This is a genomic window from Sphingomonas sp. PR090111-T3T-6A (assembly GCF_000383095.1).
In the GTDB taxonomy this organism is placed as follows: domain Bacteria; phylum Pseudomonadota; class Alphaproteobacteria; order Sphingomonadales; family Sphingomonadaceae; genus Solisphingomonas.
In genome coordinates this window covers 1-110812 of record NZ_AORL01000009.1, presented here as the reverse complement: position 1 = coordinate 110812, position 110812 = coordinate 1, and the positions used below count along the sequence as shown (strand labels likewise).

Genomic DNA, 110812 nt, shown 5'->3' with positions numbered 1-110812 from the left:
CGGCCACTATGGGCATTTCATCACCAATTCCCTCGCGCGGGTCTGGGCGGTCAGCCGGTTCGATCGGGCGACGACGAAGTTCGTGCTGCTGAACCATGGTCCGCTGTCCATGCCGCTGGCCATATCGTGGCTGCGCGAGATTCTCGGCGCCTTCGGCCTGGACGAGACCAACCTGCTCAATTTCGCGCGGCCGACGCGATTTCGGGAGATCGTCGTCCCGGCGCCGGCTTTCGAGGAGGGCGGCTTCGTGCATGCCGTGTTCGGCGCCGCTTGCGGCCGGGCTGGGCAGATGCTGACGCGCGGTCGGCGAAACGATGGACCGCCCGTGTTCCTCACGAAGCAGTGCCTCGCCTCGGGAGTCTCGAAGGTGACGAACGAAGCGGAGATGTGCGAGCATCTGTCGGCTGCCGGCGTCCAGATCGTCGCGCCCGAAACCCTGAGCGTGTCCGAGCAGATCCGCCTCTTCGCGGATCGTGATGCGGTGCTGGGCATGGCAGGATCGGCGATGCACACGGCCGTGTTTGCGCCGGGCCGTCAGAAAATCGAGCTGCACACCGGGCGGGCGCGTCTTTCCAACCAGGCGTTGATTGATGCCGCCAACGGCGGCCGGACGACGGCGCTTTGGCCGGCGCAGGGGATAGAGGCCGCTCAACCGGAGGCGGGCTTTGGCGCAGCATATCGCCTGAGCGATCCTGTGGCGGTCGCCCGCGAACTTCTTCGGCACATCATCTAGCTTCGTCTTCGATTCCTATGGGCGCCGTTCGAAGTGCCTTACGTTGCGGGAGGGGCGCCGGATTCCGGTATCCGGCGTCGCTGGGCGGCGCATTCGTCCGCCAGAAAATCGAGCAGGGCGCGAACCGAGGGAAGCAGGCCGCGACGGGACGGGAAGACCGCGTGCACGATTTCGTTCGAGGGTCTCCATTCCGGCAGCACGGTTTCCAGCCGCCCATCTTGCAGGTCGTTCCAGACGATCAGCGTGGGCAGGCGCACGACGCCTGCGCCGGTAAGAGCCGCCTCGCGCAGGACGGCCATATCGTCGGTGACGAGGCGCGGCGCATGACGAACCTCGGCGACGGTCCCGTCGGCATGGAAGAGGCGCCAGCGATGCTCGCCTCCGGCCGGCCCGAAATCCAGGCTGGGGAGGGCCGAAAGGTCGCCGGGAAGCAGGACGGGGCGGGTTCGCAGCAGCTCGGGGCTCGCGACGAGACGGATCGTGCGTTCGTCGAAGCGGCGCATGACGAGGTCGCTCTCGGCGAGCGGCGGCGGCCGGACCCGGATCGCGAGATCGAAGCCTTCGCCGATCACGTCGACGCGGCGGTTGGTGCTTTCGATATGGAGTTCGACCTGCGGGTGGAGCGCCATGAATCGGCCGATCAGTTCACCGAACTGGAAGGCGAGGAGGCCGGTGGGGCAACTGAGCCGGATCACGCCGCATGGCTCCGCACGGGACTGGTCGATGACCGCCTGCGCCGCCTCGGCTTCGACCAGCATGGCGACGCAGTGGCGATAATATTCGCGGCCGATCTCCGTGACCGTGAAGCGCCGGGTCGAACGCTGGATCAGCCGGGCGCCCAGCCGCTCCTCAAGCAGGCCGATGCGCCGGCTGAGCTTCGATTTCTGTATGCCCAGCGCGCGCGCCGCCGCCGCGAAGCCGCCATGATCGACCGCTTGCACGAAATAATAGAGGTCATTGAGATCGCGCATCGTCCTGTTGATAGGACGCTAAGTCCATTTTAACAATCTTTCGGCCGGATTGGCGCAGGATTATTGTGCATCTCAACGAACGCCTTCCATCGGAAGGCGCAGGAGATGCACCATGAAAACGGCTCTCGGTATCTACAGCAACCCCAACCAGCATTGGGTCGGCGACGGCTTTCCGGTCCGCTCCCTTTTTTCCTACAACGGCCTTGGCGGCCGGGTGAGCCCCTTCCTCCTGCTCGATTATGCGGGCCCCCATCACTTCGCGCCGACCACGGCGCGGCGGGGCGTCGGCCAGCATCCGCATCGCGGGTTCGAGACGGTCACCATCGTTTATGACGGCGAGGTCGAGCATAAGGATTCGGCCGGAAACGGCGGCGTCATCGGTCCGGGCGACGTCCAGTGGATGACCGCCGGCGGGGGGATATTGCACGAGGAATATCATTCGCCGGCCTTCGCCAAGACCGGTGGGCCGTTCCGCATGGTCCAGCTCTGGGTCAATCTGCCCGCGAAGGACAAGATGACCCCCGGTGGCTATCAGGGCATCACCGCGGCCGACATCCCGACCGTCGAGCTGCCCGGCGGGGCGGGGCTCGGCCGGGTGATCGCAGGGGAACTGCTCGGCGCAAAGGGGCCGGCACGGACCTTCACCCCGATCAATGTCTGGGACGTGCGGCTCAACCGCGATGCCGATCTGACGCTCGATCTGCCTGAGGGGCATGGCGCGATGCTGGTGGTGCTCGGCGGCCATGTGACGGTGAACGGCCATGAGGGCGTCGGCGAGGCGGAGATGCTGTTGCTGAGCCGCGAGGGCGATGCCGTGCGGGTCCAGGCCGACGGCGACGCGCTGATCCTCGTCCTGACCGGCGAGCCGATCGACGAGCCGATCGCCGGCTACGGCCCCTTCGTGATGAACAGCGAGGCGGAAATTCGCCAGGCGATCGACGATTTCAACAGCGGCAGGTTCGCGACAGCAGCGGCCTGACCGCCGATCCGGCTCCCCTTTCCCCCCTCCCGAGGGGAGCCGGGTCTTCCCTTTGACGAATGGACGGCGGCCTCGCGTGCCCCGTCGTCTCGGCGCTTGTCCGCCGAACCCCGCGCACGCCCGCAGCAGGAGCAAACCATGACGAGTGAAGCGATCCGCGACCCGAAGGCCGATCATCTGCTCACCCCGCAGAACGCCGCCTTCATCATCATCGACTATCAGCCGGTGCAGGTGAACTCGATCGCCTCGATGGACCGGCAGTTGCTGCTCAACAATATCGCCGGATGCGCAAAGGCGGCGGTCGCCTACGATCTGCCGGTCATCCATTCGACGGTGAACGTCGCAACCGGGCTCAACAAGCCGCCGGTGCCGCAGGTCCGCAAGGTGCTGGGCGATTATCCGACCTATGACCGCACCAGCATCAACAGCTGGGAAGATGTCGAGTTCAGGAAGGCGGTCGAGGCAACCGGGCGCAGGAAGCTCATCATGACCGCGCTGTGGACCGAAGCCTGCCTGACCTTCCCCGCGCTCGACGCGCTTGCGGAGGGCTATGAGGTCTACGTCCCGATCGACGCCGTCGGCGGCACGTCGGTGGCGGCGCACGAGGCGGCGCTCCGCCGCATCGAGCAGGCGGGCGGCAAGATGATCTCGGTGGTGCAGCTCTTCTGCGAGTTGCAGCGTGACTGGAAGCGCAGCGCGACGGTTCCCGCCTTCATGAACCTCTTTATCGAAACCGGCGGCACGGCCGGAATCCAGTTCTCGTACGACAAGGCCGACTGACGGCCGGTGCCCCGCCGGTTCGCCGGCGGGCATTCCGTGCCAGAGAAAGCGTTGGGGTAGCAGTCTCGCGGGGCCTTCAGGCCAAACCCGCGAGACTTCTCATCTTTTTGCCGGAGCAGAAAGTGGTCGGGGAGAGAGGATTCGAACCTCCGGCCCCTGCCTCCCGAAGACAGTGCTCTACCAGGCTGAGCTACTCCCCGACGGAGCACCGGTCGTTTTTTGAAGCTCGGGAGCCGACCGGCGTTGCTGAGCGAGGCGTCCTATAGGGGCGGCTTTCGGATGGGGCAAGCACCTCTTTTCATCAATTTTGCACATTGTGGCTGGCCTCGATCATTTCGGCCAGCCGGACGAACTTCTCCCGCGGTGCTCCGCCCCGCGCGCGCGCGTTTTCCGCGGCCTCGATGCGTCGCCAGTCCGCGAAACTCACCGCTTCCACGTCACGCGCGGTCAACAACGCGGTAAGCCCGTCCCCTCCGGTCTTGCCTGCGGGAGCCGGCAGGTCGGCGGCGATTTCCTCGGCGATCTGGAAACCGTCCGGGCGATTCGTGCCGATCGTGCCCGTCGGCCCGCGCCGCGCCCAGCCCGCGCAGTAGAGCCCCGAGCCTGCACCGCCGATGCGGCCATTCTCGTTGGTGAAGCGCCCCAGCCGGTCGTCATAGTCGAGCCCGGCGATGGTGATGCTGCGATAGCCGATGCAACTCACCACCATCGAGCAGGGGATATCCTCCGTCTCGCCGGTGCCGGCGGCGTGGCCCTCGGCGTCCAGCCGGGTGTGCTCGATCCGGATCGCCTCGACCCGGTCTTTGCCGAGAATCGCCACGGGGGCCGTGAAAAATCGGAAGTCGATGACAACGGGTTTGTCGCCGGTGCCCTCCGCCGCGAATCCGCGCAGCAGCGTCACCGATTTGCGCTGCCCCGGCTCCAGCGCGGCATCGTCGGCGAGGGGGGGCAAGTCCGTGAGGGCGACATGGGGCGCCGCACGGGATAGATGAGCCAGCTCGCCCAGCTCCTTGGGCGTCATCGCGATCTGGTGAGGGCCGCGCCGGCCGAGAATCTCCACGCGGCGCGTGCGCGCGCTCGCCAGCGGGCCGAGCGCGTGGCGGGCGATGTCCGAGCCCTCGAACTCTTCTGGCGCCTTGGCGAGGATGCGCGCCACGTCCAGCGCGACATTGCCGTTGCCGATCACCGCGACCGTCTCGCCGTCGAGCGGGGGCGCGAGGTCGGCATGATCCGGATGGCCGTTATACCAGCCGACGAAGGCTGCCGATCCGATCACGCCCGGCAGATCCGCACCGGGGATGGAGAGGGGGCGGTCGGCGGGCGCGCCCGTGGCGATCACCACCGCGTCGTAGAGGCCGCGCAACTCCTCGACCGAGACGTCCCGCCCGACCATGACATTGCCGAAGAAGCGCACGGGCTGCGCGGCGGCCACGCCTTCATAGCGGTGCGTTACCGCCTTGATCGACTGATGGTCGGGCGCGACGCCCGATCGGATCAGCCCATAGGGCACGGGAAGGCGGTCGATCAGGTCGATCCGGACATCGTTTCCGAAAGTTCTGAGGCAGGCTTCGGCCGTATAGAAGCCGGCCGGCCCCGATCCGATCACCGCGACATGGCGCATGCTGATCCTCCCCTTTTGGGATCGACATGCTAACCGCTTGGAAGATCGGCGCAAGCGCGGGGCGCGGCAGTGCGCGCCCCGCGTCCGACAAGGCCCTTAGCGGGCGACCGGAGCCGCCGCCGCGGCATTGGCGGGCAGGCCGCCCATCTGCGTCACCAGCTTGGTGTAGGCATCGAGATAGGCGAGCACGATCACCTGGCCGATGGCGGTGTCCTGATAACCACCGCCGCCGGCCGCTGCGAAGCCGCCCCACCAGCCGCCGCCGGCGCCCGCGCCGAAGCTCAGGTCGGACTTGCGGTAATAGCCCTCGGTCATCGCCTGCTCCTCGGTGGTGCGGGCGTTGACGAGGCTGAGCGTGACGTTCGCTTCCTTCTTGTTGATGCTGATGCCGCCCAGCACGCCGCCGAAGCCATGGCCGATCAGGCCGCCCAGCGCGCCGCCGACCGCGTTGCCGCCCGAATGATTGTTGCCGCTGACGATATCAGGCTGGAGGAAATAGTCCGCCGCCTTCACCTGGCCCTTGCCGAGGTTCGAGCCGCCCTGAAGCTCGCCATTGTCGGCCATGGCGCGTTCCATGTTGCGGTTCTGCATGGCGCGGCCGCGGTTCACCATGGTGAAGCAGCCGGATTGCGCGATGAACACCTTCAGGATCGCCTCGGGGCTGCCGAGATTATATTCGCGCCACCACTGGGTATCGGGCTCGACGATCGCGACGGTGCCAAGGTTGCGCGTGCAGTGCGGGATGTCCTGCGTGCCTCGGGTCTGCGCCTGACGACCCGAGGAAGGGGCGGCGGCGGTCACCGGCGTGGCGACGAGCGCCGTCATGGCCGAAAGGGCGGCGAGGATACGAAAGGTCATGATGAAAAATCTCCCCTGTCGACCGCCGTGACCGCGTTGCGTGGGATATGCAAAGCTACGGACGCGGGCGGCTCCGCCGCCGAGGATAGCGCAGCGCGGGACCGGCATAAAGCCTTGGCTTGGGGTCTTGCGCGTCTGGTGCTATCGGGCTGCGCAAACCTTCCCGAGGACTTTTCTTCACCGTGGCCACTCCGCTCGACCGTATCCGCAACTTTTCGATCATCGCCCACATCGACCATGGCAAGTCGACGCTGGCGGATCGGTTGATCCAGCGCACCGGCGGCCTCTCCGATCGCGAGATGACGGCGCAGGTGCTCGACAACATGGACATCGAGAAGGAGCGCGGCATCACCATCAAGGCGCAGACCGTGCGCCTCGATTACAAGGGCTATGTCCTCAACCTGATGGACACGCCGGGCCATGTCGACTTCGCCTATGAAGTGAGCCGCTCGCTGGCCGCCTGCGAGGGTGCGCTGCTGGTGGTGGACGCGGCGCAGGGCGTCGAGGCGCAGACGCTCGCCAACGTCTACCAGTCGATCGAGCATGACCATGAGATCGTGCCCGTCATCAACAAGATCGACCTGCCCGCCGCCGAGCCCGAGAAGGTGAAGGCCGAGATCGAGGACATCATCGGCCTCCCCGCAGACGATGCGGTGCTGGCGTCGGCCAAGTCCGGCATCGGCATCGACGAGATCCTCGACGCCATCGTCGAGCGCATCCCGGCGCCCAAGGGTGACCCCGACGCGCCGCTCAAGGCGATGCTGGTCGATAGCTGGTACGATCCCTATCTCGGCGTGGTCATCCTCGTGCGCGTGATCGACGGCTCGCTCAAGAAGGGCCAGCAGATCAAGTTCATGAACGCCGGCACCACGCACCTCGTGGATCGCGTCGGCTGCTTCCGCCCGAAGATCGAACAGCTTTCGGACCTCGGGCCGGGCGAGATCGGCTTCATCACCGCGCAGATCAAGGAAATCACCGAGACCCGCGTCGGCGACACCATCACGGATGCCAAGAAGCCCACCGCCGAGCCGCTCGCCGGCTTCAAGGAAGTGCAGCCGGTGGTGTTCTGCGGCCTCTTCCCGGTCGACGCCAACGACTTCGAGAAGCTGCGCGAGAGCATCGCCAAGCTGCGCCTCAACGACGCGTCGTTCAGCTTCGAGATGGAGACGTCGGCGGCGCTCGGCTTCGGCTTCCGCTGCGGCTTCCTGGGCCTGCTCCACCTGGAGATCATCCAGGAGCGGCTGATGCGCGAATATGATCTGGATCTCATCACCACCGCGCCGTCGGTGGTCTACAAGATCCACCTCAGCCATTCGAAGACCGAGGAGGCGCAGACCATCGAGCTGCACAACCCGGCCGACATGCCCGATCCCAACCGCATCGAGATGATCGAGGAGCCGTGGATCGAGGCGACCATCTATGTGCCCGACGAATATCTCGGCTCGATCCTGAAGCTGTGTCAGGATCGGCGCGGCATCCAGAAGGATCTCACTTATGTGGGCGGCCGCGCCCAGCTCAAATACGAGCTGCCGCTCAACGAGGTGGTGTTCGACTTCTATGATCGGCTGAAGTCGATCTCGCGCGGCTATGCCTCGTTCGATTACCACCAGATCGGCTATCGCGAGGGCGACCTCGTGAAGATGGGCATCCTCGTCAACAACGAGCCGGTCGACGCGCTGTCGATGATCGTCCACCGCGGCACCGCCGAGGTGCGCGGCCGCGGCATGTGCGAGCGGCTGAAGGATCTGATCCCGCGGCATCTGTTCAAGATCCCGATCCAGGCGGCGATCGGCGGCAAGGTGATCGCCCGCGAGACGATCGCGGCGATGCGCAAGGACGTGACCGCCAAGTGCTACGGCGGCGACATCACGCGTAAGCGGAAACTTCTGGAGAAGCAGAAGGAAGGCAAGAAGCGGATGCGCGAGTACGGCTCGGTGCAGATCCCACAGGAGGCCTTCATCGCGGCGCTCAGGATGGGGGATGACGCATGAGGCCCGAGACTAAGGAGGGGATTGCAACGCAATCCCCGAGTTAGGCGAGGATCAGCCGAATGCCGGCCGGCGGGTCGCAGACCCGACCGACGACGCGGGCTTTGCCCGCGGCGGCTAGCGTGGGGGGTGATTATCGTCCGCCGCGGACTTCCGTCTCGTCCGTCACTCCGGCTTCTCGCCCGTCACCCCGGACTTGATCCGGGGTCCCGCTATGGGCGCCGCAATATTCGATTTTCCCCTGACCGCCTCGCGCTTCGTTCGTGGCGCGAAGGAGAAGAAGAAGCTGGACCCCGGATCAAGTCCGGGGTGACGACGGGAGGCGTGGCGGCTTTAGCCTCACCCCGCGACCGCAACCCACCCCGCCACATCCTCCGCCAGCATCGGCCGCCCGAACAGCCACCCTTGCGCGTGCGTGCAGCCCATCTGGGCGAGCAGCGTCGCCTGCTCCTCGGTCTCCACGCCTTCGGCCACGACGATCACGCCGATCTGGCGCGCATAGGTGACCAGCATCCGGATCATCGAGGCGGTGCGCGGCGTGGCGATGTCGCGGACGAAGCGGTGGTCGATCTTCAGGCTGTCGAACGAGAGCGACTGGAGATGGGTAAGGCTCGAATGCCCCGTGCCGAAATCGTCGAGCGCCACCGTCACGCCCAGCGCGCGGATCTCGTCGACGACATGGCGCAGCCGGCCGAGGTCCGCGATGCGTGCCGTCTCGGTGATCTCGATGCGGATGCGGTGAGGGGCCAGCTCGGCGGCGGCCAGCGCGGCGACGATGCGGCGCGGCGCGCTGCTCTCCATCAGCTCCACCACCGACATGTTGATCGACACCTGGATCGTCGGCGGCCAGCGTCCGGCGTCGAGGCAGGCCCGCCTCAGCGCGAAGTCGCCCAGCTCGTGGATCAGGCCGGAGCGCTCGGCCACGGGGATGAACTCGCCCGGCGACACCTCGCCGCGGATCGGGTGGCGCCAGCGCAGCAGCGCCTCATAGCCGACCGGCAGCCGCGTCTTGAGCGACACGATCGGCTGATAGCGCATGGTGAACTGGTGTCGCTCGAGTCCCTGCCGGATTTCGGCGACGAGGCTCTCCTCCTCGCTCGCGGGGCCGGTATCGGCGTCGGCATCGTGGAAGCGGATGCGGTCGCCGCCGTCGGCGCGGGCGCGCAGCGCGGCGCTGGTGGCGCGTTCGAGCAGGCGCAGCGATGTCGATCCGTCGATCCCGGCGCGCGCGACGCCGATGCTGCCGGTGATCGGCACCCGCCCGCCGGATTCGCTGGTGAACAGGAAGCGCATCGCGGCCAGATGGCGATCCACCGCGGCGGCCAGCGACACGCTGTCGCCGAGCGCGGTGAGAACGATGGCAAACCGGCTCTGGCCGACGCGCGCCATCAGGTCCATCGCGCGGACCGAGACGGACACCTGCATCGCCGCCTGGATCAGCAGCTCGGAGGCCGCCGCCCAGCCGCGCTCCTCGAAGATGGCGTCGAACTGGTCAACCTCCACCACCAGCAGCGCGACGCCCATGCGCGTGCGGGCGGAGGCCTCGATCGCCTGCGCGGTGCGATCATGCAGCATCTCGGGCGTGGCGAGACCGGTCAGCGGATCGCGGCGGCGGCTCTCTTCCAGCAGATGGGAGAGGGTGTGGATCTCGGTCCGGTCCTGAAGGACGAGGCCCACCACCGTCATGCCGCCGACCTGCGCGTGGATCAGCGACTGGCGCCAGCTCCGGAAGCGGCCGCCGGCATCGACCAGCTCGACCGGGGGCAGCACGTCGCCGCGGCGCGCCTCCGTCGCGGTCGTGCACAGCTCGACCAGCAGGGGATGGCCCGCGATGCCGTGATAGCCCGGCGGCATGTCCGGCTCGGGTGCGAGGCCGAGCATCGTCTCGGCGGCCTCGTTGCAATAGGCGCGGCCCGGCTTTTCCGAGACGATCACGATGCCGTCGGAAAGCCCGGCGAGGATCGAGCGCGCGTCGCGCTTCAGCCCGGCTAGCACGCGGGCGTTGTAGAAGAACAGCACCGCCGCCGCGAAGGCGAAGGCGATCGCCACCGCCAGCGTCACCGGCATGGCGTGCGCAAAGATCATTCCGTGTATCCCAGAACCGACATCGCAATCCGCCAGCGAACGGCAATCCTATCATGCCGGAAGCGTTTGCGTTCGCGCTTTCAAGGTTAAGGATTGCTTAATTCGCCCGGCCGCAAAGGCATTTTCGCGCGATATTCCGTAGCGGCGGCGAGGGATGACGCAGGCGGCTTCTACCGCCTGCCGTTTCCGGCTAGAGGTGTCGCCCTATGGCGCGATCCAGCCGCACTCCCAAGCCCTTCTTCGACGACAAGAATCGTGCCTTCTGGTTGCTCCAGTCGGCGGGATGGCTGGGCTATTTCCTGCTCCGGTCGCTCGGCGGCGTGGCCAACAACATGGGCTTGCTGTTCATCGTGCCGACCGCGCTGGCGACGGCGACCGGCTATTCGCTGACGCTGCTGATGGGGGCGGCGTTCCGCAAGCTCATCACCGCGCGGCCGTTCTGGACGTGGAGCATCTCGATCGCGCTGCTGCTGATCTCGTCGGCGGCCTTCTCGACGATCGAGGTGTGGGCGAACGCCACCTTCTATCATCCCGGCACCCCGCCTGAGGGCGCGCAGTTCCTCGGCGCGATCCTGCTGGATTTCGCGGTGCTGGGGGCGTGGAGCGCGCTCTATTACGCGATCAACTTCTACCTGAAGCTGGAGCTGCAGGCCGATCAGCTCCAGCGGCTGGAGGGGCAGGCCTCTGCGGCGCAGCTCGCGATGTTGCGCTACCAGCTCAACCCGCACTTCCTGTTCAACACGCTCAATTCGATCTCGACGCTGGTGCTTCTGAGGCAGACCGACCGGGCGAATTTGATGCTCTCGCGCCTGTCGGGCTTTTTGCGCTATACTCTCGTCAACGAACCCACCGCGCAGGTGACTCTGGCGCAGGAGGTCGAGACGCTGAAGCTCTATCTTGAGATCGAGAAGATGCGGTTCGAGGACCGGCTGCGGCCGCGCTTCGATATCGAGCCGGCGGCGGCCGGCACCCGTCTGCCTTCGCTTCTGCTCCAGCCGCTGGTCGAGAACGCGATCAAATATGCCGTCACGCCGCAGGAGGAAGGGGCGGAAATCGCCGTTTCGGCTCGGCTGATCGGGGATCGCGTGCAGATCAGCGTGACCGATACCGGCCCAGGGTTGAACGAGACGCAACCACGGACCACCTATTCCACGGGTGTGGGCCTCGCGAATATCCGCGACCGGCTGACGCAGGCCTATGGCTCGCGACAGCGCTTCGAGGCTCAGCCGGGTGCGGCTGGTGGCTTTGCGGTGACGATCGAGGTTCCATATGAAACGGAGCCCAAGGAGACGGCATGACGATACGGACGATCCTGGTGGACGACGAGCCGCTGGCGATCCAGGGGCTGCAACTGAGATTGCAGCGACATGAAGATGTCGAGATCATCGACACCTGCCTCAACGGGCGCGAAGCCATCCGCTCGATCAAGACCCACAAGCCGGACCTCGTCTTTCTCGACATCCAGATGCCCGGTTTCGACGGCTTCTCGGTCATTCAGGGCCTGATGGAGGTCGAGCCGCCGCTGTTCGTCTTCGTGACGGCCTATTCCGATCACGCGATCCGCGCCTTCGAGGCGCAGGCGACCGATTATCTGATGAAGCCGGTGGAAGAGGAGCGGCTCGCCGATACGCTCGACCGCGTCCGCCAGCGCCTTTCCGAGCGGAAGGGCGTCGAGGAGGCGGGCCGCCTGAAGGAGGCGCTGGCCGAGCACGCCCCCGAGGCCGCCGAGGCGATCGTGGACGGCGTTGGCGAGGATGCGCCTGCGTCCAACCGCTACGAGAAGCTCATCAACATCAAGGATCGCGGGCAGATCTTCCGCGTCGACGTGGATTCGATCGAGCGCATCGACGCGGCAGGCGACTATATGTGCATCTACACCGGCGACAACACGCTGATCCTGCGCGAGACGATGAAGTTCCTGGAGAAGCGGCTCGATCCGCGCCGTTTCCAGCGCGTCCACCGCTCGACCATCGTGAACCTCGACCTGGTGCGCCAGGTCAAGCCGCACACCAATGGCGAATGCTTCCTCGTGCTGGAGAGCGGCGCGCAGGTGAAGGTGTCGCGCAGCTACAAGGACGTGGTGGCCCGCTTCGTCCACTGAGACGGGTGCGCCATCGGGCTGGAGAAGGCCGTTCCGGCATAAGCCGGGGCGGCCTTTTTCCTTAAGCGGCGGCGGGCATGAAGCGCATCGCCACGCCGTTCATGCAATAGCGCAGCCCCGTCGGCGGCGGCCCGTCCTCGAACACATGGCCGAGATGCCCGCCGCAGCGCGCGCAATGGACCTCGGTGCGCTCCTCGCCGATGGATCGGTCCACCCGCTCGCCGATGGCATGGGGGAGATGGTCATAGAAGCTCGGCCAGCCGGTGTGGCTGTCGAACTTGGTCGACGAGGCATAGAGCGGCAGCGCACAGCCCGCACAGGCGAAGACCCCCTTGCGATGCTCGTTGTTGAGCGGGCTGGTGAAGGGGTATTCGGTCGATCCCTGGCGCAGCACCGCATAGGCCTGCGGCGACAGGCGCTTTCGCCATTCGGTATCGGGAAGCTGGAAGGGAGCGGGCGTCGCGGCCACGGCATCGGCCTCGCCGCCCGAGCCCAGGCGCCATGCCAGTACGCCGACGGCTGCCGTGGTGGCGAGGCCGAGAAAGGCGCGCCGATCGAGGCGGGAGGAAGGCATCTCCGTCATGGCCTCTTATACGAATGGCGCGGGTCGCGGGTTACAGCCCCCCGCCGATTTGACCGCCCGCTGCCATGAGCCTACGCCATCGATCGCAATTCGTTGCGTCCGCGTTTCCAAATCTCTTTCGAGGAGGAGGAAATGACCATGAAGAGGATGCTGCTGCTCGGCCTGTTCGCGCCGTTCGTGGTTGCCGCGCCGGCGCTGGCCGAAAGCCCGTTCGACGGAACCTGGAAGATCGATCTCGGCGCCAGCAAGCTGCCCGAGAAGCCCGACATATTCCTGCTCAAGGACGGCGAATATGAATGCCAGAGTTGCGCACCCGTTTTCAAGGTGAAGGCCGATGGTGCTTTCCACCCGGTCGCCGGCCATCCTTATTATGACGCGGTGTCGATCAAGGTGGTCGATCCGCACACGGTGGTGGAGACGGACCGCAAGGGGACCAAGACCGTCGTCTCGTCCACGAACAGCGTTTCCGCCAACGGGCAGACGCTCGATTTCAGCTTCAAGGACATGACTGCCGCCAACGGCTCGGTGGTAACCGGCAAGGGCACGCAAACCCGCGTCGCCAAAGGGCCGGCGGGATCGCACGCCATTTCCGGCTCATGGCGGACGACGAGCCTCTCCAACTTCTCGGAGAACGGCCTCGTGCTGACCTTCAAGGAACAGGGCGACATGTTCTCGATGTCGACGCCGACCGGCCAGTCCTACACCGCGAAGTTCGGCGGCCCGGCGGTGCCGGTCAAGGGCGACACCGGCGGCACGCACGCCGCCGTGAAGAAGACCGGCCCGCGCGCCTTCGAGGAGACCGACACGCGAGGCGGCAAGGTGGTCATGGTCATCACCGGTACCGTTTCGTCGGATGGCAGGACGATGACCGCGACGGTCGACGACCGCGAGCGTGGCAGCCACGCGACCTACAAGCTGGCGAAGCAATAAGGCCGGACGCGGGGGCGGGGAGGATGGCCTCCGCCCCTTCGTGGCACCATTCGGCTGTCCGGTGGTTGAAGTTGGACTGGCAATGGCTGGGAGGGGGACATGATCCGCATTCTGATCGGCAGCCTTGTGGGTGGGCTGGCGCAATTCTTCGTGGGCTTCATCTTCTGGGGGCTGCCGTTCCTGTCGCGCATCCCCTTCACCATCGCGCCCGACCCGCAGAACGCCGCCGTGCAGACCGCGCTCGCGCAGAACCTCACGGCGACGGGCACCGGCACCTATTACGTCCCCTGGCCGGACAGCGCGGCGGGCACGGTGCTGCATGGGCGCGGGCCGGTGGCGCTGATCTTCTTCAACACGCACGGCTTCGCGCCGATGGACCCAAGCTCGCTGGTGGTCGGCCTGATCCTGTCGGTCGCGACGATGCTGCTGCTCGGCCTCGCGCTCCACGCGATAGCGGCGCGGGTGCTCGATTTCCCGAGCCGGGCGCGGATCGTGGTGCTGACCGGGATCGCGACGGTGCTCTATTTCACGATCGCGGCGCCGGTCTATAATTTCTACATGCCGTGGGGCTACTGGATCTACCTCGCGCTCTCGCAACTCGTCGGCTGGGTCGTGGGCGGGCTGATCCTCGCGCGCTGGTTCGTGCCGCGCGGCTGAGCCCTATTCGAGCAGGCCGAGGAAACGGGCGGCGGCGCGGAAGTCGCGCCGCTTGTCCTCACGCGCGGCGGTGGCGAGCACGTCCTCGCCCCATTGCTCGGCCTGCCAGAGATCGTCCAGCTCGGCGGCCTCCCATCCGTCATGCTCGGTCATCGCGCCCTCGGCGATCGCCAGCGCCAGCACGAGCGAGCCGGACAATGTGACGAGCGGCGACAGGCCGGCGAGGTGGAAGGCATCGCGGGCCGAAACCGCCGCCGCCAGCCGCTTCACCGTCTCCTCGGGCTGGGTGACATGGACGATGCCGGCGGTGACGCGGAACTCCACGCCATAGCGCGCCCGCGCCCAGTCGAGCGGGCCGTCCCACATCGCGCCCTGCCGCGTGGTCAGCTCGGTCGGATGCGAGGCGCGGTAGCAGAGCAGGTCACCCTCGGCATAGCGCGCGAGGCCGGCGGCGAAGGCGGCGGTGTCGGGTGCGATGCGGTCGATCGCGGCGTTGGCGAGGCCGGTCAGCGGCATGGTGTGCGGATCGATCTCGCCCTCGACCTGCCGCCACTCCCCGGCGATGGCGTTGGCGAGCGCGTCGGTCGGCAGCACCAGCTCGGCGCGGGCCGGCGTGCGGAGCGCGCGGCCGTCGAGCCGGATGGCGCGGTTCTCGACCGTGACGTCCTTCCAGAAACGCTTGGCCTGCGGGATCATTTCGGGCTCCGCCAGCGGCGCGCGAGCAGCTTCGGCACCGCGATCGTCTCGACCAGACCGACCACGAACAGCACGCCGCCAAAGCCGTATCGGCCGCCGAGCGCGCCGCCCAGCATCATCCACAGCCCGAGCAGCATCAGCACCACGCCGCCGAGCTTGAGCCCGGTCATCACCGCGAAGCGATCGCGGGCGCGCTTGTCTTCGATGGCTTTGGGGTCGGGCGTCATGCGGTCTCCCTCGAGCAGAGCAGGGGCAGTTCGGACGGGTGGAGGGCGACGACATCGGCGCCCTCGGCCAGCAGTTCGGCCGGCTCATGATAGCCCCATGCGACGCCGATCGCACGCACGCCGGCATTGTGCGCCATCAGGATGTCGTAGCTGGTGTCGCCGATCATCACGGTGGAGAGCCGATCGGCGCCGGCTTCCGCCATCGCCTGCTCGATCATCGAGGGGTGGGGTTTGGAGGGGTGGCGATCGGCGGTCTGGAGCGTGACGAAGCGGTCGAACAGGCCGTGATGTTCCAGCACCAGCCGGAGGCCCCGGTCCGACTTGCCGGTGGCGACGCCGAGCAGCCAGCCGTCCGCCTCCAGCCGGTCGAGGGTTTCGGCGATACCCTCGTAGAGCGCCTCCTCGACCTTGCCCTGCTCGCGGAGCAGGCGGAAGCAGCGCTTATAGCCCTCCGCCAGCGCATGGTGATGCGCATCGTCGGCGTCGGGCAGGAGCGCGCGCATCGCCTCGGGCAGCGACAGGCCGACGATGCGGCGCACCGCCGCGCGATCCGGCGCAGCGCGGCCGGCCTCGGCGAAGCAGGCGGTCATCGCGGCGTGGATGTTCGCCTGGCTGTCGACCAGCGTGCCGTCGCAGTCGAAGATGGCGAGGCGGTTGGTCATCGCGTCACCAGCCCGGCCTCGCGCGTGCGGCCGGCGGCGGCGAGCGCCTGCGCCAGCGCGGCGCGGTCATCGGGGCCCTTGTTCTGGCCCATCTTGCGGGTGCCGCGCCATGCGGTGGGCGTCAGTTCGAAGCCTCGGATCGCCTTCAGCATCGCGTCGAAGCGGCCGGGCGCCATCTTGTCGATCGTCCACACCGGCTTGGGCGCCAGCATCCGTTCGAAACGGTCGCTCAGCGCCTCGACCTGCGCGGCGAGGCCGGCGTCGTCGAGCGCCGCCACCGGCCCTTCGATCTCGACGGCGAGATAGTTCCAGGTCGGCACCTGATCCTCCGACGCATACCAGTCGGGGCTCACATAGAAGTCCGCGTCGGTGACGCTCGCCACGACATGCGCGCCGTCGAGATGGCGGGTGATGCGGTTGCCGCGCGCGAGGTGGAAGCGCAGCCGGCCTTCCGCCGTGACGATCAGCGGCGCATGGGCGACGATCGGCCCTTCCGGCCCGCTCACGCACAGCGTCGCGAAGCCGCGCGCGGCGACGAACGCCTGCATCGCCGCCTCATCCTCCCAGCGGAAGGCCGCGTTGGGATGCATCAGCCGCGCCCGCGGCCGCGGCGCTCGCCCTTGCGCTCCTTGCGGCGATCCTTGGCGGCATGGGCGGCGGCGCGGCGCTTGCCCTCGGGCGTCTCGGAGAATTTCGCCTCGTCGATCGGCAGCGCGTCGCCCAGCGCCGGATCGAAGCCGAGATGATGCAGGCTGTCCGCGAAGTGGGTCGGCAGCTCGGCGCGGATGTCGATCTGGCCGCCGTCGGGATGGTCGATTTTGATGCGCCGCGCGTGGAGGTGCATCTTGCGGCTCACACCGCCCGTCAGGAAGGATTCCTGCCCGCCATATTTGCCGTCGCCCACAATCGGATGGCCGATCGCCGCCATGTGGACGCGGAGCTGGTGGGTGCGGCCGGTCAGCGGGTGCAGCTCGACGAAGCAGGCGCGGTTGCCGGCGCGCTCGATCACGCGATAGCGCGTGCGCGACGGCGAGCCCTCCTTCTCGTCGACATACATCTTCTCGCCGCCGGTGCCCGGCTGCTTGGCGATGGGTAGCTCGATCAGCCCTTCCTCGATCGAGGGGACGCCCGCGATGATCGCCCAATAGACCTTCCGCGCCGTGCGGCTGGAGAAGCTCTTGGCGAAGAAGCCCGCTGCCCGCGCGTTGCGGGCGATCAGCAGCGCGCCCGACGTATCCTTGTCGAGCCGGTGGACGAGCTTGGGCCGCCCCTCGCTCTCGAACTGGAGCGCGTCGAGCAGGCCGTCGACATGGCGCTCGGTCTTGGTGCCGCCCTGCGTGGCGAGGCCGGGCGGCTTGTTGATGACGATCGCGGCGTCGTCCTTGTGGATCACGAGGCTCTGCGCGAAGTCGATCTCGTCGGCGGCGAGCGGCTTGCGCTCGCGCTTCGGCTTCGCCTTGTCGGGCGCCGGGGCCTCAAGCGGGGGCACGCGGATGATCTGCCCGGCCTCCACGCGGTCGCCCGGCGCGGCGCGCTTGCCGTCGACGCGGAGCTGCCCCGTGCGCGCCCAGCGCGACACGATGTTGAAGCTGGCGTCCGGCATATGGCGCTTGAACCAGCGATCGAGGCGGATGCCGTCGTCGTCGGCCCCTACCTTGAACTGGCGGACGTCTTCGCCCTTGGAGTCGGTCTTGGTCATGCGGGCATTATCCTAGCGAGGCCGAGGCCCACGAACAGCATCAGGATCGCGCCCACGGCGGAGCTTGTGACATAGAGCGCGGCCGCGCCCCAGTCCCCGCGCTGGATCATGTTGGCGGCTTCGAGGCTGAAGGTGGAGAAGGTGGTGTAGCCGCCCAGCACGCCGACGCCGATCAGCAGGCGCCAGCTCTCGCCCGACGGCGATGCGGAACGCGCCAGCAGACCGGCGAGCAGGCCCATGAGGAGCCCGCCGGAGAGATTGACGATCCAGGTTCCCCATGGGAATCCGGGGCCGAGCAGGGCAAGCGAGAAGCGCCCGACCTGATAGCGCAGGCCTGCGCCGAGCGCCCCGCCGACCATGACGAAGAAAAGCGGCATGGAATGCGCCTTAGAGCAGCGGACGCACAGGGGCTAGGGGCTGTGTCCGCCGGGCGGGGCGTCAGGCGCCCTCGGTCCACACATAGTCGACCGGTGTCGCCCCGCGCGCGGGCGTGCCGATCGTGATGACGAAGATCACGTCCTTGCGCGTGCCGGCCAGCACCCAGTCGCCATTCTTGTCCTCGCGCTCGGTCTCGTAACCGCCGGCCTGAGCCTTCGTGCGATACCAGTCGAGCACGGCGGCGCGGTCGCCGGCGACGGCGAAGCTCGCCACGCGGGCCTTGCAGGCGCCGTCATGGCCGGCGGCCTCCTGCAATGTCGCCTGCGGGTGCATGGGGAGGTCGGCGGGCAGCTTCGACGCCCAGTCGTTGGCGTAGACGAGGCCCGACAGGCAGTTGCTGGCGCCCTCCGTCACCACCGGCATCCCGCGATGCGGATCGACCTTGATCGCGCTCGCGAGTTGGCGGTTGCCGGCGCTGTCGACCAGCGCGGCGTCCATCTGGTCGAGATTCTTCGCGGGCGTCGAGGCTTTGTGGCAGCCGGGCAGGAGCAGCAGCGCGGCGAGCGCGGGCAGCAGGGAGGCGGATCGAGCGAGGCGCATGAGCGGGCGTCCTGTCTGTGTCACGCCGATGTAGCGCATCGGGGCGGCGCCCGCGGCGGCGATGTCGGCGCGCCTGTCCCGAAATGGCCCGCCCTCAGTGGCCCGTCACGAAGAGGCGGCCGTTGCTGCCCTTGCCATCGTCGCCGATCTGGATGGCGAGGTGGGTGGGGCGATCCTTGTCGTCCGCGCGCGTCGCCTCGAACTGGTTGGCGCCGGTGGCGGGGTCGATCGTCCAGCCTTCCTTCCGCGCCTCGTCGCGATACCAGGCGAGCACGCGGCCGCTGTCGGCAGGCGCGGTGAAGCCCATCTCGACATTGCCCTCCCCGCCGGCATCGCCGCGCACGTTCACGCCGTGGATGCTGGTGCCGGGAAAGATGCGGAGATTGTCGATGTGCGTCGTGTCGGAGCCGAAGGCCATGTTCGGCAGGTTCACCTTGGCCGAGAAGCCCGGCACGTCGACCGAGACGCTGTGCGAGCCATTGGTGTCTGCGGCGACCGATTCCGAGCTGTTGCCGAAGCTGATGCTGGCGGTGGTGTTGCCGCCCTCGTCGTGCGCGCGGATGTCGCAACCGGCGAGGAGAAGGCCGGCGGCGGCCAGCGTGACGGCGATATGCAGGCTGGGAAAGGGACGGGCGGTCATCGGCATCGTCTCCCGGTCGGGCTGTCTTGCGGACATGCTACACCGGGGCGGCCGGGAAGGGAAATCCGCCGCCTGACCCTACGGCGCGCGATGTTTCAGACAAAATGCGCGTTTATTTCACCGACGAAACCCTGCCGTAAGGCGGGCAGGTGACACCGCTTTCAAGCCGACGGCGCTTTCAACTTTCCCCCCGGGAGCGCCGTCGGTCAATGTAGAAGGGCGCGCCGTCTTCGACGACGCGCCCTTTTTCCTGGGCGAAACGCCGACCCCCGAGCCGGCGCCCCTCAGCCTTGCTTATTCCGCCGCGACGCCCGCGCGGGTGAACATGTCGCCTTCGCTCGACGTGGCGTCCTCATTGGCGGCGAGCGCCGACTTGGCGGCCTTGCGGCGATCGAAGTTGTCCCACACCTCGCCCCAGTTGCCGCGCGTCGCAGCCTTGGAATATTCGGTGGCGCGGGTCTCGAAGAAATTGGCGTGCTCGACGCCATTGAGCAGCGGCGCCAGCCAGGGCAGCGGATGCTCCTCGATCATGTAGATCGGCTTGAGGCCGAGCTGGCCGAGGCGCCAGTCCGCCACGAAGCGGATGTAGCGCTTGATGTCCTTGGGCGTCATGCCGTTGACCGGGCCCATCTCGAACACGAGGTCGATGAAGGCGTCCTCGATGCGCACCGTCTTCTGGCACATGTCGAGGATGTCGTCCTTCACCGCCGGGGTGAGGCACTGGCGCTCCTGGCAGAAGGCGTGGAACAGGCGGATGATGCCTTCGCAGTGCAGGCTCTCGTCGCGCACCGACCAGCTCACGATCTGCCCCATGCCCTTCATCTTGTTGAAGCGCGGGAAGTTCATCAGCATCGCGAACGACGCGAAGAGCTGGAGCCCCTCGGTGAAGCCGCCGAACATGGCGAGCGTGCGCGCGATATCCTCGTCCGTATCGACGCCGAAGGTGGCGAGATAGTCGTGCTTGTCCTTCATCTCCTTGTACTGGAGGAAGGCGCTGTACTCGCTCTCGGGCATCCCGATCGTGTCGAGCAGGTGCGAGTAGGCCGCGATGTGCACCGTCTCCATGTTGGAGAAGGCGGTCAGCATCATCTTGACCTCGGTGGGCTTGAACACCCGGCCGTATTTCTCGTGGTAGCAGTCCTGCACCTCGACGTCGGCCTGCGTGAAGAAGCGGAAGATCTGGGTGAGCAGGTTGCGCTCATGATCGGTGAGCTTCTGCGCCCAGTCCCGGCAATCCTCGCCGAGCGGCACCTCTTCGGGCAGCCAGTGGAGCTGCTGCTGGCGCTTCCAGAACTCGAACGCCCACGGATATTCGAAGGGCTTGTAGGTCTTGGAGGCTTGGAGAAGAGGCATGTTCAGGCTCCGTGCGAATGCAGGGCGACCGCAAAAGAGGTCAGGATCAGGATGGGCGAAAGAAAGGCGATGCCGCACGCCAGATAGAGCAGGCGGGCGACCGGGCCGAGACGGGTGAAGACGGCACGTGCGAGCAGCAGCGCGCCCGCGACATAGAGGGCGAAGGCGCTGACATGCACCGGCATCAGCGCCTGCACGCGGGCGGGCAGTGCGGAGGCGGTGAGGCTGAGCGTGGCGGCCAGCCCGCTGCCCAGCAGTACCCAGAACTCCTGCGGCTTGCGGCGCAGCCGATAGGCTGAGAATAACAGCACCGGGCCGACGATCAGCGCCATCCAGCGGAGCAGGAGCATACTCATGCGCACCTCCATGCAGCCGAAACGGATTTCGCGCGTTCCCGGCCCTGTCCCCCAAGCGAAGGAGCGAGGCGATGGTCGACAAGTCCCAGATCAAGGAACATGCCGAGGTGATCGGCGCGGATGGCGTGCATCTCGGTACTGTCGATCATCTCGACGGTGACCGGATCAAGCTCACCCGGAAGGACAGCCCGCAGGGGCCGGGCGGCGAGGGCGCCAAGCATCATTTCATCCCGCTCGGCCTCGTGGCCGAGATCGAAGGCGACAAGGTGCGCCTCTCCGCCAATGCCGACGTCGTCGCCGACATGTTCGAAGAAACGGATTGAGCCCTCGGCCTTCATCCCGCGGAATATAGGCGCAAACGCGTCCTTTCGCGACTGCGCGCCCTCTCCCGCCACGGGAGAGGGCCGATGCGGCGCCCTCTGCGTCATTTGGCGCCCGCCATCGCCACCGCCTGATCGAGCCGATCGGCATAGGCGTTGAGCACCGCCGCCGTCTTGCCGACATAGGCGGTGGCGTCATCGAAGCGCCGCTCCTCGATCGCCTCGCGCACGCCCGGCAGGGTCTTGGCGCCATAGCCGGTGAAGCGGCCCGGCGCGTAGATCAGGTTCCGATACCACGGCCGGAAGGGCAGGCCCGTCGGATCGAGCAGCAACTGGTCGATCTGGCGGAGCGATGCCTCGATCCGCGCGCGGGTGGCGGCGGGGAGACGATCCTCGCCCGCCAACATCGCGTCGGCGGCGGCGGCCGAACGGGTGAGGCGCGCCGAGGCGGCGTCGAGCGCGGCCATGTCGATCGCCGGTGTCGGCGTCTTGGCCTCGGGGGCCGCGGTTGGCGCCTCCGGGTTGGAGGCGAGGCGGAAGGCGTTGGCGGCGCGCGCGTCGGCCTGCGCCTGATCCTCCTTGCGCTGGTCGGCGGCGAGCTTCTTCACCTCGGTGACATAACGCGCGACGGTGCTCGCGAAGTCGCCATAGCGGGCGGGCACGCGGGGCGCGTCGGCGGCCCGCATCACCAGCCGTCCGGCCAGCTTCGACAGCGCCGCGCCATATTTCAGGCCCGGATCGTCGAACCGGGTGAAGTGGGTGAAGCTGTCGTAGATCGAGTGATAGGAGCCGCTGGTCGCGTCCTCGCCGCCGAAGCCCACGTCCAGCGCCGGAATGCCGAGATGCTGGAGGAAGGAGGAATAGTCCGAGCCCGAGCCCAGCGGTCCGATCGGCAGATCGCCGCCGGCCTTGGCCGCCGCGACCACATAATCCTTCTCGCTCCCTGCCTTCTCCGCCTCATGCGCAAGGACTTCCGCCCGCGCGCGCTCGGCCAGCGTGGCGCCCGTCTCGGGATCGGTGACGTCGCCGGTGGTCTGGTTGGCGAAATGCTGGAGGTCGTGGCTGCCCTCGATATGGACGAAGCCGCGGCCGTTATTGTCGGTGTTGATATAGAGCACGGCCTTGCGCTTCAGCTCGTCGGCGTGCGTCTCCGCCCATTCGGTCGAGCCGAGCAGGCCGGGCTCCTCGCCGTCCCAGCTCGCGTAGACGATGGTGCGATCGGGCCGCCAGCCCTTCTTCACGAGCTGGCCCATCGCCTTCGCCTCGCTGAGCATGGCGACATGGCCTGACAGCGGATCGGACGCGCCGAACACCCAGCCGTCGCGATGGTTGGCGCGGATCACCCACTCGTCGGGGCGCGTCTTGCCCTTGAGCGTGGCGATCACGTCGTAGAGCGTCTTGAGCGACCAGTCCGACTTGACCGCGAGATGCGCCGTCACCGTGCCGGTGCCGCCATAATGATAGGCGAGCGGCAGCGCGCCGCGCGTGGGCCCGGTCGCGATCGGCCCTTCCAGCCCGGCGAGCAGCTTCGTTGCGTCGGCATAGGAGATGGGCAGCGTCGGGATCTTGAGGATCGTCTGCGCCTGCTCGCGGGTCAGCCGCTTGGCGTCGGCGGTGGCGCCGATGCCGGGGGTCAGCGGATCGCCCGGATAGATGGTCATGTCCTGCACCGATCCGCGCTGCACGCCATGATCGGGCCGGCCGCCGCCGCGCGGATAGGTGTCCCACTTGGCATAGCCGTCGTCGGCGGGATCGGAATAGATGAGGCAGCCGGCCGCGCCATGGTCCTGCGCCAGCTTGGGCTTCAATCCGCGCCAGCCCGCGCCATAGCGGGCGAGCACGATCTTGCCTTTCACGTCGATGCCGCGCCGCGCCAGCTCCTCGTAATCGGCGGGCATGCCGTAATTCACATAGACGACCGGCGCGGTGACATCGCCGTCGCCCTGATAGGCGACATAAGGCGGCAGCGCGGTCTGCGTCTCGGCCGAGGTCGGGTCGCCGGGGACGGGCGGCTCCTGCCCGCCGAGCGTCACTTTCGTCGGCGCGATCATCTCCAGCGTGGTGGAGATGGGCGTGGGGTAGAGAACCTGGAAGGTTTCGATATGCGCGTCCCAGCCCCACGACTTGAACTGGGCGAGAACCTTCTCGGCATTTGCCTTGTCGTGCGGCGAGCCGACATGGTTGGGAGCGGACGACATGTCCTTGAGCCAGGCGATCTGTTCGTCGCTGCTGATCGCGGCGTCGAAGGCGGCCTCGCGCGTGCGCGCATCGCCCGTCACGGGCGCGGCGGCGGATGCGAAGGTGCTGCAAGCCAGCGATGCGATGCCCACGCCGGCGAGAAGTCGTCCTGTGAAGGTCATGCCCCTATGTTCTCCCTGCTTGCCCCCCGGCAATCTGCTTCCCATGACCCGGACGCGGGCACCGTGAGGTAATGGCGCACGGCCATCACCCCCGGCGCCGCCTGCGCCCGGTCCGAAACATCATCTCATTCCCCGCCGCCGCCTCGGCGGGGCGCTGGACCAGCCCGCGCGCCTTACTGGCAGGCGAGGCATTCGTCGTAATCGGTCGCTTCCACGTCGATCTTGCGCAGATCGGGCGTGTTGTCGGCCTCGACGCCGCCCGCGAAGCCGGCGCGCTGCACCGACTTGGAGCGCAGATAATAAAGCGACTTCACGCCCAGCTCCCAGGCGCGGAAGTGGAGCATCAGCAGATCCCACTTCTCGACATCGGCCGGGATGAACAGATTGAGCGACTGCGCCTGATCGATATAGGGCGTGCGGTCGGCGGCCAGCTCGATCAGCCAGCGCTGGTCGATCTCGAAGCTGGTCTTGTAGCAGTCCTTCTCCTCCTGGCTGAGGAAGTCGAGATGCTGGACCGAACCGCCGCGCTCCAGGATCGAGTTCCACACCGCGTCGGAGTTCTTGGACTTCTCCTTGAGGAGCTTCTCCAGATAGGGGTTCTTGACCGCGAAGCTGCCCGACAGCGTCTTGTGCGTGTAGATGTTCGCCGGGATCGGCTCGATGCAGGCCGAGGTGCCGCCGCAGATGATCGAGATCGACGCGGTCGGCGCGATCGCCATCTTGCACGAGAAGCGCTCCATCACGCCCTGATCGGCGGCGTCCGGGCACGGCCCGCGCTCATGGGCGAGGAGCATCGAGGCCTCGTCCGCCTTGGCGCGGATGTGGCGGAACATCTTCATGTTCCAGCTCTTCGCCATCGCGCTCTCGAAGCCGAGGCCGCGCGCCTGGAGGAAGGAGTGGAAGCCCATCACACCCAGACCCACCGAGCGCTCGCGGCTGGCGGAGTACTTCGCCCGCTCCATGCCGGGCTCGGCGCGCTCGATATAGTCGGTCAGCACGTTATCGAGGAAGCGCATCACGTCCTCGATGAACTGCTTGTCGCCGTTCCACTGGTCCCACGTCTCGAGGTTGAGCGAGGACAGGCAGCAGACCGCGGTGCGATCGACGCCATGCTGGTCCATGCCGGTCGGCAGCGTGATTTCCGAGCAGAGGTTCGAGGTCGAGACCTTGAGGCCCACGTCGCGCTGGAACTTCGGCATGGCGCGGTTCACCGTGTCCGAGAACACGATATAGGGCTCGCCGGTCGCGAGGCGGACCTCGACCAGCTTCTGGAACAGCGCGCGGGCATCGACCTCGCCGCGCTTCGAGCCGTCCTTCGGCGACTTGAGATCGAAGCTCTTGCCGTCGCGCACCGCTTCCATGAACTCGTCGGTGAGCAGCACGCCATGGTGCAGGTTGAGCGCCTTGCGGTTGAAGTCGCCCGACGGCTTGCGGATCTCGAGGAACTCCTCGATCTCCGGGTGCGACACGTCGAGATAGCAGGCTGCCGAGCCACGGCGCAGCGAGCCCTGCGAGATCGCGAGCGTCAGGCTGTCCATCACGCGGACGAAGGGGATGATGCCCGAGGTTTTGCCGTTGAGCCCGACCGGTTCGCCGATGCCGCGGACATTGCCCCAATAGGTTCCGATGCCGCCGCCGCGCGAGGCGAGCCAGACATTCTCGTTCCAGGTGTCGACGATGCCGTTCAGGCTGTCCGGCACCGAGTTGAGATAGCAGGAGATGGGAAGCCCGCGCCCGGTGCCGCCGTTCGACAGCACGGGCGTGGCCGGCATGAACCACAACTTCGAGATGTAATCATACAGGCGCTGGGCGTGCGCCTGATCGTCGGCGTAAGCGGACGCAACGCGAACGAAGAGGTCCTGATAGGTTTCACCGGGCAGGAGATAGCGATCGTTCAGTGTCTCCTTGCCGAAATCGGTGAGGAGCGCGTCGCGGCTGTCGTCCTTGACGATCTCGTAGGGGATCGGGCGGGCACCCTGACCGTCCTTGGCGGCCGCGGCGGCACGCTGGATGTCCAGAAGAGGGGCGTCGCTCATGACGGTCTCGCTGCTGCCCGAAAGATCCATGATGTCCATCCCGCGTTCAAATTCCGTACAACTCGGGATTACGCTCCCGACCATAGCACCGAAGGCGACGCAGACGAGTCCGTTCTCCGTTCGTCCCACTGTGGAAATGGGACGCCCGTTCCGCGATTCAAGGCTGAATCCCGGTGTTTCAACTCGATCTGGTGTCGGCCCCCAGTGCCTGACACAACGGATAGTGCCCCTGCCCGAGTCGCGGCACAAGAGCATTTATTTTGGTTTGAACCGCGATTGCCTGCTTGACGCCCGATTTCCGGCGCGTCGCTGCGGTGCGAAAATTGTGGATCAAATTGTGGCCGATTTCGACGGCGGTGAATCGTTTGGCATCAGCGCCGAAACGATTCATCCGCGATGAGAAGTGTCATCATCGGCCGGATACAGCAGCCGCCCTCAATTTTCCGGATAATCGGCGGCGAGGCTCGTTTCGCGCCATTCCCGGATGAGGGCGAGCCGTTCGGCCAGCCGCTCCGTCACCGCCTCATAACCCCAGGCGCCGAGCACCAGATGGCGGGGCGCACCGGGCTTCAGGGCGATGTCGATCATCGCCTGCGCGGCGCGAACCGGATCGCCCGCCTGCCGCCCGCTGATCGCCCTGGTGCTCTGGAGACGCGCGCCGGCGGTGGCGTCATAGGCGGGGATGCGGCTCGGCGTCTGTTCGAGCGAGCGGCCCGCCCAGTCGGTGCGGAACGGCCCCGGCTCGACGCAGGTCACCTGCACGCCGAGCAGCCCCACTTCGACGGCGAGCGCATCGGAGAAGCCCTCCACCGCATGCTTGGAGGCGGCGTAATAGCCCGAGCCCGGAAAGCCGACGAGCCCGGCGACCGAGGTGATGTTGATGACATGGCCATGCCCGCGCGTCCGCATCCCCGGCAGCACGGCACGGGTGAGCGCGAACAGGCCGAAGACATTGGCGTCGAACTGGGCGCGGATGCGGGCGTCCTCGCCTTCCTCGATGGTCGATTGATAGCCGTAGCCCGCATTGTTCACGAGCACGTCGATGCGGCCGAAACGGGCTTCGGCGGCCTCGACGGCGGCGGCGATCTGGCGCTCGTCGGTGACGTCGAGGTCGAGCGCCAGCGCGCGGTCCGGGGCGAGGGTGGCGAGATCGGCCACGCGATCCTTGCCCCGCGCGGTGATGACGGCGCGCTGGCCCTGTTCGAGCAGCAGGCGCGCCAGCTCGCGGCCGAAGCCGGTCGAGCAGCCGGAGATGAACCAGACGGGGGTGGCGTCAGCGGTCATGGGAGCACTCGCCTTGGAGGAGGGGCCTCCATCTAGCGCGGCGGGGGCGCTTCGGCCAAGAGGGGCTCAGGCGGGCTTCAGCTCGCCCGCGATGGTCGGCAGCAGCTCCGAGACGGTCGGGTGGATATGGACGGTGTGGGCGAGCGAGGTCGCCGTCTGCCCGGTCTGCATCATGTCGAGGATGACGTGGATCGCCTCGTCGCCGCCCGGCCCGAGCACCGTGCCGCCGAGGATCACGTCGCTGTCCGCGTCGACGACGATCTTCATGAAACCCTGCGCCTCGCCTTTCTCCACCGCGCGGCCGACGCGCGTCATCGGCCGCTTGCCGACGCGGATGCGGTGGCCCTGCGCCTTGGCTTCTGCCTCGCCCAGCCCGACGCGGCCGAGCGGCGGATCGGTGAACAGGCCGAAGCAGGGCAGGCGGTCGATCACGCGCCGGTCGGCGCCGTCGAGCAGGTTGGCGGCGACGATCTCGTAATCATTATAGCTCGTGTGGGTGAAGGCGCCGCGCCCGTTGCAGTCGCCCATCGCCCAGATGCCGGGGACGTTGGTCTCCAGCCGGTCGTTGACGGTGACATAGCCGCGCGCGTCGCTCGCGAGGCCGGCGGCGTCGAGGCCGAGATCGTCGGTGTTGGGCCGCCGCCCGACCGCGAGGAGGACATGGCTGCCGATCACCTCGGGCGGCCCTTCCTCACAGGTCACGCCGGCGGCGATGCCGTCCGGTCGCCGCGCGAAGCGGATGCACTCGGCATTGAGGCGGAAGGCGATGCCTTCCTTCTCCAATATCTCCTGGAGCGCGGCCGACACGTCCTCATCCTCGCGGCTAACGATGCGCGGGCCTTTCTCGATCACCGTCACCTGCGCCCCGAAGCGGCGATAGGTCTGCGCGAACTCCAGCCCGATATAGCTGCCCCCGATCACGATCAGATGGCGCGGCACCTCGGTGAGCTGGAGGATCGAGGTGTTGGTGAGCGTCTCGATGTCATGGACGCCGGGGAAATCCGGCACGACGGCGCGGCCGCCGACATTGAGGAAGATGCGCGGCGCGCTGATCTCCTCCTCGCCCACCTGCATCCGGTCGGGCGCGAGGAAGCGGGCCTGGCCGCGGATCAGCGTGCAGTTGGCCATGCCGCCGACCCACTTCTCGACATTGCCCCGCGCGGTGGAGGCGACACCCTGCACGCGCGCCGTCACCTTCGGCATGTCGATGTCGATCGGCCCGCGCACCATCACGCCATAATCCGCCGCGCGGCCGGCAAGGTGCGCGGCATAAGCGGAGGCGACCAGCGCCTTGGTCGGCATGCAGCCGGTGTTGACGCAGGTGCCGCCGAGAAGGTGCCGCTCGATCAGCGCGACCTTCATGCCGGCGGCGCTCAGGCGTCCGCAGAGGGGCGGTCCCGCCTGCCCCGCGCCGACGACGATGGCGTCGAACGTGCGGGTCACAGCGCGTGCACGGCGGCGATCGCGAGGAGCAGCGTCACCACATCCTCGATCAGCGCAGCGGGCATGTCCTTGCCGAACATACGGGCGAGCGCGCCGCGCGCCGCGGCGCCGCCCAGCGTGCCAAGCACCGCCCCGATCGCGCCGAGCAGCAGCGTGACGATCCATTGCCCCGACGGGATGCCCACCGCCGCGCCGCACAGCGCGCCCATCAGCACGCGCACCGCGAATTGCGGGGGCACCTTGCGGCTCGGCGTGGCGGGCAGCTTGTCGTTGACGATCTCGCCCAGCGCGGCGAGCGCCAGCACCCACGGCGTCCAGCGATAGCCGAAGAAGGCGAGCCAGCTTCCGTGGAGATCGAGAAGCCCGAGTCGCGCCTTCACCGCGATGGCCAACGGGGCGATCATCGCCCGGAGACCCGCGATGAACCCGATCAGAAGCGCCAATATGACGATCATCGCACTCTCCCCCTCATCGGTTGTCCACCGGCCGGAAAGTCCTGTCCCGCCAAGTTTGTAGCGGATCGGAACGGCGCTGTCACATCATCCGGCCAGACGTACCCTCGCGAAGATGCGTCTTGACGAATATTTGATCCTGCAATATCTGCATATGCAGACAATGCATCGGAAGGCGTTATGGCCGTTCTCACGATTCAAAGCTGCGCCACGCGCTCCTCGCCCGGACGATTGGTGCGCCGCATCGACAAGCTCATGGCGAATCTGGTCGAGTCGCGGTTCGAGGACACGGGCGTCAGCTTCGTGCAGTGGATCGCGTTGAAGGTCGTGCGCGACGGCGTGGCGCGTAACGCCGGCGACCTGGCTCGCGAGCTATCGATCACCACCGGCGCCACGACGCGGATGATCGACGTGCTCGAGGCGCGCGGCTTCCTCGTCCGGGATCGCGGCTCGGCGGACCGGCGCGTCGTGCAGCTCGCCGTCACGGACGAGGGTCACGCGCTTGTCGAACAATTGCAGCATCGGGTCGTCGAGGCGTGGAACGAGGTGCTGGTGGATTTCGAACAGGACGAGGTGGACGTCGTGGTGGCCGGCCTGATCAAGCTGCTGGCTGCGGCGGAGCGCGTTTGCGGCTGCCCGGACAGGCACAAGGAGTTGGCGGAATGAAGCGGGTGATCGCATTCCCGGCGGTGGCGGCCCTGCTGCTCGCAGGATGCGCGGCGGTGCCTCATGAAGGGCCGCAGGTGGCGCAGGTGCAGGAAAGCCAGCTTGGACTGGAGAGCGGCACCGCGAAGATCGGGGCCGACTGGTGGGCCGCGTTCGGTGATCCCCAGCTCGACAAGCTGATCCAGATGGGTCTGGCCGGTAATCCGAGCCTCGCCGCCGCCGAGGCCCGCGTCCGCGCGGCCAATGCGCAGGTGCAGGTCGAGCACTCCGCGCTGCTCCCGCACGTCAACGGCTCGGCGCAGGTGATGCGCGCGCGCATCGGCGACAAGCTCGCCCCGCCGCCGATCGGCGGCAACACCGCCAACATCGCCATCGCGGGCGCCAATCTCGATTGGGATCTGGACCTGTTCGGCCGCCAGCGTTCGGCGGTGCGGCAGGCGTCCGCCTCGGCCGACGCCGCCCGGCTCGACAGCGCGGCGGCGCGGCTCTCCCTCTCGGTCGCGATCGCGCAGGCTTATGTGGGCCTCACGCAGGCCAATCGCCTGATCGAGGTGGCCAATGGCTTCGTCGACACCCGGCAGAAGGCGCTCGGCTATGCTCAGGCGCGCGTGAAGAACCAGCTCAGCAGCCAGTTCCAGCTCAAGCAGGCCGAGACGCTCCTCGCAGAGGCTGAGCAGGTGCGCACGCAGGCCACCCGCCAGCGCGACACGCTGGTCCATGCACTGGCCGCATTGGTCGGCCGGGGCGCCGATTTCTATCCGCAGATCGACAAGCCCACCCTCGCGCTCGACAAGGCGCCGGTGGTGCCCGAGCTGCTGCCCGCGGACCTGCTCGGCCGCCGGCCGGACCTGCTCGCCGGGCAGGCGCGGATCGAGGCGGCGGTGCAGGGTCGCAAGGTGGCGCGCGCCGCCTTCATGCCGGACATCAACATCACCGCGCTCGCCGGGCTGGCCTCGGTCGGCCTCTCCAACTTCTTCACCGGCGGCGCGGGCTCGTTCAGCGGCGGCGCCGCGCTCAGCCTGCCGATCTTCGAGGGCGGCCGCCTGCGCGCGCAATATCGCGGCGCGACCGCCGATCTCGACGGCGCGGTGGCGGACTATGACAACGCTGTGCTCGGCGCGGTGCGCGAGTCCGCCGACGCGATCACCAACGTCCGCTCGGCGGACGAGGATCTGGCCGAGCAGGGCCGCGTCGTGCAGGGCCTGCGCGATACGGTGCGGCTCGATCAGGTGCGCGTGCAGACCGGCCTCGGCTCGCAGCTCGACGCCATCGATTCCGGCTTCCGCCTGCTGGAGGCCGAGCAGGCCCTTGTCGGCGTACAGGCCGACGCGCTGACCCGCCGCATCCAGCTCATCGCCGCGTTGGGCGGCGGTTTCGATCCCCTCGCGCCGCGCCAGGCGGCCGTCGCCGCGGACACCCACTCATGACCGACACCCCCCAGACCCTCGACCGGGAGACTCCCATGGACGCCCCAGCGCCTGTCGCCACCGCCGCCGTGCAGGCGCCGCCCAAGTCGCGGGCGCGCCGCACCGGCTTCCTCATCCTCGGCATCGTGATCGTGCTGGCCGCGATCGCTTATGGCGTCAGCATCCTGCTCGCGCCGTCGAGCGAGGAGACGGATGACGCCTATGTCGGCGGCAACATCGTCTCGATCACGGCGCGCGAAGGCGGCACGGTGATCGCGCTCCATGCCGACAACACCCAGCAAGTGACGCGCGGCCAGCCGCTGATCGATCTCGATCCGGCGACCGAGGATGTCGCGCTGGCCTCCGCCGAGGCGGATCTCGGCCGCGCCGTCCGCGCCTTCCGCTCGCAGGGCTCGTCGGTGGACGAGGCCTCGGCGGAGATCGCGCAGGCGCAGGCCGATCTCGGCCGAGCCGAGAACGACTATCGCCGCCGCAAGGCCGCCGTCGCCGACGGCGCCGTCTCGGGCGAGGAGGTGAGCCACGCCGCCGATGCCGTCACCACGGCGCGCGCCGCGCTCAACCTCGCCGAGGCGAAGCGTTCGCAGGCGGCCAGCTCGATCCAGGGCACGGACGTCTCCAACAACCCGGCCGTGCTCGCCGCGATCGCCGCCGTGCGCCGCGCCGCGATCAGTCGCGCCTATATGAACATCAGCGCGCCGCTTTCCGGCGTGGTCGCCCAGCGCACCGTCCAGCTCGGCCAGCGCGTCGCGCCGGGCACGCCGCTGATGGCGGTGGTGCCGCTCGACAGCCTGTGGGTGGACGCGAACTTCCGCGAGACCCAGCTCGAGCATCTGCGCGTCGGCCAGCCGGCGACGATCAAGGCGGACGTCTACGGCAAGGGCGTGACCTTCCATGGCAAGGTGCTGGGCCTCGGCGCCGGCTCGGGCAACGCCTTCTCGCTGCTGCCCCCGCAGAACGCCTCGGGCAACTGGATCAAGATCGTCCAGCGCGTGCCCGTCCGCATCGCGCTCGACCCGAAGGAGCTGGCCAAGACCCCGCTGCGCATCGGCCTGTCGATGACCGTGAAGGTGGCGACCAGCGATCGCTCGGGTCCGATGGTGGCCGGCAGCACCCCGCCCGCCGGCGGCACGCAGGACGTGGTGGATGGCGGCCCCGCCGTGGAAGCCCGCATCCGCCAGATCATCGCCCAGAACATGGGTTCGGCCCGGTGAGCGGCCCGGCCGCGCCGGGTGGGCAGCCCGCGCCGCTCACCGGCGTGGCGCTGGGCATCGCCTCGATCGCGCTCGCGCTCGGCACCTTCATGCAGGTGCTGGACGGCACGATCGCCAACGTCTCTCTGCCCACCATCTCGGGCAATCTCGGCGTCAGCACGGATAGCGGCACCTGGGTCATCACCTCGTTCGCGGTGGCGAACGGCGTGACCGTGCCGCTGACCGGCTGGCTGATGGGCCGCTTCGGCGTGGTCAGGACCTTCACCGTCTCGGTGCTGGCCTTCACCGTCGCGTCGCTGCTCTGCGGCATCGCGTGGAGCCTGCCGTCGCTCATCTTCTTCCGCATCCTCCAGGGCGGCGTGTCGGGGCCGATGATCCCCGGCAGCCAGGCGCTGCTCATCTCGATCTTCCCGCCGCACAAGCGCGGGACGGCGCTCGCCATCTGGTCGATGACGACGCTGACCGCGCCGGTGCTCGGCCCCGTGCTCGGCGGCTACATCTCCGACAATTATTTCTGGGGCTGGATCTTCCTGATCAACGTGCCCTTCGGCATCATCACGGCCGGCCTCACCTGGCGCTTCCTGCACAACCGCGAGACGCCGACGCGCAAGCTGCCGATCGATACCGTGGGCCTGATGCTGCTCGCCTTCTGGGTGTTCAGCCTCCAGACCATGCTCGATCTCGGCAAGGACCGCGACTGGTTCAACAATCCGCTGATCGTGGTGCTGACCATCTGCGCGATCGTCGGCTGCATCGCCTGGGTGATCTGGGAGGTGACGGACAAGCATCCGGTGGTGAACCTGTCCTTCTTCCGTCGCCGCAACTTCCTGCTCGGCACGGTGGCGCTGTGCCTCGGCTATGCGCTGTTCTTCGCGAACAACCTGCTGCTGCCGCTCTGGCTCCAGCAATATCTGGGCTACAACGCCACCTGGGCGGGCCTCGTCGCCGCGCCCTCGGGCGCGATGGCGGTGCTGGCGACGCCGTTCGTCAGCAAGCTCAAGCTCGATACACGCTGGCTCGCGACCGCCGCCTTCCTGTGCATGGCCGGCTCCTTCTGGATGCGGTCGAACTACACGCCGGACTCGAGCTTCTTCGTGCTGGCGGCACCGCTGGCGTTGCAGGGGCTGGGCCTGAGCATCTTCTTCGTGCCGCTGCTGACCATCTCGCTGGACGGCCTGGCGCCCGAGGAGGTGCCGTCGGCGAGCGGCCTGTCGAACTTCGTGCGCATCACCGCGGGCAGCTTCGCCGCCTCGATCATCACCACCTATTGGGATCGCCGCGAGGCGCTCCATCAGGTGCGGCTGACCGAGGTGGGGACCGACCTGTCGCCCATCTACCGGGATGCCACCGCGCAGCTTCAGGCTTATGGCTTCAGCCCGCTCCAGGCGGCCGGCGCGGTCTACCGGCAGGTGATCAATCAGGCGTATCTTCTGTCGTCGCTGGAGCTGTTCTGGATCAGCTCCGCGATGATGGTGGCGGTGATCCCGCTGGTGTGGCTCTGCCACAAGCCGGCGCCCAGCGAGCATGTGGTGGCCGCCGACTGAGATCGCCCTTGGGTGATGCCCGTCCGCCCGGCGTATCGGGGCGGACGGGCTGTTACCCGCCGAAGCGTTCCGCCGCCTCGCCGATCGCCGCATAGATACGGTCGAGATCGGCCTCGTCGATGCAGTAGGGCGGCATCACATAGACATTGTTGCCCATCGGCCGGACCAGCAGGTCGCGCTCGCGGAAATGGGTCAGCAGCGCCGGACCGATCGAGGCGAGATAGCCCTCGCCGCCGCCGATCTCGCACGCGGCGATCGTGCCGAGCCGCCGTGCGTCGCGCACCTTGGGGAGGGCCTTGATCCGCGCCTCCTGCCGGGCCGCCAGCGTGGCGATGCGCTCCATCACCGGCTCGTCGCGCCACACCTCCAGGTTGGCGAGCGCGGCGGCGCAGGCGATCGGGTTCGCCGTGTAGCTCGACGAGTGGAAGAACATCTTCGCCTTGTCGGTGGAATAATGCGCCTCGAAGATTTCCGGCGTCGCCATCGTCACCGCGAGCGGAATCGCGCCGCCGGTCAGCCCCTTCGACAGGCAGAGGATGTCCGGCACGATCCCGGCCTGCTCGCAGGCGAGCAGCGTGCCGGTGCGGCCCCAGCCGGTCATCACCTCGTCGGCGATGAAGAGGACGTCCTGCTTCGCGCAGATCGCCCGCATCTCCGCCAGCACTCGCGCGGAGTAGAAGAGCATCCCGCCCGCGCCCAGCACCAGCGGTTCGAGGATCAGCGCGGCGGGCTTGTCCGGCGCGGCGCAGGCCGCCTCCAGCGCATCGAGCGTCGCCTGACCGTCGCCGACAGGGAAGGGCAGCGTGCCGACGTCGAACAGCAGCGGCGTGTAGGCCTGATTATAGACGCCCCGCGCGCCGACCGACATGCCGCCGATCGTGTCGCCATGATAGCCATGCTCCAGCGTCAGGATGCGGTGGCGCGGCTCGCCCCGGTTGAGCCAGAAGCCCAGCGCCATCTTGAGCGCCACCTCCACCGAGGTGGAGCCCGAATCCGAATAGAAGACATGCGCCAGTGGCGCGGGCATGATCCCGACGAGGCCCTGCGCGAGGCGTTCGGCGGGCTCGTGCGTCCAGCCGGCGAAGATGATCTGGTCGAGCTTCTCGGCCTGCGCGCGGATCGCGGCCATGATGCGCGGGTGGCAATGGCCGTGCGTCGTCACCCACCAGGACGAGATGGCGTCGATGATCCTCCGCCCGTCGGCCGTGTAGAGCGCCGCCCCCTCGGATCGCTCGACCAGCGGGATCGGCTCGTTCAGGCCATGCTGCGTGAAGGGATGCCAGACAGGTGAGGTCACGCGCGGAAATCCTCGATGCGAAAATGCTGGTGGAAGGCGCCGCGCAGCGTGTCGGCGGTCAGCGGATCGAGGATCGGCAGGCGGCCGAGCCGCTTCACCTGCCCGATCTGGCAGATGGTCGCTTCATTATCCTCATTCTCGTCGCCGACGAAGGCGATGCCGAGAATGGGCACGCCGCGCGCGCGCAGCGCCTCGATCGAGAGCAGGCTGTGGTTGATCGTGCCGAGCCCGGTCCACGCCACCAGCACCGCCTGCATCCCCCAGCGCGCGAACAGGTCCGCGAACAGCAATTGCCGCGTCACCGGCACCAGCACGCCGCCGGCGCCCTCGACCACCAGCGGGCCCTTCACCTCGGGCGGGGTGAGCTGATCGGGATCGAGGACGATGCCGTCCAGCTCGGCCGAGCGGTGCGGCGAGAGCGGATGGGTGAGGCGATAGGCCTCGGGCAGCACGCGCTCGACGCCGAGCGCCTGGACACTGTCGGCGTCGGCCCCGTCCTCCAGCCCCGACTGGATCGGCTTCCAGTAGGTCGCGCCGAGCGCGCTCGCGAGCGCAGCGGAGAAGACGGTCTTGCCGATGCCGGTGTCCGTCCCGGTGACGATAAGGCGGGTCATGCCCGCGCTTGTTCTCCCGAAGCGCGAAGGACGCAAGTGGCGACGACATAGCTGGCGGTCGCGCCTGAGGCCTCGAAGCGGTGCATCACCGCGTGAAGCTGGGCGGGGGTGAGCGGCTTGTGGCCGGGGCGCGGCGTGCCCGCGCCGATCGCCTTCACGGCATGGAGGAAATCCCGCGCATCGCGATGGCGGACCGGCAGCGCCTCGATCGTGACGGAGAAGCCCATGGCGGAGAGCGCCTCCGCACCCGGATAATCGGGCGTGCCGCAGGGGAGCCCGTCATGCGCCGCGCGCCACTCGGCGAAGCTGTCCGCCGCCATTGTCGTGAAGGCGAGGTGGCCGCCCGGCGCGAGCATCCCCCGCAACCGCTCGATCGCACCTGGCAGGTCCGCGAACCACTGGAAGGCGAGGCTGGAGACGATCAGGTCGAACGGGCCGGCGATGTCCGGGGCCTCGCCGTCCATGGCGGAGAAGCTGATGTCCGCGCGGCCCGCGAAGCGCCGGTGCGCCCGCTCGACCATCGCGGGCGAGAGATCGGTCATGTGCCAGCGCGCGCCGGGCAGGCGATCGACCAGCGCGCTCCCCAGCAGGCCGGTGCCACAGCCGATCTCCAGCACGCGCGGGGCAGGTGGGAGGGGCAGCGCGGCGACGCGTTCGGCCAGCCGCCCGGCGACGCTGCGCTGGACGGCGGCGTGGCGATCATAGTCGGCGGCGCGGCCGAAGGCGTCGGCGACGCTCATGCGAGGCGGCCCGCAAAGGCACGGATACGATCGGCGCACCAGTCGGCATGGGTGAGGGGCAGGAGGTGGCCGGCGCCGTCCAGCGACTCGTGGGGGGCTCCGGCGAAGACGCTTTCGCGCATCGGCGCGGGGAGGAGCGGGTCGGCCGCGCCGTGCAGCACTAGTGTCGGCACGCGGACCATGCCGCGCCGGTCGGCCTCGGCGAGAAGGGTAAGATCGGTGGCCAGCGCCGCTTCGTCGCGGATCGCGGGCGGAGGCTCGCTGCCGCAGCGGGTGCGGAAATCGGCCAGCACCTCGGCGGGAGCTTCGCCGAAGCGCCTGCGCATCCGCTCGACCACGCGCGGCGGCACCGCGCCTTCTCCAGCGAAGCGGTCGAAGCCGTTGATCGCGACGAGGCCGATGCAGCCCTCCGGCAGCGCACCCGCCAACAGCATCGCGCCGAGCGAGTGGCCGACGGCGATCAGCGGTGCCGCGACGGCTTCCGCCGAGGGCGCTCCGAAATAGCCGCGATCCCACGCGACCGCTTCGAACTCCGGGAGCGCCGCGCGCACGCCGTCCCACAGGCACGCATCGAAACCCCAGCCATGCAGGAAGACCAGCTTCATCGTCTCATCCGGGCGATGATTGCATCGGCGAGGCGCTCGATATCCGTCTCCCCATGCGTGGCACGGAGCGCGAGGCGGAGACGGCTGGTGCCGGGCGGCACGGTCGGCGGACGGATCGCGGCGGCGAGCAGGCCGTCCCCGGCCAGCGCCTCGGCCAGCGCCAGCGCTTCTTCAGCAGCCCCCACGATGGCGGGAACGATCTGGGTCGAGCTGTCGGCGGTGTCGATCCCGGCCGCGTTGAGCCGCGCGCGCAGATGCTCGCCATGGGCAGCGAGGCGGGCGCGCTCGGCCTCCATGGCGGGCACGAGGTCCAGCGCCGCGTCGATCGCGCCCAGCATCGCGGGCGGCGGTGCGGTCGAGAAGATGAAGCCCCCGCAGGCGTTGACCAGATAGTCGATCAGCAGCTGCGAGCCCGCGACATAGGCGCCGAAGCTCCCCATCGCCTTGCTGAACGTGCCCATCACGAGATCGGCGGCATCGGGCACGGCGGCGGAGAGGCCGCGCCCCTCCGGCCCGAGCACGCCGGTCGCGTGCGCCTCGTCGAGATAGAGGAAGGCGTCATGCGCCTTCGCCAGCGCGGAGAATCGGGCGAGGTCCACGCGGTCGCCGTCCATGCTGAACACGCTCTCGGTGACGATCAGGCGCGGGCCGGGCCGGTCGGCGTAGCCGAGGAGCAGCTCCTCCAGATGATCGGGATCATTGTGGCGGAAGCGGATCTGGCGATGGCCGGCGGCACCCGCATGGAGGCTCGCGTGGATCAGCCGGTCGGTGAACAGCAGCGTGCCGGGCGCGGCCCTGAGCAGCGCCGCCAGCACCGCCGCGTTCAGGTGCCAGCCGCTCGGAAAGAGCAGGGCCGCCTCGCGCCCCTTGAAGGCGGCGATTTTCGCTTCGAGCGCCAGATGCGCCTCATGCGTGCCGGTGACGAGCCGCGAGGCGCCCGCACCGCTCCCCAGCCGCGCCGCCCATTCCGCCGACCGCTCGGCCAGCAGCGGGTGGCGGGCGAGGCCGAGATAGTCGTTGCTGGAAAAGTCGATCAGCCGCGCATCGCCGCGCGTCAGCCGGCCCTCGGCTTCGAGCGCGGTGGCGGTCAGCCGGCGCCGCTCGTGGCGGGCGTCGATGCGCTCGAGCGCGGCGGCGAGGTGGGTTGCGAGCGCGGCCATGTCCTGCGCGCCTCTAGAGCGGATCGGCGCGACAAGGAACCGTCTGCGAGAGGGTCAGGCCGATACTCGAAGTCCGCTGCCGATCGCGTGGCGTCCGCCGCCCGCATCCTTGGCGAGATAGAGCGCCATGTCCGCCTCGGCGAGAATCTGCTCGGCGTCGCGATTGGCGATCGATCCGAAGGCGACCCCGATGCTGGCGCCGATCAGCACCGGTTCGGCCGCGCAGCCCTCGATCGGCTCGCGTATCCGCTCCGCGATATGGCGCGCGACGAAGGTGGCGACGGCGCGGTCGCTGCTGCTCATCACCACCACGAATTCGTCGCCGCCCAGCCGGCAGACGAAATGCGGCGCCGCCACCGCGCGCAGCCGTGCCGCCGCCGCCGCCAGCACGCGGTCCCCCGCGCTGTGGCCGAAGCGGTCGTTCACCGCCTTGAAGCTGTCGAGATCGACGAACAGCGACGTGATCTCGCCGTCCTGCCCGTCCGTGGCGGCCGTGCGCAGGCGATTGAGCTCGGCGATCAGGCCGGCGCGGTTGGGAAGGCCGGTGAGGCTGTCGGTCGTCGCCAGCACGCGGTTGCGCCGCTCCGCCCGGAACAGCGCGACCAGCGTGCGGTTGTTCTGGAGCGTCAGCGCGCCGGTGGCGGCGATCACCACCGCGAACTGCACGGCGCCCGCGCGGAACATGCCGTTGCCGACCGTCGCGACGGCCGCGCAGAAAGGCATGGCGATCACCACGATCGCCGGCAGGGCGAGGCGCGGCAACGCCGCCCAGCGAGTCGCGAGGCCGGCGACCACGCCGATCAGCGATCCCGTCGCCACCACCATCAGCGGCTTGGTCCGCATCAGCACCGTGGCGGAGCAGCCGGCCCCGAAGATCAGGCACATGACGAGCGCGCTCATCACCACCATGCGCGCCAGCGGAGCCGGCATCTGCCGCCCTTGCCGTTCGTGCAAAAAGGTCGGAATCAGGCGAAGCGCGAGGAGCAGCGCATCGATGGCAAACCACGCCATCGCCCAGCCGGCGCCCGTCAGCGCCATGACGGTGCCGCTCATCAGCAGCACGCCCATGCCGGTGAGCAGCAGCGCGCTCGGCTTCAGCATCACGGTTTCGAGGATGTCGCTCCGGAAGTCGATGGCTTCCTCGCGCGGGAGGCCGGTGAACCAGTCAAACAGGTCGCGCAGGGCGGAATCGATGCGGTCACGCACCCCCTTCGACTCGCTCGGACCCTCTAATGCCATGACATGCCCCTGCAATAGCAGCCGGGGATAGGTAACCGAGGTTACCAAAATGTCCACGGGCGTCGGATTTTTAGGCATTTGCCCCCGAATTTGTCGGTAATTCCATGAATTTCTTCATGGCGACGACGATGGAGGGCGATTCGTTAACTATGTGCCGCATGTTCGCCGTCGCTCATGGCCGAGTCGATGCCGGCACCCGTCCGGACAGGCGGGGGTGGCCTGCCGCCCTCCGGCTCGATAAGGGGAGCCCGACAGATCCAAGGAGCGGTGCATGAACGCGGACGCCAAGCTGCAATTCTCGATCGAGCCCAACCCGGCGGCGGTGGCGGCGGCCGAGCGGGCCACGCTGCTGGAGGACCCCGGCTTCGGCCGCGTGTTCACCGATCATATGGTGACGGTGACGTGGACCGAGGGGCAGGGCTGGCACAGCGCCAAGGTGGAGGCGCGCCGCCCGTTCCAGCTCGATCCGGCCTGCGCGGTGCTGCATTATGCGCAGGAAATCTTCGAAGGCATGAAGGCGTATCGCGCCGAGGATGGCGGCGTGACGCTGTTCCGCCCGGAGCAGAACGCCCGCCGCTTCAACGAGTCCGCACGCCGCATGGCGATGCCGGAAGTGCCCGAGGAGCTTTTCCTCGGCGCGCTCGACGCGCTCATCAAGATCGACGAGGCGTGGATTCCGGGCGGCGAAGGCAGCCTCTATCTGCGCCCCTTCATGTTCGCGTCGGAGACCTTCCTCGGCGTGCGGCCGGCGGCGGAATATATCTTCTGCGTGATCGCCTGCCCGGTCGGTGCTTACTTCAAGGGCGGCAAGAAGGCGGTCAGCGTCTGGGTGTCGGACGATTACACCCGCGCGGCCCCGGGCGGCACAGGCGCGGCCAAGTGCGGCGGCAACTATGCGGCCAGCCTCATCGCGCAGGCCGAGGCGATCCGGCATGGCTGCGACCAGGTGGTGTTCCTCGACGCGGTCGAGCATCGCTGGGTCGACGAGCTTGGCGGCATGAACATCTTCTTCCTGTTCGACGACGGCTCGATCGTGACGCCGCCGCTGACGGGCACGATCCTGCCCGGCATCACCCGCGCCTCGGTGATCGAACTCGCCCGCGACAAGGGCATCGACATGCGCGAGGAGCCTTACTCGATCGATCAGTGGCGCGCAGACGCGGCTTCGGGGAAGCTGCGCGAGGTGTTCGCCTGCGGCACGGCGGCGGTGGTGACGCCGATCGGGCAGGTGAAGAGCACGGCCGGTGATTTCACCATCGGCAATGGCGGCGGCGGCGAGACCACCGACATGCTGAAGGACGCCCTCGTCGGCATCCAGCGCGGCCGGATCGAGGACGCGAAGGGTTGGGTGCGCCGCGTCGCCTGACGCGGGCGCACCCCCTTTCCTCAACGCTCGCTGTCGAGCGTCGCCATGCCCCAGGCGTTGTAGCGGTCGCCCTGCGCCGCACCCTTGGGGACGGCACGCTCGATCGCGTCCAGATCGGCGGCGTCTAGCTGGACGTCGAGCGCGCCCAGCGCCTCGGTCAGGCGATCGCGGCGGCGCGCGCCGATCAGCGGCACGATGTCCTGCCCCTGCGCCGCCACCCACGCGATGGCGATCTGCGCGACCGTCACGCCCTTGGCCTCCGCCACGCGGCGCAGCGCCTCCACCAGCGCGAGGTTGGCGTCGATATTGCCCTGCTCGAAGCGGGGCGAGTGCGCGCGGAAGTCGGTTGGGGCGGCGACGCTCTGCTTGCTCCAATGGCCCGAGATCAGCCCGCGCGACAGGATGCCGTAAGCGGTGATGTCGATGCCGAGTTCGCGGCAGGTGCTGAGAATCCCGTCCTCGATCCCGCGCGAGACGAGCGAATATTCGATCTGGAGATCGACGATCGGATGCACCGCCGCCGCCCGGCGGATCGTGTCGGAGCCCACTTCCGACAGGCCGATGTGGCGGACATAGCCCTTCTCCACCATTTCGGCGATGGCGCCGATCGTCTCCTCGATCGGCACGTTCGGGTCGAGCCGCGCCGGCCGGTAGATGTCGATATGATCGACGCCGAGTCGCTGGAGCGAGTAGGAGAGGAAGTTCTTCACCGCCGCCGGCCGCGCGTCGAAGCCGCACCATGATCCGTCCGGCGCGCGCAGGCCGCCGAACTTGACGCTGAGCTGATAGCTGTCGCGCGGGCGACCCTTCAGGGCCTCGCCGATCAGCATCTCGTTATGCCCCATGCCGTAGAAGTCGCCGGTGTCGAGCAGCGTGATGCCGGCATCGAGCGCGGCGTGGATCGTGGCGATGCCTTCCGCCCGGTCCGACGGGCCATACATGCCCGACATGCCCATGCAGCCGAGCCCGACCGCCGAAACCTTGGGGCCGGTCTTTCCGAGAGTGCGAATGTCCATGCGTTCAGCCTCCTGTGCTGGGGGCTTTATGGAGGTCGGGCGGCCGTGCGATAATCCGGCCGTCGTTGCACAAGCTGTACGGATATCCGGACAATGACCGACCTTGCCGATCTCGACGCCTTCGCCGCCGTCGCCCGCGCGCGGAGCTTTCGCGGCGCGGCGCTGCTACGCGGCGTGTCGGCGTCGACTCTGTCGGAGGCGGTGCGGCGGCTGGAACAACGGCTGGGCGTGCGCCTCCTCAACCGCACCACGCGCAGCGTCACGCCGACCGAAGCGGGCGCGCGGCTGATCGAGCGGCTCGGGCCGGCGCTGGGCGAGGTCGAGGCGGCGCTGGATGTCGTCAACGGCTATCGCGACAGTCCAAGGGGCACGCTGCGCCTCAACGCGCCGGGGGCGGTGACGCGGCAGATCATGCCCCCGATCATCGCGGCCTTCCTGAAGGCGCATCCGGGCATCTCGGTCGAGCTGATCTCGGACGATCGCTTCATCGATGTGCTGGCGGCGGGCTTCGATGCCGGCATCCGCTATGAGGAGCGGCTAGAGCAGGACATGATCGCGGTGCCGATCGGCCCGCGCATCCAGCGCTTCGCCTGCGGGGCGTCGCCCGATTATCTGGCGGAGCGCGGCCGGCCCGCTCACCCGCGCGACCTGCTCGGCCATGATTGCGTGCTGCACCGCTTTTCGAGCGGGGCCATGCATCCATGGGAGTTCGAGCGGGGCGAGGAGATGGTGCGCATCACGCCGGCCGGGCGCTTCACCGGCGGCAATTTCGACGACGAAGTGGCTGCGGCGGTGGCCGGCCTCGGCGTCATCAAGAGCTTCGAGGGGTTTCTGGAGCCCTATTTCGCCGACGGGCGGCTGGAGCCGGTGCTGCCCGACTGGTGGCAGTCTTTCACCGGCCCCTTCCTTTATTATCCGAGCCGGCGGCTGATGCCGGCGCCCTTGCGGGCCTTCGTCGACTTCATCCGGCGGCCTTGAGGCCCTTGATGTCGCCCGACAGGTCCGCGACCTCGCCGGCCTCGAAGCTCGCCACCGGGTAGGCGCAGTAATCGGCCGCATAATAAGCGCTCGGGCGATGGTTGCCCGAGGAGCCGAGCCCGCCGAAGGGCATCGTGCCCGCCGCGCCCGTGGTCGGCCGGTTCCAGTTGAGCACGCCCGCCCGCGCCCGGTCCGCATAGCGGCGCCACAGCGCTTCGTCGGCCGAGATCAGGCCGCCCGAGAGGCCATAAGCGGTGGCGTTGGCGGTGCGGATCGCGGTGTCGAAGTCCGCCACGCGGATGATTTGCAGCACCGGCGCGAAGATCTCCGCATCCGGCACGTCGAGGCCGGTCACGTCGAGGATCGCGGGAGTCACGAACGCGTCGGAGCGGCCCTCGATCTTCGCGAACGGGCGGATCACCTTCGCGCCCTTGGTCACCAGCGCGGCGACGGCCCCGCGCGCCCTGTCGGCGGCAGCGGCGGAGATGAGCGGGCCGAAGGTCGGCTCGGGCGTCTCGTCCCACTGGCCGATGGTGAGGCGGTCGGCCATTGCGGCCACGGCGTCCACCATGCGGTCGCCCTCCGCGCCCTCCGGCACGATCAGCCGGCGCGCGCAGGAGCAGCGCTGGCCCGAGGTGATGAAGGCCGACTGGACCACGATCGAAGCGACCGCCTCGGCCTCGCCATCCCAGGCGATCAGCGGATTGTTGCCGCCGAGTTCGAGTGCGAGGATCACCTCCGGTCGATCGACGAAGGTACGCCGGAAATGTGCGCCAGCCCCCGCCGAGCCGGTGAAGAGCAGCCCGTCGATATGCCCCGCCAGCAGCGCCGCGCCGGTATCGCGCCCGCCCTGCACGAGGTTGAACACGCCCTCCGGCAGCCCCGCCTCGGCCCAGCACCGCGCCATGATCTCGCCGACCAGCGGCGTCTCTTCGGACGGCTTGAACACCACCGTATCGCCGGCCAGCAGCGCCGGGACGATATGGCCGTTCGGCAGATGTCCGGGGAAGTTGTACGGCCCCAGCACCGCCATCACGCCATGCGGCCGGTGGCGCAGGATCGCGCGACCGAAGGCCATGCCCTGCTCGCGCTCACCGGCGCGATCGGCCTGCGCCTTGATCGATGTCTCGACCTTGGCGACCATCGTGGCCGCCTCCTGCTTGCCCTCCCACGCCGGCTTGCCGGTCTCCTCGGAGATGGCGCGGGCGAGCGTCTCGGCGTTCGCCTCCAGCCGGGCCTTGAAGGCGCGGACGAAGGCGATGCGCTCGTCGAGCGGCGTCACCGACCAGCCCTCGAACGCGGCGCGGGCCTTGGCGATGGCGGCGTTGACCTCAGCCGGGGAGGCGGCATCGCCTTCCCAGAGGGTTTCGCCGGTGGCGGGGTTGGTCGAGGTGAAGTGGGTCATGGCGGCCGCTTCTATCACGCCACCGCGGCCAGTTGCACGCGCATCGCCTCGCAGGTCGCCTCGACGCGGCGGACGATCTCGTCGGCCTCGGCCTCCGTCAGGATCAGCGGCGGCAGGATGCGCACGCAATTGTCGCCGCAGCCCGAGAGCAGGATGTGCTGCTCCCAGCCCTTCATGAGGAATCCGCGGTTGTTGGGCTTGAGCTTGAGCCCGACCAGCATCCCCTTGCCGCGCAGCTCGACGATCATGTCGGGATTGCGCTCGGCGACCGCCTGAAGGCTGGTACGGAGATAGTCGGATACGGTGCGCGCGTTGGCCAGCGTCTCCTCGCTCGCGATCACGTCGAACGCGGCGAGCGCCACCGCCATGCCGAGCGGGTTGCCGCCGAAGGTCGAGCCGTGCGTGCCGACGACCAAGCCCTTCGCCGCCTCCTCGGTCGCGAGGCAGGCGCCGACCGGGAAGCCCGAGCCCAGCGCCTTGGCGATCGCCATGATGTCCGGCTCCGCGCCCTCGAACCATTGATGCGCGAAGAGCTTGCCGGTGCGGCCCATGCCGCTCTGCACTTCGTCGTGGATCAGCAGCACACCATGCTCCGTGCAGAGCCGGCGGAGGCGCTGGAGATCCTCGCCCGAGAAAGCCCGCGCGCCGCCTTCGCCCTGCACCGGCTCGACGATCACCGCCGCCATGCCCGGCCGTGCGACGGCTTCGGCGAAGGCTTCATGGTCGTCCATCGACAAATGGAGGAAGCCCGGCAGCGGCGGGCCGAAGCCATCGAGATAGGCCGGATTGCCCGACGCGTTGATCGCACCATAGGTGCGGCCGTGGAAGGAGCCGGTGAAGCCGATCACCTCGAAGCGTTCCGGCTGGCCGTTGACCTTGTGGTAGCGGCGCGCGGTCTTGATCGCGCACTCCACCGCCTCGGTGCCGGTGTTGGAGAAGAACACGCGATCGGCGAAGCTGTTGGCGACGAGCTTTTCGGCCAGTTCGGTCTGGCCCGGCACGCGGATCGCGTTGGAGGTGTGCCAGAGCTTGCCCGCCTGGCGCGTCAGCGCCTCGACCAGCGCGGGGTGGCAATGGCCGAGCGCGTTGGTGGCGACGCCGTTGATGCAATCGAGCCAGCGCGTGCCGTCGGCCTCGGTCAACCAGATGCCTTCGCCGCGCACCGGCGTGACGGGGGCGGGGTTGTAGACGGGCATGATCGGGCTGGTCATCGCGTTCATTCCTTGTGCGCAGATCGCATGGCTATTGACCTCGCCGCCGCCGCGCACAAACGTAAAAGCGTCACATCCTCATGAGGAAATGGAATGAGCGAGGAGGATCGCCGCACGCTGCCCCCGATGGCGATGCTGCACAGCTTCGCCGCCGCCGCGCGCCATGGCAGCTTCAGCCGCGCCGCCGCCGAGGTCGGCCTCACGCAAAGCGCGATCAGCCGCCAGATCGCCAATCTCGAAGAGTGGCTGGGGGTGAGCCTCTTCGATCGCGCGGGCCGGCGGGTGCGGCTGAACGAGGCGGGGCGGGCCTATGCCGAGGAGGTGGGAGCGGCGCTGGGCGCGATCCGGCGGGCGACGGCGCGCGCCATGACGCGGCCGAGCGAGCGGGTGATCGAGCTCGCCACGCTGCCGAGCTTCGGGATGCGCTGGCTGGCGCCGCGTTTGCCGAGACTCACCGAGCGGCACCCGGACCTGATCGTCAACTTCGCCGCCCGCTCCGACGAGTTCGACTTCGCGACCGAGCCTTTCGATGCCGCGATCCACTTCGGGCGGCCGGACTGGCCGGGCGCGGTGTGCGACCTTCTCTTCCGCGAGGCGGCGATCCCGGTGGTGTCGCCGGCTTTGGCCGAGGGGCTCAGCGAGCCCCGCGATCTCGCGCGGCTGCCGTTGCTCGTCCAGTCCAACCGGCGCGATGCGTGGGCGCGCTGGTTCGCGCTGGCGGGGGTGGACCATGTGCCGGAGGGGCCGTTGCCCGGCTTCTCGCACTTCCTGATGCTGGCGCAGGCGGCGGCGGCGGGCGCGGGGGCGGCGCTGGTGCCGAGCTTCCTGATCGAGCCCGAACTGGCCTCCGGCGCGCTCGTCCGGCCCTTCGATCTGGCCTTGCCGAGCGAGCGCGCTTACTACCTCGCCTATCCAGCGGCGAAGCTGGAGTCCTCCGCCTTCCGCCAGCTCCGCGACTGGATGCTGGCGGAAGCCGCCGTCACAACTTCCACCCGACCTGCATGAACAGGCTCCTCTGCGGGAAGGGATGGTAGAGGAAATATTTGTCGTTGTTCACATTATCGACGCCGAGCGCGAAGCTCATGTGATCGCCGACGCGGACATCGGCGCGCAGATCGACGACGAAATATTTGTAGAAGCCCTGATAGACGTTGCCGACCACATCGCTGTTGTCGAGCGCGCCGAAATTGCGGCTGGAGTAGCGGCCCGCGGCGGTGAGCGAGACGCGGTCGATCGGGCGCCAGGTGCCCACCACGCTCGCCTTCCAGTGCGGCACCTGCGGCAGGAGCTTGCCCTCGGCGGTGGGGAACACCGTGTCCTTGCGGGTGGTGGCATCGGCATAGGTGACGCTGCCCGAGAGGTCGAAGCGGGGCAGCAGGTCGGTGCGCTGGACGGCCAGCTCGATGCCGCGCGCGCGAGTCCGGTCGACATTCTGGACGAAGGTGCCGAACTGGGTGGTGCCCGGCAGGGGGCCCGTCTGCGAGATCAGCGCGTCCTTGATCGACTCGTTGAAGAAGGACAGGCGGATCGAGCCGTGCGCGTCATGATGCTCGATCGCCAGCTCCTCGGAGAGCGCGCGTTCGGGCTTGAGGTTCGGATTGGGGATGGCGGGCACCGGCGTCGTCACGATCTGGTAGAGTTCGCCCACCGTCGGGAAACGCCATGCCTCGCCGAAGTTGAAGCGCAACGTCCAGTGCGGCGCGGCGTCCCAGGCGAGCGAGGCTTTCGGCGAGAAGCGGTGCGCCGACAGCTCCGGCTGATCGGCGGCGATCGGGGGCGTCAGCGAGACGTTGCGCCCGTCATAGGCCTTCCACCATTCATAGCGTCCGCCCGCCGTCAGCGTGACGGTGGGGAGGAGCCTCCACGCATCCTGCGCCCAGAGCGCCAGCGTGCGGGTGCGGCCCTTCGACTGGAGATTGAGCGCACCGTCCGGGCCGTTCAGCCAGTCGGTGGTGCTGTATCGGTTGCTGTTGAGGCGGAACCAGTCGCCGTGCGCGCCGAAGCTCAGCGTGTGCGTCGCCGCCGCGTCCGAGCGCCATGCGCCCTTGGCGTCGAGCGTCTTCCAGCCGGTGCCGTCGAGGCGGGTGACGTTGCCCGCGCCGCCCGAGAGTGCGGCAGGCGCGGTGCCGGTCGGCGTACGCTGTACGTCGTGCGCGAAGTCGTAGAGCGTGCCGATCACTTGCCAGTCGAAGCGGTCGCCCGAGCCCGTGGCGGTGACGCTGTGCGACCAGTGGCGCTCGTCGAACCGATAGATGCCGCTGTCGAAGCCGCTGGTGTAGGCGGGCGCGCCGCCGGGGCCGCTCAGATAGGTTTCGGCGTGCGCATCGGTGTCGTTCAGGAACAGGCCCGCCACATAGGTGAGGCGGATGTCGGAGGTGATGTCCAGCGCTGCCTTGAGCTTGATCTGCTCCTGCGACTGCCGCTCGAACCCGCTCGCGCCGAGCAGGCGGGTGGCGAGGCCGGTGCGGGTCGTCGTGTCGAAGCCGCCCGAGGTGCCTGCGGGCTGCGCGCCCGTCACATAGAGCAGCGGCTGGCCATGGCTCGTCACATGATCGACGCTGGCGAACAGCGCGAGCGGGCCGAAGCGGTCGCCCACGGTACCGCCGATCTGGTAGGTCGGCAGCGTGTCGGAGGTTCCGTACTGGCTGAAGCGCTGGATGCTCGTGCCGGCGGTGACGGTGGCTTCGAGCCTGTCGGGCAGGCGGGTGGTGATGTTGATCACCGCCCCGATCGAATTGCCCGGATAGGCCGCCGAGAAGGGGCCGTAGAGCACGTCGATCCGCTCGATCTCCTGCGGGCTGACGAGGCTCCAGCGCGGCGAGGCGGTCGAGTTGTTGTTGCCGATCAGCGTGGAGAGCAGCGCCCCGTCCGCATAGATCAGGCTGCGCGCCGACGAGCCGAGGCCGGAGGTGCGCGTGGCGAGCGGCGCCTGCGTGTCGCCGATATGGCGTTTGCGCACGATCAGGCTCGGCAGATATTTGACCGTGTCCTCGACGTTCATCGCGTTGACGGTGCGCGCGATGGTGTCGGCGTCGATCGACGCACGGGTGGCGGGCGTGTTGTCGATGCTCGCCTGCTGCTTGCCGGCGGTGACGAGGATGTCGCCCGGAGGGGGCGGCAGGTCGGCTGCGAAAGCGGGTGCCGCGGCCAGCGCCAACGGCATGACGGACGCGCGCCGCAGCGCGCGCGGGAAGAAGGACATGGGATTTCCGATCGGCTGAAGGGGCGTCGGCCGCGCGCGGAAAGGCGCGCGGCGGGCGATCAGCCGAGGGCGGGTGGTCCTGTGGCGGGCGGCGGCGGGGCGGCGAGGCCGCGCCCGATCGCCACCATCTCGCCCGCATGATCGAGCCGGACGGCGACGGCGCGCACGGGCAGCGCGAGCAGCGGCAGCAAAGGCTCCGCCAGCGCCACGCCGAGACCGGCGAAGGCGCAGGGGTGATCGGGCATCGACGGATCGTGATGGCCGTGATGATGCATCCCCTTCATGCCGGTCATGGCATGGGCGGACGGCATCTCCAGCGGCCCGCTGCCCGAGCAGAGCACGAGATGGAGCCCTTGCGCATCGGCGACGGGCATCCAGCCGGCGGGAACGAGGAGTCGCAGCGTCAGCGCGCAGGCGAGCAAGGCCAGCGCGATCGTCCGGGGCCGCGCGGGCCGTGATCGGGACGCGTCGATCATCGCGGCGGCTGTGCGCCCGTATCGCGTCCGGCTCAAGAGGAAGTTCCGTCCCGGATGCAAAAAGGGCGGCCCCTTGGCAGGGCCGCCCTTCCTGTTCGTGAAATCACTGGGGAGATCAGAAAACGATCTTCACCTCGCCGCCGATGATACGCGGTTCGTTGATCATGCCGGTCAGGTTGTTGAAGTCGATCGCGCTGATCGAACGGATCTGGTTGGTGATGTTGCGGGCGAATGCCGCGACTTCCCAGTTGTTCGGCGTCTTGTAGCCGAGCTTCAGGCCGCCTTCCGTCAGCGAGCGGCCGCGGAACTCCTTGGCCGTGTAGAGGAAGTAGTTGATCTTCGAACGATAGGCCCAGTCGGTGTAGGCGAAGATCTCGCCGCCGTTCTTGAGCGGGATGCCGTAGCGCGCCGTCACGTTGAAGACGTAACGCGGCGCCTGCGGCAGGTCGTTGCCGTCGATGATCGCGCGACCGGCCGCGTCGAGCGGATCGGTGACCGTGCAGGCCGCGCCGCAAACGCCGACCGAGATGTTCGGATCGCGAATCTCGGTGAAGTTCCAGCTTCCGCCGGCAGTCAGCGTCAGGTTCGGGATCGGACGGGCATCCACCTGGCCCTCGATGCCATAGCCCACCGCATGGTCGGCGTTGATGAGCGCGGCCGAATTGCTCTGGCCGCCGACGGCGGTGAGCTGGAGGTTCTTGGTGCGCCACCAATAGCCGTCGAGGTCGACGTGGAAGCGGCGGTCGCGGCTCTCGAACTTGAAGCCGCCTTCGCCCGAGATGGTGGTCTGCTTCTTGGCGACGCTCGGCACGCTGCCGAAGGTCACGCGATCCTGGATCGCCGGCCCGAGATAGCCGGTCGCGACGCGGGCATAGACGTTGAGCTGCGGCGTCAGCGCATAGGTGGCGCTGGCATCCCAGGTCACGTCGCTGCCATGCGCCGGGGTGGACATCGGAAGCGTCAGCGTGTCGGTGATGCCCGGCGTGCTGCCGGTCACGAAGTCCCGCTTGCTGTCATGGCTGTAACGGACGCCGGCGCGCAGCGTCAGCTTGTCGGTGGCCTTGTATTCGCCCGAGGCGAAGATGCCGTAGTTCTCGTTCTTGTCGCTGTGGTAGACGTCGCCGTCCTGCGTGCCGGTCGCGTCGAAATCCAGCTCATGATAGTTCAGGCGCTGGTGGAAGTAGTACACGCCGCCCTGCGCGCGGAAGCCGCCGAAATCCTCCGACGCGAAGCGCACTTCCTGGCTGAACTCATGCGGGCGCACGATGTCGCCGGTGTTGTCCGGGAAGGCGCCGGCGTTGAGCGCGGGCGGGCTGGCGATCGGGTTGCCGATCCCGGTCGGGAAGGGATAGGCGTTGCCGCCGTCGATGTCGCCGACCGACTTGACGTGCGCCGTCTCATAGGCGGTGATCGAGTAGAGCGTGCCGATCCCCTCGAACTTGTAGTCGAGGTGGAGGTTGGTGCCCCACTGGCTCATGTCCTGCTCGCTGACGCCGTCCTGCGAGACATGGTCCTTGTCGAAGCCGGGCTGGAAATGATTGCTGCCCGGCGTGAACAGGCCGGCGCGGAACAGCCGGGGCGAGCCGTTCAGATCGCGGCCATGGATGTTCCACAGCGCATGGAAGTCGCCCGAGGTGTAGCCGAGCTGGAAGCGGCCCGCGAGATCGCGATAGCCTTCCAGGTGCTTCGGCGCGCTGCCGGTGTCGGAATCGTTGGTGACCCAGTTGTCGCGGCGCTGGAGAATGCCGGACGCGCGCCAGTCGAGGCCATCGGCGATCGGGCCGCCCACCGCGCCTTCGACATTGGCGGTCTTGTAGGTCGCCAGCGAGCCGGTGAGGTAGCCGCCGAAATGGTCGGTCGGCTTCTGCGAGTCGAGCTTGATCACGCCGGCGGGCGTGTTGCGGCCGAACAGCGTGCCCTGCGGCCCGCGCAGGACTTCGACGTTCTGAAGGTCGAACACGGGGAAGGACTTGAGAAAATTGCTCTCCAGTGCGACGTCGTCATAGACGATCGACACCGGCTGCGCGGCGTTGGGATCGAAATCCGTGTTGCCGAGGCCGCGGATATAGAAGCGCGGGAAGGTGCGGCCGAACGAGCTTTCGATCTGAAGGCTCGGCGTGCGCGACGACAGGAAGCGGATGTCGAGGCCGCTGGAGTTCAGCACCGCGAGCTTCTCGCCGCCGATCGCGGTGACCGCGACGGGCACGTTCTTGGCGGATTCCTCGCGGCGGGACGCGGTGACGAGGATTTCGCCGTTCTGGGCGGGCGCACTGGGCGCGCTGGCGGCGGCGGTGTCGCTCGTCTGCGCCTGCGCGGAGGCGGCGGCAAGAGCGGCAATGGCGGACGCGCCACAGAAGAGCGTGCGTCCAATGGGCGACCGGGCAGACTTCGAGATCATGCTTTCCCCTATGTGGCCCGGCATCCTCTGATGGGCCTTGCTCCCGTTCTCGGGGGAGTCGAAGCGGCCCGTAACAGTTGTGACATATTCGCTCAAGCACGCCTTGGTCGAACGGAGAATCAAGACTCCAAGCGTTGCAGAATCGTCGCACGTTGTTCGTCCTTGGGGCGGCCGAACAGGCGGCAGTGGGCGAGTAATTCGTCCACCGGGGGCACGAATAGTGTCATGTTTCCAAGCTGTTTCGGAAGCCGGCCGAGGGGACGGACGAATTGCCAGCCTTCCGGTGTCAGGACCTCGAAGCCGGCCATGATCTCGACCGGCACGGGCGGCGCTTCCCAGCGGGCGAAGATTCGCGAGCGGAACCGGTCCGATCCCCCGCCCGGCAGGGGGGAGATTCGCAGCGTGGCGAGCAGGGTTTCGGTGTCGCGCTCGCTGGTCAGTAGATCGACGTCGGCAACCTCGATGGGCCGCGCGCCGTGGAGCGCCATGGCGGCGCTGGCGATGATCCACCAGGGATCGCGGGCGCCCTCCATCGCGGAGGCCACCCGGCGCAGCGTCTCTGTGAGCGGAGGGGGAAGCGAACCGTCCACCGTCCTCCCTTAGCAGGGCGGGCGGTGGACGTCAGGGGGAGGGGATCAGGGGTAGCGGACCGGCTTGGGGTCTTCGGGGAGCGGGATGAAGTCCGGCTCGCCGGGCACGGGGGCGAAGCGCTGGGCGCGCCAGTCCGCCTTGGCCTGCTCGATCCGGTCGGCATCGCTGGAGACGAAGTTCCAGTAGATGTTGCGCTTCTCGGGGAAGGGTTCGCCGCCGACCAGCATCAGCCGCGCCGCGCCGTCATGGGCGCGCAGCACGATCTCGGCGCCGGGGCGGAAGACCACCAGCTCGCCGGTGGCGAAACCGCCGGACTGCCCTTCGACGCAGACGGCGCCCTCGACGACGTAGACGGCGCGCTCGACATGCTCGGCCTTGAGCTGATAGCGGGCGCCGGCCTCCAGCAGGATGTCGGCATAAACCATGTCGGAGAAGGTCTTGACCGGCGAGACCAGCCCGTCCGATCGGCCGGCGATCAGGGTGAGCGTCACGCCGTCCGCCTCGGTGCTCGGAATCTGGTCCGCCTTGTAGTGCGCGAAGCTCGGCGCGGTTTCCTCATGCGCCTTGGGCAGCGCCACCCAGGTCTGGAGGCCGAACAGGCTGGAGCCTTTCGCGCGCAGCTCGGGCCGGGTGCGCTCGGAATGGACGATGCCGGAGCCCGCCGTCATCCAGTTCACCTCGCCGGGACGGATCGCCTGCACCGAGCCGACGGAGTCGCGGTGCATGATCTCGCCGTCGAGCAGATAGGTGACGGTGGCGAGGCCGATATGGGGATGGGGGCGGACATCGAGCCCCTCGCCGCCGGTGAATGCGGCCGGGCCCATCTGGTCCAGGAAGATGAAGGGGCCGACCATCCGGCGATGTGCCGAGGGCAGCGCGCGGCGCACGCTGAAACCGTCGCCGAGATCGCGGACGGGCGGCAGGATCACCATGTCGACGCCATCCACATCGCTCGAACGCAGGGTCATGATCGGGCTCCTTGCAACAGGGATGGCCGCCGGGGCGGGGAGGGGGGCAGGGAACCCCGGCGGCCTTGCGGGGCGGCGGCTGACAGGTGCCGCGCGCCCCGAACTTACTGTGTCACGCGGCGTCGACGAACACCACTTCGCTGTCCTCGATCGCGGTGACCTTCAGCGTGTCGACGTCCTGGATGGCGGCGCCGTCGCGGGCGTTGACGCGCACGCCCTCGATCTCCACCGCGCCGGTGGCGGGCACCAGATAGGCGCGGCGATCCGCGCCGAGCTGATATTCCGCCGTCTCGCCGGCCTTCAGCGTCGCGCCGACCACCCGCGCATCGGTGCGGATCGGCAGCGCGTCGTCGTCATTGGCGAAGCCCGAGGCCAGCGTGACGAACTTGCCGGACCGCTCGCCCTTGGGGAAGGGACGGGCGCCCCAGCTCGGCTTCTCGCCGGTGCGGGTCGGCAGGATCCAGATCTGGAAGATCGTGGTCGTCTCGTTCTCCAGATTATATTCGGAGTGCGCGATGCCCGTGCCCGCCGACATCACCTGCACGTCGCCGGCGACGGTGCGGCCCTTGTTGCCCAGATTGTCCTGGTGGGTGATCGCGCCGGTGCGGACATAGGTGATGATCTCCATGTCGCGGTGCGGATGCGGCGGGAAGCCCGAGCGCGCCTCGATGGTGTCATCGTTCCAGACGCGCAGGTTGCCCCAGTTCATCCGCTTGGGGTCGTAATAGTTGGCGAAGGAGAAATGGTGCTTGGCATTCAGCCAGCCATGGTTCTCGCCGCCGAGCGTGGCGAAGGGACGCAGTTCGATCATCGCGGTTCTCCCGATCCACGTTAAGAGTAGGATAGTGAAGGAATTTCCTGAGGGTCCTTCACCCGTTCGCCGGCCAATATAGGGGGCTTTCGTATCCAGAATACTCGGATAAATCCGTTTCAATCGTTCGATGGAATGGAACGGTTGGCGTGCGCGCGCCGCCGTGCGAAGAGCCGGGGCGGGAGTAGGCTTTCGAGACAAGAGGACGCCGCATGTTGAAATGCGCGGGCGGTACGAGTGACGAGAAGGATCTGGCCGGCGCCTGCTGGGTCGATCTGTGTAGCCCCACCGACGAGGAGATCGCGCGCGTCGAGCGGCAGTTCGGCATCGAGCTGCCCAGCCGGGAGAGCCTGTCCGAGATCGAGGCCTCCAGCCGGCTGCGCGTGCATCAGGGCCAGCTCACGATGAGCGCGCCGCTGGTCGCGCGGCAGGGCGAGACGTCCGTTCTCGCGCCGACCGGCTTCCTGCTCCAGTCCGGTCGGCTGATCACCATCCGCTTCGCCGAGATGACCGCCTTCGACGAGACCCATGAGGCGATCGCCAAGGCGGATCACAAGGTTGGCGGGCAGGAGGCGCTGGTGCGGCTGCTGGAGGAGCTGGTCGACCGTTCCGCCGACCGGCTGGAGCGCGTGGCCGAGGATATCACCTCCGCCTCGCACGCCATCTTCCGCAATCCGCGCCCCGGCCAGAAGCGCCGCCTTGGCCGCGAGACGCGCCGGCTGCGGGCGCTGATGGTCCGGATCGGCCGCTCCAGCGAGCAGATGGTGAAGGTGCGCCATGCCTTCCTCGCCATCGGCCGCATCGCCGCCTTCGTTGCCGACCGCTGCGAACCCGCGATGGAGAGCGGGTTGCGCGACCGGCTCGTGTCGGTGCGGCATGATATCGAATCGCTCGACGAATTCGAAAATTCGCTGACCGGACGGGTGCAGTTGCTGATCGACGCCGCCGTCGCCTTCATCAGCATCGAGCAGAACGACGTGGTGAAGGTGCTGACCGTCGTCTCGGTCGCCGGCGTGCCGCCGGTGCTGGTGGCGGGGATCTACGGCATGAACTTCCATGTCATGCCAGAGCTTTCCTGGACCTGGGGCTATCCCTTCGCGATGGTGCTGATGGTGGCGTCCACCATCCTGCCGGTGCTGTGGTTCAAGTGGCGCGACTGGCTGTGAAGCGCGCGAGGATCGCGTCGAGCTTCTGAGCGACCGCGCCGTCGCGCGCGGCGGGGGTGGTCAGGATCGCATGGTCGAGCACGGTGTCGATGGGCGACGGCGTGCGCCCGGCCGGGAGCGCCTTCGCGAAGGCCGAGACGAGGCGGCGTGCGGTGGCGGCGTTGCTGTGCATCTGCGCCACGATGTCGGTGGCGACGACGCCGGCCTCCTCCTCGCGCCAGCAGTCATAGTCGGTGACCATGCCGACCAGCGCATAGGGCAGCTCCGCCTCGCGGGCGAGGCGCGCCTCGGGCATGGCGGTCATGCCGATCACGTCGGCACCCCACTGGCGATAGGCGATGCTCTCGGCGCGGGTGGAGAATTGCGGGCCTTCCATCGCGAGATAGGTGGCGCCGGTCGAAACCTCGCCGCCCGCCGCCTCGATCGCCGCCGCGGCGAAGGCCGAGAGGCGGGGGCAGACCGGGTCCGCCAGCGACACATGGGCGACGAGGCCCGTGCCGAAGAAGGTCGCCGGGCGGTGCATGGTGCGGTCGATGAACTGGTCCACCACGGTGAAGCGGCCGGGCGGCAGCTCCTCGCGCAGCGAGCCGACCGACGAGATGGCGAGGATATCCGTCGCGCCCAGGCGCTTCAGCGCGTCGATATTGGCGCGCGCGTTGATCTCGGTCGGCGGGATGGCGTGGCCCTTGCCGTGGCGGGGGAGGAACAGCAGCCGGGTCGCGCCGATGCGGCCCGACAGGATGCGGTCCGACGGCCGCCCCCACGGCGTCTCGACATCATGCCAGGTCGCATCCTCGATCTCGTCGAGCGCATAGAGCCCCGAGCCGCCGATGATCCCGATCGTCCAGCCGTCGATGGCCATACACTGCCTTTCCTGTTGCGCCCCAGTCGCCCGCTCGACGACGGGAGCGCCGCTGTCAACAGACAGGCGTTGACGGCGCGATCCGCTGCCCCCAAGGCACGGCCATGCGCTTCTTCTCGGACAACGCCGCCACCGTCGCCCCCGCCGTGCTGGAGGCGATCGCCGCCGCCAACCGCGTCGACACCGCGTATGACGGCGACTGGCTGAGCCAGCAGCTCGACGGCGCTTTCTCCGATCTGTTCGGCACCGATGTCGCGGCCTTGTGGGTCACGACGGGGACGGCGGCGAACTGCCTCGCGCTCTCCGCGATGGTGCCCCCGCATGGCGGCGTGCTCTGCCACCGCGAGGCGCACATCAACACCGACGAGGCCGGCGCGCCGGAGTTCTTCACCCATGGCGCCAAGCTGATCCCGCTCGACGGGGGGGGCGCGAAGCTGACGCCCGAGACGGTGCGCGCCGCGCGCCGGGCGATCCGGCCGGATGTGCATCAGGTCCAGCCTCGCGCGCTCTCGATCACCAACGCGACCGAATATGGCCTCGTCTACACCCCCGATGAGGTGGCGGCGCTGGGCGAAGTCTCGAAGGATCTCGGCCTCGGCTTCCACATGGACGGCGCGCGCTTCGCCAATGCGGTGGCGCGGCTCGGCTGCCATCCCGGCGACGTGACGTGGCGCGCGGGCGTCGACGCGCTGAGCTTCGGCTTCGTCAAGAATGGCGGGCTGTCGGCGGAGGCGCTGATCTTCTTCCGCAAGGATCTGGCCGATGTCGCGAGGATGCGCCGCAAGCGCGCCGGGCAGCTTCTCTCCAAGGGGCGCTATCAGGCGGCGCAGCTTCTCGCGCTGATCGAAGGGGATCGCTGGATCGCCAATGGCCGCGCCTCCAACGCGGGCGCTGCGGCGGTCGCCGAGGCGGCGGCCGGGCGACTGATGCTGCCGGTCGAGGCCAACGAGATCTTCCTGCGCCTCACCGCTGACGAGGCCGCGTCGCTCCGCGCGCAGGGCTTCGACTTCTACGACTGGGGCGAGGGGCAGGCGCGTCTCGTCACCTCCTGGGACCAGCCGCAACACGAGATCGACGCGCTCGCCGCCGCGATCCGGGCGCTCTAGGCGCGTGAGGGAGGGGGCATGACCGAGCATCTGACCGGCACCCGCCCGCTGGGCGTCTCCGCCCGCGCGAAGGTCGCCATTCCTTTTCTGGTCTGCACATTGGTGTGGTCGTCGACCTGGCTGGTGATCCGCAGCCAGCTCGGCATCGTGCCGCCGTCCTGGTCGGTGGCGTATCGCTTCCTGATCGCGATGGTGGCGATGGCGGCCTATGCCCGCTTCACCGGCGCACGGCTGAGGCTGAGCGCGCGCGAGCATGGCCTCGCGATGATCTACGGCGTCGCCCAATATGCGCTCAACTATTACTGCGTCTATCTGGGCGAGCGGGTCATCACCTCGGGGCTGGTGGCCGTCGTGTTCGCTCTGCTGGTGGTGCCCAATGCGCTGTTCGCATGGGTGTTCCTGAAGCAGGGCGTGTCCAAGGCCTTCCTGCTCGGGTCGGCGGTGGCGATGGTCGGCCTCGTGCTGCTCTTCTCGCATGAGCTTTCCGCCGCACCGGCCGCCAAGGCGGCGATCTGGACGGGGATCGGCTGGTCGCTGCTCGGCGTGCTCTTCTCCTCGATCGCCAACGTGATGCAGGCCGGCAAGACCGCCAAGGCGATCCCCGTCGCCAGCTTGATCGTGTGGGGCATGGCGTGGGGCAGCCTGTTCGACTGCATCGCGGCGTGGGCGATCGACGGGCCGCCGGTGCTCGATCCGCACATGAGCTATTGGCTCGGCACGCTCTATCTCGGGCTGATCGGATCGGCCTTGGCCTTCACCTGCTATTTCGTGGTGATCCGCGCGATCGGGCCGGGTCGCGCCGCCTATACCAGCGTGCTGAGCCCGGTGCTGGCAATGCTGCTCTCGACCATGTTCGAGAATTATCGCTGGTCGGCGGAAGCGGCGGTCGGAGGCGCGCTGTCGCTCTGCGGACTGTTCGTGGCGCTTCAGGCGCGGCAGGCGGCGAGCCCCAAGCGATAATCCGGGTAGAGCGGCCGCCAGCCGAGCAGCCGCTTCGCCTTGGCCGTGGCGACGCGCCGGTTCTCGGCATAGAAGCCCCGCGCGGCGGGCGAGAGTCCGGCCTCGTCGAGCGTCATCAGCGGCGGGGCTGAGAGGCCGAGCATCCGGCAGGCCTCCTCGATCACGGCATTCTGGCTGGCGGGGAGGTCGTCGGCGATGTTGTAGACGCCCGCCGGCCCCGCCTCGAACGAGGCGAGCACCGCGCCGACGATGTCGTCGACATGGACGCGGCTGAACACCTGCCCCGGCAGATCGATCCGGTGGGCCTTGCCGCTCGCCACCCGCTCCAGCGCGGAGCGGCCGGGGCCGTAGATGCCGGGCAGGCGGAAAACACGCGCCTCCGGATGGAGCGCTCCCCACGCGGCGTCCGCCTCTGCCCGAGCCGAACGGCGGCCGGTGCCGATCGCGGCCGTCTCGTCCACCCACGCGCCGCCCGTGTCGCCATAGACGCCGGTCGAGGAGAGATAGCCGACCCATCGCGCCGGTGATCGGGCGATCTGCGCCCCATAGCGCGCCAGCACGGGGTCGGCGCCCTCCGCATCGGGCGGCACCGATGAAAGGATGTGCGTGGACGACGCAATCGCCAGCCGCACCGCCTCCTCGTCACCGAAATGGATCGCCCCACCGCGCCCGTCGCGGTTCGTCGCGCGCACCTGCCAGCCCCGCGCGTCGAGGCGTGCAGCCAGGCGCGAAGCGGTGTACCCCAGCCCGAGGATCAGCATCGCCGTCACGCTTCGGGTTGCCCGTGTCCGTTGTCACCGCATCTGTCCATGCCTAGAGGTTGGCACATGGATCAGCATTCCGCCACGCTTACGCCGCCCGCGCCCATCCTCCGGCAGGATTATCGCCCGCCGGCCTGGCTGGTGCCGGCCATTCGCCTCGATTGCGATCTGGACGCCGCCGAGACGATCGTGCGCGCCCGTCTGGAGGTCGTCCGCAACGAGGGCGGCACGCCGCTCGCGCTCGACGGCGATCCGGGGATGCGCCCCCGCGCCGTGTCGGTCGACGGCCGCGCGCTCTCGGAGGGCGAATGGCGGATCGAGGGCGAGCAACTCCTCATCGATCTTCCGGGCGACGCCCACATCGTCGAGACCGAGGTGGCGCTCAGCCCCGAGACCAACACCCAGCTCATGGGTCTCTACGCGTCCGGCGGCCTGCTCTGCACACAGTGCGAGGCGGAGGGCTTCCGCCGCATCACCTTCTTCCCCGATCGGCCCGACGTCCTCACCCGCTACACGGTGAGGATGACCGCCGACCGCGCCACCTATCCGGTGCTGCTCGCCAACGGCGATCTGGTCGGCGAGGGCGATGCCGGCGGAGGGCGCCACTGGGCCGAGTGGAACGATCCGTTCCCCAAGCCCTGCTACCTCTTCGCGATGGTGGCGGGCGACCTTCAGGCCAACCGCGACACGTTCACCACCATGTCCGGCCGCGAGGTGCAGCTCGGCATCTGGGTGCGCGAGGCGGACCTGCCGCGCACGGATCATGCGATGGCGGCGTTGAAGAGCGCGATGGCGTGGGACGAGAAGGTCTATGGCCGGGAATATGATCTCGGCATCTTCAACATCGTCGCCGTCTCCGACTTCAACTTCGGCGCGATGGAGAACAAGGGCCTCAACATCTTCAACTCGCGCTACATCCTGGCGGACCCGGAAACGGCGACCGATGGCGATTATGACGCCATCGCCGGCGTCGTCGCGCATGAATATTTCCACAACTGGTCGGGCAACCGCGTCACCTGCCGGGACTGGTTCCAGCTCTCGCTGAAGGAAGGCTTCACCGTCTTCCGCGATCAGGAATTCTCGGCCGATCAGGGCAGCCGCGCGGTCAAGCGGATCGAGGACGTCCGCGTGCTGCGCGCCGCCCAGTTCCCGGAGGACGGCGGCCCGCTCGCCCATCCGATCCGGCCGGACTCCTATCTGGAGATCAGCAACTTCTACACGGCGACCATCTACAACAAGGGCGCCGAGGTGATCCGCATGCTGCACACCATGCTGGGGGCGGACGGCTTCCGGCGCGGCACCGATCTCTATTTCGAGCGGCACGACGGCGAGGCCGCGACCTGCGAGGATTTCGTGAAGGCGATGGAGGACGCCAACGGCACCGACCTCACCGACTTCCGCCGCTGGTATGAGCAGGCCGGCACGCCCCGCCTCCGCGCCGCGCTCACCCACGAGCCCGGCACCGCCCGCGCCCGCCTGACGCTGGAGCAGACCGTGCCCCCGACGCCCGGACAGCCCGACAAGCGCCCCATGCCGCTCCCCTTACGCATCGCGCTGTTCGGCGCGAAGAGCGGCCGGCCGATCGTCGAGGAGCAGGTCCACGTCCTCGCCGACGAGGCGGGCGAGATCCTCTTCGAGGGTATCGACGAGCAGCCCGTCCTCTCGATCAATCGCGGCTTCTCGGCGCCCGTCGTGGTCGAAACCAACCGTTCGGTAGCCGACCTCGCCTTCCTCTCGGCGCATGACAATGATCCCTTCGCCCGCTTCGAGGCGATGCAGCAGCTTATGGTCGACACGCTCGTCGCCGCGATTCAGAGGGCCGATGTGGATGCGGCCCCGGTGATCGAGGCGGTGCGCAACACGCTCACCGATCCGGCGCTGGACGCGGCCTTCATCGGCGAGGCGGTGATGCTGCCAACCGAGGCTTTCCTCGGCGACCAGCTTGCCGAGGTCGATCCGGCGGCGATCCGCGTCGCCCGCGAGGCGTTGCGCGTTCGCCTCGGCCGTGAGCTGGAGGGCGAATGGCGTGCGGCCTACGCCGCGACGGCCGCCAATCGCTTCGCATATACCCCGTCCGCCAAGGGCTTGCGCCGCCTGCGCACGGTGGCGCTCGGCTATCTCGCTGCGGCGGAGGCCGAGGGCTCGGCGGCGCTGGCGCTCGCCCAGTTCGAGGGCGCGGACAATATGACCGACCGCAACGGCGCGCTCGGCGTGCTGGCGAACGGCACTTCGGCCGAGCGCGAGACGGCGCTTGCTGCCTTCTATGCGCGCTACAGGGACGACGCGCTGGTGCTCGACAAGTGGTTCACCACGCAGGCGCTCTCGACGCGCGAGGATACGCCCGAGGCGGTCGAGCGGCTGGCCGGGCATCCCGACTTCACGCTTGCCAATCCGAACCGGATGCGCGCGCTGGTGAGCGCCTTCGCGGCGAACCAATATGCCTTCCATGCGCCGGACGGGCGCGGCTATCGCTTCGTGGCGGACATGATCCTCGCGGCGGACAAGCTCAACCCGCAGTCGGCGGCGCGGCTCGTGCCGCCGCTCGGCCGCTGGCGCCGGTTCGAGCCCAGGCGCTCGGCGCTGATGAAGGCCGAGCTGGAGCGCATCGTCGCGACGCCGGGCCTCAGCAAGGATGTGTTCGAGCAGGCTTCCAAGAGCCTCGCCTGAGGAGCGGAGGGGCGGCTGCGCGCCGCCCCTTTCGAGCCGGCTACTTCCCGATCCAGTCGGCCACCTGCGCGGCCACATCGTTGGCGGCGGCGTTGAGCGCCTGTGCGACCGCCACCTCGTCGATCGACGCCGCCGGGGCGTGCGCTTCGAAGCGGCGCGTCTCGATGCGGCCGCCCTCGCGCTGGATGGTGGCGTCGTAGACGACGTCGACCTGCTTCGAGCCCGCATCCAGCCCGAAGGCATGGAGACGGCCGGACAGCCGCATCCCCGGCGCCAGATGATAGTCGCGCACGTCGAGCGCCGGGCGGCCGGTGCGCGTGCGGATCGTCTCGGCGAGCAGGTCGCGGAACAGGCGCGCCGGCACGTCGGCCCATTGCGCGCCCTTGAGATAGGCGAGCTGGCTGGTGCCGCTGCGCACCGGAATGCGGTTGTTGGACAGCTCAGCCGGCGCGGTCGGCACCAGCACCGTCACCGACTGGCCGGCGGTGAGCGGCATCTCCTGGCCCGCCGGCATGGCCTGCGTGGGCGTGAGGCGGAGCAGCTCGGGCGGCGGCTTGGGGCCGAAGCTCACGCAGCCGGCGAGCGCCAGTGCGGGCAGAAGCGCGGCGAGAGACAGGGTGCGGACGTTCATGATCTCTGTTCCCTCAATGCCGAGGCTTGTAATCGGGCAGGCGGCCGCCGCCGAGCACGCCGCCGGCGCCGCCCGAGTTGAGCTTGTTCGCCGTCGCGGTCAGCGCCTCGGCCATCTCGGAGAGGTCGCGGACGAGCTGGTCGATCTGCGGAGCGGTATCCTTGCTGAGCGTCTGCACGCCGGGCCGCGCGTCGTTGATCATCGCGTTCAGGCTGTCCGCGCTCTGCCGGGCGGACAGCACCGCCTTGTTCAGGTTGGTGAGCAGCGGGCGGCCCTGCTGGTCGAGCAGCTCGTTGGTGGTCCCTGCCAGCTTGCCGAACTGCTGCGCGGCGTCGCCCGCCTGCTTGATCGCGACCTGCGCATTGGCGAGCGTCTGCTTCAACTGCGGCCCCTGGCTGGCGAGATCGGTCGACAGCTTGTCCAGATTGGCGAGGATGTGGTGGATCGAATTCTGGTTGCGATCATCCAGAAGCTGGGTGACGCGATCGGTCAGGATCTGGAGCTTCTTGAGAAGCTCCGGCGCCGAGTTGAGCAGGCCCGCGAGCGCGCCCGGCTTGGTGGGGATCACGGGCACGCCGAACGGCCCGATATCGGTGATCGGCGGCTGGCCCTTGGTGGCGCCGCCGAGGTTGATCTGGCTGACGCCGGTGAAACCCACGCCCGCCACCGTGGCGGTGGTGCCCTTCAGGATCGGCGTGTTCTCGTCCACCGAGATGCGCACGCGCACCAGCTCGGGCGTGTCGGGCAGGAGCTTGATGTCGTCGATCTTGCCGACGGGCACGCCCGAGAAATTGACCGCCGAACCCTTGGCGAGGCCGTCCACCGAATTGGGGAAGAAGATGTCGTACTGGCGCTGATGGCCGTTGCCGACCTGGCTCATCCACACGATGAAGGCGAGCGCCACGGCCAGAATCGCGAGCACGACCCCGCCGACGAGCACATGGTTGGAGCGGGTCTCCATCAGTCGGTCTTGCCCCTGTTATCGCCGGTTTCCGGCGCCGGTTTCCTGGCTGCCTCGCGCTCGGCGGAATCCTCGGCCGCCCGGCCGCGCGGGCCGTTGAAATATTCCTGTATCCACGGATGATCCAAAGCCAGTAGCTCCGGGATCGTTCCGACCGCGACCACCTTCTTGTCCGCCAGCACCGCGACACGGTCGCAGATCGCATAGAGCGTATCGAGATCGTGAGTGATGAGGAACACGGTGAGCCCCAGCAGATCCTTGAGGGCGCGGATCAGATTGTCGAACGCGGCCGCGCCGATCGGATCGAGGCCCGCCGTCGGCTCGTCGAGGAACAGCAGCTCGGGATCGAGCGCCAGCGCGCGGGCGAGGCCGGCGCGCTTCCTCATGCCGCCCGACAGCTCGGACGGATATTTGCTCGAGCTTTCCGCCGGAAGGCCCGTCGCCACGATCTTGTAGGAGGCGATCTCGTCGAGAAGCTGCTGGTCGATCGCGGGATAATATTCGCGGATCGGCACCTGGACATTCTCGGCCACCGTCAGCGTCGAGAACAGCGCGCCGTTCTGGAACAGCACGCCCCAGCGGCGGCGGACATCCTTGGTCTCGCTCTCGCCCCGGTCGCGCGTCTGCTCGCCGAAGACGCGGATGTCGCCGGTGTCGGGTTGCTGGAGGCCGATGATCGAGCGCATCAGCACCGATTTGCCCGTGCCCGACCCGCCGACCACGCCGAGGATCTCGCCGTGCCGCACGTCGAGGTCCAGATCCTGGTGGACGACCTGCTGGCCGAAGCTGTTGGTGAGCCCGCGCACGCAGATGATGGGCGTTCCCACCTCCGGCTCGGGCGGTGGCTTCCGGGCGGTTGCGTGGGTCGTCATATCCAGCCGATCGCCGTGTAGAAGATCGCGAAGAAGGCATCCAGCACGATCACGAGGAAGATCGACTGGACCACGGCCGCGGTAGTGCGCAGGCCGACTTCCTCGGCATTGCCCTCCACCTGCATGCCCTGGAAGCAGCCGGCCATGGCGATGATCATGCCGAACACCGGCGCTTTCAGCAGCCCGCCCCACAGGTCGGTCATCGGCACGACCTCCCGGATGCGGGCGACGAAGGTGACGGGTGGAATGCCGAGCTGGAGCCAGCAGAGCAGCCCGCCGCCGACCAGCGCCACCAGCATCGCGTAGAAGGTGAGCAGCGGCATGGCGATCAGCGTCGCGATCACGCGCGGCAGCACCAGCGCCTGCATGGGGGAGAGGCCGATGGTGCGCATCGCGTCCACCTCCTCAGCCAGCCGCATCGATCCGATCTGCGCGGCGAAGGCCGAGCCCGAGCGGCCGGCGACCATGATCGCCGTCATCAGCACGCCCAGCTCGCGCATGGTGAGGCGGCCGATCAGGTTGACGGTGAACACCTCGGCGCCGAACTGGCGGAGCTGCACCGCGCCCTGTTGCGCGATGACGATGCCGATCAGGAAGCTCATCAGCCCGATGATGCCGAGCGCGTCGATGCCGACCACCTCGATCTGGCGAACCACCGCGTTGCCGCGGAAACGGCGCGGCGCGAGGAGGACCTCCCACACCGCCACCATCGTCGCGCCGAAGAATTCGAGCAGGCCGAGCAGCGTGCGCCCCGCGCTGATCGTGGCGGCGCCCACCTGCGCCAGCACGCGCTGGAAGGAAGGGGGCTGATCCGGCTGCGACTGGAACGGCTTGTCGACCCCGCCGACCTTCTCGATCAGCTCGAGCGCCTTGGGATCGCCGCCTTCGAGCGCGGCGCCGTGATCGCGCTGGAGGCGGTGGACCAGCCACGCGCCCACCGTGTCGATTCGCTGAATCTCGGACAGGTCGACCCGTTCGGGCGAGGAATCCAGTTCTTCCAGCCGGTTCGGCACGTTGCCGAGCTGGGCCAGCGTCCACTGGCCGGTGAGGCGCAGCGTGCGATCCTGTTCTGAGAAGTCTGCGGGGTGAGGGCTCATGCGGCGGCGAAGATGCGGCAGATCGTTACGCCCGGCAAGCGCAGAGAATATCGGATTTTTCTTGAGATGCGCGACAAGACGAAACCTGCCAAGAGGGCGACCATGGGAGTAATTATGGACAGCAAGGTCTCTTTCCTCGAGGCCGGGCACAACGAGACGCGTGTGTTCGGCCTGTCGCCGGCCGAGCGCGCGCGCCGCTTCGCCACCAAAGCGAAACTGGCGGTGGTGGATCGGGTTCCGCCCGCCGGATCGGTGATCGTGGCGGATGTCGGCTTCGCGTGGGACCCGGCGTGGCTGGCGCATGTCCGCGATTCTGCCGGCCTCGCGGTGACGTGGCGGGGACGGCCGGTGCTGGTCCATGCGGCGGATGCGGCCACCGCCGAGGCGGTCGTCGCGGCGATCGAGGCGGGGGCGGCGCTGCCGCCAGCGCTCGGCCTCACCGTGCAGGACGCGGAGGCCGACGCCAGCCTCTACAACGCGACGCTGAGGAAGCGGGAAGACGCCTATCTGGTTCCGCTCACCCGCGACGCCGTGCCGATGATCGAGAAGGCAAGCTACGATGCCAGCTACAAGGGGGTGACGGATCTGCTCACCCTCTATCTGTGGCGGGGCGCGGCCTTCCACATCACGCGCTGGGCGGCCTATGCGAAGATGACGCCCAACATGATCACGACGATCGGCGTGGCGCTCTGCATCTGGGCCTTCTTCCTGTTCAAGGAGGGGCATTTCGCCGCCGGCCTGCTGATCGGCCTGGTCTTCATGGTGCTGGACACGGTGGACGGGAAGCTCGCCCGCTGCACCGGCACCAGCTCCGAATGGGGCAATATCCTCGATCATGGCGTGGACCTGATCCATCCGCCCTTCTGGTATTGGGCATGGGGCGTCGGCCTCGCCGGCTGGGGGCTGGCGTTCAGCCAGACGACGCTGTGGACGATCATGGCGGTGCTGGTTGCCGGCTATGTCGTGCAGCGGCTGATCGAGGGGGCGTTCATCGCCAGCTTCGGGATGCACATCCATGTGTGGGAGCGCGCCGACAGCCGCTTTCGCCTCATCACCGCGCGGCGCAATCCCAACGTCGTGATCCTGTTCGCGAGCCTGCTGGTGTCGCGGCCCGACTGGGGGCTGCTGGCGGTGGCGTGGTGGACGGGGCTGTCCTGCCTCTTCCATCTGGTCCGGCTGGGGCAGGCTTATAGGCAGCGCGCGGGCGGCAAGGAGATCGTCTCGTGGCTGGCCTGACGGCGCTGCTGCTCGCCGGGCGGCGGCCGGGTGTCGATCCGCTCGCGGCGACGCGTGGGCAGACGCTGAAGGCGCTGATCCCCGTCGCGGGCACGCCGATGGTGGCGCGTGTCGCCGCCACGCTGCTGGCGAGCGACGTCGCGCAGGTCCGCGTGATGACGCAGGACGTCGAGCCGATCGCCGCCGTGCTGCCCGCTGATCCGCGCATCGGCTTCCTGCAATCGGGGGCCGGCATCGCCAACTCCATCGCGGCTGCGCTCAGGAGCGGGGAGGCGCCCTTCCCGCTGTTCGTCACCACCGCCGACCATGCGCTGCTCCGCCCCGAGACGATCGCCGAGTTCCTGGCGGGGGCTCAGGGCGCCGACGTGGCGGTGGGCGTCGTCGAGCGCGCGGTGGTGCAGAGCCGCTTCCCGCAATCGAAGCGGACATGGCTGCGCTTCCGGAGCGGCGACTGGACGGGGGCCAACCTTTTCTATTTCGCCTCGCCCGCCGCATTGCCCGTGATCGAGACATGGGCCTCGGTGGAGCAGGACCGCAAGAAGGGCTGGAAGCTCATCGCCAGATTCGGGCCTATGCTCCTGCTGCGCGCGCTCACCCGCACCATCACGCTGCACGACGCGGTGGCGAGGGCCGGGCGGAGCCTGGGGGCGAATGTCCGCATGGTGGGCCTCTCGGACCCGCTGGCGGCTGTGGACGTGGACAAGGTTTCCGACCTCGAACTGGCCGAGGCGGTGTTGGAAGGGCGGGCGTGAGCGGCGTTCAGGAGATCGCGATCTACGACATGGATCGCACCATCACGCGGACGGGCACCTATACGCCCTTCCTGATCCATGCGGCGCTTGCCCGCGCGCCGTGGCGGCTGCTGTTGCTGCCGGTAGCGCTGCTGGCGATGCTGGGCTACGCGCTCAAGCTCTTCACCCGCGCGCGGCTGAAGGAGATCAACCAGCATCTGCTGCTCGGCTCCGAGATTTCCCGTGCCGATCTGGAGCCGGTGACGGCGAGCTTCGCCGACCGCGTGATGCGCCTCAACACGCTGCCGGGCGCGCTGCGCCAGATCGAGGAGGATCGCGCCGCCGGCCGCCGCCTCGTGCTCGCGACCGCGTCCTACCGCCTCTATGTCGAGGCGATCGCGGCCAGGCTCCGCTTCGACGACGTGATCGCCACCAACTCGATCCTCGGCCTCGACGCGCGGGTGACGGCGAAGATCGACGGCGAGAATTGCTACGGCCCCGCCAAGCTCCGCATGATCGAGGCCTGGTTCCAGCAGCAGGGCATCGATCGCTCGAAGGTCCATGTCCGCTTCTATTCGGACCACGCCTCGGACGCGCCGGTGATGGAATGGGCCGACGAGGCCTTCGCCACCACGCCCAGCCCCAAGATGCGCGCACTGGCAATGAAGCGCGGCTGGCCGGTCGTCGACTGGACCGCCTGATCGCCTAGCGGCCGGGGACGTACCATGTCCCGCGCTGGTCGTAGGGGCGGCCGTCGATGCTCACCATCATCGCCCCCCACTGGTCCTTCGGCCCGGCGCTGACGGAGCGGCCGCACACCGGCGTCTCGAAGAAGCTCGACTAGGGGCCGGCGCGGGATTGCTCGTAGATCTGGATGGCGCTCGCGCCCGGACAGCGGGGCGAGGGCTCGGCGGCGATCACTTGCCGGTTCGGCCCTTCGTAGAGCGTCATATGGCCGAAGCAGGCTTTGGGGTGGCTGCCGACCGACAGCTTCTCCTGCGCGACGAGCCTATGCCCGGCATCGGCCTCCGGGCCGGAACAGGCGAGGGGAAGCGGCTTGCCCATCGGCGTGGGCGGGGCGGCTTCCGCGGCCGGAATGGCGGACAGAAACGCGAGGCACAAGACGATCGGACGCATGGCGACCTCCCCCGTGGCAAGGCCGCGAGCGTCGCACGAAGCGCGCCCGCGGCCAAACCGCCCAGAAGGAGTATCAGACCGCCTTCAGCGCCTGATCGAAGTCGGCGATCAGGTCGTCGGCATTCTCCACGCCGATCGAGATGCGTACCAGATTGTCGGTGATGCCGAGTTCCTGCTTGCGCTGGTCCGGCACCGACAGGTGCGTCATCGCCGCCGGGCAGGACGCCAGCGTCTCGGTGCCGCCGAGGCTGACCGCCAGCTTGGCGATCTTCAGCGCATCGAGAAAGGCGAAGCTCTCGCGCTCGCCGCCCTTCAGGTAGAGCGAGAAGGTCGAGCCCGCGCCCGAGCAGTGGCGCTTGTAGATGTCGGCCTGCCGCGTGCCTTCCTGAAGGAAGCCGAGATAGCCGACGCTCTCCACCTTGGGATGATCGCGGAAGAAGGCGCAGACCTTCTCGGCATTCTCGCCGGCGCGGCTCATGCGCAGCTCCAGCGTCTCGAGGCTGCGGAGCAGCATCCACGCGGTGTTGGGATCGCTGATCGTGCCGATCGTGTTGCGCATCATGCGGATGGGATCGATCCACGCCTTGCGGCCGGTGACGCCGCCCGCGACGAGGTCCGAATGGCCGCCGGCATATTTGGTGAGGCTGTAGACCACGAGGTCCGCGCCATGGCGGAGCGGCTGCTGCCAGAGCGGCCCGAGGAAGGTGTTGTCGATCGCGATCGGCGGGTTGGTGTCGCCGAGCAGCCGGTCGCGCACGCGGGACACGGCCTCGATGTCGACCAGCGCGTTGGTCGGGTTGGCGGGGCTCTCCAGATAGATCAGCGAGACATTGCCCTGCGCCTTGGCGCGTTCGACGACGGCCTCGATCTCGGCCTCGGTGGCGCCGGCCGGGAAATCGAGGAACGTCACGCCGAAGCGGCCGAGGATGCGGCCGATCAGCGTCTCGGTCGCGGCATAGAGTGGGGCGGAGTGGACGATCACGTCGCCCGGCTTCACCAGCGCCAGCATCAGCGTCGCGATGGCCGACATGCCCGACGAGAAGACCAGCGCGTCCTCCGCCTCGTCCCAGATGCCGAGGCGATCCTCGAGGATCTCCTGGTTCGGGCCGTTGAAGCGCGAATAGACGAGGCCATCGGCGCCGCCCGGACGCTTGCCGGTGACGCCCTCGAAGTGGCGCTTTCCGGCAGCGGCATTCTCGAACACGAAGGTCGATGTCAGGAAGATCGGGGGCTTGAGCGAGCCTTCCGACAGCATCGGGTCGAAGGCGTGGCCCATCATCAGTGTCGACGGGCTGAGCTTGCGGCCACCCACTTCCAGCACGTCCGCCTTGGGGCGGCGACGCGGGGTGGCGCCGCTCAGTTCGGCTTCGGTCTCGGGCGTTTTATTGTCTGTCATGCGATCCTCTCGGAGTCGTCGCGAAGCGACGCTATGATGCCCCTCTAGCCGATTGTTGGAGACAATCCGATGCCGATCGCGATCGTTTCAGTGCCCGTGCAGGATCAGGCCGCCGCGCGCGACTGGTACACGGGGAAGATGGGCTTCACCCTGCTGCGCGACGAGGCGATGGGCCCCGAGATGCGCTGGATCCAGCTCCAGCCCAAGACCGGCGGCTCGACCATCGCGCTGGTGACATGGTTCGAGGGGATGGCGGCCGGCGGCTTGCAGGGCGTGATGCTGCATGTGCCGGATATCGACGCGGAACATGCCCGGCTCGTGGAGGCGGGCGTCGAGGCGACGCCGATCGACGAGCAGCCTTGGGGGCGCTTCACCATGCTCAAGGACCCGGACGGCAACGGCTGGATCGTGGCGCAGCTCACCAACCCGGCTGAGGTGGCGTCGAAAGGTGAGGCCGCCTAGCCGCCTTGTTGCCCGCCGTTGCGGCGACACGGAAAAAAGCCGCCGACGCGAGCCACAAGGCCATGAAGAAGCCACCGGAGAACAAGGCCCTGCGCGTGCTGTCCTCCATGGCGGCGGTCGATGGCGCGGTCGCGATGGCGATGCAGAGCAGGGCCTGCATGATCGCTATGCCCAACATGGCCCGCGCCATGCCCGCGGGCCGAAACCATGCGGCGAAGCTGCCCACCACCGCGGCCATGACCAGCATGAGGGAGCCAATGCCATTGCCGTCGTCGCGGACAATCGTAGTCCATACCGTCAGGAACGGCGTGACGAGCGCGATGCCGGCTCCCGCACGATAGGCCCGGCTTTCGTTCCTCTTCTCGGCAAGCTCGTAGAGCAGCTCGATCCCACCGATGATGGCGCCGGCAAAGAGGGAGCCGCCGATGGTCCAGTGCCATTGGTCGCTGATCTGCGTCATCACCAGCGGCGTGAGCACCAGGACCAAAATCCCGATCCACCGGACGATCCGCCAATAATTCCGGGAACCCGCGCCGGCCCGCTCGCCCGATTCAGCCATCGGCATCGCCTCCCATGCGTATCGCCCATCTTACTCCGGCATGGGGCGGGATCAAATCGAACGTCCCCCGAGGCGGCAGGCCTTCCGCCTAAAGCCCGATCAGCGCGATCTGGCGGCCATAGCCGGGCTCGCCGCGATGAGTGGCGCGGCGATAGCTGAAGAAGCGGTCCTCATCCGCATAGGTGTCGAGGCCGAGCGCCTCGATGCGGCGCACGCCCGCGTCGGCGAGGCGGGAGGCGACATAGGCCTCGATGTCGAACTGGTGGTGTCCCTCCCGCCGGCCGGCGAGGAAAAAGCGCTCGTTCGCCCCGTCCGCCGCGCAGAAGCGGGCGAGGAAGGCGTCGTCCACCTCATAGCTGCGCTTGCCGATGCAGGGGCCGATGGCGGCGGCGATGCGGGCGCGGTCGGCGCCGAGCTTCTCCATCGCTTCCACGGTCGCGCCGACGACGCCGCCGATCGCGCCCTTCCAGCCGGCATGCGCCGCGCCGACGACGCCCGCTTGCGCATCCGCCAGCAGCACCGGCACGCAATCGGCGGTCAGGATGCCGAGCAGGAGGTCCGGCCGATCGGTGACGAGCGCGTCGGCATGGGGACGGGCGTCGTCGGGGAAGGCATCGGCCACGACGGCGGTGGCGCTGTGGACCTGATGCACCGTGGCGAGCGTCGCGCCTGGCTTCACGGCGGTGACTGCACGCTTGCGGTTCTCGGCGATGGCGGCGCGGTCGTCGTCGGAGCCCCAGCCGACGTTCAGGCCCGCATGAATGCCCTCGGACACGCCGCCGCGCCGGCCGAGGAAGGCGTGGGGGATGCCGTTCAGAGCCTCCGCCCGGATGGTTTCGACGCTCACAGCTTCATGCTCCACACGGGGTCGTTGTCGACATGATCGCCCACCTTGAAGGGGTGGAAGCCGATCGGCGCCATCCCGTAGCGGGCGTAGAAGCGCTGGGCGCGGTGATTATGCTCCCAGACGCTGAGCGAAAGATGGCGGGCGCCCTCCGCGCGGGCGGTGGCGATCGCCCACTCCATCAGCGTGGCGGCCACGCCGCCGCCATGCCAGGGCTTCAACACATAGAGCTGCTTGAGTTCCGCCGAGTCTTCCGGCGCGGGCGGCAGCGTGTTGGGGCCGAGCTTGGCGAAGCCGGCGATCTGGCCGTCGTCCACCGCGAGGCGGATCGAGAGGCCGGGCTGGCCGATCTGCGCGGGCAATCCATCGGCTCCGAAGGCGGAGGCGAGGAAGGTCTCCATGTCCTCGGCCTGGTAGAAGGGGCCGAAGGTCTCGACGAAGCAGCGCGCCGCCATCTCGGCGAGGGCGGGGCCGTCCTCCGGGCGGGCGTCGCGATAGTCGATCATGCAAATCCTCCGGGTGTCGGCCAGCCGGGGGCGGTCACCGCCAGCGCCTTGAAGAGTGTGCCCATCTCATCGGGCGCGCAAAGCCGGCGCCACGCGGTCTCGATCTCGGACTGGCGCCCGGGCGCAGCGCGGGCCAGCGCCGCGGCGCGGGCGGCGATGCCGAGCGCTTCGAGGAGCGCGCCTTGCGTCACCACCTTGCGCGCGATGGCGCCCTCGGCGCGGGCGGCGTCGGCGAGCGCGGTGAAGTCGACATGGGCGGTCAGGTCCTGCTCGCCCGGCGCGTCGAAGGGATCGGCGAAGCGGTGGCGATGGAGCGCCTGCAAGGTATCGCCGGCGAGCGGGCCCTCATAACCATAGTCGATGGCGAGCAGCGCTCCGCCCTGCGCCACGACCCGCGCCGCCAGTTCGCGCAGCACGGCGACCGAGGCGGGCGACGTCTCCACCACCTCGCCGCCGCGCAGGGCCTCGGGGATCACGGCGTCGAAGCGCTGCTCGCCAAGCGAGGGAAGGAGGCGACTGCCGTCCCAGTCGACCATCCGCTCGCGCCAGCCACCGTCGGAGCGGAGGAGCTGGCGGATCGGCAGCGCGTCGAAGAACTCGTTGGCGATGATGATCAGCGGCCGATCGGTGGGCAGCGTGCCGACATCGTCATGATGCGTCGCGCCGGGCAGACGCTGGAGCTGCGCCTCCCGCAACACCGGGCTGGTCTCGACGAGATGGACGGGCGGCGCGAGCCCCGCCTTGACCATTGCGCGCAGGGCATCGGCCGCGAGCGTGCCGCGTCCCGGCCCCAGCTCGACATAGGCGATGTCCTCCGCCCCGGCGCGGAGCGCAAGGTCCGCCGCCCACAGCCCGATCAGCTCGCCGAACATCTGGCTGATCTCGGGCGCCGTGGTGAAGTCCCCGGCCGCGCCCAGCGGGTCGCGCGTCGCGTAATAATGGGCGTTGGCCAGCGCCATATACTGGGCGAGCGGGATCGCCCCGCCGCCCGCGATCAACCGCCGGAGCCGGCCGCTAAAATCCTCAGGCGACGCTGGCATCGCCGGCCACCGGCTCCACGCGCTGGCGGCGGCCCTTGGCGGTCAGCACGACGTACAGGCCCACGAGGATCATCGGCACGCACAGCCACTGGCCCATGTGCAGGTGCGTGACGCGCGCGAACTCGACGAGCTGCTCGTCCGGCTCGCGGAAGAATTCGACGAAGAAGCGGAAGACGCCGTAGCCCAGCACGAAGCTGCCCGCGAGGAAGCCCGGCTTGTAGCGCGCGTCGCTCTTCCAGAAGAGCAGGCTCAGGATCACGAACAGGACGAAACCCTCCAGCCCGGCCTCGTACAGCTCGCTCGGGTGGCGCGGCACGTCGCCGGCGCCGGGGAAGACGATCGCCCACGGCACGGTCGAGGGCTTGCCCCACAGCTCGCCGTTCACGAAGTTCGCCAGCCGCCCGAAGAACAGCCCGATCGGCGCGACGCAGGCGATATAATCGGTGACGCGCAGCCAGCTCAGCCCCTTGCGGCGGCAATAGAAGAGGATCGCGATCAGCACGCCCGCCGCGCCGCCATGGAAAGACATGCCGCCCTCCCACAGCTTGAAGATCTCCGCCGGGTGCTGGAGGTAATAATCCGGCCGGTAGAACAGCACATAGCCGATCCGCCCGCCGAGCAGCACGCCCAGCGTCGCGTCGAACACGAAATCGTCGGCATGGCGCCGGGCCATCGGCGCGCCCGGCTGGGCGAGCAGCTTCAGCAGATACCACCAGCCGGCGAGGATGCCGGTGATGTAGGCCAGCGAATACCAGCGGACCGCGACCGGACCCAGTTGCAGCGCGACCGGCGACAGGCCGAGCGAGGTCCAGTGCGTGAAGGCGTTGGGATCGACAGGAGGCAAATCGGCAGTCCTCGGAAGTGAACCCCATCCTTAGAGGCGGGAGGCCTGAGCGGAAAGACCTTCCGGTTCGCGTGGACGCGCCTTATCAGGCGGGCATGGCGGCTGAGATTTCGCGACGGCAGCTTCTGATCGGCGGGGGCGCCGGCGTCGGCCTCATCGTGGCGTGGGCGGCGTGGCCGCGCCGCTATGGCGCGCGTCCCGCGGCGGCGGCCGGCGAGACGGTGATGGGGCCGTTCCTCAAGATCGGCGCGGACGGGCATGTTACGGTGATCGTGCCGCAGGCCGAGACGGGGCAGGGCGCATGGACCGCGCTCCCCCAGATGCTTGCCGATGAGCTGGGCTGCGACTGGCGGACGGTGGCGGTGGAGCCCGCGCCGATCGGGCCGCTCTACGCCAACGCCCTGGCGGTGGAAGGGCTGGCGGCGGACGTGACGCCGGTGCCGCTCCGCAAGGTCACGATGCGGCTGGCGGATCGCTGGGCGGCCGACCATGAGGCGATGCTGACCGGCTTCTCGACCTCGGTGCGCGCCTTCGAGCGGCCGATGCGCGAGGCGGGCGCGACGGCGCGGGCGCTGCTCTGCATGGCGGCGGCGAGGCGCTGGGATGCGGACTGGCGCGCCTGCGACACGCAGGCCGGCTTCGTGATCCGCGGCAACGACAGGCTGCGCTTCGCCGAACTCGCGGCCGAGGCCGCATCGCTCACCCCGCCCAAGACGCCGCCGCTGCGCGCGCCCGGTGAGGGCAAGCTCGCCGGCCAGCCGCTCCCCCGGATTGATGTCCCTGCCAAGATCGACGGCTCGATGCGCTTCGCCGCCGATGTGCGCTTGCCCGGCATGGTCTTCGCCGCGATCCGGCAGGCGCCTCCGGGCGACAGCCGTCTGGTGCATCTCGACAAGGAGGCCGCGCGGGCGGTGCCCGATCTGGTCGCGATCCTTGACAATCCGGGTTGGGTGGCGGCGGTCGGCGACAATTGGTGGGCGGCCAATCGCGCGCTGGACAAGCTCGCGCCACGCTTCGAGACGAAGGGCGGCCTGCCCGACAGCGGCTCGATCGACGCCGCGCTGGCGAAGGCGCTGGCGGCGGACGGCCATTCGATCCTGTCCCATGGCAAGCCGGACGGGCTGCTCGGGGATCAGGCGATCCACGCCGACTACAGCGCCGGCCTCGCCGCCCATGCCGCGATCGAGACGCCCGCCGCCACCGCCCGGATCACCGACGGGAGGCTGGATCTGTGGGTCGGCACGCAGGCGCCCGCCGCCGCCCGCGCCGCCGCCGCGCGGGCGATCGGCGTCCCGGAAGGCGACGTGATGCTCTACCCGATGCCGCTCGGCGGCGGCTTCGGCGCGGGCTTTGACACGCGGCCGGCGGAGCAGGCGGCGATCCTCGCGCAGAAGCTCGGCCGCCCGGTGCAGCTCATGTGGTCGCGCGTGGAGGAGTGCCTGCATGATCGCTTTCGTCCGCCGGCGCGCGCGCGCCTGTCGGCGGCGCTGGGGCCGGGCGGCACGATCGCCGCGTGGCGCGCCCAGGTCGCGACCCCGGCCACGATCCGCGACACGGTGGAGAGGCTCTATCCTTCGCTCCCCATCGAGCATGGCGGCGAGCCGGCGGCGGTGGAGGGGATGCTGCCCGGCTATGCCATCCCGGCCTTCGCCATCGACCATCATCCCGCTGACATCGCGCTTCCCACCGGCGTGCTGCGCGGCGAGACGGCGGGCGTCACCACCTTCTTCGCCGAGAGTTTCATCGATGAGCTGGCGCTGAAGGCCGGGGCGGACCCGCTGTCCTTCCGTATCACGCTGCTCGGCGCCAATCCGCGCCTCGCCCACTGCCTCTCCACCGCCGCGACGCTCGGCGGCTGGGAGGGGGGCGGCAAGGGATCGGGGCAGGGCCTCGCCTGCTTCGCGGGCTATGGCAGCTTCATCGCGGTGATGGCCGAGGCGCATGTCGGCGCGGACGGCCGGATCACGGTGAGCCGGCTGACCGCCAGCGTCGATTGCGGCCGGGCGGTGAACCCCGCCCTCGTCCGCCAGCAGATCGAGGGCGGGCTGCTCTTCGCGCTGCCCGCGGCGATCGGCGATCCGATCACCGTCACGCGCGGGTTGCCCGACCAGCGCCGGCTGGGCGCGCTCGGCCTGCCGAAGCTCAGCCAGCTGCCCGAACTTCAGGTCGACATCGTGGCGAGCACCGCCGCGCCGGGGGGAGTCTCGGGCCTCGCCGTGCCGCCGGTCGCGCCTGCTATCGCCAATGCCCTCGCGGCCGCCACCGGCCGCCGTTGCCGCACACTCCCGCTGAGGTCCGCCGCATGACCACCTCCGTTGTTCCCCCTCGCGCCGGGGCGCCGCGCATCGGCGTGCTGCTCGTCAACCTCGGAACGCCCGACGCCGCCGAGCCGGGCGCGGTGCGCCGCTATCTCGCCGAGTTCCTCTCGGACAAGCGGGTGGTGGAAATCCCGGCCCCGCTGTGGAAGCCGATCCTGCATGGGCTCATCCTGCGCACCCGCCCGAAGAAATCCGCCCATGCCTATGCCCAGGTGTGGCGCGAGGACGGCTCGCCGCTGGCGGCCATCACACGGCTTCAGGCGGCGGCGCTCAAGGATGCGTTCGGGCCGCAGGTGATCGTCGACTACGCCATGCGCTACGGCCGCCCGGCCATTGCGGAGCGGCTGACGGCGCTCAAGGATCGTGGCTGCGAGCGCATCCTGATCGCGCCGCTCTACCCGCAATATTGCGCCGCGACGACGGCCACCGCCAACGACAAGGCCTTCGAGGCGCTGGCGACGATGCGCTGGCAGCCGGCGATCCGGACCCTGCCGCCTTATTATGACGATCCCGCTTATATCGGTGCGCTGGCGGCGTCGGTGCGCGCCTCGCTGGAGGCGCTCGATTTCGAGCCTCAGGCGATCGTCGCGAGCTTCCACGGGATGCCGCAGCGAACCATGGAGCTGGGCGACCCCTATCACGACCATTGCCGGACGACGGCCCGTCTCCTGTCCGAGGCGCTTGGCCGCGACCTGATCGTCGCCTTCCAGTCCCGTTTCGGACGCGCCAAGTGGCTGGAGCCCGCCACCGACACCACGCTGGAGGCCCTGCCGGGCAAGGGCGTCACCCGTGTCGCGGTCGTTGCGCCGGGCTTTTCGGCCGATTGCGTCGAGACGCTGGAGGAGATCGCGCTGCGCGGCCGCGAGAGCTTCGAGGGGGCGGGCGGCCAGCGCTTCGCCTACCTTCCATGTCTGAATGATGACGGTCCCGGCATCGACATGTTGCGAATTGTCATAAAGCGGGAACTTGAAGGCTGGATGAGGCTTCCCTAGGCTTTCGACATCCTGAGAATGTGGGGAGAGGCAAATGAACCGCGTAGCAATCGTGACCGGCGGGACCCGTGGGATCGGCGAGGCGATCAGCGTTGCGCTGCGCGACATGGGCGTGAAAGTCGCCGCGAACTATGCGGGCGACGACGCCAAGGCGCAGGCCTTCACCGAGAAGACGGGCATCCCGGCCTATAAGTGGGACGTGTCGGATTTCGATGCCTGCCATGCGGGCGTCGAGAAGGTGGAGGCCGATCTCGGGCCCGTGGACATCATTGTCAACAATGCCGGCATCACGCGCGACAGCACCATTCTCAAGCAGAGCTATGAGCAGTGGAAGGCGGTGATCGACACCAATCTCGGCGGTTGCTTCAACATGGCGAAGGCGACCTTCCCGGGGATGCGCCAGCGCGGCTGGGGCCGGATCGTCAACATCGGCTCGATCAACGGGCAGGCGGGCCAGTACGGCCAGGTCAACTATGCCGCCGCCAAGTCCGGCATCCACGGCTTCACCAAGGCGCTGGCGCAGGAGGGCGCCAAGTTTGGCGTGACGGTTAACGCGATCGCGCCGGGCTATATCGACACCGACATGGTCGCCGCCGTGCCGGAGGACGTGCTGGAGAAGATCGTCGCCAAGATCCCGGTCGGCCGGCTCGGTCACGCCTCCGAGATCGCGCGCGGCGTCGCCTTCCTCGTGGCGGAGGATGGCGGCTTCATCACCGGCTCGACGCTGTCGATCAACGGCGGCCAGCACATGTATTGAGGCGGGCTCGGGTGGCCGGTCCGATCAAGCGCTCGGTCGCGATCGCCGGCCACTCGACCTCGATCAGCCTCGAACCGATCTTCTGGGAGGCCCTGGGGGAGGAGGCGGCTGAGCTTTCGCTCCCCCTGTCCGCGCTGGTGGCGCGCATCGATGCCGAGCGCATCGAGGCGGATGAACCCGCCAATCTCGCCAGCGCGATCCGCGTGTGGCTGTTCGAGCGGGCGCGAGAAAGAAACTAGAACTGCGGATATGGGCGAGCTGCGCCGTCTTCGATCCGGGAGACGCTTGCGCGCCGGATGATACGGGAGAGGCGGATGCCGAAGCCCGCCCAGATGCGATGGATATTGGCCGATAAGGCGGCGGGCCGCGCCGGGCTGCCGGTATTGCGCTTCCGCCGCTGTGCCGCGATCTCCGTCTCGATCGCGATGCTGGCCGCCGCGCCGGTCCACGCCAGCCCCCATGGCTGGGCCGATGCCAGCGATATTGGCCGCGACGTGCTGATCTCTGCGGCACTGGCTGTTCCTGCGGTGCAGGGCGATTGGCATGGCGATATCGAGGCCGGAGCGAGCATCGTGGTCGCCGGTGGCGCCGCATGGGCGCTCAAGGAGGCCTTTCCCGAAGAGCGGCCGGATCATAGCGATCGGAAGAGCTTTCCGTCAGGCCATAGCGCGGAGGCCTTTGCCGCCGCCGCGACGCTGGAGAACCGGTATGGCTGGCGGGCGGGGCTTCCGGCCTTTGCCGTCGCGAGCTTCGTGGCGACGGCGCGCGTCGAGGCGCGGAAGCACCACTGGTATGATGCGGTCGCCGGCGCGGCTATCGGAACGGGCAGTGGCTTTCTACTGACGCGCCGGCATGACAGCGGCGTGCGCTTGCTGCCCTGGGCGGATTCCCAAGGCGGCGGAATGGCCCTGGCCGCCCGCTTCTAGGCTGCTTCGAAGGCTGTTGCTGACAGCGCGGCGCTGTCCGCGATGGAGCAAGCCCCTGCCTCCATCGAAGGCAGGGGCTTGTCCTGTGCCTTACTCCGCGCTCGTCTCGGCGTGACGGGCGAGGAGGATGCGGGCCTGCGCCGCCACCTGCGCCAGCATCGCAGGCGTCACGCTCGCGGCGGTGCGGGCGCGCTGCACGAGGCGGGCGAAGCGTTCCACCCGTGCCTGATGCTGCGCCAGCCACTGGTCGACCAGCGCCACCGGACCGGCCTTCCCCGCACGGGCGAGGAAATCGAGGCGGAGCTGCTCGAAATCACGCGCGAGGCCGGCGGTGAGCAGGCGCTCCCACGGATCGGTCGGCGCGGCGCGCTGGGCCGCGGCCTTCGCCCAGTCGAGCCCGAGCGCCTCGCCGAGGCGGACATAGGCGGCCACCACGTCGATCTCGCTCCAGCCCTGGCGTGCGGCGAGCGAGGCGGTCGCGATCGCGCCGTCCAGCTCGTAGAGGCGGGCGACGCGCATCGCCAGCGCGGGGCTCGCGCCGGTCTCCAGCAGGCGGTTGTTGATCTGGGCCGTGGCGCCGCGCACCTCGGCCTTGACCAGCCTGTCGACCTCCTTGTCGAGCCGGGCCACGCCGGGCGCGAGCGCGGCGGCCATCTCGCCGGGCAGGGTCGACGGGTTGGCGACGCGCAGCAGGTCCGCGATGTGCAGGCGGATCATCCGCGCCGCGACGTCGAGCAGCTCGAGGCGGCCCGTTTCGGGCATGGGCTCGGCCTCGATGTCGGCGAAGAGCTGGGTCAGGCCGAAGATCGTGTCGCAGGCGAGATAGGCACCGGCGACGCGCGCGAGGCCAACGCCTTCCTCCTCCGACAGCTCGAAGGGCGCGACGAGGCCGAGGCGGTTGACCACGCCGTTGGCGACCTTGGTGGCGATGATCTCGCCGCGCAGGCGGTGGCGGTCGATCGCGTCGCCGAAGCGGGCCTGCATCGGCACCGGGAAGGCCTTGTGCAGGATCGGCGAGAGCGTCGGATCGCCGATGATCGGCGAGGCTTCGATCGCGGCCTGGAGCGTCAGCTTGGCGTGGCTCAGGATCACGGCCAGCTCGGGGCGGGTGAGGCCGTGGCCGTCCTGCGCGCGGCGGCTCAGTTCGTCGTTGCCCTTCAGCCCCTCGACCTTGCGATCGAGACGGCCGGTGGATTCGAGATCCACGATCACGCCGACCTGACCCGGCAGCGCCGCCGGTCCGCCACGCTCGGCGGACGAGAGCGACAGCGTCTGGAGGCGGTTGTCCTCCAGCACGATCGCCGCCACGTCGTCGGTCATGCTGGCGAGGAAGGCGTTGCGATCCTCGAAGGAGAGCCGGCCCTCCGCCATCTCGGCGTTGAGCGCGATCTTGATGTTGACCTCGTTGTCCGAGCAGTCGACGCCCGCCGAATTGTCGATGAAGTCGGTGTTCGAGCGGCCACCCTGCAAGCCGAACTCGATGCGGCCCGCCTGCGTGGTGGACAGGTTCGCGCCCTCGCCGATCACCTTGCAGCGGAGCTGGTTGGCGTCGACGCGGTTGGCGTCGTTGGCCGGATCGCCCGCGTCGGTGTGGCTCTGGGTCGAGGCCTTGATGTAGGTGCCGATGCCGCCGAACCACAGCAGGTCCACAGGCGACTTGAGGATCGACTGGATCAGCGTGGTGGGATCATAGGTGCCGGGCTCGATGCCGAGCGCGGCCGCCGCCTCGGCGGAGACGGGGATCGCCTTCTGGCTGCGCGGGAAGACGCCGCCGCCAGCCGAGATCAGCTTCTCGTTATAGTCGGCCCAGCTCGATGCCGGCAGGGCGAACAGGCGCGCCCGCTCGTCCCAGCTCTTCGCGAGGTCCGGGTTGGGATCGAGGAAGATGTGGCGGTGATCGAAGGCGGCGACCAGCTTGATCGTCTTCGACAGCAACATGCCGTTGCCGAACACGTCGCCCGACATGTCGCCGCAGCCTGCCGTCACGATCGGGTCGGACTGCACGTCCACGCCCATCTCGGCGAAGTGGCGGGTGACCGACACCCACGCGCCGCGCGCGGTGATGCCCATCGCCTTGTGGTCGTAGCCGTGGCTGCCACCGGAGGCGAAGGCATCGCCCAGCCAGAAGCCATGCTCGACGGCGATCGCGTTGGCGATGTCGGAGAAGGTGGCCGTGCCCTTGTCGGCGGCGACGACGAAATAGGGGTCCTGCCCGTCACGGATGCGGACATGCTCGGGGTGTACCACCGCGTCCGCGACGATGTTGTCGGTGACCGACAGCAGCGAGCGGATGAAGATGCGGTAGCTCTCCGTGCCCTCGGCCAGCCACGCCTTGCGGTCGGCGGGCGAGGGGAGCTGCTTGGGATAGAAGCCGCCCTTGGCGCCGGTCGGCACGATGACGGCGTTCTTCACCACCTGCGCCTTCATCAGGCCGAGGATCTCGGTGCGGAAGTCGTCACGCCGATCGGACCAGCGCAAGCCGCCGCGCGCGATCGGGCCGCCGCGCAGATGGATGCCCTCGACACGCGGCGAATAGACCCAGATCTCGCGCCACGGACGCGGGGCGGGGAGGTCCGGCACGGTCGCGCTGTCGAGCTTGAAGGCGAGCGCTTCCTCGGATGCCGGCGCGAAGGCGTTGGTGCGCAGGATCGATTCGATCAGGCCGCGCATCCGGCGCAGGATGCGGTCATCGTCGATCGCGGCGACGGCGACGAGGCCTTCGTCGATCGCGGCGAGCGCTTCCTTGGCCTTCTTCTCAGACGCGTGCTTGGGATCGTGGCGGGCGTCGAACAGCTCGACGAAGCCGCGCGTCACCTGCGGCGCGCGGGCCATCGCGTCGGCGACGGTGACGAGGCCGTAGTTGAGGCCGGTCTGCCGCAGATAGCGGAACCAGGCGCGCAGCAGCACGACGGCGCGCGGTTCGAGCCCGATGCCGACGAGCAGCTTGTTGAAGCCGTCATTCTCGGCGCGGCCTTCGAGCACCTGCGCGATCGCCTGCTCGGCGACGTCTGCGCGGGCCATCAGCGTGTCAGCGGAGCCTTCGGGCGCCTGGAGCAGGAATTCATGGATATGGCCGAGCTTGCCGCCGTCGAGCGCGGTCGGCATCTCCTCCAGCACGACGAAGCCGAAATTCTCCAGCACCGGCACCACGTCGGACAGCGGCACCAGCCCGCCCGTGCGGTAGATTTTGAGGTGCAGGCGGCCCTGCTCCTCGCCGGCGCGGGCGAAGAGGCGGGCGGCGCGATCCGCATCGCTGCCGAGCGCGGAGAGGCGGATGATGTCGTCAGCGGCCTCGGCGGCGTCCGAGCGGCCGCGATAGCCGGCGGGGAAGGCGCCTGCATAGCCGAGCGCGAGACGGGCGGCGCGGCTGGCGCCGACACGTTCGGTCAGCGCGCCCTCGACGGCGGGCGCCCAGCCGCGCACCATCTGCTCCAGACGGCGATCCAGCGGTTCGGCATCGGGCAAGGTGGCGCTGGCGGGCAGCGCGACGGTGTAGCGCAGCAGCGCCATGTCGCCGTCGCCGAGGTCGATCGCCCAGTTGACGAGACGGCCCGAGGCGGCCTCCGCGATCATCCGGCCCAGCGCCTCGCGACGGCTGGTGGTCAGCTCCTCGCGCGGCAGCCAGACGAAGGCGAAGAGGTGACGGCGCAGCACGTCGTCGATCAGGATCAGCTTCGGACGCGGCCGGTCGGCGAGCGACATGGCGGTGAGCGCCACCTGCTTCAGCGCGCGCGGCGGGAAGGCGATGATGAGATCGTGCGGCAGCTCGTAGAGCGCGTGGCGCAGCGCCTTGCCGGCATGGCTGGCCGGATCGAAGCCCAGCTCCTCCTCCAGATCGGAAAGGCGGCGGCGCAGCAGCGGCACGCGATCGGGCCGGGTGGCGAGCGCGTTCGACGTCCACAGGCCGAGGTGGATTTCGAGGCCGGTGACGCGCGGGCCGTCGCGGTGCGGCAGCACCACCATGTCGAGCGGCAGGCGGCGGTGGACCGTCGCGACACGATCGGCCTTGAGCAGCAGCGGCGCCTCGTTGCCTGCCTCGAACCAGGCGATCGCGGCGGCGCGGGCGGCATCGCCCCACACGGCGGTGGCATCCGAACGCGGAATGCCGATGGCGTCGGTCAGCGTGCCGTCCGCCGCCTCGCGGCGATAGCCGAGCAGCGTCATGTTGCCGTCGAGGAACCAGCGCAGCAGCGCCGCGCCCTCGCCGTCAGGCAGGTGGCCGGCGCCCTCGCGCAGGGCGTGCTGGAGCATCGGCCAGTCCTCGACCGCGGCGCGGACATGCGAGAGCACGTCCTCCAGCTCGTCGACGATGGCACGGCGATCCTTGGCGTCGGCGCGCTCGATCTCGAGATAGATGATGGACTCGCGGCGCTCGCCCTCGGTGCGGGCGGGGAGCAGGCCGGTCAGGCGCCCCTCGGCGTCGCGGCGCACCGCCACGATCGGATGGAGCAGGCGATGGACGGCGAGGCCCCGCGCGGCCACCGCGGCGGCCACCGAGTCGACCAGGAAGGGCATGTCGTCATTGACGATCACCAGCCGCATCAGACGACGGCCGCCTTCGCTGCCGGTCGATTCCAGCGCGACGCTGGGCTGGCCGGGCGCACGCCGGGACGCCGTCTGCGCGACGAAGGCCGCGGCGGCCTTGCTATCCTCTTCGCTGAAGCCGTCGGTTTCGCCGGGAAGTGCGTCCGCCGTCAGGATCGCGGCAATCTCCGCGGCGAACGCGTTCGCGTCCTCCGCCTGTTTGCCGGAAGCCGTTTCGCTCGCCACAGATGCCGTCATTTTCGCTCCGCTCCTTGCGCGGTATGCCCGTTGATCGGGGCTGGTTTCGGGGCCGCTATGCGCCCGTCAGCGGCGCTTCTCAACCCCGCATGGCATTGAGCAACGCCGCCCCCGGCAAGGGCTCGTCTAGCGGATCATTGTTGCGTTTGGCTGTCGCTGTCAGCGCGTGATCTTGCGGATCGCGCGATCGACCAGAGTCGCTTCCTCGGGCACGGGCGCGATGACGGCGAGGCGGCCATTCTCCTCCCGGCGCGCGAGCAGCAACACGAACTCGCCCGGATCGGACGGCAGATCGAGCATCGCCTGCGGCTCCACCTTGCGCAGCGCGGCACGGGCGATCTCGGCATGGCTGGGCGGCGCGGAGGCGGGCTTGCGCGCGGCGCGCTCGGCCGCGACCATCGCCTTGAGGCCGCCCGGCTGCATGTCGATATGGCTGGCGAGCGTCCCTGCGCCGAGGCCGATGCGGCGGGCATGGGAGAGGGCGGCGGCGAACTCGGTCGCGCGCGCCTTGTCGACGCCCATGCCGAAGATGAGCTTGATGACCGCCGTCATCGGCGCACGGGCCTGCGCCTTGATGCCCGAATCGTCCAGCAGCTCGGTATATTCGTCCGGCCGCACCTCGGAGAGCAGCGCGAAGTCGTAGGCGAGGCCCAGCGCGCGATAGAGCGCGGCGCGGCTCGACAGCCGGGCGCCCTGCGCACGCTCGGCATGTTCGCGTGCAGCGGCAAGGTGGTCCGCCAGCGCGGCATTGTGGCCGGGCATGACGATGTCGGGTTCACCCGAATCCCCTGCCTCTTCCTGGCCCCCGAGCGCCAGCAGCAAGGATGAATCGTCGAGCCCGCTGCCCGGACCGTCCGCCCAGAGCGGCACATCGACGGGGCCGAGCGCCTGCCCCACTTCGAGCACCAGCTCGGCGGCGACATCGGCTTCGGCCAGCTCCTTCCAGTTGATGACGCCGTAGACATGGTCGATCGTCTCGTCGTCCGCCGAGAAGGGCATCAGAATGCCGCGATAGAGCGTATTATGTCCCCGCTGGCTGACGAACTCGGCCTCGAAGCCGATCGGCGCGCGGTTGGCGAGGATCTGGAGATAATGATCGGTGAGGCGGCTCAGGAGCGAACGGCTCGGCACATCCTCGATCGAGCGAATTTCATCCGTCACCCCGCATTCGAGGCGCAGCGCGTCGCCGAGATAGGCGATGGCGGGATTTTCCGCGCCGCCGCTGAAATCGAGCAGCACCGAATGCGGGCCGAAATCGCCCGCGTCCCGCGGATCGAGATCCTGGATCGACGGATAGGTGCGCCCGCGCAGCAGCGAGACCCAGAAATTATAGGCGCGCACATGCATGCGACGTTCGTCGCCGCCGATCAGGGGCGGACGCTCGGGCTCGATGTCGGCTTCATGATCCTCACGATCGGGGTCTGGCCCGACCGCTCGCAGCTCGTCCATCCAGCGCACTCCACACCACCGCGCGACACCTGTTGCGCGGGCCAGACTATGACCATCCCCTGTCATGGTTGAAATAGGGTAAAGCTGCGACGAGGTGTCTTGTGCTCTGCAAAACTCGCTGCTAGAGGCCCCGGCACCGGCGAGCCGCCTTAGCTCAGCTGGTAGAGCATCGCATTCGTAATGCGGGGGTCACAGGTTCGAGTCCTGTAGGCGGCACCACTACACACCCATATGGTACGACGTGCGCTATCGTGCATGGTCAAAAGTCCCGAAAATTCGGGCATCTTTGGCTTGTCGGTCATCCGGGGCGATCCGTGTAGATTTGAACCCGTCCGGTTCAAAAAGTGTACCTCGGGATGATCCGTCCGAGGGGCTTTCCAGCCCCACTCGAAGGAGGCCATCATGCCCTTGTCGTCAGACGACGTACGCGATGTGATCCCAGAAAACCGGCCCTTCCTGCTGTGCGATGGCGCAGGGCTCTATCTCGAGGTTCGCCCGACCGGCGCGAAGCTCTGGAAGATGCGCTACCGGCATGCCGGGCGTCCGCGGAAAATCTCCCTTGGCGAATATCCTCTCATCTCCCTCGAAGAGGCACGCGAGCGGCGCGACAGCGCGAGAGCTATGCTCGCCGTTGGACGTGATCCGGCCAGCGAAAAGGCGCGAAAGCGGCTCGATGAAAGGCGGCGGGCCGGCTCGACGTTCCGCGAGGTCGCCCGCGAATATATCGAGAAGATGGAAGCGGAAGACCGCAGTCCGCTGACTCTCAAGAAGCTGCGCTGGTTTCTCGATCTCGTCGATCGCGATATCGGCAGCATTCAGATTGACGAACTTCACCCCATGCAGTTGCTCGAGGCCCTTCGCCGCATCGAGGCGAGGGGGCACCGCGAAACGGCCGGGCGGGTGCGGTCATTCGCTTCGCGCGTCTGTCGCTATGCAGTCGTGACGGCGCGCACAACCACCAATCCCGCAGACACTTTGCGAGGAGCTTTGCTCACGCCAAAGGTGCGGCATCTCTCGGCGATCACAGATCCGGCCAAGGTGGGCGAGCTGCTACGGGCGATCGACCGTTGCACGGGGCAGCCGGAAACGACGATCGCGCTGAAGCTTGCGCCGCACGTCTATGTTCGTCCCGGCGAGCTTCGAAAGGCCGAGTGGCAGGAGATCGACTGGGACAATGCCGTCTGGCGCATCCCCGGTCCCCGGATGAAGATGAAGCTGCCGCACACCGTGCCGCTATCGCGTCAGTCGCTTGAGATCCTGCGCTTTCTCTGGTCAATCCGGCGCAGCGACCACTTCCTCTTCCCTTCCGTTCGATCAAACAGGCAATGCATTTCCGACATTGTGATGAATGTCGCGCTTCGGCGCATCGGTTTCTCTAAGGAGGAGATGACGCCGCACGGATTTCGGGCGCTCGCGACCACGCTGTTGAACGAGAGTGGTCTCTGGCACCCCGACGCGATCGAGCGATCACTGGCCCATGGAGAGAAAAATGCCGTTCGTGCGGCTTATCACCGGGGTGCTCACTGGGATGAGCGCGTCAGAATGGCGCAATGGTGGTCGGATCATCTGGACGCGCTCAAGGCGGACACCGCAGCCGCCAGTTCGTCCGGACCCGAGGAGTCGAAGCGGCGCCCTGCCAGTTCGTCACTTTCTGGAGGTGGGGTCTCCCTCGCCGAGAGGCGCCGATTGCTGGCGGCTAGCGGACATCGATCCAAAGCGCTGTGACCGGGCCATCTGGACTGATGCACAGGTCAGAAATGGCTAAAACATAAGGAAATCTATCATGTTGAAGAGCGTACGCACCGATACCGAAATTTCGCCGATCGCCGTTCGGATGCGCGACGCGTGAAAATGAGGCACGCATTCGTCGACGATCACCGGCGCATGAATCTGTGGTAAATGCCGGTGTGGCGGTCGCTCGCCGCCCGGCATGAGGCGCGGCAATGTCTGATGATGCGCTTGTCTCGACAGTCCATCGAATGGTGCTGGAGTATGTCCGGAGCCCTTCACTCAGGCATTTACGCGATCCGCATGCCTCATATCGTTTCGCTCGTGAGCTCGTCCTTGCCATGGGGAGGCGGGAGACGATGTGGGGGAAATGGACGGATACTCGCGAGCAACTGGCACGGACCGCAGCGTATTGCTGGATTCCTACGGAGGATCTTCAGGAAGCTCTGAACGCGATGGCTGGAGAGCGGCTCACGATCACCGACGTCGCTCAGCGGCTCCGGGCCTTCAACGAGGAGGCCTACGAGCCCTGGCCGCAGGATGAGTTGCAGGAGGGCTGCCTCGAGATTTACCGCCGCGAACGAGCTGAGGGTACCGGGATGGCAGCGATTGTCGGAGCCATTCAGGAGTTTGTGGAAGGCAGGGGAGCGGCGTTGCAGGAGGAACAGCGTCGACGATATCGGGAGACGGTCGAAGCCAACAAGATCGCTCTCCAGGAACGTCTCCGGTCCGGTGCTGATTGCAAATGGACCCCGCTCGACGGTTCCCCTCATGTTTTTTGCCGGATCAACGGCAGAATCTACCGGCTGGACACGATGGTGGACGGGACGGTGCTCTTGCAGCGGATTGCTGATCTTAAAGATGTGAAAGGTCAGGTAGTCGGCCGATATCGACGGCGTGCGGACGCCACAAAGGCGCTAAAAGAAGTCGCCTACGCGGCCGAGCCGGGCTGGTAGCCATCGCCCGGACGCCCGGCATAAGTCCGCGCCGCTACGCTGAGCGAGGCCGCCGCCCTCAAGGGTGCACAGGACCTCCCCCAGCAATCGGGCCGGTCGGGAGGATCACCGTTTCTGAGTGACCGTAGAGTCCCCGCAGGTCAGCGTGCCGTACGCGAAACTGGCTGCGTCGTTTCAGTTTTTGAATGCCATCGACGATTTCGAGCTTAACCGCAGGATCGTAATAGATTGTACCAGTTGCGAACGCTTTGAGAAATATGATGAAGTCTGTTTGCTCGCATAGCAGGATCTGAGAACCATAGGCATATCGGGGCGGCGGGCCGTCGGCGAGTGCAGGCACATAAGCCGCCTGAGCGTGCTTCCTGTTCCAGTGAGCCATCATTGCTGCGAAAGACCATGTCGCTGCAGGTTCGCCCTCACGCGTCAGTAGTTCGATACCACCGTTGATGTCGCCGATTTTGCCGCTTGAGGGATCGAAGCCGCGGATCGCCATGCTCAGACCTGTGTCAGCGTGGAAGTCCTTCCCGCATTTGTAGACGCCCCCAAAATTGATCCGGCCTTCGCGACCCTTCTTGTCGGCGTAACCAAAGCGCCGGAGAAACTCCGTTACGGATTGATCTTTGTAAATTCCGCCGTTGGGTTCCGGCGTCATAAGAGTGACCGGTGTTTTGGGGCGATAGTTCCGGAAATCGGTCACCGCATATTGCTTGATCTCCCAACCGAGAAAGTCGGGTTCTGCATAGCCGTTGGGCGTGATCCCGAGCTCGGCTTCCAGCGTGTAACCGCCGCCATTCTGTGCGCGATAGGGGTGTTTGATCCCGTCCGCGCCGAGCTTTTGCGACGGGATCCACCCCCGATCGGAAATGCGGCGCAGTTCCTCGAGAAGGCGTTCCCGAGGATCGCCGGCTGATGTGAGCGAAAAGGGAAGCTCAAGGAATATGCCGAGTGTCGGCCATTCGCGGGCAATAAGCTCTTTGGCCGCCGGATGATCCTCCCGGACGGCAAAACCAAGTACAGCACCCTCCGGCGTCGTGCCCAGAAACAGCACACGACCAGCATCACGCACGGTCATAATGTCGGATGGTGCTGCGCGGCATCCCTTGAGGAAGCCCGACATGCGGACTTCAGGATAGTCGGGATAAAGGATGAGGTTGGCGTCGGGTGCGAGCGTGAGCCCTTCCTCGCTTACCCAGAAAAAACGAACCTTTGCCTTCGGCCGGTCCTGCTTGCTTCCCCGGATCTGCCGTTGATCGATTTCGATCTCGGAATGCGGGATCACATTCAGCGCGGCGAACCCGCCACCCAGATAGACCTGGTTCTTGGAATTATCGTTGGGCGAGAGCTTCTTTGCATAAATTCGGGAGGCACCATGCTCCCGCATGAGCCCCAGCACCCCGGCAAGCGACGCAACCAAATCATTTCCCCGAAATAACGATCTGAGCCTCGTCCGACTTTACCCATCCGATGAGGCGCTGCACAGCCTCTGTCAGGTCGAGCCGCGTTCGCCCTTTCAATGCACATTCCCAGACGATGCCAACTCTCCACCCTTCTGCTCTGAGCTGATCGAGAGCCCGGGCATCATTTACGACGTTTCGTCCGATCTTTTCGCGCCAGAATCCCTCGCGCGTTGCGGGCCATTTGAAGAGATGGCAGTCATGCCGGTGCCAGAAGCACCCGTGAATAAAAAGTGCGGCCCGGTAGCGCGGAAAGATCAGATCGGGTTTCCCGGGCAGATCCTTCGCGTGGATGCGATAGCGCAGGCCCGCCGCGTGGAGCGCGCGGCGGACCAGCAATTCCGGTTTCGTGTTCCCGCCCCGGATCGCAGCCATATTGCGGCTGCGGGTCACGGGGTCGTGGACATCGGCCAACTCAGGCGGCTTCGAGCAGGTCCGCCCGTTCGACCAGCGCCTGGATATGCGGCTGCATGATCCGCGCGACCTCGCAGAAGACGGGCACGGCTACCGAATTGCCGAACTGCTTGTAGGCCTGCGTATCACTGACCGGGATCCGGAAGTCGTCCGGATAGCCCATCAGGCGCGCACATTCGCGCGGCGTCAGGCGCCGCGGATTTTTGCGCTTGCCCCGGCTGACGAGAATTTCCGAGCCATCCTTATAATAGCGTGCCGATAGTGTGCGGGCGACGTCGTCGGGCGTTACCAGCCCGAAGCCGAATCCGTTGCCGGCGGCCTTATGCTTGTCGGCATAGCCCTGCAGATACTGCCAGAGCTTGTCGGTAAGCACATATTTGCCGTTCACCACCGCGTCCGGCCCCAGAGTGAAATGACTTTCGGCTGTCTCGCTGCCATTCTCCGGGTGCAGAATGTCTCGCAGTCGGGTGTGGCCTTTGGGGGGGAGCTGCAGATCGTCCCACGTGAAGGGGACCTTCTCGCTGAAGCCCACGATTACGATACGCTCGCGGTGCTGGGGCACGAAGTGCTGGGCATCGATGACTTTCGCATCGACATGATAGCCAAGCTCGTCCTCCAGCGTCCGCATGATCACCTCGATCGTGCGGCCACGGTCATGACTCTTCAGATTCTTCACATTCTCGAGCATGAAGGCCTTCGGCCGCTTCCTCTCAAGGATGCGGGCCACGTCGAAAAACAGCGTGCCCTGCGCTTCGTCTGCGAAGCCATGGCTGCGCCCCAGAGAGTTCTTCTTCGAGACGCCCGCGATCGAGAAGGGCTGGCATGGGAAGCCTGCCACCAGCACGTCATGATCGGGGATCTCGTCGGTCGGAATTTGCGTGATATCCCCATGGAGCGGGTGATTGTCGCGGAAGTTGGCGGCATAGGTCTGCTGCGCAAACTTGTTCCACTCCGAGGTGAAAACGCAGTGGCCTCCGATCGCGTCGAAACCACGTCGCAGGCCGCCGATGCCGGCAAAAAGGTCGATGAAATTGAAACGGCTCTGCGATCCCGCAGAGCCCGTTTCGCCGATCATTGAACGAAGCGTGGCGAGTACAGCTTCACGTGGCTTGCCATCGCCATTCTCCCAGCGATAGAGCTGCCGGACGCTATATCCAAGCCGGTCGGACAGGTCTTCGAGGGAGACGCCGGTCTGGGCCCGAAGTGCCGAAAACGAGCTGGGATACATAGGAGCTCCTGGGACTATTTATGCCAGGATGTCGATTTTTGACCCAGATAGCAAGCCGTCTGAGATAAAAATTCTTGCTTTGTTCTGCTGTGGTCGCTCGTGCTGCGTGCCGGCTGCATGGCGTCCCGTTGAACCGGCCGGGCTCTGTTCCGCTGGCGCTCCATCGAGCCGCTGGCGCGTCTCGCCGGCTTCGCCGCGACGATCCCTGACGCTGGGGCCGGAGCTGCGCACCGGCATGCGGCCATCGCGTGACCCACGCGATGGCGTTGTTGATCGCGGCCGCTGAAGGGAGCGGGGTGGGCGTCGCTGCCCTTTAGTCCCGTCGCGGCGGGCCGCAACCCGCTCCGCTTCGCTTCGGGGTTCTCCGCTTCGCTTCGATCCTTCGGATGCAGCCCGCCTCGGTCGCCGGGACTGCCGGTTCGCTCCTGCCGCCCACCCCGCCCCCTCCGGCGCCGGGTGCGGTTTCGAGGGAAGGAGCAGGATCATGAGCAGGATAGACGCCAACGCGAACGCATCGAGCCTCTACGATCAGGTCACGAGCCGCATCATTGCCGAGCTGGAAGCGGGGCGGCTGCCATGGGTGCAGCCCTGGGATGCCGCAGGCTTGTCCGCCGGTCTCCCGCGCAATGCCGGCACCGGCCGATGCTATTCGGGCATCAACGTCCTCATCCTCTGGTCGACGGTCATCGAGCGTGGCTATGGCCATCAGGCGTGGCTTACCTACCGGCAGGCCGAGGCCCTGGGTGGGTATGTTCGTACGGGCGAGCAGGGGGAGACGGTCTGTTACGCCGACCGCTTCACACCGAAGGATGAACAGGAGCGAGCGGCCACTGCGGGCGACGAGGCGCGCCAGATTGCCTTTCTGAAGCGCTTCACCGTCTTCAATGTCGACCAGTGCGAAGGCCTGCCGGACGTGCTGCCCGGCATCGTGGCGCCGCTTCCCGGGCGGCAGGTCATCCCGCATGCCGAAGCGCTGATCGACGCGACCGGTGCGGACTTCCGTATCGGTGGAGATCGCGCGTTCTATGCGCCGGAGCCGGACTTTGTGCAGGTGCCGCTGCCCCAGCTCTATCGCGTTCCGATCGATTTCTATCGCACCGCGTTTCACGAGCTTGGCCACTGGACGGGCCATGCCTCGCGGCTCGGTCGCGATCAGTCCGGGCGCTTCGGCGACGCCTTCTATGCACGCGAAGAGCTGGTCGCCGAGATGACGTCGGCCTTCGTCTGCGCCGAACTGTCGATCGAGCCCAAGGCGCGGCATTCGGATTATATCGGTTCGTGGCTCGAGGTGCTGCGCGAAGACAATCGCGCGATCTTTCGCGCCGCATCGCAGGCCAGCAAGGCCGTGGACTTCCTGCTCGCTTTCCGCGGAGAAGCGGGCGCGGGAGAGGTGTCATGAGCGCCGAGAATCCCGAGGTCTATGTCGACCCCTTCACGGGCGAGCGGATTTCCGCACCTGCGCCCATCAACTGTACGCCCGAGGAGGTGGACTGCGCCGTTGCGAAGATACCGAGGTTCGAACGGCGCATCCTCGTGCTGCACCGTATCGATGGTCTCTCCTTCCAGCAGATTGCGGAGCGGGAAAGAATCTCAGTCCGACGCGTGGAGAAGGCGCTCGTCAAGGCGCTGACCACTTTCCGACACGCCCTCAAAAAGATGGGCAAGCTGGGTTGATGGCTGCCACAGCCCGCGCATTGACGCGGGCTGTGCATCTTCTTCTGCGCTGCTAGGAAAGCATGTCATGCGCGATCAGCTCGATCCTCTACCGGCCTCCCGTCAGCGCGAGCTGGAGCATGTCGTGCGCCTCCTGTTCGAGGAATTCGAGGCGGCGACGCGCACCGTCAATCAGGCCTTTGCCAAGCAGGCGCGCATCCTGAAGCTGGTGCTCTACGGCTCCTTCGCGCGTGGCGATTGGGTCGACGATCCCGTCGGCGGCTACCATTCCGACTACGACATCCTTGTCGTCGTCAACGACGAGCGACTGACCGATTTCGACTATTGGTCGACGGCAGAGGACCGGCTGATGCGCGAGGTGACGATCGCGAAGACGCTGACCGCGCCCGTCAATTTCATCGTCCACAGCCTCACCGATGTGAACAACCAGCTCTACAAGGGTCGACCCTTCTTCATCGACATCGTCCGGGAGGGCGTGGCGCTCTATCAGGCCGAGGGCTTCCCCTTCTCGACGCCGGGTAGGTTGCCGCCCGAAGAAGCGTTGGAAGAGGCCGAGGGGCACTTTGCTTACTGGTTTGCGATCGCTGAACGATCTCTCCGCACTTTCGAGCTGCAGAGAATGGAAGGAGACGATTTGGGGTGGCGCCGAAAGGCCGTCTTTGAACTCCATCAGGCGACGGAACAGCTCTATCACTGCACGCTTCTCACGTTTCGCCTTTACTCGCCAAAATCGCACAAGCTGAACTTCCTGCGCGGGCTGGCCGAGGACATCGCACCCGCGCTGATCGACGCGTGGCCGCGCGCCGACCGCTTCAGCCGGCGCTGTTTCGAGCTATTGCGGCAGGCCTATGTGAATGCCCGCTACTCCGATCATTACGCCATCAGCGGCGAGGAACTGACATGGCTCGGCGAGCATGTCGTTGAGCGGCAGGCGCGCGTGAAACAAGCGTGCGAGCAGCACCTCGCCGAGGTGCGCACCGCGCTTCCCAAGGCCGCCAAATAGAGCTTCGGCCGAGCGAAATCGGGCCGCGCTGCGCGCGGCCTTTCACCCTCAGGAAAGCGGCAGAAGGGTGGGATCGAGCGCCTTGAGAGGTCCCCGGCGCAACCAGTCGACGACCGATCCGACGTGCGTATTCTCATCGGACATCGCTGCCACCTGAACCCCATCGAGTGCCGAAACCAGCCCCTGATCGCGCGAAATCATGCCCGACATTGGTGCAATCGTCGCCCACTCGATCGACCAGTCCAGCACCGCGATAGGACCGCCCTCGGTCCTCTCGACACTCAGGATTCCGGCGCCCTCGATCAGCGTGTGGAAGTCGTGACGGTCGCTGGCGGCATCATAGCTTCCCTCGATCAGGCTACCATCGGAGAAGGCCAGAACGAAGGGCAGACCACGCCGCGCATAGGGTGCGATAAGCACCGTCTCGACGTCACCGATGATGCGGATATGACCGCCACGCCCACCCCTGATCGTGATGCTCATGCTCGCCCCCGCTGCCGATTCCCTTGTGCCTTAATTGAGAACATATCATGAACAATGGTGATGGGCGAGACGGGAGGAGCGGCTGAGATAGGGCGGCGGAGAAGAGATTGGGGCCAGAAGGCCAGAAGGCCAGAAGGCCAGAAGGCAAGATGAAAAGCCCTGCCTCCGCTGGAGGTCGCAAGTGGCGCCTGCACGTCCTTTTTTGTGGAGGCAGACCACGTTGTCGCCGGGGTGATGCCTCCGATGTGATCTCGCACCTGTACAGATCGCAAGCTTGCCTGCGGCTTTGCGCGAGAGACAGGATTGGAGGCCCTTGCAGCGGCGGTCGGCCATCGCCTCATCACCGGTTCGTAGCGGAGATGACGACATGGCCGACGATGACTTCGAGCTGTGGCTGGGCCGATCGCTTCCCGATCGTTCGGTTGTGGGAAGCCTGCGCCGCTCCACCAATCTGGCGGGCGGTCGGACGCGGACCATCGTTCGATCGCGGCGCTTCACAGGCGAGCAGATCGGACGTGGCGGCTCGATTGCCCGGCTGCTCTCGACTTCGGACCACTACACCGGTCCTAGAGCGCGTCGCGTGGTGGTGAAGACCCGTTACGTGAAGATGGCGGGCAAGGGGGCTAGAAGGGCGGCCGCCCATCTGCGCTATCTCCAGCGCGATGGCACGACGCGGGATGGCGAGCGGGGCACGCTCTACGGGGCCGATCGGGACGTGGCGGAGGGCAAGGTTTTCCATGAGCGGTGCACCGGCGACCGCCACCAGTTCCGCTTCATCGTCGCCGCTGAGGACGGGGCGGAATATGAGGATCTGAAGCCGCTCGTCCGAAAGCTGATGACGCAGGCAGAGCAGGATCTTGGTACCCGGCTCGAATGGGTTGCCGTGGACCATTTCAACACCGGCCATCCGCACAGCCATATCCTGCTCAGAGGCAAGGATGACAAAGGCGGCGATCTCATTATCGGCCGTGAGTATCTGACGGTCGGGTTGCGCGTGCGCGCGACTGATATCGTCAACTTCGATCTCGGGCCACGCTCGGAAATGGAGATGGCGCGCGCCCAGGCCCGCGAGATCGAGGCTGAACGCTTCACCCAGATCGACCGCCGGCTGGTGCAGGCCGTCGATATCAGCGGCCTAGTGTCGCCCACCGATCCGAACGGCATGGAGCAGGCCGCGCGCGCCGGGCGCCTGCAGGCGCTCGGGCGCATGGGTCTCGCGAAGGAAGAGCGGCGCGGGCACTGGCGGCTCGATGCCGAGCTGGAGACGACGCTCCGCGCCATGGGCAGGCGCGGCGACATCATTGCCACGCTTAATGCCGCGTTGGCGCGAGACCGCACCGATATCTCGCCTTCCGACTATGCCATTTACGAGCCGCGCCATGCTGCGACGGCTGAGCTGGTAGGACGGGTGATAACCACCGGCCTTTCGGACGAGCAAGACGACCGGCGCTACAGTGTGATCGAAGCGACCGATGGCCGCGCCTGGCATGTCGATCTGGGTGAGCTGGACCAAGCGCCCGCGCTTGGCACGATCGTCAGGGTCGCGCCGACGCCTGTCGTTGTCCGCAACGCTGACAGGACCGTCGCCGAGATCGCTGCCGCCAATGGCGGCCTCTACGACGTCGACATTCATCTCAGGCATGACCGATCGGCGAGCGAGGATTTCGCGACCGCCCATGTCCGGCGGCTGGAAGCGTTGCGCCGGGCCGGTGCCGACGTGACGCGGCTGCTGGACGGGCGCTGGGAGATCGACGCTGATCATGTCGAGCAAGTGCGGGAGCATGAGCAGCGTCGCGCCGAACGAAAGCCGGTGATCATCGACACGTTGGCGACCCAGCCGCTCGACCGGCTGACGCTGCATGATGGCGTGACGTGGCTCGATCGGGAGATGGTCGCGGACAAGCCGGCGCGACTGGAGCGTGGCTTTGGTGAGGAGGTGCGGCGCGCTCAAAATCTGCGCCGGCAATGGTTGGTCGAACAGGGTCTGATCGCGGCGGATGCCGATCGGCTGCCCGGAGACATGCTCGATCGGCTCCAGCGCCGAGAGCTGGTGCGCCTTGGCGCCCAGTTGTCGCAAGCCCTTGGGCTCGAGTTTGGCGAGACGCAAAACGGCGAGCGGATAGAAGGTCGGCTCGAGCGCATCATGCCGGTCGGCGACAGCAAGTTCGCCCTCGTCGAACGGTCGCACGATTTCGTGCTGGTGCCTTGGCGGCCGAGCCTTGAGAAGCAGATCGGCAAACAGGTGTCCGGCATCGCACGGGCGGATGGCTCGGCAAGCTGGACGATCGGAAGGGATCGTGGTCCCAGCATCGGATGAGGCGGGACGTGCGTGGTTCTGCGGCGCGGTGCGTACTGGTGCATATTTCGGTGGCAGCGGTGGATGGCTACGATCGCCACCATGCACACCGCCAAGACCCGCCACCAATTCTATCTGCCCGACGCGCTGTCGGCGAAGCTGGACGCGCTGGCGGCCAAGCCCGGAGCCTCAAAAACGCAGATCCTGTCGGACGCGCTTGCGGCCTGGCTCGAACGCGGCGCGCTGAGTGATCTTGATGGGCGTTTCGGGCTGCGGCTCGATCGGCAGAGCCGGACGGCCGAGCGGACCGAGCAGAAGCTCGATCTGCTGACCGAGGTGCTCGGCGTCTTCGTTCAGTATCAGATGACGCTCACAGCGCATCAACCGAGCTTCTCCGCCGAGACCACCAATCTCGGACGGAAGCGTTACCAGAACCTGCTCGACATCGCAGGGCAGCGGTCAGCGAAGCGGCGCAGCGCACCGGAACCTATCAAACCGAAGGAGTGATCTGATGGATCGTGACATCGCGAGCTCGCCTCTAGCGCCCATCACCGTTCGGATCCGGGAAGCCTGCCGGATCACCGGGATCGGCCGGTCGAAGCTCTATGAGTTGATCGCGGCTGGCGAGATCGAGACAATCAAGGTGGGTGCCATAACTTTGCTGCCTGTCTCGGGAATTGAGAGATTCCTTAAACGATGCGCAACACACCTTGCTGGATAGCGCTTGGCCGTCCGTTTTGGTGCCGAATTGACGCTGAAGCTATACCAGATAAATGATCTGGCGCGGTTGCACCGTGAGTGGAAGATTATCAGTGAGGCGGTAATGGACTCTTAAGCTAAGGCAGCCTTGGGAGGCATGTCTGAGGAGGGCCGACGGCCATGAGGTTCGGCGCCTTCTTTTTTCGTTTGCCGCTCTTGTCGCCTTTAAGACATTTTCACTGTCGATCTGTCGGAACATGGCCGACAGTCACCACGCCCGCCCAGCGCCTCATGCCGGTCGTAGTCTGTCGATGATGGCGTTCCCGATTGCATACATGCCGAATGCCACGTTTGATCAGGTCATGGCGAAGATCGATAGAAACCGAAATTCCCGTCATGCTATCAATATCAACGGAATTGCTCTTTACCGACCGTTGTCGATGTTCGGTGCGGACATGGTTCGCGTTGTCGGTCTTTCGAGTGAATTGCTTTGACAAATTACGTCGGCGAAGTTGCCCGGGCAGTTCATCAAGCTCTTGAAGAGCCCCGTAACCTGAGGCACCTAGGAACCGCGCATCGGCGCTGGGGAAGGAATGCGCATGCCGGACAGCGGCGACCGAAAGATTGAAAAGGCGTTTCGTCCGCGCGCAAGATTGCTTCAGCTGCTTGGCGACCAGCTGATCGGGTCGGCCAAACTGGCTGTTTTCGAGCTCGTCAAGAATGCCTACGATGCAGACGCGAGCAAGGTCACGATTACGCTGGGCGACTTGGCCGGTAACGAGCCGTGGATCAGGGTCGACGATGACGGGCAGGGCATGTCGTTCGAGACGATCTCGGATGTCTGGCTCGTCCCGGGCGACGACCATCGTCAGCAGCAGCGGGAACGGGAAAGGCGCTCCCCGAGATTCAACCGGCTCCCACTGGGTGAGAAGGGTCTCGGCCGGTTTGCCGTCCATAAGCTTGGGGACCGCATTCGTCTCGCGACCCACGCCGCTGGCCAGAGGGAGTGTTTCGTCGACATCAACTGGTCAGACGTCATGGAAGCCCGGTTTCTCGACGATGCGCCAGTCACGGTTATCGAACGCGATCCGAAGATGTTCAGCGAAAACGAAACTGGCACGAAAATCCGGATCGACCGGCTGAAGCAGACCGAGTGGACCCGCCGCGACGTCCGGGATCTCTACCGACAGGTAACGTCGATTTCCTCGCCATTTTCCACAAAGGAAGCGGACTTCGAGGTGGAGCTTCTAGTACCCGACCATCAGTCATGGATAAGCGAGCTGCCCGACGCCCGCGAGCTCCTGGAGCGCGCGCCGTGGAGGTTCACCTTTGAATTCGACGGGAAGGCCTTCACCTACAAATACGAGTTTCGCGGTGTGCCGAACATCCGGCTCGAGCCGCGGACTGTCGAGGCCAATGAGCCGCTTCAGGTTCTCGTTCCCGAGGATACCGATGACCTTGATCCGGCGTCCGCTCCGCGCCGACGACGCGTACCGAAGGTCGTTGCCGATGAGGAGATGATCGAGGGCATCGGACCGGTTAGCGGCAGGCTGTACGTGTTCGATCGTGACAGCGACGTCCTCACGCAATACGCGCAGTCCAGACTGATCGAACGCTATCTCGACCAGAATGGTGGCGTTCGTATCTACCGGGACGATATCCGCATTTATAATTACGGCGAACCGGGAGACGATTGGCTCGGGCTTGACCTGCGGCGCGTCAACAGTCCGACCCGCAATCTAAGCCGCAACATCGTTATTGGCACCGTGGACCTAGATTTGCGGCGTAGCCGTGATCTGCGCGAGAAAACGAACCGCGAAGGTTTCGTTGAGAACGGCGCCTACGCCCGCCTGCGACAGATCGTTCTTGGCGCGATCAGCGTCCTTGAGACAGAACGGCAGAAAGACAAGCGCGGTATCCGTGCCCTGACAGGCAAGGCGCCCAGCAACGACCGCGATGTGGCCGGACCGATCAGCGATGTGAGAAAAATCGCCCGGCGACACGGCCTTCTTGACGAAATCGATCCGTCCCTTCGCCGTGTCGAGCAGGAGTTTCGCACACTTCGTGAGGATTTCCTGCGAGCTGGCATTTCGCAGGTCGGCTTGGCGATCGTTTTCCATGAGGTTGAGCGTGCGATCGGCGCGCTGAGTGCCGTCTTCGATTCGGATATCAGCATCGAGGCGGTACGCGAACAGGTTGGCCAGCTTCAGGGTGTTCTCGAGACGTCGACGCAGCTTCTGCGGAAGGGCGACAAGAAGTCCCACTCGTTGCAGCAGCTCGTACGACGAGCTCGCGATCTCAGCGCCGTCAGGTTGCGCGCGCATCGCGTGAAGCTGATCTGCCCCGCTCTCGAACGCGAGGAGAGCGAGAAGCCGATATTTGCTTTCGGCCTTGCTCTCGGAGCCCTGACCAACCTGATCGACAATGCGATCCACTGGCTTCGTGTCGCCATGCCCGATGAGGACGGGCCGACCCCCCGGCAGCTCTTCATCGACGTCACAGAGTATGACGGACGACCCGCGGTGATCGTCGCGGACAATGGCCCCGGTTTCCGCGACCCACCCGCGCAGGTCGTGGAGCCGTTCTTCACCCGTCGTCCCGACGGGATGGGTCTGGGCCTCTATTACGCGAACCTCGCCATGAACCTGAACGACGGCGAGCTTCTTTTTCCGGCGATGGACGATTTCGATGTGCCTGAAGGGTTTAACGGGGCGATCGTCGCGCTGGTGTTCAAGGGGGGAATCTGAGCATGGTTTTTACGCAGGGACGCTACGTCGTCATCGATGACGACGAAAAGGAGCTGCGACAGCTTGTCGATGCCCTGCACGACATTGGCGTTCCATGCGTCGCCTTGCGATATGATGACGTTGAGGGAGTGAAGTACGAGCACCTCGGATCTGTCCGATTGCTTTTCCTCGACCTTCATTTGACGCCGGGATCCCAGCCCGGAAACATCGCCCAGCCTGCTGCCGTGATCGTGGGAATGCTGGAAGAGGGCATCCAGCTCGCCGGTGGCCCCTACGTGATCATTCTCTGGACGAAACACGAGGAAGAGAAAGGTGCCTTCGAGGACTACTTGATGGCCCGCCTCGATCCGACAAAACGGCCTCTCGCTGTACTGGCGCTCGACAAGAACAAGTACATGGCCCCGAACTCCGGCGCGAAGCTGAGCGCCGACGTTTCCGATATCATTGCGAGCGACCCGCGCCTGAAAGCGCTTCTGCACTGGGAAAAAGAGGTACTTCGTGCAGCCAGCGCGACGCTCTCCGAAATCGGTGCGATGGTCGGAGATGGCGACCGCGTGCCGGGTCGTTTTTCGGAAAGGCTGGACGAGGTACTGAGCCTACTCGCACGCGAAGCGATCGGCCGGCGTCACGCCGCCAATGATCCCGCCGGTGCAATGAACGCGGCCCTCATGCCGATCTTGGCGGATCGCATCGTCAACCAGCAGTCCCTCCCTGAATCGACCGAGATCTGGCAGACTGCCGCCACACACATCTTGAACGCTCCCGAGCCAACGATCGAGGCTGCCGCCAAGCTAAACACCATGCTGCACCTAGCGTTTCCCGCGTCCGAGCGCATGACATCGTCGAGCTGGGGCGCCGTCACTTTGCTGCCCGCGACTGAACAGTCCGACCCGGCCATGCGGGCGCGCTTCGATCTCACCCGTAACCAAGTGATCTGCGATGCGCTGCGAGTAGAACACCATGCGGATCGCGCTTCTGTCCGGCTCGCTCTTATTCGCATTGGCGCCAGTTGCGACTATGCCCAGAACAGGGTTGGTCCCATGCCGTTCGTGCTCGGCGCGATCATTCCTGATGAGGCGGCAAGCCGTCGCGAGCGCCTTCCGGCTTCGGAATTCAAGTCGCCCGCATTTGTCCTCGCTGGCGAAGAGGCTGCTTCCCGCCTGATCTTTAATCTTCGGCTTCAAATCTCACTCACTGCGGCGCAAATAAACGGCTGGCGGCCAATCTTCAGGGTGCGCGAAAGCCTTCTGATGCAGATCACCTCGCATGGCGCCAATCATGCGACCCGACCGGCGATCATCAGTTTCCGTGGGGCCGAGCCAACGGCACCGGTTGTGGCGCCGACGGTCGCTACCCCCGAGACCGGCAAGGATGTTTCGGCCGTGGAGGCATGATTTCAAGAGACTTTTACTCAAAAATCACACCCTGCCGACCCGCATTGGCAATCTCAAAAAGCGGCACCATAGCGCTACCCAAAGCCTGCCAGTTGGCAAATGGCCAGTCTCGGCCGTTGGGTATGATCTGAACGAGCGATCGGTTTCGGTGTGGACTCAAGCCCACCGCGAATGTCGAGTTGTGGGTCATGCCATTTGCGGTAGGAATGTTGACGCCCGACTGAACCGCATCCTCAGTGTGCCTGCGGATGACCGCTATCCTCGATGGTTCCCGGAACCTGCCAGAGCGCAATCGGTCAGCAGCGGGCGATCCAAGGCTGTGTGCTAGATTATCCGCGGCGGCCTTGGCGAAGGGAAGCTCTCCACGCTCACTCGCTTAGAGGTTGGCAGTCGGCAATCAAACTTCGCGGCCGGATATGGGAAGCTAAGATGCTTCACCCCGGCACCTCACAAGCGGCAACCGACACAGCGCGGCCGGCAACTGAATAGAAGGGATTGCGCGAAGTTCCTTCGCGGCTTCGCCCGCCGATCGTCGAGAATCGTTGATGGCTGTGGAACGGTCGTATTGGGGGACATTTCTGCCGGTCGCCGCTGCTACTGGGAACGTCCGGTTACGCCTAAATCGGCCGCTCGTCGGGGCGCGCAAGCCCTCTCCCCGATGTCGGGGCCGTTCGGCGATGAAGACTGACCGAACTCAGGCCGAAAACCAGGAAAGCAGACCTTCGTTCAGACGCTCAGCACTACGGTCGCGGGCACCACGAGGATTGGACCGATGAGGAGCCTGTCGAGGTCACCCGGTCCGGTCCCAATCCCGGATGACCACTTACTTCAGCCAATGGCCAAAGTCGTCGGAAACGCCTGCCGCATGCCAAGGGTTCTTCCAGATATCGTAGTAGCGGATGTCGTTCGACGACGGCTTTGGCGAGCATTCGGTGATGTACACGACGCACGGCATTGCAACGGCATCGCCGATGAGCAGCGCCTCGCCCTGCTCCAGCGCGGGCAACCCTGCGGTCAGATTGCCGAGTGTGTCGGGCAGCAAGCGCTTCACATAGGCTTGGTCTTCCGGGTTGGTCAGGCGCATCGCCAAGAAATTGCTGCACTGAGAAAAGATCGTCTCCGAAATCTCCGATGGGCGCTGGCTCGAGATCATCAGGCTGACCCCGTATTTCCGACCTTCCTTGGCAATTCGCTCAATCGAGTTCAGCGAAGCCTTGAAACGCGCGAGATCGCTGCGCGGCGCATATTTGTGGGCCTCCTCGTAGACGAGCAGGAATGGCGTCTCGCATTTGCCCGTCTGACGGCGCGCGTGATACGAAAAATCGAACAGAAGCCGCGTCACCAGCGATACGGTTATGCTGAGGACCTCAAACGGTATGCCGCTCAAATCGAGGATGGTGACGTTGGCGCTCGAGGTCTTCTCATAGCCGGTTATTTGACGGATGACGTCTTCGAGGGTCGCCTGCGCAGCTAGTGGGCCGAACATGAAATCGAGCTGCGAATTATTGATCTTCGCCGATATTCGCCGGACGAACTTGTCGATCGTACCATCGGCATAGGGGCCGTTGTTAATCTTGCCTGTGGCTTTGAAAGCGAAGTCCACCGATTGAGTGCAATAGGCGGTCAAACGCGCGCGATCGTCGGCATAGGTGACCGAGTTCCCGTCCTTAGTCTTGATCGTGAGCGGATCGTTCGCATCCTTGGTCTCCCGCGAGAGATTGGCGAAGCAAGCCTGCAGATGGGCGATGTCGTACTTCAGGGGACTGTCGAAATTGACTTTCGCGACCCCAGGGTTGGCCATCTCCTTGCAATGCGTGATGATCGTCCGAAGCAACGCTTCCTGATTGTAATTGTTGCTGTCGCCCGACTCCAGGAACATGTCGCCCATCTCGCCGTCGTTGAGCAGCCAATAGGGGAGCACGATGTCGTCGGCAGACAGCAGCTTGGCCGTGGGAAAGGCGGATGCATATTCGCCGTGGATGTCGAAAATGACGATGTGCGAATTGTTGAGCCCGGCGTATTCGTGCGACTTCGCGGCCGTTGCCTCCTGCAGAATTCTGGACACGCTGGACGATTTTCCCGACCCCGTCGCGCCCACCACGGCGATGTGCTTGTTGAAGAAACGGTCGCCGTGGACGGGAACCTTCACGTCCCGTTGCCGCGTGAGCGAGGAGAAGCAGCACCGTTGCTGTTCCTCGAAAGCATTGGCGTAGATCGCAGCAATTTCTTCGCGGGTCGCGGGTACGACCCGCTTGGGCGGAATTGCAAGTTCATCGCCGCCGCGCCGAAAGATGTTCCCCTTGAGTGTGCCGAGTGGATAGGCATCTATCATATAGACGCGCTGGTGATCATCGCCCTTCGCCCGCATTTCGATTGAAAAGCTTTCGATGATGCAGATCAGCGAGACATTATCGTTGTCGGAAACCTTTAGGAACGATCCGACGCGCAGCGACTGCCCGGCGATCTCGAACGACAGGAGATCGTTGACGGCAATACGCACCTTGTTCGGAAAAACCGAGACGACCTCGGCGTTGATCTCACTCTCGCCCATCCCACTTGCTCCCTAGACGATTTTCATAGCCATCGCAGCGCTGCGCACGGGCACCGAAATCTGCCGAAACTTCGCGTCGATCGCCTGCGGTTTGCCGGCATGAAGCTGGACAACGAGCCGGCGGCGTACCGATGCATCGAGCGCGGCGGCTAACTGCGCGCCGTCGCCGACGATGCGGGCCGCGATCGGCTCAAGCGCCGTCTGAGCGAGCAGGAGCTGCTGTGTGGTGAATGGCGCCCCAAAAAAGGCGTAGCCGTCTGTGATCCGGTAACTCTCGCCTATCAGCCGGCTCTTCAGTTCAACGAGATCCGCGGGGTCGATGCCGGGAAAAAAGAAGAAAGGCGCGTAGCGTTCTTTCGCCGGTTTGGACTTCGACCTGTGGCTGCTCCATCCGCCGATGATGTGGCGCACAAGGGTGATCAGCATATCCAGGGTTTCGGTGTCGGGCAGATCGATGATGAAGAAGCGGTCGTGATTCTCGACGTTGAGGCGGGCAAAATGTGCTTCGCGGATCAACCTGCAGTAGGCCGCTTCGCTTTCCCTGCGGAGCGCCCAGGCCGAATAAACGGCGACGTTGGGCTGGATCTGCTGGAGGAAATCCTTGCGCGTCGTAGTCCGCGCGGCTTTCGACGAAGCGCTCGAGAGCGCTGCCATTGCTGAGAACGCCGACGGATAACTGTATAAATTGGCTTCGTCCTCGGCCACCCCGAGCGCTGCGCGCAGCGCTTCAATGACCCGTGCTCGGTGCATGTCGAACGGCTCGCTGAGAACAACCGTAAACCGGTCGCAAAAGATGGTCAGATCCTCGTCCGACGCTCCCAGCGCGGTTTGCAGATTGATCGTGGTTTTGACGCGACTCCCGGTCGCGGGATCGACCGCGTACTGGGCGCGGACGAGCACGCGTTGCATATCGGCAAGCCCATAGGACGTCGCTACGCCAGCCGAGTCCTTGAAGTAGCCGTAGAGGACGTATTTTTTCCGGAGGCGAACGTCCGCCGGATAGCGAAGGAATCCCGTAATCATCGGCAGAATGGCGTCACGCAAAGTCGAATCCGTGAGCTTTTGCGCTTCGTAGTACTTGACCTGTCCATAGGTCTGGGTCTCGTCCGCGATAACGTCGAAGTCTTCGACCCCCTCTACGGTGATCGACTCGGACTTAGTAGCGCTAAGCACGGCGAGAATGCTCGCATCGAACTGATACATGTAGCCGCGGATCGTTGCCGTCGCTTCGCGCTGCGCTTCCTGAGCTTCCGCTTCGGTCATGCCGCGGTCTCGGTTAGTGAGAGTCGGTTGGCCGGAACGGCCCGGTCATTGGCTTCGAGAATCGCGAGCGTCTCGGCCGCCACCGATGTTGCCGCGACCGCTGTCGCATCGTCGCGCTTCTCCTCGAGTTCGACGAGAAGGGCGTGGCGTTTGCGCACGAACGCATTCCCCAATTGCCAGTCCGCCGTGTGAACGAATTTCATGAGAGCCCCCGAGCGACCAAGCGACTTGCGTTTAGTCCGAGCGCTCGATGCCTGACCTTGAAACGCTTTGCTAGGGGCAGAATAGAACCGCCCTCAACGCCGAGCAATCTGGTGAGCGCCGAATTTGCTTCACTATAGCAAACAAAAGCTCATCGGCACGAGAAATGCAAAGATGATGTAACTTTTGTCCGGCCGAACGTTACCGAGAACCAACCGGAAACAATCCATATAAATAACCGCATGGTCTGTGTCTTAGAAATTGCGCAAAGTGCGATTTTTGTGCTGCTGCGCTCGTCATCATTTTAGCAAGAAGACAATGGCTTTTTCTGCAGTTACTGGGCTGCGACCGGCAAACGGTTGCAGTAGCTTTCGAGCGGCCGCCGATCGTGAGTAGCGTCCGAATTCGGCTTAATGAAGGACTGCTTTTGGAGAACGAGGCAATCTATTCTAACGTCGGGTATGTCGGCGGCTGCCAACGGCCCGCTATGGTCGATCTGAGCGGCAGCTTCCGAAGAGATCGGACGTTCGTCGGCCTAAACTTGAACGACTGGCGCTGGTCGCGAACTGCCTATCGGTTTCGACTCCGGGCAGTTGCCGTCAGGTTGGTGCTATCTGACGAAGAGGCGTCGGTCTGGAATGCGCCCTATTCCGGCGGTTCCAAGTATTCTACTTTGCTCCTGAAAGCTGACATCTTTTCATAAGGAGCGAGACGAGCGATACGGCTGCGCTTGTAACAAGGCACTCGGTCTGCTTATCGACCAAAGTCGATTAAAGCGCGTTTAGGTTCATCTGTACTTCCAACACGGATAAAAAAATGAGGCGTTTATCCCCTTGACCCACGTTAGGCATTCGGGCATATGCTGATGCATGAGCAAGAAGCCCTCCGCCGTTGTCGCCATGTCGGTTCGCGAGTTCTTCGCTCGCTTCCCCAATGATGACGCCTGCCTCGTTCACATCATGAATGTGCGCTTTGGCGGCACGACGATGGATTGCCCCGCGTGCGGCGTTGAAGGCGAGTTCCACAAGCTGCGCGATCGTCGCGTCTATGCCTGCCCGAACTGCCTTCACCAGATCGCGCCCACGGCGAACACCATCCTGCACGACACCCGCACGCCACTAGTTTCGTGGTTCTATGCGATGTATCTATTCGCCACCACGCGCCACGGTGTCAGCGGCAAGGAACTCCAGCGCCAGCTTGGCGTGACGTACAAGACCGCTTACCGGATCGGGATGCAAATCCGCACGCTGATGGGCAAGGCGGATTTCGACGGCCTGCTCTCGGGCCACGTGCAGGCGGACGAGGCTTATGTCGGCGGTCGCCGCTCTGGTGGCAAGCGCGGTCGTGGCGCCCCCGGCAAGACGATCGTGATGGGTATGAAGGAAGAGGGTGGCCCGCTCGTTACCCGCATCATCCCCGACGTGAAGAAGCCGACGCTGCGCGCGGTCGTGAACGAGAATGTCGAGAAAGGCTCTGTCGTCTCGACGGACGAACTGATGTCCTACGGCTTACTGGAAGGCGACGGCTACGTTCATGGCTCCGTGAAGCACGCCGCGAAGGAATGGAGCCGCTACGATTACCGGCAGGGCGTGACGCACTCCACCAACGCCGTGGAAGGCTTCTGGCGGCTGTTCAAGGCGTCGGTGCGCTCCACCCATGTGCAGATCAGCGGCAAGCATATGGCGCGCTATCTCGACGAGTTCACTTTCCGCGCGAACCACCGCGAGCGGATGAACGCGATGTTCGATCTGATGGTTGGGGCGCTGTAGCCTTCGCGACTAATCGGTCGAACTCGGCTGGGTCGGCGGGGCCTACGCCCGCCGCCTCGGCTTGGGCAATGAAATCCTCCAACCGTCCCTCGGCTAGGGCGTCAGCTAAGGTAAGGCGTTTGTCAGGCTTCAAGCCGCATCCTCGTCGTCTAGCCGCAAACGGTTGCTAAGCAGCGGAAGCAAGTCGTTATTCTCGTCCACGCGAAGCATCCGAAGATCCTTCACAGCGCGGCCGAACCAAGCGAACCGGCGATCGACGTCCTGAACAGCCAGCACGCAGCGAACAGCATCTGAATCCTGGTCACCAAAATAGACACTTCCCTGCACACGCCCAAACCCGTGCTCGGCGAACACGGTCTGGATTTTCGCATAACAGGTGCCGCGCCAGTTCGCACCGCACATCGCTTCCGCAATCTTCCCATCAAGATCGAAGGTAATCGCGTACACCCTTCCAGCCCTTCTATGAGCCGCTTTTGGCGGCGTGGTGCGCTTCGGATCGAGACGCACAACAGTCATGGGAGGCCCTTTCGGAAAGCGGGTGAACACCGCGTTCCTATAGACGAATCTCTCATGATTTGCTAGCAGAGAGCCGTGGCGGGGATCGCTCTCCGCCACGGCGTCCACTAGCTCTCTAACAAGAGCAATGGGTAGCTAAGGGGTTGCCGCCCCCGCCACCCGAAGGAATGATGGCTCATTCCGGTGGTCTCCTTCTTCTTGCGCGTGCAGCGCGGTTTCTGAGGCGTCCATGGCATCCGCTGCGGACGCCTCATTTATTGGGCGGGCATATTTGCCCACGATCTCAAGGGCCGTGTGAGGATCGTTTACCGTCCATCCGGCCTTCCCATGACTCGTAATGTCTATGCTGCGAGACAGCAGCGCTCCCACCGCATTGATTTTGTTGTCGCCGGTGATGCCGACGTTCTTAGACTCGAGAATCTCGACCAGCCGCCGCGTCTTGATCGGCATCTGGGGCGTAAGGAGCATGGCCCTCATGCACTCTGCTATGATCGTACGTCCATAATCGCCGAACCCATCCATCCCTACTTTCGGCCTCGGGCTGGCGGCAGGCTTCTTCTCGGCGACTGCATTAGCCGAGGCAATTTCGACGACTGAGGTTTCGACGATTGTGGCGTTAGGTTCTGCCGCCGGCTCAGCACCATACGCCGCGAGCAGGTCGCGAACGGCCTTAAGCTTGCGCTCTAGCTCCCGTTGCTCAGCCTGCATGCGAGCGATGAACTCTGCTTCCACGGCGATGACTCCTAAACCTCAGCAACGCCATATACGGGAACGAACGGGGAATTGGAAGCGTGGCGTTATACGTCACAACTCACAATATGGTCGTTTCGGCTGCGCAAAATGGCCCGGAAAAGCGGCTCGCTTTGCCAATTATGTGGTATCGGCGATATGCAGATATCTTTATATGAGATTTCGCGTCACCGCGTGGCAGGCAAGGAGGATGCAGGAATCATGATCGGGCTACTGGCGATGGCGGCGATATGAGCTTTGTCGAAGACCATGAGCGCCGGGCAAGTCGCAGGCGCGTGGCCGCGCCGGGCTGTGGCGTCTATGCCGTGGTCGCCATCATCGTGATTGGGATTAGCACCATCGCCTTCACGCTCGGCGACTGCTGGGAACCGCATTGCCACGACGCCACCGATCGGACGTTCGGCCGCATTGTTCTAGCGGTAGGGGTAATCGGGGTGGCTCTAGGTGTTCTGCTGACGTGGTGGGCGTCGCGCTCGCCGGATCGCGACTAGCCTATCCGGTTAGGCCGCTAGGCCGCGACCTTCATTGCAACGTGTGTGTGTGGGATAAACGCCTCGCAGTTTAACTCAGACCGCAGAGGAAGAACATGTCACAGCGCGGCTGCGACTTGACCCCGACATGGTCGGGCATCCGGCGAGCGCGCGCGAGACGATGGAGCTCGAATATTGGCATGGTCCGCAATATTCAGATGATATTGCGGCAATCCCTTCGGGCGTCACCGAACATAAGAGCAGCGATGGCGAACGGCATTATTCGGGGATCGACAAGACTCAGCTATGGTGGAAGGCACCCGAAGTCCGCCCCGGCGGTAATAACGAGCGCATAGTGCGCACCTTCGAGGTCGAGGAGCTTGTCGAGGACCCAAGTCACGGTCTTGGCGGCGGCGCCTATGGATGTCGCTATGGTCATGCCGAATATGATCTTAATGCAAAGGCTGTATCCCATTTCGATGGAGCGATCCGCGCCTATGACGGCGATGCCTATCTCGATCGCATCGATCATCGGATCGACCGCGCCGGCAAGTATGCCGACTACACCAAGCTCTTTCGGCTAGACGGCGAGATCCCGGTGCCGCGCTGGAAGGCTGTCCTAACGGACTGGTTTCGGGGCAACCGCTTAATCCCCGAATATTTGGGCGCTACGGAAGCCGACCTAGCTGAAATGAGTGCGCCCGCCGCTTCCACGGAATTGGCGATTAATCCCGCGCTGAGCGCCTTTCTGTGTCTTGAGCGTGCCCCAGGCCCACCGGGCGATCGCATAACATTGTTGGCCCAGAGCAGAGTGAAGATTGATGGCCAGACCGTCGATGTCGTCGAGATCGGACGTGGCAATCTGGGGGCGGTGATGCAACGCTGGAAGACGCCCGACGTGACGACGATCGCGGCGCGGGACGGGACCGCCAACTTGGCCCGTATCGTTCTCGCCGGGGATCCTCCAACCGAAGCGGACTGGGACAGCGTTGCGAAAGCGCTCGGTGCTGCAATCCTGGAAGAGACCGAAGGCGGGGCGCTAAGACGGGTGGCACTCGCGATCAGTTGGCATGGAGCGGGCGTGCGCAGTACCATCTCAATCGAAGGCGAGGCCAAGCGTGTCGGAAGCCTGCTCATGGTATCATCCGTTGTCGTGCGCCCGGAAGGAGTGGCGAGCCTGTGGATCGAGCCGTTCCGCGATGCTCTCCAAGCATTGGCTCCCGATCTTGAAGCGCCGGTCGATTGCCCCGGCAGCGTAGCGCAGCTTGGTAGGCTAACCCTCGACCGGGGAGCTGCGGTCGAATATGAGATCCACTTGGGTACAGCGCGGATCGACGAACGATAGCCGAGGCAAACAAAGGTGCGCATCTTGGTTGTTGCGCGCGACCTTTTCGGCCGCCCCAATTGCATGCTCGGCACCATCCTTCGCGATCGAGCTGATCATCACTTTCGTTTTGGGGAATGCCGCGTGCAGGTTGTGCATGTTCCGATCTGGGTAGCGAGAAAAATCACCCCGGCCATGGCTGTTCGGGATGCAAAGTGGATCGCCTGAAGCTATGCTTCGTCAAAGCGCCTCATTGACGTCGTTCGGCGATGCGAACGACCATCCCAGAATCTGCCGTTAGTTCATACAGATACTGCACTGAGGTCCTACCGCGAAATTTCTCAAGCGTCCGGATGTGGTTTCGCCGACTGCAGTGAATGGATCGGTGTGAATGGCTGACACGGATTGTAGCACTGAACGAGGGTGCGGAGATGGCTGACAGCCCCTATCCCCACCATCGCTGAGAGGCTGCCTTTGGGCAGCTTCTCAGCGCGCCAAGGGCGTGTCGGCCATGCCGTCGACAGGCAAAATCGTCTGAGTTTCAGCGTCGTAGACAACGAGGACGGTACCGCCGACGGGCTTATAGGGAAACAATCGCCGCAGATCCTCTTCGCTCACGCGTTCAGCGTGGATATCGCGCATAAGGTCCAAGAATATCTCGATGCCTGCCTCGGTCGTCTCGGGGGAGACATCCTTGCGGATAAGCAGCTTGACGCGAAGCGTAGGCAGTAACTCGCAGCCGACGGCGAAGCCGGCGCTGTATGGGGTTTCGCGCACCTTGCCCGGGCTGCCCGTGAACTTGATCTCGAGCGGATGCGCCTTGTGGAACAGCCTCGTCGTTCCCTTCTTCACGGCCCTGTAGGCGTCCTCACCGGCTTTCGACAGGAAGCCGTTGAAGAAGCCCGCGGCGATGAATAGGCCCACGGCCGTCGGCAGATAGAGTTCGATGCCAGCGTAGGGGCCGGTCGGTATCCTGAGCACGGACGCCGCCGCACCAGCAGAGCGAAGCTCCTCCACGACCTCAAATTCGAAATCCTCGGATAGCCACTCGGCAATGCCCACTAGGATATCTGGGCGTTTGTCAGCGTTCTCCATGCACTTCTCCGTTTGCGG

105 protein-coding genes and 2 tRNA genes (1 of these 107 cut by a window edge) are annotated in these 110812 nt (G+C 66.8%); 46 read left to right on the top strand and 61 right to left on the bottom strand.

Annotated elements, in window-relative coordinates; translation table 11 throughout:
* Positions 1–733, top strand: the 3' portion of a protein-coding gene (locus ST3T6A_RS0102315) for a glycosyltransferase family 61 protein (protein WP_019831274.1). The gene continues 275 nt to the left of window position 1, outside the view; only the last 733 of its 1008 coding nucleotides appear in the window; its start codon lies beyond the left edge, outside the window; the stop codon is at positions 731–733.
* Between the two features lie 38 nt (positions 734–771).
* Here the strand turns inward: ST3T6A_RS0102315 and ST3T6A_RS0102310 are convergent, their stop codons facing one another.
* Positions 772–1704 (bottom strand): LysR substrate-binding domain-containing protein, encoded by a 933-nt coding sequence (locus ST3T6A_RS0102310; RefSeq protein WP_019831273.1) that lies wholly within the window; start codon positions 1702–1704, stop codon positions 772–774.
* 112 nt (positions 1705–1816) lie between these two features.
* Between ST3T6A_RS0102310 and ST3T6A_RS0102305 the strand changes: the two genes are divergently transcribed.
* A complete protein-coding gene (locus ST3T6A_RS0102305) occupies positions 1817–2683 on the top strand; it encodes a pirin family protein (protein ID WP_019831272.1) in 867 nt (288 codons plus the stop codon).
* A 138-nt stretch (positions 2684–2821) separates the two neighbouring features.
* Entirely contained in the window at positions 2822–3463 is a 642-nt protein-coding gene (locus ST3T6A_RS0102300; protein ID WP_019831271.1) for a hydrolase, read from the top strand.
* A gap of 123 nt (positions 3464–3586) precedes the next feature.
* On the opposite strand, the gene ST3T6A_RS0102295 is transcribed toward ST3T6A_RS0102300, so the two are convergent.
* From ST3T6A_RS0102295 to ST3T6A_RS0102285, 3 genes are all read right to left on the bottom strand, one after another.
* Positions 3587–3663: transfer RNA gene (locus tag ST3T6A_RS0102295), tRNA-Pro, on the bottom strand.
* A 101-nt stretch (positions 3664–3764) separates the two neighbouring features.
* A complete protein-coding gene (locus ST3T6A_RS0102290) occupies positions 3765–5084 on the bottom strand; it encodes an FAD-dependent oxidoreductase (protein ID WP_019831270.1) in 1320 nt (439 codons plus the stop codon).
* A gap of 96 nt (positions 5085–5180) precedes the next feature.
* Positions 5181–5942, bottom strand: a complete 762-nt coding sequence (locus ST3T6A_RS0102285) for a CsgG/HfaB family protein (RefSeq protein WP_019831269.1) — start codon at positions 5940–5942, stop codon at positions 5181–5183.
* 182 nt (positions 5943–6124) lie between these two features.
* Between ST3T6A_RS0102285 and lepA the strand changes: the two genes are divergently transcribed.
* A complete protein-coding gene (gene lepA, locus ST3T6A_RS0102280; RefSeq protein ID WP_019831268.1) occupies positions 6125–7933 on the top strand; it encodes a translation elongation factor 4 in 1809 nt (602 codons plus the stop codon).
* Positions 7934–8269: 336 nt separating this feature from the next.
* Here the strand turns inward: lepA and ST3T6A_RS0102275 are convergent, their stop codons facing one another.
* Entirely contained in the window at positions 8270–10015 is a 1746-nt protein-coding gene (locus ST3T6A_RS0102275; RefSeq protein WP_019831267.1) for a putative bifunctional diguanylate cyclase/phosphodiesterase, read from the bottom strand.
* Between the two features lie 206 nt (positions 10016–10221).
* Here ST3T6A_RS0102275 and ST3T6A_RS0102270 point away from each other — a divergent pair, with 206 nt between their 5' ends.
* Both ST3T6A_RS0102270 and ST3T6A_RS0102265 read left to right on the top strand, forming a co-directional pair.
* Entirely contained in the window at positions 10222–11313 is a 1092-nt protein-coding gene (locus ST3T6A_RS0102270) for a sensor histidine kinase (protein ID WP_019831266.1), read from the top strand.
* On the top strand, positions 11310–12116 hold the full coding sequence (locus ST3T6A_RS0102265; RefSeq protein WP_019831265.1) for a LytR/AlgR family response regulator transcription factor: 807 nt from the start codon (positions 11310–11312) through the stop codon (positions 12114–12116). Before ST3T6A_RS0102270 ends, ST3T6A_RS0102265 begins: the two co-directional genes overlap by 4 nt.
* A gap of 61 nt (positions 12117–12177) precedes the next feature.
* Here the strand turns inward: ST3T6A_RS0102265 and msrB are convergent, their stop codons facing one another.
* Entirely contained in the window at positions 12178–12699 is a 522-nt protein-coding gene (gene msrB, locus ST3T6A_RS0102260; protein ID WP_019831264.1) for a peptide-methionine (R)-S-oxide reductase MsrB, read from the bottom strand.
* 132 nt (positions 12700–12831) lie between these two features.
* Here msrB and ST3T6A_RS0102255 point away from each other — a divergent pair, with 132 nt between their 5' ends.
* Complete coding sequence (locus ST3T6A_RS0102255; RefSeq protein ID WP_019831263.1) at positions 12832–13629, top strand: hypothetical protein; 798 nt, start codon at positions 12832–12834, stop codon at positions 13627–13629.
* A 99-nt stretch (positions 13630–13728) separates the two neighbouring features.
* Positions 13729–14286, top strand: a complete 558-nt coding sequence (locus tag ST3T6A_RS0102250; RefSeq protein ID WP_019831262.1) for a hypothetical protein — start codon at positions 13729–13731, stop codon at positions 14284–14286.
* A gap of 3 nt (positions 14287–14289) precedes the next feature.
* Here ST3T6A_RS0102250 and ST3T6A_RS0102245 read toward each other — a convergent pair whose 3' ends face one another.
* The 10 genes from ST3T6A_RS0102245 to ST3T6A_RS0102200 form a co-directional block, all read right to left on the bottom strand.
* The gene (locus tag ST3T6A_RS0102245; protein WP_019831261.1) at positions 14290–14982 is read right to left on the bottom strand and encodes an ATP12 family chaperone protein; all 693 of its coding nucleotides are present in this window, start codon (positions 14980–14982) and stop codon (positions 14290–14292) included.
* Complete coding sequence (locus tag ST3T6A_RS0102240) at positions 14979–15209, bottom strand: hypothetical protein (RefSeq protein WP_019831260.1); 231 nt, start codon at positions 15207–15209, stop codon at positions 14979–14981. Before ST3T6A_RS0102240 ends, ST3T6A_RS0102245 begins: the two co-directional genes overlap by 4 nt.
* Positions 15206–15871, bottom strand: a complete 666-nt coding sequence (locus ST3T6A_RS0102235) for an HAD-IA family hydrolase (protein WP_019831259.1) — start codon at positions 15869–15871, stop codon at positions 15206–15208. The genes ST3T6A_RS0102240 and ST3T6A_RS0102235 overlap by 4 nt, the downstream gene beginning before the upstream one ends.
* Positions 15868–16461: an FMN-binding negative transcriptional regulator gene (locus ST3T6A_RS0102230; protein WP_019831258.1), complete on the bottom strand. Its 594-nt coding sequence runs from the start codon at positions 16459–16461 to the stop codon at positions 15868–15870. Before ST3T6A_RS0102230 ends, ST3T6A_RS0102235 begins: the two co-directional genes overlap by 4 nt.
* Entirely contained in the window at positions 16461–17570 is a 1110-nt protein-coding gene (locus ST3T6A_RS0102225; RefSeq protein WP_019831257.1) for an RluA family pseudouridine synthase, read from the bottom strand. Before ST3T6A_RS0102225 ends, ST3T6A_RS0102230 begins: the two co-directional genes overlap by 1 nt.
* Entirely contained in the window at positions 17567–17947 is a 381-nt protein-coding gene (gene crcB / locus ST3T6A_RS0102220; protein ID WP_019831256.1) for a fluoride efflux transporter CrcB, read from the bottom strand. The genes ST3T6A_RS0102225 and crcB overlap by 4 nt, the downstream gene beginning before the upstream one ends.
* A gap of 61 nt (positions 17948–18008) precedes the next feature.
* Positions 18009–18548, bottom strand: a complete 540-nt coding sequence (locus ST3T6A_RS20690) for a hypothetical protein (RefSeq protein WP_157602341.1) — start codon at positions 18546–18548, stop codon at positions 18009–18011.
* A gap of 94 nt (positions 18549–18642) precedes the next feature.
* Complete coding sequence (locus ST3T6A_RS19105; RefSeq protein ID WP_019831254.1) at positions 18643–19188, bottom strand: hypothetical protein; 546 nt, start codon at positions 19186–19188, stop codon at positions 18643–18645.
* 294 nt (positions 19189–19482) lie between these two features.
* The gene (locus tag ST3T6A_RS0102205; RefSeq protein WP_019831253.1) at positions 19483–20541 is read right to left on the bottom strand and encodes a ribonucleotide-diphosphate reductase subunit beta; all 1059 of its coding nucleotides are present in this window, start codon (positions 20539–20541) and stop codon (positions 19483–19485) included.
* A gap of 2 nt (positions 20542–20543) precedes the next feature.
* Complete coding sequence (locus ST3T6A_RS0102200; protein ID WP_026359358.1) at positions 20544–20897, bottom strand: hypothetical protein; 354 nt, start codon at positions 20895–20897, stop codon at positions 20544–20546.
* 71 nt (positions 20898–20968) lie between these two features.
* Between ST3T6A_RS0102200 and ST3T6A_RS0102195 the strand changes: the two genes are divergently transcribed.
* A complete protein-coding gene (locus tag ST3T6A_RS0102195) occupies positions 20969–21220 on the top strand; it encodes a DUF2171 domain-containing protein (RefSeq protein WP_019831251.1) in 252 nt (83 codons plus the stop codon).
* A 101-nt stretch (positions 21221–21321) separates the two neighbouring features.
* Here the strand turns inward: ST3T6A_RS0102195 and ST3T6A_RS0102190 are convergent, their stop codons facing one another.
* A complete protein-coding gene (locus ST3T6A_RS0102190) occupies positions 21322–23577 on the bottom strand; it encodes a transferrin receptor-like dimerization domain-containing protein (protein ID WP_019831250.1) in 2256 nt (751 codons plus the stop codon).
* 173 nt (positions 23578–23750) lie between these two features.
* Positions 23751–25643, bottom strand: coding sequence for a ribonucleoside-diphosphate reductase subunit alpha (locus ST3T6A_RS0102185; protein ID WP_026359357.1), 1893 nt, complete (start codon positions 25641–25643; stop codon positions 23751–23753).
* Here ST3T6A_RS0102185 and ST3T6A_RS21355 point away from each other — a divergent pair.
* Positions 25612–26013, top strand: a complete 402-nt coding sequence (locus ST3T6A_RS21355; RefSeq protein ID WP_157602338.1) for a hypothetical protein — start codon at positions 25612–25614, stop codon at positions 26011–26013. The two genes, ST3T6A_RS0102185 and ST3T6A_RS21355, sit on opposite strands and share 32 nt — an antisense overlap.
* Before the next feature lie 35 nt (positions 26014–26048).
* Here the strand turns inward: ST3T6A_RS21355 and ST3T6A_RS0102180 are convergent, their stop codons facing one another.
* The 3 genes from ST3T6A_RS0102180 to ST3T6A_RS0102170 all read right to left on the bottom strand — a co-directional run bounded on the left by ST3T6A_RS0102180 (position 26049) and on the right by ST3T6A_RS0102170 (position 28795).
* Positions 26049–26897, bottom strand: coding sequence for an oxidoreductase (locus ST3T6A_RS0102180; protein ID WP_019831248.1), 849 nt, complete (start codon positions 26895–26897; stop codon positions 26049–26051).
* Positions 26898–26963: 66 nt separating this feature from the next.
* Positions 26964–28340 carry an FAD-containing oxidoreductase gene (locus ST3T6A_RS0102175; protein WP_019831247.1) on the bottom strand — a complete coding sequence of 459 codons (1377 nt, stop codon included), beginning with the start codon at positions 28338–28340 and terminating at the stop codon, positions 26964–26966.
* Positions 28337–28795 (bottom strand): DUF4126 family protein, encoded by a 459-nt coding sequence (locus tag ST3T6A_RS0102170; RefSeq protein ID WP_019831246.1) that lies wholly within the window; start codon positions 28793–28795, stop codon positions 28337–28339. Before ST3T6A_RS0102170 ends, ST3T6A_RS0102175 begins: the two co-directional genes overlap by 4 nt.
* Before the next feature lie 177 nt (positions 28796–28972).
* On the opposite strand from ST3T6A_RS0102170, the gene ST3T6A_RS0102165 reads away from it, so the two are divergent.
* Genes ST3T6A_RS0102165 through ST3T6A_RS0102150 form a run of 4 tightly spaced genes read left to right on the top strand, consistent with a single transcriptional unit; the run spans position 28973 to position 33640 of the window.
* On the top strand, positions 28973–29458 hold the full coding sequence (locus ST3T6A_RS0102165; RefSeq protein ID WP_026359356.1) for a MarR family winged helix-turn-helix transcriptional regulator: 486 nt from the start codon (positions 28973–28975) through the stop codon (positions 29456–29458).
* Positions 29455–30885 carry an efflux transporter outer membrane subunit gene (locus ST3T6A_RS0102160; protein WP_019831244.1) on the top strand — a complete coding sequence of 477 codons (1431 nt, stop codon included), beginning with the start codon at positions 29455–29457 and terminating at the stop codon, positions 30883–30885. Before ST3T6A_RS0102165 ends, ST3T6A_RS0102160 begins: the two co-directional genes overlap by 4 nt.
* Positions 30882–32096, top strand: a complete 1215-nt coding sequence (locus ST3T6A_RS0102155) for an HlyD family secretion protein (protein WP_026359355.1) — start codon at positions 30882–30884, stop codon at positions 32094–32096. Before ST3T6A_RS0102160 ends, ST3T6A_RS0102155 begins: the two co-directional genes overlap by 4 nt.
* Complete coding sequence (locus ST3T6A_RS0102150) at positions 32093–33640, top strand: DHA2 family efflux MFS transporter permease subunit (protein WP_019831242.1); 1548 nt, start codon at positions 32093–32095, stop codon at positions 33638–33640. The genes ST3T6A_RS0102155 and ST3T6A_RS0102150 overlap by 4 nt, the downstream gene beginning before the upstream one ends.
* Before the next feature lie 52 nt (positions 33641–33692).
* Here ST3T6A_RS0102150 and ST3T6A_RS0102145 read toward each other — a convergent pair whose 3' ends face one another.
* Genes ST3T6A_RS0102145 through ST3T6A_RS19100 form a run of 6 tightly spaced genes read right to left on the bottom strand, consistent with a single transcriptional unit; the run spans position 33693 to position 39295 of the window.
* The gene (locus tag ST3T6A_RS0102145) at positions 33693–34937 is read right to left on the bottom strand and encodes an adenosylmethionine--8-amino-7-oxononanoate transaminase (protein ID WP_019831241.1); all 1245 of its coding nucleotides are present in this window, start codon (positions 34935–34937) and stop codon (positions 33693–33695) included.
* A complete protein-coding gene (gene bioD / locus ST3T6A_RS0102140; protein WP_019831240.1) occupies positions 34934–35551 on the bottom strand; it encodes a dethiobiotin synthase in 618 nt (205 codons plus the stop codon). Before bioD ends, ST3T6A_RS0102145 begins: the two co-directional genes overlap by 4 nt.
* Entirely contained in the window at positions 35548–36291 is a 744-nt protein-coding gene (locus ST3T6A_RS0102135) for a methyltransferase (protein ID WP_019831239.1), read from the bottom strand. The genes bioD and ST3T6A_RS0102135 overlap by 4 nt, the downstream gene beginning before the upstream one ends.
* Positions 36288–36896, bottom strand: coding sequence for an alpha/beta fold hydrolase (locus ST3T6A_RS0102130; protein WP_019831238.1), 609 nt, complete (start codon positions 36894–36896; stop codon positions 36288–36290). The genes ST3T6A_RS0102135 and ST3T6A_RS0102130 overlap by 4 nt, the downstream gene beginning before the upstream one ends.
* Positions 36893–38056, bottom strand: a complete 1164-nt coding sequence (locus tag ST3T6A_RS0102125; protein WP_019831237.1) for an aminotransferase class I/II-fold pyridoxal phosphate-dependent enzyme — start codon at positions 38054–38056, stop codon at positions 36893–36895. Before ST3T6A_RS0102125 ends, ST3T6A_RS0102130 begins: the two co-directional genes overlap by 4 nt.
* A gap of 54 nt (positions 38057–38110) precedes the next feature.
* Positions 38111–39295, bottom strand: coding sequence for a GGDEF domain-containing protein (locus ST3T6A_RS19100; RefSeq protein ID WP_157602335.1), 1185 nt, complete (start codon positions 39293–39295; stop codon positions 38111–38113).
* Positions 39296–39566: 271 nt separating this feature from the next.
* Between ST3T6A_RS19100 and ST3T6A_RS0102115 the strand changes: the two genes are divergently transcribed.
* Positions 39567–40661, top strand: coding sequence for a branched-chain amino acid aminotransferase (locus ST3T6A_RS0102115; protein WP_019831235.1), 1095 nt, complete (start codon positions 39567–39569; stop codon positions 40659–40661).
* Between the two features lie 20 nt (positions 40662–40681).
* On the opposite strand, the gene ST3T6A_RS0102110 is transcribed toward ST3T6A_RS0102115, so the two are convergent.
* Entirely contained in the window at positions 40682–41677 is a 996-nt protein-coding gene (locus ST3T6A_RS0102110) for an aldo/keto reductase (protein ID WP_019831234.1), read from the bottom strand.
* A gap of 93 nt (positions 41678–41770) precedes the next feature.
* Between ST3T6A_RS0102110 and ST3T6A_RS0102105 the strand changes: the two genes are divergently transcribed.
* On the top strand, positions 41771–42655 hold the full coding sequence (locus tag ST3T6A_RS0102105) for a LysR family transcriptional regulator (RefSeq protein WP_019831233.1): 885 nt from the start codon (positions 41771–41773) through the stop codon (positions 42653–42655).
* Here ST3T6A_RS0102105 and astD read toward each other — a convergent pair.
* Both astD and ST3T6A_RS0102095 read right to left on the bottom strand, forming a co-directional pair.
* Positions 42639–44060, bottom strand: a complete 1422-nt coding sequence (gene astD, locus ST3T6A_RS0102100) for a succinylglutamate-semialdehyde dehydrogenase (protein ID WP_019831232.1) — start codon at positions 44058–44060, stop codon at positions 42639–42641. The genes ST3T6A_RS0102105 and astD overlap by 17 nt on opposite strands.
* A 14-nt stretch (positions 44061–44074) precedes the next feature.
* Entirely contained in the window at positions 44075–45271 is a 1197-nt protein-coding gene (locus tag ST3T6A_RS0102095; protein ID WP_019831231.1) for an aspartate aminotransferase family protein, read from the bottom strand.
* A gap of 93 nt (positions 45272–45364) precedes the next feature.
* Here ST3T6A_RS0102095 and gcvA point away from each other — a divergent pair, with 93 nt between their 5' ends.
* Positions 45365–46276, top strand: a complete 912-nt coding sequence (gene gcvA / locus ST3T6A_RS0102090; RefSeq protein WP_019831230.1) for a transcriptional regulator GcvA — start codon at positions 45365–45367, stop codon at positions 46274–46276.
* Here the strand turns inward: gcvA and ST3T6A_RS0102085 are convergent.
* The 6 genes from ST3T6A_RS0102085 to ST3T6A_RS0102060 all read right to left on the bottom strand — a co-directional run bounded on the left by ST3T6A_RS0102085 (position 46251) and on the right by ST3T6A_RS0102060 (position 53717).
* Positions 46251–48473 carry a TonB-dependent receptor gene (locus ST3T6A_RS0102085; protein WP_019831229.1) on the bottom strand — a complete coding sequence of 741 codons (2223 nt, stop codon included), beginning with the start codon at positions 48471–48473 and terminating at the stop codon, positions 46251–46253. The genes gcvA and ST3T6A_RS0102085 overlap by 26 nt on opposite strands.
* A 59-nt stretch (positions 48474–48532) precedes the next feature.
* Positions 48533–48949, bottom strand: coding sequence for a hypothetical protein (locus ST3T6A_RS0102080; protein ID WP_026359353.1), 417 nt, complete (start codon positions 48947–48949; stop codon positions 48533–48535).
* A 115-nt stretch (positions 48950–49064) separates the two neighbouring features.
* The gene (locus ST3T6A_RS0102075; protein ID WP_019831227.1) at positions 49065–51347 is read right to left on the bottom strand and encodes a TonB-dependent receptor; all 2283 of its coding nucleotides are present in this window, start codon (positions 51345–51347) and stop codon (positions 49065–49067) included.
* A gap of 119 nt (positions 51348–51466) precedes the next feature.
* A complete protein-coding gene (locus tag ST3T6A_RS0102070; protein WP_019831226.1) occupies positions 51467–51937 on the bottom strand; it encodes a hypothetical protein in 471 nt (156 codons plus the stop codon).
* A gap of 45 nt (positions 51938–51982) precedes the next feature.
* Complete coding sequence (locus ST3T6A_RS0102065) at positions 51983–52906, bottom strand: pirin family protein (RefSeq protein ID WP_019831225.1); 924 nt, start codon at positions 52904–52906, stop codon at positions 51983–51985.
* A gap of 112 nt (positions 52907–53018) precedes the next feature.
* Positions 53019–53717: a pirin family protein gene (locus ST3T6A_RS0102060; RefSeq protein ID WP_019831224.1), complete on the bottom strand. Its 699-nt coding sequence runs from the start codon at positions 53715–53717 to the stop codon at positions 53019–53021.
* A gap of 212 nt (positions 53718–53929) precedes the next feature.
* Here ST3T6A_RS0102060 and ST3T6A_RS0102055 point away from each other — a divergent pair, with 212 nt between their 5' ends.
* Positions 53930–54883 (top strand): CorA family divalent cation transporter, encoded by a 954-nt coding sequence (locus ST3T6A_RS0102055; RefSeq protein ID WP_019831223.1) that lies wholly within the window; start codon positions 53930–53932, stop codon positions 54881–54883.
* On the opposite strand, the gene mtnP is transcribed toward ST3T6A_RS0102055, so the two are convergent.
* Positions 54861–55745, bottom strand: a complete 885-nt coding sequence (mtnP, locus tag ST3T6A_RS0102050) for an S-methyl-5'-thioadenosine phosphorylase (protein WP_019831222.1) — start codon at positions 55743–55745, stop codon at positions 54861–54863. The two genes, ST3T6A_RS0102055 and mtnP, sit on opposite strands and share 23 nt — an antisense overlap.
* Before the next feature lie 104 nt (positions 55746–55849).
* Here mtnP and ST3T6A_RS0102045 point away from each other — a divergent pair, with 104 nt between their 5' ends.
* A complete protein-coding gene (locus tag ST3T6A_RS0102045) occupies positions 55850–56851 on the top strand; it encodes a threonine aldolase family protein (RefSeq protein ID WP_019831221.1) in 1002 nt (333 codons plus the stop codon).
* 18 nt (positions 56852–56869) lie between these two features.
* Positions 56870–57811 carry a DMT family transporter gene (locus ST3T6A_RS0102040; RefSeq protein WP_019831220.1) on the top strand — a complete coding sequence of 314 codons (942 nt, stop codon included), beginning with the start codon at positions 56870–56872 and terminating at the stop codon, positions 57809–57811.
* Here ST3T6A_RS0102040 and ST3T6A_RS0102035 read toward each other — a convergent pair.
* Entirely contained in the window at positions 57778–58572 is a 795-nt protein-coding gene (locus tag ST3T6A_RS0102035) for a hypothetical protein (RefSeq protein ID WP_019831219.1), read from the bottom strand. The genes ST3T6A_RS0102040 and ST3T6A_RS0102035 overlap by 34 nt on opposite strands.
* Positions 58573–58638: 66 nt before the next feature.
* On the opposite strand from ST3T6A_RS0102035, the gene pepN reads away from it, so the two are divergent.
* Positions 58639–61239 (top strand): aminopeptidase N, encoded by a 2601-nt coding sequence (gene pepN, locus ST3T6A_RS0102030; protein ID WP_019831218.1) that lies wholly within the window; start codon positions 58639–58641, stop codon positions 61237–61239.
* A gap of 40 nt (positions 61240–61279) precedes the next feature.
* On the opposite strand, the gene ST3T6A_RS0102025 is transcribed toward pepN, so the two are convergent.
* The 4 genes from ST3T6A_RS0102025 to ST3T6A_RS0102010 are packed head-to-tail and all read right to left on the bottom strand — an operon-like array spanning position 61280 to position 64800.
* Entirely contained in the window at positions 61280–61870 is a 591-nt protein-coding gene (locus tag ST3T6A_RS0102025) for an ABC-type transport auxiliary lipoprotein family protein (RefSeq protein WP_019831217.1), read from the bottom strand.
* Between the two features lie 13 nt (positions 61871–61883).
* Complete coding sequence (locus ST3T6A_RS0102020; protein ID WP_019831216.1) at positions 61884–62831, bottom strand: MlaD family protein; 948 nt, start codon at positions 62829–62831, stop codon at positions 61884–61886.
* Positions 62831–63703 carry an ABC transporter ATP-binding protein gene (locus tag ST3T6A_RS0102015; RefSeq protein ID WP_019831215.1) on the bottom strand — a complete coding sequence of 291 codons (873 nt, stop codon included), beginning with the start codon at positions 63701–63703 and terminating at the stop codon, positions 62831–62833. Before ST3T6A_RS0102015 ends, ST3T6A_RS0102020 begins: the two co-directional genes overlap by 1 nt.
* On the bottom strand, positions 63700–64800 hold the full coding sequence (locus ST3T6A_RS0102010) for an ABC transporter permease (protein WP_019831214.1): 1101 nt from the start codon (positions 64798–64800) through the stop codon (positions 63700–63702). The genes ST3T6A_RS0102015 and ST3T6A_RS0102010 overlap by 4 nt, the downstream gene beginning before the upstream one ends.
* A 114-nt stretch (positions 64801–64914) precedes the next feature.
* Here ST3T6A_RS0102010 and ST3T6A_RS0102005 point away from each other — a divergent pair, with 114 nt between their 5' ends.
* The 3 genes from ST3T6A_RS0102005 to ST3T6A_RS0101995 are packed head-to-tail and all read left to right on the top strand — an operon-like array spanning position 64915 to position 67468.
* Positions 64915–66036, top strand: a complete 1122-nt coding sequence (locus ST3T6A_RS0102005) for a CDP-alcohol phosphatidyltransferase family protein (protein ID WP_019831213.1) — start codon at positions 64915–64917, stop codon at positions 66034–66036.
* On the top strand, positions 66024–66788 hold the full coding sequence (locus tag ST3T6A_RS0102000) for a nucleotidyltransferase family protein (protein WP_019831212.1): 765 nt from the start codon (positions 66024–66026) through the stop codon (positions 66786–66788). The genes ST3T6A_RS0102005 and ST3T6A_RS0102000 overlap by 13 nt, the downstream gene beginning before the upstream one ends.
* Positions 66789–66817: 29 nt before the next feature.
* On the top strand, positions 66818–67468 hold the full coding sequence (locus tag ST3T6A_RS0101995; RefSeq protein ID WP_037537495.1) for an HAD family hydrolase: 651 nt from the start codon (positions 66818–66820) through the stop codon (positions 67466–67468).
* Positions 67469–67607: 139 nt separating this feature from the next.
* Here the strand turns inward: ST3T6A_RS0101995 and ST3T6A_RS0101985 are convergent, their stop codons facing one another.
* Together ST3T6A_RS0101985 and ST3T6A_RS0101980 are read right to left on the bottom strand one after the other, a co-directional pair.
* Positions 67608–67904 carry a hypothetical protein gene (locus ST3T6A_RS0101985; RefSeq protein WP_019831210.1) on the bottom strand — a complete coding sequence of 99 codons (297 nt, stop codon included), beginning with the start codon at positions 67902–67904 and terminating at the stop codon, positions 67608–67610.
* 73 nt (positions 67905–67977) lie between these two features.
* Positions 67978–69300 (bottom strand): cystathionine gamma-synthase family protein, encoded by a 1323-nt coding sequence (locus tag ST3T6A_RS0101980; protein WP_019831209.1) that lies wholly within the window; start codon positions 69298–69300, stop codon positions 67978–67980.
* A 69-nt stretch (positions 69301–69369) separates the two neighbouring features.
* On the opposite strand from ST3T6A_RS0101980, the gene ST3T6A_RS0101975 reads away from it, so the two are divergent.
* Entirely contained in the window at positions 69370–69762 is a 393-nt protein-coding gene (locus ST3T6A_RS0101975; protein WP_019831208.1) for a VOC family protein, read from the top strand.
* Here ST3T6A_RS0101975 and ST3T6A_RS0101970 read toward each other — a convergent pair.
* The 5 genes from ST3T6A_RS0101970 to lgt all read right to left on the bottom strand — a co-directional run bounded on the left by ST3T6A_RS0101970 (position 69719) and on the right by lgt (position 73555).
* Positions 69719–70321 (bottom strand): hypothetical protein, encoded by a 603-nt coding sequence (locus ST3T6A_RS0101970; protein WP_019831207.1) that lies wholly within the window; start codon positions 70319–70321, stop codon positions 69719–69721. The genes ST3T6A_RS0101975 and ST3T6A_RS0101970 overlap by 44 nt on opposite strands.
* Positions 70322–70409: 88 nt before the next feature.
* On the bottom strand, positions 70410–71168 hold the full coding sequence (pgeF, locus tag ST3T6A_RS0101965) for a peptidoglycan editing factor PgeF (protein ID WP_019831206.1): 759 nt from the start codon (positions 71166–71168) through the stop codon (positions 70410–70412).
* Positions 71165–71671: a GNAT family N-acetyltransferase gene (locus tag ST3T6A_RS0101960; RefSeq protein ID WP_019831205.1), complete on the bottom strand. Its 507-nt coding sequence runs from the start codon at positions 71669–71671 to the stop codon at positions 71165–71167. Before ST3T6A_RS0101960 ends, pgeF begins: the two co-directional genes overlap by 4 nt.
* Positions 71668–72711, bottom strand: a complete 1044-nt coding sequence (locus ST3T6A_RS0101955; RefSeq protein WP_026359350.1) for a class I SAM-dependent methyltransferase — start codon at positions 72709–72711, stop codon at positions 71668–71670. Before ST3T6A_RS0101955 ends, ST3T6A_RS0101960 begins: the two co-directional genes overlap by 4 nt.
* A complete protein-coding gene (gene lgt / locus ST3T6A_RS0101950; protein WP_019831203.1) occupies positions 72695–73555 on the bottom strand; it encodes a prolipoprotein diacylglyceryl transferase in 861 nt (286 codons plus the stop codon). Before lgt ends, ST3T6A_RS0101955 begins: the two co-directional genes overlap by 17 nt.
* A 95-nt stretch (positions 73556–73650) precedes the next feature.
* Here lgt and ST3T6A_RS0101945 point away from each other — a divergent pair, with 95 nt between their 5' ends.
* The 5 genes from ST3T6A_RS0101945 to ST3T6A_RS19095 all read left to right on the top strand — a co-directional run bounded on the left by ST3T6A_RS0101945 (position 73651) and on the right by ST3T6A_RS19095 (position 78548).
* A complete protein-coding gene (locus ST3T6A_RS0101945) occupies positions 73651–75861 on the top strand; it encodes a molybdopterin cofactor-binding domain-containing protein (RefSeq protein WP_026359349.1) in 2211 nt (736 codons plus the stop codon).
* Positions 75858–76865 (top strand): ferrochelatase, encoded by a 1008-nt coding sequence (hemH, locus tag ST3T6A_RS0101940; protein ID WP_019831201.1) that lies wholly within the window; start codon positions 75858–75860, stop codon positions 76863–76865. The genes ST3T6A_RS0101945 and hemH overlap by 4 nt, the downstream gene beginning before the upstream one ends.
* 34 nt (positions 76866–76899) lie before the next feature.
* Positions 76900–77622: an acetoacetyl-CoA reductase gene (gene phbB / locus ST3T6A_RS0101935; RefSeq protein WP_019831200.1), complete on the top strand. Its 723-nt coding sequence runs from the start codon at positions 76900–76902 to the stop codon at positions 77620–77622.
* An 11-nt stretch (positions 77623–77633) separates the two neighbouring features.
* Positions 77634–77861, top strand: coding sequence for a ribbon-helix-helix domain-containing protein (locus ST3T6A_RS0101930; RefSeq protein WP_019831199.1), 228 nt, complete (start codon positions 77634–77636; stop codon positions 77859–77861).
* Positions 77862–77936: 75 nt separating this feature from the next.
* On the top strand, positions 77937–78548 hold the full coding sequence (locus ST3T6A_RS19095) for a phosphatase PAP2 family protein (RefSeq protein WP_019831198.1): 612 nt from the start codon (positions 77937–77939) through the stop codon (positions 78546–78548).
* A gap of 90 nt (positions 78549–78638) precedes the next feature.
* On the opposite strand, the gene ST3T6A_RS0101920 is transcribed toward ST3T6A_RS19095, so the two are convergent.
* Together ST3T6A_RS0101920 and ST3T6A_RS0101915 are read right to left on the bottom strand one after the other, a co-directional pair.
* The gene (locus ST3T6A_RS0101920; protein WP_019831197.1) at positions 78639–83330 is read right to left on the bottom strand and encodes an NAD-glutamate dehydrogenase; all 4692 of its coding nucleotides are present in this window, start codon (positions 83328–83330) and stop codon (positions 78639–78641) included.
* 159 nt (positions 83331–83489) lie between these two features.
* Positions 83490–84779 carry a hypothetical protein gene (locus ST3T6A_RS0101915; protein ID WP_019831196.1) on the bottom strand — a complete coding sequence of 430 codons (1290 nt, stop codon included), beginning with the start codon at positions 84777–84779 and terminating at the stop codon, positions 83490–83492.
* A 143-nt stretch (positions 84780–84922) separates the two neighbouring features.
* On the opposite strand from ST3T6A_RS0101915, the gene ST3T6A_RS0101910 reads away from it, so the two are divergent.
* The 3 genes from ST3T6A_RS0101910 (at position 84923) to ST3T6A_RS0101900 (ending at position 87463) form a co-directional block, all read left to right on the top strand.
* Positions 84923–84998 (top strand) — tRNA-Thr (locus ST3T6A_RS0101910).
* A 183-nt stretch (positions 84999–85181) separates the two neighbouring features.
* Positions 85182–86504: a tyrosine-type recombinase/integrase gene (locus ST3T6A_RS0101905; protein WP_019831195.1), complete on the top strand. Its 1323-nt coding sequence runs from the start codon at positions 85182–85184 to the stop codon at positions 86502–86504.
* A 218-nt stretch (positions 86505–86722) separates the two neighbouring features.
* Entirely contained in the window at positions 86723–87463 is a 741-nt protein-coding gene (locus ST3T6A_RS0101900) for a hypothetical protein (RefSeq protein ID WP_026359346.1), read from the top strand.
* Between the two features lie 58 nt (positions 87464–87521).
* On the opposite strand, the gene ST3T6A_RS0101895 is transcribed toward ST3T6A_RS0101900, so the two are convergent.
* Genes ST3T6A_RS0101895 through dcm form a run of 3 tightly spaced genes read right to left on the bottom strand, consistent with a single transcriptional unit; the run spans position 87522 to position 90559 of the window.
* Positions 87522–88877: an MvaI/BcnI family restriction endonuclease gene (locus ST3T6A_RS0101895; protein ID WP_019831193.1), complete on the bottom strand. Its 1356-nt coding sequence runs from the start codon at positions 88875–88877 to the stop codon at positions 87522–87524.
* Between the two features lies 1 nt (position 88878).
* Positions 88879–89310 carry a very short patch repair endonuclease gene (locus ST3T6A_RS19090; RefSeq protein WP_235785707.1) on the bottom strand — a complete coding sequence of 144 codons (432 nt, stop codon included), beginning with the start codon at positions 89308–89310 and terminating at the stop codon, positions 88879–88881.
* Positions 89311–89332: 22 nt separating this feature from the next.
* Positions 89333–90559, bottom strand: a complete 1227-nt coding sequence (gene dcm, locus ST3T6A_RS0101890; RefSeq protein WP_019831191.1) for a DNA (cytosine-5-)-methyltransferase — start codon at positions 90557–90559, stop codon at positions 89333–89335.
* A gap of 484 nt (positions 90560–91043) precedes the next feature.
* Between dcm and ST3T6A_RS0101885 the strand changes: the two genes are divergently transcribed.
* The 3 genes from ST3T6A_RS0101885 to ST3T6A_RS0101875 all read left to right on the top strand — a co-directional run bounded on the left by ST3T6A_RS0101885 (position 91044) and on the right by ST3T6A_RS0101875 (position 93236).
* Positions 91044–91958: an ArdC family protein gene (locus tag ST3T6A_RS0101885; protein WP_019831190.1), complete on the top strand. Its 915-nt coding sequence runs from the start codon at positions 91044–91046 to the stop codon at positions 91956–91958.
* Complete coding sequence (locus ST3T6A_RS19085; RefSeq protein WP_019831189.1) at positions 91955–92233, top strand: RNA polymerase sigma factor; 279 nt, start codon at positions 91955–91957, stop codon at positions 92231–92233. The genes ST3T6A_RS0101885 and ST3T6A_RS19085 overlap by 4 nt, the downstream gene beginning before the upstream one ends.
* A 67-nt stretch (positions 92234–92300) precedes the next feature.
* Positions 92301–93236, top strand: coding sequence for a HEPN domain-containing protein (locus tag ST3T6A_RS0101875; RefSeq protein ID WP_019831188.1), 936 nt, complete (start codon positions 92301–92303; stop codon positions 93234–93236).
* Positions 93237–93284: 48 nt separating this feature from the next.
* On the opposite strand, the gene ST3T6A_RS20685 is transcribed toward ST3T6A_RS0101875, so the two are convergent.
* On the bottom strand, positions 93285–93719 hold the full coding sequence (locus tag ST3T6A_RS20685; RefSeq protein WP_019831187.1) for a hypothetical protein: 435 nt from the start codon (positions 93717–93719) through the stop codon (positions 93285–93287).
* 367 nt (positions 93720–94086) lie between these two features.
* Between ST3T6A_RS20685 and rlxS the strand changes: the two genes are divergently transcribed.
* The 6 genes from rlxS (at position 94087) to ST3T6A_RS0101845 (ending at position 100855) form a co-directional block, all read left to right on the top strand.
* Entirely contained in the window at positions 94087–96036 is a 1950-nt protein-coding gene (rlxS, locus tag ST3T6A_RS0101865; RefSeq protein ID WP_019831186.1) for a relaxase/mobilization nuclease RlxS, read from the top strand.
* Positions 96037–96099: 63 nt separating this feature from the next.
* Entirely contained in the window at positions 96100–96522 is a 423-nt protein-coding gene (locus ST3T6A_RS0101860) for a ribbon-helix-helix protein, CopG family (protein ID WP_019831185.1), read from the top strand.
* A gap of 4 nt (positions 96523–96526) precedes the next feature.
* Positions 96527–96736, top strand: a complete 210-nt coding sequence (locus ST3T6A_RS0101855; RefSeq protein WP_019831184.1) for a helix-turn-helix domain-containing protein — start codon at positions 96527–96529, stop codon at positions 96734–96736.
* A 235-nt stretch (positions 96737–96971) separates the two neighbouring features.
* A complete protein-coding gene (locus ST3T6A_RS21350) occupies positions 96972–97208 on the top strand; it encodes a hypothetical protein (protein WP_157602326.1) in 237 nt (78 codons plus the stop codon).
* 105 nt (positions 97209–97313) lie between these two features.
* Positions 97314–99461, top strand: coding sequence for an ATP-binding protein (locus ST3T6A_RS0101850; RefSeq protein WP_019831183.1), 2148 nt, complete (start codon positions 97314–97316; stop codon positions 99459–99461).
* A 2-nt stretch (positions 99462–99463) separates the two neighbouring features.
* The gene (locus ST3T6A_RS0101845; protein ID WP_019831182.1) at positions 99464–100855 is read left to right on the top strand and encodes a hypothetical protein; all 1392 of its coding nucleotides are present in this window, start codon (positions 99464–99466) and stop codon (positions 100853–100855) included.
* An 823-nt stretch (positions 100856–101678) separates the two neighbouring features.
* Here the strand turns inward: ST3T6A_RS0101845 and ST3T6A_RS0101840 are convergent.
* The 3 genes from ST3T6A_RS0101840 to ST3T6A_RS0101830 are packed head-to-tail and all read right to left on the bottom strand — an operon-like array spanning position 101679 to position 104872.
* On the bottom strand, positions 101679–103406 hold the full coding sequence (locus tag ST3T6A_RS0101840; protein WP_019831181.1) for an ATP-binding protein: 1728 nt from the start codon (positions 103404–103406) through the stop codon (positions 101679–101681).
* A gap of 12 nt (positions 103407–103418) precedes the next feature.
* Positions 103419–104669: a hypothetical protein gene (locus tag ST3T6A_RS0101835; RefSeq protein ID WP_019831180.1), complete on the bottom strand. Its 1251-nt coding sequence runs from the start codon at positions 104667–104669 to the stop codon at positions 103419–103421.
* Positions 104666–104872 carry a hypothetical protein gene (locus tag ST3T6A_RS0101830; RefSeq protein WP_019831179.1) on the bottom strand — a complete coding sequence of 69 codons (207 nt, stop codon included), beginning with the start codon at positions 104870–104872 and terminating at the stop codon, positions 104666–104668. The genes ST3T6A_RS0101835 and ST3T6A_RS0101830 overlap by 4 nt, the downstream gene beginning before the upstream one ends.
* Positions 104873–105739: 867 nt before the next feature.
* Here ST3T6A_RS0101830 and ST3T6A_RS0101825 point away from each other — a divergent pair.
* Entirely contained in the window at positions 105740–106639 is a 900-nt protein-coding gene (locus ST3T6A_RS0101825; protein WP_019831178.1) for an IS1595 family transposase, read from the top strand.
* Between the two features lie 129 nt (positions 106640–106768).
* Here the strand turns inward: ST3T6A_RS0101825 and ST3T6A_RS0101820 are convergent, their stop codons facing one another.
* Both ST3T6A_RS0101820 and ST3T6A_RS0101815 read right to left on the bottom strand, forming a co-directional pair.
* Positions 106769–107155 carry a virulence factor gene (locus ST3T6A_RS0101820; protein ID WP_157602320.1) on the bottom strand — a complete coding sequence of 129 codons (387 nt, stop codon included), beginning with the start codon at positions 107153–107155 and terminating at the stop codon, positions 106769–106771.
* A gap of 135 nt (positions 107156–107290) precedes the next feature.
* Positions 107291–107887, bottom strand: a complete 597-nt coding sequence (locus tag ST3T6A_RS0101815; RefSeq protein ID WP_019831176.1) for a hypothetical protein — start codon at positions 107885–107887, stop codon at positions 107291–107293.
* 248 nt (positions 107888–108135) lie between these two features.
* Here ST3T6A_RS0101815 and ST3T6A_RS0101810 point away from each other — a divergent pair, with 248 nt between their 5' ends.
* The 3 genes from ST3T6A_RS0101810 to ST3T6A_RS21340 all read left to right on the top strand — a co-directional run bounded on the left by ST3T6A_RS0101810 (position 108136) and on the right by ST3T6A_RS21340 (position 109927).
* A complete protein-coding gene (locus ST3T6A_RS0101810) occupies positions 108136–108396 on the top strand; it encodes a hypothetical protein (protein WP_019831175.1) in 261 nt (86 codons plus the stop codon).
* Positions 108397–108523: 127 nt separating this feature from the next.
* Positions 108524–109720 (top strand): hypothetical protein, encoded by a 1197-nt coding sequence (locus tag ST3T6A_RS21345; protein WP_157602317.1) that lies wholly within the window; start codon positions 108524–108526, stop codon positions 109718–109720.
* Positions 109721–109783: 63 nt separating this feature from the next.
* Positions 109784–109927 carry a hypothetical protein gene (locus ST3T6A_RS21340; protein ID WP_157602314.1) on the top strand — a complete coding sequence of 48 codons (144 nt, stop codon included), beginning with the start codon at positions 109784–109786 and terminating at the stop codon, positions 109925–109927.
* A 258-nt stretch (positions 109928–110185) separates the two neighbouring features.
* On the opposite strand, the gene ST3T6A_RS19075 is transcribed toward ST3T6A_RS21340, so the two are convergent.
* Positions 110186–110812 (bottom strand): hypothetical protein (locus ST3T6A_RS19075; RefSeq protein WP_037537452.1); only part of this gene is annotated, 627 nt, incomplete at its 5' end.

Excerpts from the sequence above, each read along its gene's own strand:
- ST3T6A_RS0102055 (WP_019831223.1), top strand. The coding sequence starts at position 53,930 with ATGTTGAAATGCGCGGGCGGTACGAGTGACGAGAAGGATCTGGCCGGC.
- ST3T6A_RS0102010 (WP_019831214.1), bottom strand. The coding sequence starts at position 64,800 with ATGAGCCCTCACCCCGCAGACTTCTCAGAACAGGATCGCACGCTGCGC.
- ST3T6A_RS20685 (WP_019831187.1), bottom strand. The coding sequence starts at position 93,719 with ATGAGCATCACGATCAGGGGTGGGCGTGGCGGTCATATCCGCATCATC.
- ST3T6A_RS0102290 (WP_019831270.1), bottom strand. The coding sequence starts at position 5,084 with ATGCGCCATGTCGCGGTGATCGGATCGGGGCCGGCCGGCTTCTATACG.
- hemH (WP_019831201.1), top strand. The coding sequence starts at position 75,858 with ATGACCACCTCCGTTGTTCCCCCTCGCGCCGGGGCGCCGCGCATCGGC.
- ST3T6A_RS0101970 (WP_019831207.1), bottom strand. The coding sequence starts at position 70,321 with ATGGCTGAATCGGGCGAGCGGGCCGGCGCGGGTTCCCGGAATTATTGG.
- ST3T6A_RS0101840 (WP_019831181.1), bottom strand. The coding sequence starts at position 103,406 with ATGGGCGAGAGTGAGATCAACGCCGAGGTCGTCTCGGTTTTTCCGAAC.
- ST3T6A_RS0102275 (WP_019831267.1), bottom strand. The coding sequence starts at position 10,015 with ATGATCTTTGCGCACGCCATGCCGGTGACGCTGGCGGTGGCGATCGCC.
- ST3T6A_RS0102305 (WP_019831272.1), top strand. The coding sequence starts at position 1,817 with ATGAAAACGGCTCTCGGTATCTACAGCAACCCCAACCAGCATTGGGTC.
- ST3T6A_RS0102135 (WP_019831239.1), bottom strand. The coding sequence starts at position 36,291 with ATGAGCGTCGCCGACGCCTTCGGCCGCGCCGCCGACTATGATCGCCAC.
- pepN (WP_019831218.1), top strand. The coding sequence starts at position 58,639 with ATGGATCAGCATTCCGCCACGCTTACGCCGCCCGCGCCCATCCTCCGG.
- ST3T6A_RS0101905 (WP_019831195.1), top strand. The coding sequence starts at position 85,182 with ATGCCCTTGTCGTCAGACGACGTACGCGATGTGATCCCAGAAAACCGG.
- ST3T6A_RS19085 (WP_019831189.1), top strand. The coding sequence starts at position 91,955 with ATGAGCGCCGAGAATCCCGAGGTCTATGTCGACCCCTTCACGGGCGAG.
- ST3T6A_RS0101960 (WP_019831205.1), bottom strand. The coding sequence starts at position 71,671 with ATGATCGACTATCGCGACGCCCGCCCGGAGGACGGCCCCGCCCTCGCC.
- ST3T6A_RS0101955 (WP_026359350.1), bottom strand. The coding sequence starts at position 72,711 with ATGCCAGCGTCGCCTGAGGATTTTAGCGGCCGGCTCCGGCGGTTGATC.
- ST3T6A_RS0102075 (WP_019831227.1), bottom strand. The coding sequence starts at position 51,347 with ATGATCTCGAAGTCTGCCCGGTCGCCCATTGGACGCACGCTCTTCTGT.
- ST3T6A_RS0102230 (WP_019831258.1), bottom strand. The coding sequence starts at position 16,461 with ATGCATCCCAACGCGGCCTTCCGCTGGGAGGATGAGGCGGCGATGCAG.
- ST3T6A_RS0101830 (WP_019831179.1), bottom strand. The coding sequence starts at position 104,872 with ATGAAATTCGTTCACACGGCGGACTGGCAATTGGGGAATGCGTTCGTG.
- ST3T6A_RS0102155 (WP_026359355.1), top strand. The coding sequence starts at position 30,882 with ATGACCGACACCCCCCAGACCCTCGACCGGGAGACTCCCATGGACGCC.
- ST3T6A_RS0102020 (WP_019831216.1), bottom strand. The coding sequence starts at position 62,831 with ATGGAGACCCGCTCCAACCATGTGCTCGTCGGCGGGGTCGTGCTCGCG.
- ST3T6A_RS0102045 (WP_019831221.1), top strand. The coding sequence starts at position 55,850 with ATGCGCTTCTTCTCGGACAACGCCGCCACCGTCGCCCCCGCCGTGCTG.
- ST3T6A_RS0101855 (WP_019831184.1), top strand. The coding sequence starts at position 96,527 with ATGGATCGTGACATCGCGAGCTCGCCTCTAGCGCCCATCACCGTTCGG.
- astD (WP_019831232.1), bottom strand. The coding sequence starts at position 44,060 with ATGACCCACTTCACCTCGACCAACCCCGCCACCGGCGAAACCCTCTGG.
- ST3T6A_RS0102105 (WP_019831233.1), top strand. The coding sequence starts at position 41,771 with ATGACCGACCTTGCCGATCTCGACGCCTTCGCCGCCGTCGCCCGCGCG.
- ST3T6A_RS0102190 (WP_019831250.1), bottom strand. The coding sequence starts at position 23,577 with ATGACCTTCACAGGACGACTTCTCGCCGGCGTGGGCATCGCATCGCTG.
- ST3T6A_RS0101995 (WP_037537495.1), top strand. The coding sequence starts at position 66,818 with ATGGATCGCACCATCACGCGGACGGGCACCTATACGCCCTTCCTGATC.
- ST3T6A_RS0101860 (WP_019831185.1), top strand. The coding sequence starts at position 96,100 with ATGGCTACGATCGCCACCATGCACACCGCCAAGACCCGCCACCAATTC.
- msrB (WP_019831264.1), bottom strand. The coding sequence starts at position 12,699 with ATGACGGAGATGCCTTCCTCCCGCCTCGATCGGCGCGCCTTTCTCGGC.
- ST3T6A_RS0102095 (WP_019831231.1), bottom strand. The coding sequence starts at position 45,271 with ATGACCAGCCCGATCATGCCCGTCTACAACCCCGCCCCCGTCACGCCG.
- rlxS (WP_019831186.1), top strand. The coding sequence starts at position 94,087 with ATGGCCGACGATGACTTCGAGCTGTGGCTGGGCCGATCGCTTCCCGAT.
- ST3T6A_RS0102285 (WP_019831269.1), bottom strand. The coding sequence starts at position 5,942 with ATGACCTTTCGTATCCTCGCCGCCCTTTCGGCCATGACGGCGCTCGTC.
- ST3T6A_RS0101945 (WP_026359349.1), top strand. The coding sequence starts at position 73,651 with ATGGCGGCTGAGATTTCGCGACGGCAGCTTCTGATCGGCGGGGGCGCC.
- phbB (WP_019831200.1), top strand. The coding sequence starts at position 76,900 with ATGAACCGCGTAGCAATCGTGACCGGCGGGACCCGTGGGATCGGCGAG.
- ST3T6A_RS0101825 (WP_019831178.1), top strand. The coding sequence starts at position 105,740 with ATGAGCAAGAAGCCCTCCGCCGTTGTCGCCATGTCGGTTCGCGAGTTC.
- ST3T6A_RS0102195 (WP_019831251.1), top strand. The coding sequence starts at position 20,969 with ATGGTCGACAAGTCCCAGATCAAGGAACATGCCGAGGTGATCGGCGCG.
- ST3T6A_RS0102125 (WP_019831237.1), bottom strand. The coding sequence starts at position 38,056 with ATGGCCGCGCTCGCAACCCACCTCGCCGCCGCGCTCGAGCGCATCGAC.
- ST3T6A_RS19105 (WP_019831254.1), bottom strand. The coding sequence starts at position 19,188 with ATGACCGCCCGTCCCTTTCCCAGCCTGCATATCGCCGTCACGCTGGCC.
- ST3T6A_RS0102025 (WP_019831217.1), bottom strand. The coding sequence starts at position 61,870 with ATGAACGTCCGCACCCTGTCTCTCGCCGCGCTTCTGCCCGCACTGGCG.
- ST3T6A_RS0102225 (WP_019831257.1), bottom strand. The coding sequence starts at position 17,570 with ATGACCAAGACCGACTCCAAGGGCGAAGACGTCCGCCAGTTCAAGGTA.
- ST3T6A_RS0102160 (WP_019831244.1), top strand. The coding sequence starts at position 29,455 with ATGAAGCGGGTGATCGCATTCCCGGCGGTGGCGGCCCTGCTGCTCGCA.
- ST3T6A_RS21345 (WP_157602317.1), top strand. The coding sequence starts at position 108,524 with ATGGTCGGGCATCCGGCGAGCGCGCGCGAGACGATGGAGCTCGAATAT.
- ST3T6A_RS0102060 (WP_019831224.1), bottom strand. The coding sequence starts at position 53,717 with ATGATCGAACTGCGTCCCTTCGCCACGCTCGGCGGCGAGAACCATGGC.
- crcB (WP_019831256.1), bottom strand. The coding sequence starts at position 17,947 with ATGCCGCTTTTCTTCGTCATGGTCGGCGGGGCGCTCGGCGCAGGCCTG.
- ST3T6A_RS0101975 (WP_019831208.1), top strand. The coding sequence starts at position 69,370 with ATGCCGATCGCGATCGTTTCAGTGCCCGTGCAGGATCAGGCCGCCGCG.
- ST3T6A_RS0102265 (WP_019831265.1), top strand. The coding sequence starts at position 11,310 with ATGACGATACGGACGATCCTGGTGGACGACGAGCCGCTGGCGATCCAG.
- ST3T6A_RS0102065 (WP_019831225.1), bottom strand. The coding sequence starts at position 52,906 with ATGACCCTGCGTTCGAGCGATGTGGATGGCGTCGACATGGTGATCCTG.
- ST3T6A_RS21355 (WP_157602338.1), top strand. The coding sequence starts at position 25,612 with ATGACGGTCTCGCTGCTGCCCGAAAGATCCATGATGTCCATCCCGCGT.
- ST3T6A_RS0101985 (WP_019831210.1), bottom strand. The coding sequence starts at position 67,904 with ATGCGTCCGATCGTCTTGTGCCTCGCGTTTCTGTCCGCCATTCCGGCC.
- ST3T6A_RS21340 (WP_157602314.1), top strand. The coding sequence starts at position 109,784 with ATGCTCGGCACCATCCTTCGCGATCGAGCTGATCATCACTTTCGTTTT.
- ST3T6A_RS0102270 (WP_019831266.1), top strand. The coding sequence starts at position 10,222 with ATGGCGCGATCCAGCCGCACTCCCAAGCCCTTCTTCGACGACAAGAAT.
- ST3T6A_RS0102200 (WP_026359358.1), bottom strand. The coding sequence starts at position 20,897 with ATGAGTATGCTCCTGCTCCGCTGGATGGCGCTGATCGTCGGCCCGGTG.
- ST3T6A_RS0102130 (WP_019831238.1), bottom strand. The coding sequence starts at position 36,896 with ATGAAGCTGGTCTTCCTGCATGGCTGGGGTTTCGATGCGTGCCTGTGG.
- ST3T6A_RS19095 (WP_019831198.1), top strand. The coding sequence starts at position 77,937 with ATGCCGAAGCCCGCCCAGATGCGATGGATATTGGCCGATAAGGCGGCG.
- ST3T6A_RS0102170 (WP_019831246.1), bottom strand. The coding sequence starts at position 28,795 with ATGATCGTCATATTGGCGCTTCTGATCGGGTTCATCGCGGGTCTCCGG.
- bioD (WP_019831240.1), bottom strand. The coding sequence starts at position 35,551 with ATGACCCGCCTTATCGTCACCGGGACGGACACCGGCATCGGCAAGACC.
- ST3T6A_RS0101850 (WP_019831183.1), top strand. The coding sequence starts at position 97,314 with ATGCCGGACAGCGGCGACCGAAAGATTGAAAAGGCGTTTCGTCCGCGC.
- ST3T6A_RS0102110 (WP_019831234.1), bottom strand. The coding sequence starts at position 41,677 with ATGGACATTCGCACTCTCGGAAAGACCGGCCCCAAGGTTTCGGCGGTC.
- ST3T6A_RS0101810 (WP_019831175.1), top strand. The coding sequence starts at position 108,136 with ATGAGCTTTGTCGAAGACCATGAGCGCCGGGCAAGTCGCAGGCGCGTG.
- ST3T6A_RS0101980 (WP_019831209.1), bottom strand. The coding sequence starts at position 69,300 with ATGACAGACAATAAAACGCCCGAGACCGAAGCCGAACTGAGCGGCGCC.
- ST3T6A_RS0102180 (WP_019831248.1), bottom strand. The coding sequence starts at position 26,897 with ATGACCGCTGACGCCACCCCCGTCTGGTTCATCTCCGGCTGCTCGACC.
- ST3T6A_RS0102235 (WP_019831259.1), bottom strand. The coding sequence starts at position 15,871 with ATGACCAACCGCCTCGCCATCTTCGACTGCGACGGCACGCTGGTCGAC.
- ST3T6A_RS0102255 (WP_019831263.1), top strand. The coding sequence starts at position 12,832 with ATGACCATGAAGAGGATGCTGCTGCTCGGCCTGTTCGCGCCGTTCGTG.
- ST3T6A_RS0102080 (WP_026359353.1), bottom strand. The coding sequence starts at position 48,949 with ATGATCGACGCGTCCCGATCACGGCCCGCGCGGCCCCGGACGATCGCG.
- ST3T6A_RS19100 (WP_157602335.1), bottom strand. The coding sequence starts at position 39,295 with ATGGCATTAGAGGGTCCGAGCGAGTCGAAGGGGGTGCGTGACCGCATC.
- ST3T6A_RS0102040 (WP_019831220.1), top strand. The coding sequence starts at position 56,870 with ATGACCGAGCATCTGACCGGCACCCGCCCGCTGGGCGTCTCCGCCCGC.
- ST3T6A_RS0102245 (WP_019831261.1), bottom strand. The coding sequence starts at position 14,982 with ATGATCCCGCAGGCCAAGCGTTTCTGGAAGGACGTCACGGTCGAGAAC.
- ST3T6A_RS21350 (WP_157602326.1), top strand. The coding sequence starts at position 96,972 with ATGGCCGACAGTCACCACGCCCGCCCAGCGCCTCATGCCGGTCGTAGT.
- ST3T6A_RS0101875 (WP_019831188.1), top strand. The coding sequence starts at position 92,301 with ATGCGCGATCAGCTCGATCCTCTACCGGCCTCCCGTCAGCGCGAGCTG.
- ST3T6A_RS0102035 (WP_019831219.1), bottom strand. The coding sequence starts at position 58,572 with ATGCTGATCCTCGGGCTGGGGTACACCGCTTCGCGCCTGGCTGCACGC.
- ST3T6A_RS0102185 (WP_026359357.1), bottom strand. The coding sequence starts at position 25,643 with ATGGATCTTTCGGGCAGCAGCGAGACCGTCATGAGCGACGCCCCTCTT.
- ST3T6A_RS0102250 (WP_019831262.1), top strand. The coding sequence starts at position 13,729 with ATGATCCGCATTCTGATCGGCAGCCTTGTGGGTGGGCTGGCGCAATTC.
- ST3T6A_RS0101845 (WP_019831182.1), top strand. The coding sequence starts at position 99,464 with ATGGTTTTTACGCAGGGACGCTACGTCGTCATCGATGACGACGAAAAG.
- ST3T6A_RS0102300 (WP_019831271.1), top strand. The coding sequence starts at position 2,822 with ATGACGAGTGAAGCGATCCGCGACCCGAAGGCCGATCATCTGCTCACC.
- ST3T6A_RS0102205 (WP_019831253.1), bottom strand. The coding sequence starts at position 20,541 with ATGCCTCTTCTCCAAGCCTCCAAGACCTACAAGCCCTTCGAATATCCG.
- ST3T6A_RS0102240 (WP_019831260.1), bottom strand. The coding sequence starts at position 15,209 with ATGACGCCCGACCCCAAAGCCATCGAAGACAAGCGCGCCCGCGATCGC.
- ST3T6A_RS0101920 (WP_019831197.1), bottom strand. The coding sequence starts at position 83,330 with ATGACGGCATCTGTGGCGAGCGAAACGGCTTCCGGCAAACAGGCGGAG.
- ST3T6A_RS0102015 (WP_019831215.1), bottom strand. The coding sequence starts at position 63,703 with ATGACGACCCACGCAACCGCCCGGAAGCCACCGCCCGAGCCGGAGGTG.
- gcvA (WP_019831230.1), top strand. The coding sequence starts at position 45,365 with ATGAGCGAGGAGGATCGCCGCACGCTGCCCCCGATGGCGATGCTGCAC.
- ST3T6A_RS0101835 (WP_019831180.1), bottom strand. The coding sequence starts at position 104,669 with ATGACCGAAGCGGAAGCTCAGGAAGCGCAGCGCGAAGCGACGGCAACG.
- mtnP (WP_019831222.1), bottom strand. The coding sequence starts at position 55,745 with ATGGCCATCGACGGCTGGACGATCGGGATCATCGGCGGCTCGGGGCTC.
- ST3T6A_RS0102085 (WP_019831229.1), bottom strand. The coding sequence starts at position 48,473 with ATGTCCTTCTTCCCGCGCGCGCTGCGGCGCGCGTCCGTCATGCCGTTG.
- ST3T6A_RS0101820 (WP_157602320.1), bottom strand. The coding sequence starts at position 107,155 with ATGACTGTTGTGCGTCTCGATCCGAAGCGCACCACGCCGCCAAAAGCG.
- ST3T6A_RS0101885 (WP_019831190.1), top strand. The coding sequence starts at position 91,044 with ATGAGCAGGATAGACGCCAACGCGAACGCATCGAGCCTCTACGATCAG.
- ST3T6A_RS0102310 (WP_019831273.1), bottom strand. The coding sequence starts at position 1,704 with ATGCGCGATCTCAATGACCTCTATTATTTCGTGCAAGCGGTCGATCAT.
- ST3T6A_RS0102115 (WP_019831235.1), top strand. The coding sequence starts at position 39,567 with ATGAACGCGGACGCCAAGCTGCAATTCTCGATCGAGCCCAACCCGGCG.
- ST3T6A_RS0101915 (WP_019831196.1), bottom strand. The coding sequence starts at position 84,779 with ATGGACGAGCTGCGAGCGGTCGGGCCAGACCCCGATCGTGAGGATCAT.
- ST3T6A_RS20690 (WP_157602341.1), bottom strand. The coding sequence starts at position 18,548 with ATGCGCCTCGCTCGATCCGCCTCCCTGCTGCCCGCGCTCGCCGCGCTG.
- dcm (WP_019831191.1), bottom strand. The coding sequence starts at position 90,559 with ATGTATCCCAGCTCGTTTTCGGCACTTCGGGCCCAGACCGGCGTCTCC.
- ST3T6A_RS0101900 (WP_026359346.1), top strand. The coding sequence starts at position 86,723 with ATGTCTGATGATGCGCTTGTCTCGACAGTCCATCGAATGGTGCTGGAG.
- ST3T6A_RS0102005 (WP_019831213.1), top strand. The coding sequence starts at position 64,915 with ATGGACAGCAAGGTCTCTTTCCTCGAGGCCGGGCACAACGAGACGCGT.
- ST3T6A_RS0102165 (WP_026359356.1), top strand. The coding sequence starts at position 28,973 with ATGGCCGTTCTCACGATTCAAAGCTGCGCCACGCGCTCCTCGCCCGGA.